Below are 113775 nucleotides of genomic sequence, written 5' to 3'. Positions count from 1 at the left end.
GGCGTGGTACTGGCGGCGCTCGGAGTGGCCGACGGCGACGTAGGTGCACTTCAGCTTGGCCAGCATCGGGCCGGAGATCTCGCCGGTGTAGGCACCGCCGTCGTGGGCCGAGATGTCCTGGGCGCCGTACTTGATCTTCAGCTGGTCGCCGTCGACCAGGGTCTGCACGGACCGCAGGTCGGTGAAGGGCGGCAGGACGGCGACCTCGACGGCCTCGTAGTCCTTGTCGGCCAGGGCGAAGGCCAGCTTCTGGACGTGGGCGATGGCCTCGAGGTGGTTGAGGTTCATCTTCCAGTTGCCCGCCATCAGCGGCGTACGGGTGGTCATTGAGGGTCAGTCCTCCAGTGCGGCGAGGCCGGGGAGCGTCTTGCCCTCGAGGTATTCGAGGGAGGCGCCGCCTCCGGTCGAGATGTGGCCGAATGCCTGCTCGTCGAAGCCCAGGGTACGGACCGCCGCGGCGGAGTCGCCGCCGCCGACCACGGTGAAGCCCGGGGAGTCGATGAGGGCCTGGGCGACCGCGCGGGTGCCCTCGGCGTAGTCGGGGTGCTCGAAGACGCCCATGGGGCCGTTCCAGAAGACGGTGGCGGCGTCGGCCAGCTTCGAGGCGTACAGCTTGCGGGTCTCCGGGCCGATGTCCAGGCCCATCCGGTCGGCCGGGACGGCGTCCGCGGCGACGGTCTCGGGGTGGGTCGGGGCCTTGGCCTTCATGTCCGGGAAGGAGCCGGTGACCAGCGTGTCGACCGGCAGGACCAGCTCGACGCCGGTCTTCTCGGCGCGCTCCAGGTACTCGCGGACGACGGGGATCTGGTCCTCCTGCAGCAGGGAGGCGCCCACCTCGTGGCCCTGGGCCTTGAGGAAGGTGTACGCCATGCCGCCGCCGATGAGGATGCGGTCGGCCTTGCCCAGCAGCTGGTCGATGACGGCGAGCTTGTCGGAGACCTTGGCGCCGCCGAGGGCGACCACGTAGGGCCGCGCGACGTCCTCGGTGAGCTTCTTCAGCACGCCGACCTCGGTGGCGATGAGGTAGCCGGCGGCGTGCGGCAGGCGGGCCGGGAGGTCGTAGACGGAGGCGTGCTTGCGGTGGACGGCGCCGAAGCCGTCGCCGACGTAGAGGTCGGCGAGCGCGGCCAGGCGGTCGGCGAAGGCGCCGCGCTCGGCGTCGTCCTTGCTGGTCTCGCCGGCGTTGAAGCGCAGGTTCTCCAGGACGGCGACCTGTCCGTCGGCCAGCCCGGCGACGGTGGACTCGGCGGACTCGCCGACCGTGTCGGTCGCGAACGCGACGTCGGAGCCGCGCAGTTCACCGAGACGGGCGGCGGCGGGCGCGAGGGAGAAGGCCGGGTCCGGGGCTCCCTTGGGGCGGCCCAGGTGCGAGGCCACGATCACGCGGGCGCCCGCCTCGGCGAGCGCGTCGACGGTGGGCAGCACGGCGCGGATGCGTCCGTCGTCGGTGATGGTCGTGCCGTCCAGCGGCACGTTGAGGTCGGCGCGGACGAAGACCCGCCGGCCCGCGACTCCCTCGGAGAGGAGTTCGTCGATCGTCTTCATGAGGGCTCCCTGTAGAGCTTTGTGTTCGCTCGTGATCGCTCGTGATCGAAAGAGCGCGGCTGCTCCGATACGTGCGTCAGGGCCCGGTCGACGCGTCGGTGCGCCGGCCGAGCCCTGCACTCATATCAGGTCGCCTGCTCCACGCTCAGAGCTGGTTGCCCACGAAGACGGTCAGGTCGACGAGACGGTTGGCGTAGCCCCACTCGTTGTCGTACCAGCCGATGACCTTCACGTTCTTGCCGTCCTGGACCATGGTCAGGGACGAGTCGAAGGTGCAGGAGGCCGGGGAGTTGACGATGTCGGAGGAGACGATCGGGTCCTCCGTGTACTCGAGGAGACCCTTGAGCTCGCCCTCGCCGGCCTTCTGGAAGGCGGCGTTGACCTCTTCCTTGGTGACCTCGCGGCCCAGCTCGACGACCAGGTCGGTGACCGAGCCGGTGGGGACGGGCACGCGCATCGCGATGCCGTCCAGCTTGCCCTTGAGCTGCGGCAGCACCAGCGCGGTGGCCTTCGCGGCACCGGTGGTGGTGGGGATGATGTTCTCGGCGGCGGCACGCGCGCGACGCAGGTCCTTGTGCGGGAAGTCCAGGATCCGCTGGTCGTTGGTGTAGGCGTGCACCGTCGTCATCAGGCCCTTGACGATGCCGAAGTTCTCGTCGAGCACCTTCGCCAGCGGCGCCACGCAGTTGGTGGTGCAGGAGGCGTTGGAGATGACGTGGTGGTTCGCCGGGTCGTACTGGTCCTGGTTGACGCCCATGACGATGGTGACGTCTTCGTTCTTCGCCGGGGCGGAGATGATGACCTTCTTGGCGCCGCCGGTGATGTGCTTCTCGGCGTCTTCCTTCTTGGTGAAGATGCCCGTCGACTCGATGACGACGTCGACGCCCAGCTCGCCCCACGGGATGTCGGCGGGGTTGCGCTCGGAGAGCACCTTGACCGTCTTGTCCCCGACCGTGATGGAGTCCTCGGTGTGGGTGACCTCCTGCTTGATGCGCCCCAGGATGGTGTCGTACTTCAGCAGGTGTGCGGTGGTCGCGGTGTCACCCAGGTCATTGACAGCCACGATCTCGATGTCGGCGCCCTGTTCCAGCAGTGCGCGGAAGTAATTGCGCCCGATGCGGCCAAACCCGTTGATGCCTACGCGGATCGTCACGAACCGATCTCCTCGTTGGTACGCCGGCTGTGATGCCGGCGAGCTGTATTTGGGATGTCCCCGACCACTGTCGACCCTACCTCTCCGGGCCCCCGGCCGTGACATCGAGTCGCCCCATACCCGGCAGTGCGGTCCGTACCCGCCAGTAGGGTACGGACCGCCCGGCCGGGAGGGCTTTTCGCGCCGTTTCGCCGGGTGCGGCGGGGACCTTCCGGGTGCCCGTCAGGCGTCCAGCGCAACCAGCGCCTTCCGCATCAGGGCCGCCCGGTCCGCCGCGGACGCCAGGTGCTCCAGGCCGAAGCCCAGCAGCACGGTGTCCTCGGTGGTCACCGCCGCGTAGGTACGGAACAGCGTTCCGGTACGCGTCCACTCCTTCGGCGCGGCCGGGCTGCCCGCGGGCGGCCCGGAGACCGCCCAGGGGCCCAGGGACGTCTCGAAGCCCTCGGTCCCCGTCGCCGTGCCGCCGACCACCACGGAGGTCTCGTCGGCGAGGACGCCCCGGCCGCCGCTGCCCGGGTCGGTGACGTAGGCGATCGAGACCTCGACCGGCTTCCCGGCATAGGCGGAGAGGTCGAACGCGACCTGCCGCCAGCCGCCCGAGGAGCCGGTCAGGCTGTTCCAGGTGCCGGTGCTGCCGGCCGGGGCGCAGCCGTCGTCGGCGACGGTCAGATAGTGCCTCAGCCAGGGGTGCCCGGCGGCGTAGAACCCGGCCTCGCACTCGGAGGGGACGGCGGTGGAGGTGGCGCCGCCCGCCTCGGGCAGGGTCGTCCAGTCGTCGCCGCCGGCGGTGCGCGCTTCGACGAGGACGTGGTCGTACCCCTTTTCGGTGTCCCACAGCAGCTGCGCCCGCAGGGCGGGCCGCTCGCCCGCGCCGACACCGGTGAGGTCGACCGTCCGGGTGAGGCGCTGGTAGCCGTCGTCGGTGTGCACCGCGGCCGCCATGAAGGAGCCGGCGTACGGCCCGTAGGGGTTCACGGCGCCGGGGAAGGCGCCCGCGCCGGCGCTCGCGAACTGCGGGAACCGCTCCGGCGGCAGTTCGTCGGAGGTGACGGCGAAGGTGCCCGCCTGGTCCAGCGGGTTCCCGGGGGCGTCGCCGAGCGGGCCCGAGAAGCCGCGCAGCGCCCCGCTGCCGGTGAACCCGGCCGCGTCCGGGGTCGACGTACGGGAGTGGGCGCCCAGGTAGTACTGGCTGAAGTCGTCCGACGGCGTCCCGTCGCCGAGGTCGACGCTGCCGCCGGCCCGCTCCCCCGCCTCGATCAGCTTGCCGCCCTCGTTGAGGAAGGCCCGCAGCTGGAGCTGGGTGGCGACGCCGGGGACGTTCGCCCCCGTGGAGTGGACGACGGTGCGGAAGTGGCTCAGCACCCCCAGCGCGTCGGGCGCGCCGCGCTCGGCGACGTCCCAGACGGCCGCCCGGCGCCCGTTCGCCCGCAGCGCGTCGGCGTACGTCCGCGCGTGCACCGCCGCGGTGCCCTCCTCGGCGACCACGAGCACGTCCGCGCGGGGCCGCTCGGCCACGGTGTAGGTGAAGCGCTCGCTGGAGACGTCCCGGCCGCGCCGGTCCTCGCCGGTGAACCACACCTCGACCCGGTCGCCCGGGCGTCCGTGGCGGACCCGGGCGCGGTACTCGTCGAAGTACAGGTCGTCCTCGCCGCCGAACCGCTCACCGCCCTTCCAGGCGCGCAGGCGGGCCTCGTGCGTCCGGCCGCCGTTGACGCGGTACTTCAGCTCCTTGTCGCGCACGGCCCGGCGCACGACCACGGAGACCTCCTGCTCGCCGCCGCGCGCGTAGGAGGTGTCGAAGGCGGCCGGGGTGAAGTCGGCGGCCTCCAGGCCGACCGCGGAGGACGGCCGGTCGGGGTGTGCGGCGCTCTCGGCGACGGACAGGGCGAACGGGACGTTCTTGGCGAACTCCTGCTGGATCAGCTTCTCGTCGTCCGGGAAGGTGAAGATCGATCGGCAGTCACCGGGCTCCCAGGCGTCGTCCGGGTCGGCCTGGGAGGCCGTCTGGCAGGTCGACATCTCCGGGGTGAACATCGCCATGCCGTTGACGTTGGAGGCGTGCCCGTCCGCCTCGCCGTTGGTGGTGTACAGCTCGGAGGAGAGCTGCGGGTGGTAGCCGGGGATCGCCGAGTTGCCGGGCGTGCCGGCCAGGGCCTCGTAGAGGACGTCGTCGGGGGTGGGGGTGGCCACCTGCCAGCCGACGCCGTAGAGCAGGAGTTCGGCGGCGGAGTGGTAGTTGATGCCGTAGGTGAAGCCGATCCGCTTCTGGAGGGCGTCGATGGCCTTCGTCTCCGGCTCGGACCCGGGGGCGGGGCCGCGGTAGGTCTGGCCGGCCGGGTTGGGGGAGGACCCCTCGTCGTCGTAGCCCCACTTGTAGGGGAAGTTCCGGTTCAGGTCGACGCCGTCCCCGGTGCCGATGACCCCGTCGCCGTTGACGTCGCGCAGGTTCTTGCGCCACAGGCGGTTGGCGTCGGAGGTGAAGGTGTGGTCGTAGCCGTCGGGGTTGGCCGACAGGACGAACCACAGTTCGGTGGAGTCGACGATCCGCCGGACGCGCTGGTCGGTGCGGTAGGAGTCGAGGTAGTGGTGCATCAGCCGCCGGGTCATCTCCGGGGTGATCCACTCCCGCGCGTGCTGGTTGGACATGTACAGGACGGCGGGCCGGGAGCCGTCCCGGGTCTTCTTCGCCCGCTTGGTCAGCTTCAGCGCGAGGATGTCCTCGCCCCGGACCGTCCGGCCGATGGAGACGACCTTGGTGAGGTCCGGGTGCTCCCGCGCGGTGCGCAGGACCTCCTCCTTGAGGCCGCCCTTGCCGCCGTACGGGCGGAAGACGCCCTCGGCGGCCTTCTCGACGCGCTTCTCCGCGGTGGTGGACAGGGTGTGCTCGGTGAGGTCGACGCCCTGGCGCTCCAGGGCCTCGGCCTGCGGTTCGGTGAGCTGGACCTCGACGGTGGCGGTGCCCCGGTCGGGGACCTGCTCGCCGAGTTCGTGGCCGTCCTGGCCGGCGGCCAGCAGCAGGGGTACCTGCCGCCCGGTGATCTCGGCGCGGAAGACCTTGACCTCGTCCGCGTCCGGTGTCGCTGTGGTGCCGGGTCGTGCGTGTGCCACGGGCGCGAGGCCCGCTGCGCCGATCAGGAGCGCGGCGACGGCGAGGATCGGTCTCGCTCGGTGTCTCATGAAGCCCCCTAGCGTGTGTCCGCCCCAGCAGCGAACGGATGCCAGGCTCATGACAGTCCATGATCGAGTCAAGGGCGCGAGATCGACACGCGAACGCCGGTGCGGGTCACCCGAGTGGGCGGCGGCACCGGCGTCCTGACGGTGTGTCAGGGGAGGTGGGGGAAGACGGAGGGAGGGCGAGAGGGCGGGCACGGAGGCGGGGCCCCGGCGGCCGGTCCGGCCCGGGCGGACGGCGTGCGGACGGGCCGGACCGCGGCCGGGTCCTGCCGGCCCGCCGCCGGACGGGCGCCCCGCCCGGCGGCCGTGCGGATCAGCCGACGAGGTTGTCGGCCAGCTCCTCGCTGAGGTTGGCCTCGGTGCCCGGGATGCCCAGGTCGGCGGCGCGCTTGTCCGCCATGGCGAGCAGCCGGCGGATGCGGCCGGCGACGGCGTCCTTGGTCAGCGGCGGGTCGGCGAGCGCGCCCAGTTCCTCCAGGGACGCCTGCTTGTGCTCCATCCGCAGCCGGCCGGCCGCGGCGAGGTGTTCGGGCACGTCGTCGGCGAGGATCTCCAGGGCGCGCTGCACCCGGGCACCGGCGGCGACCGCCGCGCGGGCGGAACGGCGCAGGTTGGCGTCGTCGAAGTTGGCCAGCCGGTTCGCCGTGGCCCGCACCTCGCGGCGCATCCGGCGCTCCTCCCAGGCCAGCACCGACTCGTGCGCGCCCAGCCGGGTGAGCAGGGCACCGATGGCGTCCCCGTCACGGACGACGACCCGGTCCACGCCGCGCACCTCGCGCGCCTTGGCGCCGATCGACAGCCGCCGGGCGGCGCCGACCAGGGCCAGGGCGGCCTCGGGTCCGGGGCAGGTCACCTCCAGGGAGGAGGAGCGGCCGGGCTCGGTGAGCGAGCCGTGCGCCAGGAAGGCGCCCCGCCAGGCCGCCTCCGCGTCGCAGGTGGCCCCCGAGACCACCTGCGGGGGCAGGCCGCGGATCGGGCGCCCGCGGCCGTCCACCAGACCCGTCTGGCGGGCCAGCTGGTCACCGCCCGCGACCACCCGGACGACGTAGCGCGAACCCCGGCGCAGTCCGCCGGGGGCCATCACGATCAGTTCCGAACCGTGGCCGAAAATCTCCAGTACGTCCCGCTTGAGGCGGCGGGCCGCCATCGCGGTGTCCAGCTCCGCCTCGATCACGATGCGCCCGCTCACCAGGTGGAGGCCGCCGGCGAACCGCAGCAGGGCGGATACCTCCGCCTTTCTGCAGCAGGTCCGGGTGACGGGAAGCCGGGAGATCTCGTCCTTCACCGCTGCCGTCATCGCCATGGGCCGATCCTTCCATGCATCCGAAAAATACGGTCGTACGCGGCGGCCAGCAGTTCCGGGTCGTGCCGGGGACTGCCGTCGGGGCGGGCCACCGGCGCCAGCTCGACCGCCGCACCGAACCCCTTGGCGGCGTCGGTCAGCGAGTCGCGGTCGGGTACGGCGGCCTCGTCGGCGAGCACCACGTCCAGGGCGAGTTTAGGGGCGTGTCGTCCCAAAACCTCCAAATGACGCTGCGGGGAGAAGCCCTCGGTTTCTCCGGGCTGCGGGGCGAGGTTCAACGACAGCACCCGGCGTGCCTTCGTCCGGACGAGGGCGTCGAGCAGATCCGGCACGAGCAGGTGCGGGATCACCGACGAGAACCACGAGCCGGGGCCGAGCACCACCCAGTCCGCGTCGAGCACCGCCTCGACCGCGTCCGGCACGGCGGGCGGGTCCTTCGGCACCAGGTGCACGGACTGCACCTCGCCGGGGGTGAGCGCCACGGTCGCCTGCCCGCGGACGGTGTCGACGTCGTCCGGCCGCTCGGGGTCGTGGCCCCTGACCAGGGCCTGGAGCTCCAGCGGCACCGCGGACATGGGCAGCACCCGCCCGTGCGCGCCGAGCAGCCGGCCCACCAGGTCCAGGGCCTGCACGTGGTCGCCGAGCTGCTCCCACAGGGCGACGATCAGCAGGTTGCCGACCGCGTGTTCGTGCAGGTCGCCGTGGGACTGGAAGCGGTGCTGGATGACCCGGGCCCAGGTCTGGCCCCAGTCGTCGTCACCGCACAGCGCGGCCAGCGCCTTGCGCAGGTCGCCGGGCGGCAGGACGCCCAGCTCGTCCCGCAGGCGTCCGCTGGAGCCGCCGTCGTCGGCCACCGTGACGACGGCGGTGAGGTCGCCGGTGATCCGGCGCAGTGCGGCGAGCGACGCCGACAGGCCCATGCCGCCGCCGAGGGCCACGACCTTGGGCTGGGTGCCCCGGCGCCGCGGTCTGGCGCCACGGGCGTCGGCCGGCCGTCCGGAGCGGCCCTCGGGCACCGCCCGGCGCAGCCGGCTCAGCCGCGGTGAACGTCCGGTCATTCCCGTCCCATGTCCCGGTGGACGACCACCGTCTCCACGCCCTCGGCGACGAGCCGTGCGGCGAGCTTCTCCGACATGGCGACCGAACGGTGCTTGCCGCCGGTGCAGCCGACGGCGATGGTGACGTAGCGCTTGCCCTCGCGGCGGTAGCCCGCGGCGACGAGGCGCAGCAGCTCGGTGTACCGGTCGAGGAACTCCTTGGCGCCGGGCCGGTCGAAGACGTACGACGCCACCTCCTCGTTGAGGCCGGTGTACGGGCGCAGTTCCGGGACCCAGTGCGGGTTGGGCAGGAAGCGCATGTCGACGACCAGGTCGGCGTCGACGGGCAGGCCGTACTTGAAGCCGAAGGACATCACGGTGGCCCGCAGCTCGGGCTCCTCCTCGCCCGCGAACTGGGCGTCCATCTTGGCGCGCAGTTCGTGCACGTTGAGGCTGGAGGTGTCGATCACCAGATCGGCGTCGCCGCGCAGCTCGCGCAGCAGTTCGCGCTCGGCGGCGATGCCGTCCACGATGCGGCCGTCGCCCTGGAGCGGGTGGGGCCGGCGCACGCCCTCGAAGCGGCGGACCAGGGTGTCGTCGGAGGACTCCAGGAAGACGATCCGCCGGGTGACGCCGCGGGAGTCCAGGTCGGCGAGGGATTCGCGCAGGTTGTCGAAGAAGCGCCGGCCGCGCACGTCGACGACGACCGCGATGCGGGCCACGTTGCCCTGGGAGCGCGCGCCGAGCTCCACCATGGTGGGGATCAGCGCGGGCGGCAGGTTGTCGACGACGAACCAGCCGAGGTCCTCCAGACACTTGGCCGCCGTGGAACGGCCGGCTCCGGACATGCCGGAGATGATCACCAGCTCGGGGATGGCCGCCTCGGGCACCCCGGCCTTTTCCTTGCCCGTACTCACCTGTGCTCCGTTGTCCTGGGCCGTGCCGCTGTCGCCGCCGGTTCCCGTGTCGTCGCCGCTGCCGGCGCCGTTCCGGCCGCTGTCCCGGCCGGTGCCGTCCTTGCCGCTGTCCCGGCCGGTGTCGCCGCCGGCCCGGTCGCCGCCGGCCCGGTTGTCGCCGGCCCGGTTGTCGCCGGTCCCCTGCTCCGCGGGGTCCTGGTGCGGGCGGTCCTGGGGTGCGGCGTCCCGGTGCGCGTGCTCGTGCTCCACGCGGTCCTGCCGCGTGCCGGGCCGTTCCTCGTGCTCCGTCATCTCTCCTGCCCCCGTCGGTCGTCCGGGGCGCCCGCGGACACGGGCTCCCCGGGAGAACCCGTCGCCTGCCCGGGTTCCTCCTCGTCATCCATGATCTCTCCCGTGGCCGTGTTCACGGCCGGGGCCGGGGGTGCCGCCCGGGCGAAGGCCGCGGCGATCACCTCGGCGGTCTTGCGGCCTATGCCCGGAACCTCACAGATCTGTTCGATTGTCGCCGATCGCAGCTTCTTCACCGAACCGAAGTGCTTGATCAGGGCCCGCTTGCGGGCCTCGCCCAGGCCGGGCACCTCGTCCAGCGGGCCGGCCCGGAAGCGTTTGGCCCGCCGGGTCCGCTGGTAGGTGAGGGCGAAGCGGTGCGCCTCGTCGCGGACCCGCTGGAGCAGGTAGAGGCCCTCGCTGGTGCGGGGCATCACCACCGGGTCGTCGTCGCCCGGCAGCCAGACCTCCTCCAGCCGCTTGGCGAGGCCGCACACGGCGATGTCGTCGATGCCGAGCTCGTCCAGCGCCCGCCGGGCCGCCGCGACCTGCGGTGCGCCGCCGTCGACGACGACGAGCTGGGGCGGGTACGCGAAGCGCTTGGGGCGCCCGTCGTCCTCGGTGAGGGTGTTCGCCGGCGGTTCGGTGAGGCCGTCGGGGGCCGCGCCCTCCGTGCCGTCCCCGGGCGTGACGGGTTCTGCCGCGGCGCCGGGGCCGGCGTCGGTCCACTCCCCCGTCCGCTCCTTCTCGGCGAGGTAGCGGCGGAAGCGCCGGGTGATCACCTCGTGCATGGAGCGGACGTCGTCCTGCCCGGCGAAGCTCTTGATCTGGAAGCGGCGGTACTCGCTCTTGCGGGCCAGTCCGTCCTCGAAGACGACCATCGAGGCCACCACGTCGTCGCCCTGCAGGTGGGAGATGTCGTAGCACTCGATCCGCAGGGGTGCGCTGTCCAGCTCCAGGGCGTCGGCGATCTCCTCCAGCGCGCGCGAGCGCGTGGTCAGGTCCGACGCACGCTTGGTCTTGTGCAGCACCAGCGCCTGCTGGGCGTTGCGCTGCACCGTCTCCATCAGCGCCTTCTTGTCGCCGCGCTGCGGGACGCGCAGCGAGACGTTCGCCCCGCGCCGGCCGGTGAGCCACTGCTGGACCGGCTCGACCGGGTCGGGCAGGGCGGGGACCAGGACCTCGCGGGGGACGGCGTCGCCGGTCTCCTCGCCGTAGAGCTGCTGCAGGGCGTGCTCCACCAGGGCGCCGGTGGTGATCTCCTCCACCTTGTCGGTGACCCAGCCGCGCTGGCCGCGCACCCGCCCGCCGCGCACGTGGAAGATCTGGACCGCCGCCTCCAGCTCGTCCTCGGCCACCGCGATCAGGTCGGCGTCGGTCGCGTCGGCGAGCACGACCGCGTTCTTCTCCATGGCCTTCTTCAGCGCGCCGATGTCGTCGCGCAGCCGGGCGGCCCGCTCGTACTCCATGTCCTCGGCCGCCTGCGCCATCCGCTGTTCCAGGCGGCGCAGGTAGGTGCCGGTGCGGCCGGCCATGAAGTCGCAGAACTCCTCGGCCAGTTCGCGGTGGTCTTCGGCGGAGACGCGGTCCACGCAGGGCGCCGAGCACTTGTCGATGTAGCCGAGCAGGCACGGCCGGCCGGTGCGGGCGGCGTTCTTGAAGACCCCGGCCGAGCAGGTCCGCACCGGGAAGACCCGCAGCAGCAGGTCCACGGTGTCGCGGATCGCCCAGGCGTGCGCGTACGGGCCGAAGTAGCGCACGCCCTTCTTCTTGTGCCCGCGCATCACCTGGACGCGGGGGAACTCCTCGTTCATCGTGACCGCGAGGTACGGGTAGCTCTTGTCGTCGCGGTACTTGACGTTGAACCGGGGGTCGTACTCCTTGATCCAGGAGTACTCCAGCTGGAGCGCCTCGACCTCCGTGGACACCACCGTCCACTCCACGGACGCGGCCGTGGTGACCATGGAGCGGGTGCGCGGGTGGAGACCGGCCAGGTCCTGGAAGTAGTTCGCCAGGCGCTGGCGCAGGCTCTTCGCCTTCCCGACGTAGATCACCCGGCGGTGCTCGTCACGGAACCGGTAGACCCCCGGCGAGTCGGGGATCTCGCCCGGTTTGGGGCGGTAGCTGGAGGGGTCGGCCATGCCTCACACCCTACTGGCGGGGACGGACACCCCGGCGGGCCGACGGGGTGACGGGGGGCGGGCGCCGTGGGGCCGCCGGGTCCGCAGGGGTTAGCGGCCGCGGGAGCGGGAAGGTGGGGGGTCCGCGCCTCGGGGCGGAGACGGACGCCCGTGCGCCGGACGGCAGCCGGACGGCCACGAGCCGGACGGCCGCGGAACGGCGGTGGGACGGGCGACCGGGGACACCGCGAGGCGGACGGTCATGAGTCGGAGGGCTGGTCGAATGCGACGGATGCGGATCGAGAAACCACGACGGCCGGCCCGGACCCGCCGGTACGCGGACGAGGCGCCGCCCTTCACCGGCTCCCTCGACCCGCGCGACCCCGACATCGTGCGGGCCAAGCGGCTGGCACGGGAGCCGGACGCCCCCGGCCGGAGCTGAGGAGCGGGGCGGGGGCGGGGGCCGGGGGCGAGGACCGGGGGCGGCGAGGACGGTCGGAGGGCAGGGCGGTGGGCCGGTGGGCCGTGGGGCGCTCCGGGACGGCTGGGCCGTCGGGACCGGTGGGCCGCCGGGCCCGCTGGGCCGCCGGGCGGTCGGGCCGCGTCGGGCCGTCGGGCGGGCGACCGTCGCCGGAGAGGACGGCCCGGAGCGGAACGACACGGAGCGATACGGCCCTCCGGGACGGCCTGTCACCCGTCCGCGACAAAGAGTGCATCACGGGACGGTCCAGAGGCCGCACCGGCCCCGGGGCCGGTGCGGCCCTCTCCCTGTGCGGCAACTGTTGGACGGAGGTGTTGTCGGGACCTGGTCAACACGCTTCAATGCGGGGGAACTCCGGGCTCCGGGCGGCGGCGTACGGGCGTGAGACCCCCGCCGGCGAAGCGGCCCGGACGCGCGCGCGAACGGTCTGACCCGCCGTTGTGGACATTCACAGAAAGGCCCCTGCATGCCGCACGCCACACCGCACGCGGACGTCGCCACCGCGGACCTGGACGCGGCGCTGCGCGGCGGCCCCTTCCACGTCGCCCTGCGGGCCGCGATAGCCGCCCGCGGCCTCCCCCTGCAACGCGTGCAGCACCACCTGTCGCGCCACGGCGTGAAGGTCGGTGTCACCAGCCTGAGTTACTGGCAGCAGGGCGCCCGACGCCCGCAGCGCCCGGAGTCACTGCGGGCCGTCCGGGCCCTGGAGGAGATCCTGCAGCTGCCCGAGGAGTCACTCATCCGGCTGCTCGCCGATCCGGCGGAGTCCGGGGAGCGCCCGGGGGACCAGCGGGGCGGCGGGCGGACCTACCGCTCGCTGGTGGAGGCGTCGGGGGTCGTGGAACGGCTGCTCGCCGACTTCGGCGTCCCCCGGGACAGCGGACTGCACACCCTCGGCGAGCACGAGCGGGTCCGCATCGGCGCACGCCGTGAACTGGCCGCACGCGAGTCGCACCACATCGTGCGCGCCCACCTGGACGGCGTCGACCGTTTCGTGGCCGTCCACCACGGTGATCCGGGGGCGGCGCCCGCGCGGATGACCGTGCACGCCCTGGAGAACTGCCGCGCGGGGCGCGTCCGCCGGCACCACGACTCGGGCGTACTCGCCGTCGAGCTGCTCTTCGACACCCGGCTGCGGGCCGGGGACACCTATCTCTTCCGCTACGCCGTGGAGGACGGCACGGCGGGCATCTCCCGCGAGTACGTGCACCGGACCGACACGCCGGGGGGCCAGTACGCCCTCCAGGTCAGCTTCGACGCCGGGGCGATGCCCGTGCGCTGCCACCGCTTCACCCAGCACACCGCGGCGGCCGCGCGCGGCGGACGCCAGTCCCTGCCGCTCAGCGGACGACACCGCTCGGTGCACCTGGTCGAACCGCGCGCCCGGTCGGGCTACGTGGGGATCGCCTGGGACTGGGCCTGACGGCCGCCCCGGGCGCGAGGCCCGGCCCCGACGGGCGGCGGCAGGCGCAGGCGGCAAGCGGCAAGCGGCAAGCGGCAAGCGGCAAAGCGGCAAGCGGCAAAGCGGCAAAGCGGCAGGCAACGCACCGTGAACGCACCGTGGTGGTGACGGGCCGACGCGCCGCGGCGGGGCGGTTCCGCCGGTGACCGACGGCGGCCGGGGTCAGGCTTCCGGGGCGGCGACGATGGTGCCGTTCCTCACCTCGACCGACAGGCGGTCCAGGGGCGCGACCGCCGGTTCGCGGGTCGCCCGGCCCGTGGTCACGTCGAACTCGCTGCCGTGGCAGGGACAGATCAGCCTGGTCTCCTCCAGCTTGTCGGCGGGGCACCGCGCGTGGGTGCAGATGGTGCTGTACGCCGCGAGCGTGCCGTCCTCGGCCCGGCTGACGACGACATGGTGGTCCGGGTAGAGCCGGGCGCTGCCCGCGGCCACCTCCGTCTCGGCGCCGAGTTCGACCGGCTCCGTCAGCCCGGCCGGCTTGTCCTCGACACGGCCGCAGGCGGTGAGCCCCAGCCCTGCGACCGACGTGAGGGCCACACCCCTCAGGACGGTACGGCGACTCGCGGCGGTACGGGCGGACATCACGGGCTCCTGCTGGTCGGACGGCAACGGCATGGCGGCATGGCGGCACGGCGGCACGACAGCACTGCTGCGACGCGGTACTGCTGCGACGCGGCGACGGCGCCGTGCGGGGGTCGACAGGGACGATACCGGGGGCGCGGATTCCGCCGGGCGGGTGGGGGCGGGTGGCCGGGGCGCCGGGTGGCCGGGCGGCCCGGGGACATCCGGCGCCCCGGCGCAGGGCCGGGCCGACGGCTCAGGGCACCGCCTTCCCGGTCCGCGCGTAGCCCGTCCGGGCGGGGGCGTAGGCGTAAGCGTTTGCGCAATCGTTCGCGCAAGCGTTTACGCCCCCGACCGGATGGGCTACCGTCCTGCGCGAGGACGGGACGCGCGCCCGCTGCCCGGGAGCACGGGGCCCAAGGCCCGGGACCCGGGAGCCCGTGGCCTTGCGGCCCTTCGGCTTCAGGCCTTCGGCCTACGGCCTACGGACCAGTGGGCCCGGGAGGCCGGCCGGTCACCGTCCGTCCCGGACACGGAGCAGTTCCGTCCCGGGATGCGGAGCATGCGTCCCGGACGGCGGAGGGTCCGTCCCCGGACACGGAGAAGGAGGACCGCGATGGCGACCATGGCAGACGTGGCACGGCGGGCCGGTGTCTCCGTCGCGACCGTCTCCCACGTCCTGAACGGCACCCGCCCGGTCCTCCCCCACACCCGTCAGGCGGTCCAGGACGCCGTCGAGGAACTCGGCTACACCCGGAACACGCTGGCCCGCTCCCTGGTGACGTCCCGGACCCGTTCGATCGGGCTGGCGGTCTCGGCGATCAGCAACCCGTACTTCACCGAGATCCTGCAGGGCGTCGAGGCCGCCGCCCTGGAGCACGGCTACAGCCTGCTCATCGCCGACCCGCACGACGACCCGGAGCACGAGCTCCGGGCGGCCCGGCTGCTGCACGAGCGCCGGGTGGACGGTGTGATCGTCGCCCCGTCGCCCCGCCCGCACGGGCTGGTCGACCACCTCACGCGCCACCGCGTTCCGGCGGTGTTCCTGGACCGGCTGGTCGCCCCGCCCGCAGGGCAGGCACCCGACGACGGACCACGCGGCGACGGGGCGCCCCGGGGAGGCCGGAGCGTCATCGGCGACGGGGCGCCCCCGGGAGGCCGGAGCGTCGTCGGCGACGGGCCGGTCCTCCCCCGCGAAGGACCGGGCTCCGCCCAGGACGGGCCGCGCTTCGACCAGGTGTGCGCCGAGAACACGGAGCCCACCGCCCGCCTGGTCACCCACCTGGCCGGCCTCGGCCACCGCCGCATCGGGATGGTGGCGGGGCTGCCGGGGCTCAGCACCACCGACGAGCGGATCACCGGTTACCGCGACGGACTCACGGCGGCCGGACTTCCGTTCGACGAACGGCTGCTGGTGCACGGCGACTCCGAGTCGGCGGGCGGTGAGCGTGCCACCGGGCGGCTGCTGGCGTCGGGCTCCTCCCCCACCGCGCTGGTCACCGCCAACAACGCCATGACCATCGGGGCCCTGCGCGCCCTGCGCACCCACGGCCTGGCCGTGCCCGACGACCTCGCACTGTGCTGCTTCGACGACTTCGCCTGGGCGGATCTGTTCTCCCCCCGGCTCACCGCGATCGCGCAGCCCAGCAGGGAGATGGGCATCCGCGCGGTCGAGGTGCTCCTGGACCGCCTCGCCGCACCGGACGCCCCCGCACGGACCGTGCGGCTGCCGTGCACCTTCGTGCACCGCACCTCGTGCGGCTGCCCGGACGGACCGGAGGAGCGGACCCCCGTCGACCGGCCCCGCTCCTGCCGTGCACCCGGCGGTCGCGAGGCCGGTGCGTCCCGCGCTCCCCGCGGCCCCCGCACGTCCCGTGACACAGCCCCCGCTTCCCGGAAAGGAAACCCCTCGTGATCGTCGTAGCCGGTGAGGCACTGATCGACCTGGTACCGGGAGGAACGGGCGCCCTCGCGCCGTTGACCCCCGCGCTGGGCGGCGGACCGTACAACACGGCGGTGGCGCTGGGGCGGCTCGGATCCCCCACCGCCTTCTGCTCGCGCGTCTCCCGTGACGCCTTCGGGGAAGCGCTGCTCGGCCGGCTGCGGGAGACGGGTGTCGACGTGTCCGCGGTGCAGCGCGGCGACGAGCCGACGACGCTCGCCGTCGCCACCGTCGGCGCGGACGGCTCGGCGGCGTACTCGTTCTACGTGGAGGGGACCGCCGACCGGCTGTTCACGGCGCCCGAGGCCCTGCCGGCCGGCACGCGGGCGGTGTCGTTCGGCACCTGCTCCCTGGTGCTGGAGCCGGGCGCCGGGGCCTACGAGGAGCTGATGCGCGCGGCGTCGGCCCGGGGCGTGTTCACCGCCCTCGACCCCAACATCCGGCCGGGGCTGATTCCGGACGCCGACGCCTACCGGGCCCGGTTCCGCGGCTGGCTGCCGTCGGTGTCGCTGCTGAAGCTGTCCGAGGAGGACGCCACGTGGCTGGGAGGGAACCCGCGGGAGTGGCTGGCGGCCGGGCCGGCCGCGGTCGTGGTCACCCGGGGCGGTGACGGACTGGTCGCCTTCACCCGGGACGGCGGCGAGTACGCCGTGCCGGGCGAGCGGGTGCCGGTGGTGGACACCATCGGTGCGGGCGACACGGTGAACGCCGCCCTGCTGCACGGCCTCGCGGCCCGGGGAGCACTGAGCGACACGGGAGTGGCCGGGCTGGGTGCCGAGGGCTGGACGGGACTGCTGGGCTTCGCCGCCCGCGCGGCGGCGGTCACCTGCTCCCGGGCGGGTGCGGAACCGCCGTACGCCCACGAACTGGGCGGCTGAACCGAAGGGCCCGGCCCCGCACGCATGCGCGCCCCGTCCCGGAAAGCTCGGGACGGGGCGCGCATGCGTGCGGTGCCGGCGGGCGGTGGTCCGCCGGTCAGGCCTTGGCGGCCCGCGTCGTCCGCTTCGCCGCGGTCTTCTTCACCGGCTTCGCGGGCTCGGCCTGCGCCGCCGCCTCCGCGGTTGCCCTGGCCGGCTTGGTCGCCCTGACGGTGGCCGTCCGGCCGCTCGCGGACGCGGCGGCCGTCTTCCTCGCCGCCGCCTTGCGCCGGGCCGGGGCGGGAGTCGCGTCGCTGACCAGGTCCGCGCCGAGGACCTCCCGCAGGAACTTGCCGGTGTGGCTGGTCGGTACGGCGGCGACCTCCTCGGGCGTGCCCTCCGCGACGACCAGACCGCCGCCGGAGCCGCCCTCGGGGCCCATGTCGACGATCCAGTCGGCGGTCTTGATCACGTCGAGGTTGTGCTCGATGACGATGACCGTGTTGCCCTTGTCGACCAGTCCGGACAGCACCTTCAGGAGCTTGTTGATGTCCTCGAAGTGCAGGCCGGTGGTCGGCTCGTCCAGCACGTAGACGGTGCGGCCGGTGGAGCGCTTCTGCAGCTCGCTGGCCAGCTTCACGCGCTGGGCCTCGCCGCCGGACAGGGTCGTCGCGGCCTGGCCGAGCCGGACGTAGCCGAGACCCACGTCGTTGAGCGTCTTCAGGTGGCGGGAGATCGCCGGGACGGCCTCGAAGAAGTGCATGGCTTCCTCGATCGGCATGTTCAGCACGTCGGCGATGGACTTGCCCTTGTAGTGGACCTCCAGGGTCTCCCGGTTGTAGCGGGCGCCGTGGCAGACCTCGCACGGGACGTACACGTCCGGGAGGAAGTTCATCTCGATCTTGATGGTGCCGTCGCCCGCGCAGTTCTCGCAGCGGCCGCCCTTGACGTTGAAGGAGAAGCGGCCGGGCATGTAGCCGCGGACCTTCGCCTCGGTGGTCTCGGCGAACAGCTTGCGGACGTGGTCGAACACGCCGGTGTACGTCGCCGGGTTGGAGCGGGGCGTGCGGCCGATGGGCGACTGGTCGACGTGCACCACCTTGTCGACGAGGTCGTCGCCGTCCACGCGGGTGTGCCGTCCGGGCACGCTGCGGGCGCCGTTCAGCTCACGGGCCAGGTGGGTGTAGAGGATGTCGTTGACCAGCGTCGACTTGCCCGAGCCGGAGACGCCGGTGACCGCGGTGAACACACCCAGCGGGAAGGACACGTCGATGTCCTGGAGGTTGTTCTCGCGGGCCCCGTGCACGGTGAGCATGCGGGACGGGTCCAGCGGCCGCCGGACGTCGGGCAGCGGGATGGCCTTGCGGCCCGACAGGTACTGGCCGGTCTGCGACTCCTCGGTGGCCAGGAGTTCCTTGAGGGAGCCGCTGTGCACGACCCGGCCGCCGTGCTCACCGGCGCCGGGGCCGATGTCGACGATCCAGTCGGCCATCTTGATGGTGTCCTCGTCGTGCTCGACGACGATGAGCGTGTTGCCCATGTCCCGCAGCCGGACCAGGGTCTCGATCAGCCGGTGGTTGTCGCGCTGGTGGAGTCCGATGGAGGGCTCGTCCAGGACGTAGAGCACGCCGACGAGACCGGAGCCGATCTGGGTGGCCAGGCGGATGCGCTGGGCCTCGCCGCCGGACAGGGTGCCCGCGGCCCGGTTGAGGGAGAGGTAGTCCAGGCCGACGTCGACCAGGAAGCGCAGTCGCTCGTTGACCTCCTTCAGCACGCGCTCGGCGATCTTCTTGTCACGGGCGGTGAGCTTCAGCTCGCCCAGGAAGTCCGCGCAGTCGCTGATGGACATCGCGGAGACCTCGGCGATGGACTTGCCCATGACCGTGACCGCGAGGACGACCGGCTTGAGGCGGGTGCCCTCGCAGGAGGGGCACGGCACCTCGCGCATGTAGCCCTCGAAGCGCTCGCGGCTGGAGTCGCTCTCGGCCTCGCTGTGCCGGCGCTTGACGAAGGGGATGGCGCCCTCGAACGCCGTGGTGTAGCGGCGCTCCCTGCCGTACCGATTGCGGTAGCGGACCTCGACCTGCGTCTTGTGACCGTGCAGCAGGGCCTTCTTCGCGCGCTGCGGGAGGCCCGCGAAGGGGATGTCGGTGCGGAAGCCGAGCGCGTCGGCCAGGGCTCCGACCAGGCGGTCGAAGTAGTCCTTGGTGTGGCCGTGCGACCAGGGGTGGATGGCGCCCTCGTCGAGACTCTTGTCCCCGTCGGGCACGATCAGCTCCGGGTCGACCTCCATGCGGGTGCCGATGCCGGTGCACTCCGGGCAGGCGCCGAAGGGCGAGTTGAAGGAGAAGGAGCGGGGCTCCAGCTCCTCGAAGGACAGGTCGTCGTACGGGCAGTACAGGTGCTCGGAGAACATCCGCTCGCGCTCGGGGTCGTCCTCGGGGAGGTCGACGAAGTCGAGCACGACCATGCCGCCGGACAGCCCGAGGGCGGTCTCGACGGAGTCGGTGAGGCGGCGCTTGGCGCTGTCCTTCACGGTGAGGCGGTCGACGACCACCTCGATGGTGTGCTTCTCCTGCTTCTTCAGGGTGGGCGGGTCGGACAGCTGGACGGTCGCGCCGTCCACCCGGGCGCGGGAGTAGCCCTTGGTCTGGAGGTCGGAGAAGAGGTCGACGAACTCGCCCTTGCGCTCGCGCACCAGCGGCGACAGCACCTGGAAGCGGCTCCCCTCCGGCAGCTCCAGGACCCGGTCGACGATGGCCTGCGGCGACTGGCGGGAGATGGGGCGGCCGCACTCGGGGCAGTGCGGCTTGCCGATGCGCGCGAAGAGCAGGCGGAGGTAGTCGTAGACCTCGGTGATGGTGCCGACGGTCGAGCGGGGGTTGCGCGAGGTCGACTTCTGGTCGATGGAGACCGCCGGGGAGAGACCCTCGATGAAGTCGACATCGGGCTTGTCCATCTGGCCGAGGAACTGCCGGGCGTACGAGGAGAGCGACTCGACGTAGCGACGCTGCCCCTCGGCGAAGATGGTGTCGAAGGCCAGCGAGGACTTGCCCGACCCCGACAGGCCCGTGAAGACGATGAGCGAGTCGCGCGGGAGGTCGAGCGAGACGTTCTTGAGGTTGTGCTCGCGCGCTCCACGGACGATGAGACGGTCGGCCACGCCGGTCCGCACCTTTCTTGAGAGAAGTGACAGGGGCGGGGCCCCCGTCTTTCTCAGACTAGGGGGAGCCACTGACAACGCCGGTCGGATTCACGGGTTGACAACAATCCCCGACTCTCCAGCATGCCCGACGCCACCGACGACCTTATAGCACGTGCATTCGAATAACGGCGGCTTCCTGTCATCTTCACCCGAAGGTGTGGCCCGACTAGTGTCAGCTCCATGAATGATCACGCTCATGACCTGGCGTCCCTACAAGCCGCTACCGAACGGCTGCTGAGCGACGTCGCCGCACTGGACGACGCCGCTGTGACCCAGTCGTCACGTCTGCCGGGCTGGACCCGCGGCCACGTGCTGGCCCATCTCGCGCGCAACGCGGACGCCCTGGTGAACGTTCTCCAGGGGCGCCCCATGTACGCCTCCGCCGAGACACGCGAGGCCGACATCGAGCGGGACGCCCCGCGTCCGCTCGCCGACCAGCTCGCCGACGTGCGGGAGAGCGCGGCCCGCTTCCAGGAACTGTGCGCGGCCGAGTCCGACTGGGAGCGCACGGTCGAACTGCGCAACGGCGTCACGGACCGGGCGGCCCGCCTGCCCTTCCGGCGCTGGGTCGAGGTCGCCCTGCACCACGTGGACCTCGGCATCGGCCATGAACTGGAGGATCTCCCCGCGGACTTCACCGAGCGGGAGATCGACTTCCTGACCGAGCGGTTCCGCGGGCACCCGGACGTGCCCGCCACCCGGCTGCGGACCGCCGACGGCCGCTCCTGGACGACCGGCGGCACGGGGGACGTGCCGGTCACCGTCGAGGGGGCCCCGGCCGACCTGATGGGCTGGCTCGCGGGTCGGCGCGACGGGTCGGGGCTGACGGTCAAGGACGGCGCGCTCCCGGTGCTGCCCCCGTTGTAACCCGCCGTGCCCGCGTGCGGCCCGCGCGGTGCGCTCCCCGACGATGTGCGGGGGCGACCGCGCGGGCCGTGCGCTATAGGCTGACGGCCATGACGTACAGCGGTCGGGTGACGGTCGGCGGTCCGGCCGACGTGCACGAACTCAAGGACCTGATGATCACCAAGGTCGCGGTCGGCCCCATGGACAACAACGCCTATCTGCTGCGGTGCCGGGCCACCGACGAGCAGTTGCTGATCGACGCGGCCAACGACGCGCAGACGCTGCTCGGCACGATCGGCGACGACGGCATCGCCGCGGTCGTCACCACCCACCGGCACGGGGACCACTGGCAGGCGCTCGCCGAGGTGGTGGCCGCCACCGGCGCCCGCACCCACGCCGGCCGGTACGACGCCGAGGGCATCCCGGTGCCGACCGACGTGCTGCTCGACGACGGCGACACGGTCCGGGTCGGGCAGGTCGAACTCACCGCCCGGCACCTGGTCGGACACACGCCGGGCTCCATCGCCCTCGTCTACGACGACCCGCACGGGCACCCGCACGTGTTCACCGGGGACTGCCTGTTCCCCGGCGGGGTCGGCAACACCCGCCAGGACCCGGAGGCGTTCGCCTCCCTGATCCACGACGTCGAGACCAAGATCTTCGACGTGCTCCCGGACGAGACCTGGGTCTATCCCGGCCACGGGAACGACACCACCCTGGGCGCCGAGCGCCCGCACCTGCCGGAGTGGCGCGCACGGGGCTGGTGACGCACGGGGCTGGTGAGACGCGCACACCGCCGGGGCACACCCGGCCACCGGTGTCCGAGCGCCACGACCGAACGCCCCGGGCCGGCGCACACCCCGTGTGAACGGTTCGCACGCTTTCTCGCCCCGCACGCGCTCCCGGTGTGTGGCCCAGCGGAGTCAACTGGTGACGTTCCGCTCGGGAGGCCGGCTTCCCGGCGGTCGGGCCGCCGGTCCTCGTCCCCGCCCTCGGCCGGCGGCTCCGGGCGGGGTCACCGGACGGCTCACCGCCGGGAAGCATGCCGCGCGGACCGGGTCGCAGGTCGGGGGGGCGTGGTGTCAGGGGTGCGTGCCCGGAGGCCGGGCCCTTCCTCCCCCTCGGCTCCCCTCCCCCGGACCGGTCACGCCTCGGCCAGCGCGGGACCGGCGAGGGCGGCGATCCGCTCGACGGCGAACACGTACCCCTGCACACCGCATCCCGCGATGACCCCGTCGGCCCGCAGCGAGACGTAGGAGTGGTGCCGGAACGACTCGCGCCGGTGGATGTTGGAGATGTGGACCTCCACCACCGGCAGTCCGTCACAGGCGTTGAGGGCGTCCAGGATCGCGACGGAGGTGTGCGAGTAGGCGCCGGGGTTGATCACGATCCCGCAGTGGCCGAGCCGCGCCTCCTGGATCCAGTCCACCAGCACGCCCTCGTGGTTGGACTGGCGCAGGTCCACCGTGCCACCGTGCGCGGCCGCCGCCGCCGCGCACCGGGCCTCGACGTCGGCGAGCGTGTCGGACCCGTAGATCTCCGGCTGGCGCTGTCCGAGCAGGTTCAGGTTGGGGCCGTTGAGAATCATGATCGGGGCGTTGGCCAGGGTGCGGGGCACGGTTCGGTTCCTCCGGTCCGTTCGGCATGAGGCGGGCGGTCCGGCCGGGCCCGCCGGTGGACCCGGTCTATCACGGTGCGCGGGGGCTCCGTCGCGGTCTACCCTCGGCCCATGATCGACCCCGTGTACCCGCCGAAGCCCGTACCGGGGGACCGGGTGGCCGTGGTGTCGCCCTCCTCCGGCCTCCCGGGTCTTCCCGCTCCCGTTCGAGCTGGGTCTGCGGCGGGACGTACGCGCCCGACACGGTGGTGGCCTTCGACGTCGACCTCGGGCACACGGATCCGCAGCTGGTGATCCCCTACGGGGGGCACGGCGCGCGTCGACGGGCCCGCCCGGCGCATCACGGTCACCTACTGAGGGCCGGGCGTTCTCCCGTGGCTCCCGGAGGTCCACCGGGAGCCACGGGGGCTACGGGTTGAGCGCCAGTTCCAGGTAGGCGGCGAACAGCACCAGGTGCACCCCGCCCTGCAGGGGCGTGGCCCGGCCCGGCACGACGGTCAGGGCGCTCACCACGACGGTCAGCGCGAGCAGCACCATGTGGGTGCTGCCGAGGCCGAGGACCAGCGGGCCGGAGAGCCACAGCGAGGCGAGGGCCACCGCCGGGATGGTCAGGCCGATGCTGGCCATCGCCGAGCCGAGCGCCAGGTTCATGCTGGTCTGCACGCGGTCACGGCGTGCGGCGCGGACCGCGGCGATGGTCTCGGGCAGGAGCACCAGCAGGGCGATGATCACACCGACGACGGCGTGATGGAGCCCGGCCGCGTCCACCCCGGACTCGATGGTCGGGGAGACCCCTTTGGCGAGGCCGACCACTCCGACCAGGGCGAGTGCCAGCATGCCGAGGCTGATCAGGGCCGTGCGGTTCGACGGGGCCTCGGCGTGCTCCTCGCCCGAGATGACCTCGCCCTGCCGGGTGAGGGGCAGGAAGTAGTCCCGGTGTCTGACGGTCTGGGTGGCCACGAACAGGCCGTAGAGGACCAGTGAGGAGATCGCGGCGAAGGTCAGCTGGACGGTGGAGAACTCGGGTCCGGGCTGGCTGGTGGTGAAGGTCGGCAGCACCAGGCTGAGGGTCGCCAGGGTGGCGACCGTGGCGAGGGCGGCTCCGGTGCCCTCCGAGTTGAACACCGCCGTGCCGTGGCGCAGCGACCCCACCAGGAGACTGAGCCCCATGATGCCGTTGCAGGTGATCATCACCGCGGCGAAGACGGTGTCCCGGGCGAGGGTGGCGCTCTTGTCGCCGCCGTCGAGCATCAGGGTGACGATCAGCGCCACCTCGATGACGGTGACGGCGACGGCCAGGACCAGGGAGCCGAACGGTTCTCCGACCCGGTGGGCGACGACCTCCGCGTGGTGCACCGCCGCCAGGACGGAGCCCGCGAGAACGGCGGTGGCCACGCCCACGACGAAGCCGGGCAGGTCGCGTCCCCAGGTGAGGACGAGCAGGACGGCCGCCAGCACCGGGACCAGGATCGTCCACCGCGTCGCGAGCGACCTGATCCGAGCGCTCATGCCGCGATCGTCGCAGACCTCCGGACCCGTCGCACTCCGGTCACCGGCGCCCGGAGCACCCGTCCGTTCCGCCGTCCTGGTCGCCTCGGGGTCCGTCATGAGGGCGCATGGCCTCCTGTACGTGTCGGGGGTGGTGGTTCGCAGGGCGCCGCCCGCGGGGGCGCCGGGTGATGCGGTGGGGCGTGCTCGGTGAGGGCCGGGCCCGGTGGACGGCCCGGTGGACGGCCCGGTGCCGGGAGCGGCGGGCCGCGTCGCGGCCGCCGCTCCCGGCGTGGTCCCGTGCGGTCAGGCGCCGACGCTGTCCTTGTCGCCGCTGTCCTGGTCGCCGCTGCCGTCCTTCGCGGCGCCGGCTTCCGCCAGCTTGCGGGAGGCCCGGAGGCTGGTGATCGTCGTGATCACCAGGACGGAGCAGATGACGCCCAGGGAGACCGGGATGCTGATCTCCGGTACGTGGACGCCGGACTCGTGCAGCGCGTGCAGCACCAGCTTCACACCGATGAAGCCGAGGATGACGGACAGGCCGTACGAGAGGTGGACCAGCTTCTTCAGCAGCCCGCCGATCAGGAAGTAGAGCTGCCGCAGTCCCATGAGGGCGAACGCGTTCGCCGTGAACACGATGTACGGGTCCTGGGTCAGGCCGAAGATCGCGGGGATGGAGTCGAGCGCGAACAGCACGTCCGTGGTGCCGATGGCGAGCATGACGACGAGCATCGGCGTCATGACCCGCTTGCCGTTCTGCTCGATCCACAGCTTGGTGCCGTGGTAGCGGTCGGCGACTCCGAAGCGCCGCTCGGCCGCCTTGAGCAGCTTGTTCTCCTCGAACTCCTCGTCCTCCTCGTCGGCGCGGGCCTCCTGGATGAGCTTCCAGGCGGTCCAGATGAGGAAGGCACCGAAGATGTAGAAGACCCAGGAGAAGCTGGCGAGGATCGCCGCGCCGGCGGCGATGAAGATGGCCCGCAGGACCAGGGCGATCAGGACGCCGACGAGGAGCACCCGCTGCTGGTACTGCGAGGGCACCGCGAACTTCGCCATGATCAGGACGAAGACGAAGAGGTTGTCGACGCTCAGCGACTTCTCGGTGATGAAGCCGGCGAAGAACTCGCCGGCGGGCTGTCCGCCGCCGAAGACCAGCAGGCCGACACCGAAGAGCACGGCCAGGACGATCCAGACGACCGTCCAGATCCCGGCTTCCTTGATGGACACGTCGTGCGGTTTGCGGCCGATGAAGAAGTCGACCGAGATCAGGGCCGCCAGGCCCACGATCGTCAGGACCCACAGGGTCACGGAAACATCCACTGCGCCTCCGGCAGATACGTTCACGGCAAGAGTCAGCGTCGTCGCTGCCGGAGGTCTCTTCCACCCGGAACTCCGGCGCTTTCCACAGCGCTCGACGAGGTCCGGGCCGACGCCCCGGGATCTGGCCTGATCCGTACTGACGGGGTCACCGCACAGATGGGGAGTACTCCCCTCCGTGCGTTGAACAGTACCGGCATCACCAAGGATTGGTAAAGAGCAGAGTAAAAGAAAATCCAAAGGCCCAGGTCAGCCGCTGTGTGACGGTCGTCCCACGGGCCTTCGCCGGCTCACCGGTTCCAGGAGCGCCGGGCCTGCGTCACCCGGCCGAGCACCTGATCGAGCACCGCGCTGCCGGGCGGCACCACCGGCGGCTCGTAGGTCCAGGCGTGCCCGACCCACGGGTCGGCGAGGTGGTCGTCGGCCACCGGCGTCAGCCGCAGCAGTCCCCGCCACAGCGGATCGAGCAGCGGCCCGTACCCCGCGGCGTCCTCGCGGTCGGCCACCATCATCAGGTGCACTCCCACGGCGGGGCCCTCGTCGGCGAGGTACCGCAGCTGGTTGACGGCCCGGTCGTCGAAGCCGTGCGGGAAGTCGTTGACGATCAGCAGGTGCTGGGAGGTGTCGAAGCCGGGCGGCAGCGAGTCGGGGGCTCCTGCCCGCAGCGCCATCTGCACCAGGTCGACCCGCTGGGTGAGCCGCCCCAGGACGTCCGTCACCCCGGTGGCACCCTGCGCCGGCGGAGCGGCGAGCGCCCCGGACCGGGTGAGCGGGGCGAGGGCCGGCGCCCCGGAACCGGCCGGGTCGACGACGTGCACCGTGAACTCGCCCGCCGGGTAGACGGCGAGCAGCCGGGCCGCGTGCGCCACGGCCGTCTCCACGGCCAGGCGCCGCAGGTCGTGCGCGTCGGCGAAGGACTCGTCCAGCCCTCCGGTGCGTCCGCTGTCGATCCACAGGCCGCGCTCCAGGGGCAGCCGGAGCAGCATCGGGATGCGCACCCCGTCGGCCTCCGGGAGGTGGAGGTCGCCCAGGCGCAGGGCCATGGGGATCTCCATCGGCACCCGGTAGGCCTGCCACACGGGGCTGTCCCAGCGCGCGAAGGCCGGGGGCAGCGCCGGTTCGACGACCTCGGCCTCGGCGATCAGCTGGGCGAGGTCCCGGTCGAGGACCTCACGGGCCTGGCCGACGAGGTCGTCCCGGCGGGCCTGGGCCGCCTCGCGCGCGGCGTCGGCCTGGCCGCCGATGCGGCTGCGCGGGTCGGACAGGACCTGCTCCAGCTCCTTGTCCCTGCGCGACTCGGCGAAGTCGACCGCGCTGCGGTAGGCGGCCGTGGTGCGCGCCAGGTCCTCGAACATGCCCCAGACCTGGTTGTACAGCCGTTCGTCCAGGGACCAGCCGGTCGCGTCGCCGGCCACGGGACGCGCCGGCTCCCCAGGCCGGGACGGCGGGACGGCGGGGGGCGGCGGGGGCGGGGCGGCGTGCTGCCGCCGCGGATGGCGGTAGTCGACGGGTCCGCCCGCCGGGGCCGGGTCGGCCGGGTCGGCGGGGCTCCCGTAGGCGGGCTGCGGCTCCCCCGGCTGCGGCCGGTCGCCGTAGGACGGCGTGGCCGGGCCGGAGGCGCCCGGGGAGGCCGTGCCGCTCTGGTCGGCACCGAGCGCGGGGGCGGCGGCCTGCCGGGACCGGCCGCCCTCCGCAGAGCGGGGCGGCGGGGCCTGCACGGAGCGGGCGAGCCCCTGGGCGATGGCCCGGTGCACGTCGGCCGCCAGGTCCCGCGCCTCGGGCAGGTCCTGGTCGGCGAGGAGTTCGGCGAGTCCGCCGGCGTATCCCTGGCCGATGGCGCGGACCTTCCAGGCGCCCTGCCGCCGGTAGAGCTCCAGGGCGACGACCGCGGACTCGCTGTCCAGACCGGTGATGGTGTAGCTGGCGACCTCGGCGCCGTCCAGCCCGGTGACGGCGACGAAGGGCGCCGCCACGGCGCCGAACCGGGCCGGTCCCGGGCCGCCGCCCGCGGCCGGCAGGGAGAGCAGCACACTGACGCGGTGCACCGCGTCCGGCAGGGCGTCCAGGTCGACCGCGAGACGGTGGTCGGCGGCGGCCTGCCGGGACACTTCGAGACCGGGCCGGGTGGGTGCGCCCGGGTGGGCGACCCAGTCCGCGCCGTGGATGCGTCCGTCGTCGTCGCCCAGTGCGGCCGCGGCCACGACCGGTGTGCCGGCCGAGATCCGGACCTCCAGACGGGACCGGGACAGCGGATGGTTCTGTCCCCGCACCAGCTCGGCCGTCATCGCCCTCGTCCCCCTGTGTCGCGTGTGTGGTGTGGTCCGCCGGGGCCCGCCGCCCCGGCACCGGAACCTAGAGGACCGGCAGGATCGCCGGCATCAGGTCCTGGAAGGTGCGGCCGTTGGCCGGGTTGCCGAGGGCCGTCATCGTCCAGCCGGTGCCCGAGCGGTGCACCTTGGCCATGATCTGGGCGGTGTAGGCGCCACCGCCGGCGAGCGTGTAGCGGGCCAGCTCCTGGCCGTTGGTCTCGTCGACCAGACGGCAGAAGGCGTTCTGCACCTCCTGGAAGGTCTGGCCGGTGAAGGAGTTCACCGTGAAGACGATCTGGTCGATGTGGACCGGGACGCGGGACAGGTCGACCAGGATGGCCTCGTCGTCGCCGCCCTGGCCGACGCCGCCGACGAGGTTGTCGCCGGTGTGGCGGACCGAGCCGTCGTCGCTCACGAGGTGGCGGAAGAAGACGACGTCGACGGGCTGCTTGTCCGCGAACAGGACGGCGGAGGCGTCCAGGTCGATCTCGCGGGTGCGCGAGCCGAAGAGGCCGCGACGGGGGGCCGCCTGCCACCCGAGACCCATGCGCACCGCGCTCAGGCTGCCACCGTCGTTCTTCTGCAGACTGATGGCCTGACCCTTGGTCATGTTGACGGTCACGCGCTGATTCCCCTCTCGGACGTCCCCTGTTGCCGCGAATGCCGCGGTTGCCGAGAACCCTACGCAGGGACACTGACAGCGACGTACCCTGGCCCGGACTTTGTGTCGGTCTTGCAACACAGCCCGTGCCCGCCCCCGGACGGGCGGGTGGGCGAGGTGCGCCGGCCGCGCGCGGTGGCGGGCCGGCGCCGTCACGGGGCCGTCAGGACAGGCCCGCCTCGCGCATCTGGCGCAGTTCCTTCTTCATCTCGGAGACCTCGTCGCGCAGCCGGGCCGCGATCTCGAACTGCAGGTCCGCGGCGGCGGCGCGCATCCGCGTGGTGAGCTCCTCGATCTGCTCGGCGAGCTCGGCGGCGGGACGGTCCGTCGGCACGCTCGCCCCGGCCCTGCCCCTGGCCGCCTTCGCGCCGTTGGCCGCCGCGCTACCGAGGGCGGGCACGGGGGCCTTGGTGCCGCCGCCGTCCTTGCGCTGCTTGCGGTACCCGGTGCCGAGCAGCTGCTCGGTGTCGACGTCCTCGCGGGCGATCTGGGCGACGATGTCGTTGATCTTCTTGCGGAGCGGCTGGGGGTCGATGCCGTTCTCCAGGTTGTACGCGATCTGCTTCTCCCGGCGGCGGTTGGTCTCGTCGATGGCCTTCTCCATCGCCGGGGTGATCTTGTCGGCGTACATGTGGACCTGCCCGGAGACGTTGCGCGCAGCCCGGCCGATGGTCTGGATCAGGGACGTGCCGGAGCGCAGGAAGCCCTCCTTGTCGGCGTCCAGGATCGCGACCAGGGACACCTCGGGCAGGTCGAGGCCCTCACGGAGCAGGTTGATGCCGACGAGGACGTCGTACTCACCGCTGCGCAGTTCCCGCAGCAGTTCGACGCGGCGCAGGGTGTCGACGTCGCTGTGCAGGTAGCGGACCTGGATGCCGAGCTCCAGGAAGTAGTCGGTGAGGTCCTCGGCCATCTTCTTGGTGAGGGTGGTGACCAGGACGCGTTCGTCCTTCTCGACGCGGGTGCGGATCTCGTGCACCAGGTCGTCGATCTGGCCCTCGGTGGACTTGACGACGACTTCCGGGTCGACGAGGCCGGTGGGGCGGATGATCTGTTCGACGACGCCGTCCGAGCGGGAGAGCTCGTACTGCCCGGGGGTGGCCGACAGGTAGACGGTCTGGCCGATGCGCTCCTGGAACTCCTCCCACTTCAGGGGCCGGTTGTCCAGGGCGGACGGCAGCCGGAAGCCGTGGTCGACGAGGGTCCGCTTGCGGGAGGCGTCGCCCTCGTACATGGCGCCGATCTGCGGGACGGTGACGTGCGACTCGTCGATGACGAGCAGGAAGTCGTCCGGGAAGTAGTCCAGCAGGGTGTTGGGCGGTGAGCCGGGCAGGCGGCCGTCGAAGTGCATCGAGTAGTTCTCGACGCCGGAGCAGGTGCCGATCTGGCGGAGCATCTCCAGGTCGTAGGTGGTGCGCATGCGCAGCCGCTGCGCCTCCAGCAGCTTGCCCTGGCGCTCCAGCTCGGTGAGGCGCTCGGCCAGCTCCTTCTCGATGTCGTTGACCGCGCGCTCCATGCGCTCGGGGCCCGCGACGTAGTGGGAGGCCGGGAAGACGTACAGCTGCTGGTCGTCGCTGACGATCTCGCCGGTGACGGGGTGCAGGGTGGACAGCGCCTCGATCTCGTCGCCGAACATCTCGATGCGGACGGCGAGCTCCTCGTACACCGGGAAGATCTCGATGGTGTCGCCCCGGACGCGGAAGGTGCCGCGGCTGAAGGCCATGTCGTTGCGCGTGTACTGGATGTCGACGAAGCGGCGCAGCAGCTGGTCCCGGTCGATCTCCTCGCCGACCCGGAGCGGGACCATGCGGTCCACGTACTCCTGGGGCGTGCCCAGGCCGTAGATGCAGGACACCGAGGCGACCACGACGACGTCGCGGCGGGTGAGCAGCGAGTTGGTCGCGGAGTGCCGCAGCCGCTCCACCTCCTCGTTGATCGAGGAGTCCTTCTCGATGTAGGTGTCCGACTGCGGGACGTACGCCTCGGGCTGGTAGTAGTCGTAGTACGAGACGAAGTACTCGACCGCGTTGTTCGGCAGGAGTTCGCGGAACTCGTTGGCCAGCTGGGCGGCCAGCGTCTTGTTCGGCGCCATCACCAGGGTGGGGCGCTGGAGCTTTTCGATCATCCACGCGGTGGTGGCGGACTTGCCGGTGCCGGTCGCACCCAGCAGCACGACGTCCTTCTCGCCGCCTTCGATGCGCCGGGCGAGGTCGGCGATCGCCGCCGGCTGGTCGCCGTTCGGCTGGTAGGGGCTGACGACCTCGAAGGGCGCCACCGTGCGTTCGATGTGGGAAACGGGCCGCATGCCATCAACGGTACGACCCGCCACTGACAACGGGTCCCGGCCGGCGCTCGCGCGCGGCCTTCCCGCCGCCGGTCAGCGCTTCTGCGGGGTGCGGGACCGGTGCTCGACGGGCCCGCGGGCGCGCGGCCGGTGGCGCGCCGGGGAGTGGTGCAGGTCCGGGTGGGCGGGGATGCCGGGCCGGCGCTCGCGCACCGGGGCGGGGCCGCCGGTGATCACCAGCGGATCGAGGACCACCAGCAGGCCGAGGAGGACCAGGAAGGCCAGCGGCCCGATCAGCATCGGGCCGAGCAGGGTGGCCGCGGACTCGCCCGTGGCGGGAGCGGTGCTGCCGTGGACGTGGACCTCCAGGGCGGCCATGCCGGTGTAGTGCATCCCGGTGACGGCGAGGCCCATCACGAGGGCGGCGCCGACGCTCCACCGGAAGCCTTTGACCTGTCCGGCCGCCCAGAGGGCGGCAGTGGCGGCGGCCATGGCGATGAGCACGGAGGCCGCGACGAGGAGGGTGTTGTACTCCAGCGTCCCGTCGAGGTGCATGCTCGCCATGCCCAGGTAGTGCATGGAGGCGATGCCCAGCCCGGTGATGGTGCCGCCGGTGAACAGGGCGGTGCCGGCCGCTCCCCGGTAACCGACGATGAACGTGCCGATGCCGACCATGACGACGGCGACGGCGAGGCTCGCGAAGGTCGTCGGGACGTCGTAGCGGATCGGGGTGCCCTCGATGGTGAACCCCATCATGGCGATGAAGTGCATGGTCCAGATGCCCGAGCCGATGGCGGCCGAGCCCAGCGCCAGCCAGGCCGCCCGCCGGTGCCGGGAGGCGGTCAGGGACCGGGTCGTGCAGCGCAGCCCCAGGGCGCCGCCGAGGCAGGCCATGAGGTAGGCCACGAGCGGCGTGACCAGGCCGTAGTTGAAGCCGTCGACGGTGCCTTGCATGCGCGGTGCCCTTCCCGCCTCTGTTTCACCCTGGAACTCCTGATACGACCCCCCTCCCAGGACCGCACCGGCGGCCAGGGTAGACGCAGAGAGTATGACCCCCACCGGAATGGTCGAACGACTTTCCGGCAAAGAAACACGCCCTCGCCCCAGTTGTGGGCCGGTGGTGTGCGGAGTTGGGGAAGTCGCGTTCATCGTGTGGCCATCCTGTGCCCCTTTCGCGTTGGCCCTCCGGTGTCACAGTGGAACCGTCCGTGACGTTCCGATTGCTGGACGTGAGGAGTACGTATGCACGCGCGCCCCTTCGCCGCCTCGATCACCGCACTCCTGGGAGCCGCCGCCCTCCTGTTCCCCATGTCACCGGCCGGCGCCGCCGACGGCGGCACACCGGTGGTCGTCGCCCACCGGGGGGCCTCCGGTTACGCGCCGGAGAACACGCTGGCAGCCGTCGACCGGGCGGCGGCGCTGGGCATCGAGTGGGTGGAGAACGACGTACAGCGCACCAAGGACGGCACGCTCGTGGTCGTCCACGACGACAACCTGCGGCGCACCACCGACGCCGAGGAGGTCTTCCCGGGCCGGTCGCCGTGGAAGGTGAAGGACTTCACCGCAGCGGAGATCGCCCGTCTCGACGCGGGCAGCTGGTTCTCGCCGTCGTACCGGGGCACGCGCGTGCCGACGCTGGAGCAGTTCGTGCGGCGGGTGGAGCGGAACGGCCAGAACCTGCTGCTGGAGATCAAGAACCCGGAGCTGTACCCCGGCATCGAGCAGGACACCCTGAAGGTCCTCGCCAACGAGGGCTGGCTGGACCGGCAGCACGTGACGGACCGGCTGATCGTGCAGAGCTTCAGCGCGGCCAGTGTGCGCACCGTCCACGAGCTGCGGCCCGCGGTGCGGACGGGGCTGCTCGGCACGCCCCCGGTGGGCGACCTGCCCGGGTACGCGGCCTTCGCCGACCAGATCAACCCCTCGCACGCGTCCCTGACCAGCGGCTACGTCTCCGCCGTGCAGTCCTTCCGGGGCCCGCACGGCTCGCCGCTCGAGGTGCTCACCTGGACCGTGAACGACGCGGCCGCCGCCCGGCGGGTCGCCGGCTACGGCGTCGACGGCATCATCAGCAACCACCCGGACGTGGTGCGGGACGCGGTGGGCTGACGCCGCGGCGGACGCCGCCCCGGCACCCCCCGCCGCGCGTGGCGCCGGCCCCGGGACACCGGGGTGCCGGTGGCGGGGCCACCGTCGCGACCGGGTTGTCGGTGGGGGGCCGTACCGTGGGCGCATGAGCAGTGACGGACTGGACGGGCAGCACGGGCAGCACGGCCGGGCCCCGGTGTGGGCCGTGGTGGAGACGGACATCGGCCCGCTGATGCTGGCCGCCACCGGAGCGGGCCTGGTCAACGTCGTGTTCCACGCCACCGACGCGGTGCGCGACCGCGCGCTGGAGCGGCTGGCCGCGCGGCTGGGCACCGCACCGGTCGAGGACCCCGCCGCGCCCCTGCTGGCCGAGGCGATACGCCAGGTCGAGGCGTATCTGGCGGGTGAGCGGCACACCTTCGACGTGCCGCTCGACTGGTCGCTGATCTCGGGCTTCAACCGGGCGGTCCTGCGCGAGCTCGCCACCGGCGTGCCCTTCGGCGAGGTGGTCGGCTACGGGGACCTGGCCCGGCGGGTGGGCCGCCCCGGTGGCGCCCAGGCCGTGGGCATGGCGATGGGGGCCAATCCGCTGCCGGTGGTGGTGCCCTGTCACCGCGTCGTGGAGAGCGACGGCGGGATCGGCGGCTTCGGCGGCGGGCTGGAGACCAAGCGGCGCCTGCTCGCCCTGGAGGGCGTCCTGCCCGAACCGCTGTTCTGACCCGGGCGGCGCCCACCGGCTCCGGGCGCGGCCCACACACGCCTTGCCCTGTTCGTCCCCGCGGGCACGACGGCCGCGGGGACCGGACGCGGTGGAGACGGCCGGACCGGTGGGACGCGGTGGACCCGGTGGACGCAGCCGGTCGGAATCGGGCGGGGCCGGGCAGGGGCCGGCGGGGCCGGTCGCGGATCCGTCGCAGGTCGGTAGCGGGTCAGTCGTAGTGGCGCGCTTCGAACACGTTGCCGTCCGGGTCCTGGAAGTAGAAGCTGCGCCTGGCCGGGCCGCGCGCGCCGAAGGAGTCGTGGGAGAAGTCCGTCAGGGGCACGGAGCGCTCCTCCAGCCGTCCCCGGAGCGCGTCGAAGTCCGCGGCGGGCAGGGACAGGCACACGTGGTTGACGGGGTGCCCCGAGCTGTCGGCGGCGCCGGGCAGCATGGTCATGCGCCGGGCCGTCTCCGCCGGCATCAGGTCGATGATCGTCTCGTCGTTGACGCGGACCGACGGGAAGGGGGCCCCTCCCGCGGAGAACTCGGCCAGGCGCACCGGTTCGAGCCCCACCGCCTCGGCGTAGAACCGCGCGGCGGCGACGGGGTCGCGCACCCAGAGGACGACGTGGTCGAGGCGTGCCGTGTGCTCCGTCATGCGTCCCAGGCTGCGGGACCCCCGTGCCGACGTGCAAGGGGTTTGCCCGGCCGCGCGGGTCGCCAGAGATGAGGAAGGAGCGGCTGACGGGAGGCGGACACGTGGTGCTGAGGGTGTCGGAAGAGGTGCGGGAGGCGCTCGTCGCGGACCGGCCCGTGGTGGCGCTGGAGTCCACGATCATCGCGCACGGGCTGCCGCGGCCCCGGAACCTCCAGGTGGCCGTGGAGCTGGAAGCGGTCGTGCGGGAGCAGGACGCGGTGCCCGCGACGGTCGCGGTGCTGGACGGCGTGCCCCGGGTCGGCCTGGACAAGGAGCAGCTGGAGCGGGTCGCCAACGAGGACGGGATCCGCAAGCTGGGCCACCGCGACCTCCCGCTCGCGGTCGCGTCGGGGGCCAGCGGTGCCACCACCGTCTCGGCCACCGCCCTGCTGGCGGAGCGGGCGGGCGTACGGGTGTTCGCGACGGGTGGTCTGGGCGGGGTGCACCGGGAGTGGACGGTGACCCAGGACGAGTCGGCCGACCTGGGGCTGCTGGCGCGGACGCGGATCACGGTGGTCTGCGCGGGCGTGAAGTCGATCCTCGACGTGCCGGCGACGTTGCAGCGCCTGGAGACCCTGGGGGTGGCGGTGGCCGGGTACGGCACGGACCGGTTCCCCGGCTTCTACCTGTCCGACTCGGGCCACCCCGTGGACTGGCGGCTGGACTCCCCCGCTCAGGTGGCCGAGGTCATGCGGGCCCAGGACGCGCTGGGCGGGCCCCCGTCGGCGCTGATCGTGGCCAACCCCGTCCCCGAGGACGAGCAGCTGGACCCCGCGGTGCACGCACGGGTGCTCGACGAGGCGCTGCGCGCCTGCGCGCAGGCGGGTGTCACCGGCCAGGGGGTCACGCCGTTCCTGCTGGACCACCTCGTCCGGCACACCGACGGCGCCTCCCTGGCCGCCAACCTGGCGGCGGTGCGGGGCAACGTGCGGCTGGCGGCCCGCATCGCCGCGGCGCGGGCCGGCACGTGAGCGGGTCCCCGGGGCGCCCGGCGGTGCCCGCGGGTGGCGGTGCGCTGCTGGTCGTCGGTGACGTCGTCACGGACGTGGTCGCCCGGCACCGTGGACCGCTCGCGCCGGGGACGGACACGGTGGCGGCGATCCGCCGGGTGCCCGGGGGCGCCGGGGCCAACGTGGCGTGCTGGGCCGCCCGGGCGGGCGGCACGGAGGTGCGGCTGTTCGGCCGGGTGGGCGCCGACTCGGCGGACTGGCACGAACGGGAACTGGCCGTGCACGGGGTGCGCCCGCTGCTGGTCGTCGACGACATGGCCCCCACCGGGACGGTGATCTGCCTCGTCGACGGGGAGGCCGGAGGCGAGCGGACCTTCCTGACGGACAGCGGGGCGTCCCTGCGGCTGGGCCCCGGTGACTGGTCCGGGGCGTTGCTGGACGGCGTGGCCCGGCTGCACCTGTCGGGTTACCTGCTGTTCTCCGGCTCGGGCCGGGCCCTCGTCGCGGCGGCTCTCGCGGCGGCCCGGGCGCGCGGTGTGCCGGTGAGCCTGGACCCGGCGTCGGCGGGCTTCCTCGCCGGCCTGGGCGCGGAACGGTTCCTGTCCCTCGTCGGCGGGGTGGACGTCCTGCTGCCCAGCCGGGACGAGGCGTGTCTGCTCACCGGTCTGCCGGACCCGGCCGACGCGGCGGCGGCGCTGAGCCGGGACATCCCGGTGGTCGTGGTCACACTGGGCGCGCGAGGGGCGCTGCTGGCGCGTTCCGGCGAGGTGTGCGCCCGGGTCCCCGCCGTCGCGGCCACCGCACGGGACACCACGGGCGCGGGTGACGCCTTCACCGGTGCCTTCCTCGCGGCGCTGCTCGCGGGGGCCGACGCCCCGGAGGCGGTCCGGCAGGGGTGCCGTGCGGGGGCGCGCGCGGTGGAGGTCGTCGGCGGCCGCCCGCCCCGGCCCACGGAGGGCGGGCAGCCGGCGGCCTCCTGTGCGTCCGCCTCGGGGTGAGGGAGGGCGTCCGGGCGGTTCGCGGGGCGGACCCGGGTGGCCGGCGGGGGGTGGCGGGTGACCCGCGTCGGAGGCCGGTGGTTCGTCGGAGGGCGGCCGGCCCCGGGCTCCGTCAGCCCTTGCGGCCCCAGGCCGTGATCAGCGGGGCGGTGGACAGGTCCAGGCTGCCCGCGGCGACGTTCGCGAGGTGGCGGTCGATGTCCTGGCCGGTGGCGATGCCGGCTCCGACGAGACCGTCGCGCGCCAGTCGCATGGTGGCCGACTCCAGCGCCGCACAGGCCGGTTCGGCGAGCGGGAAGTACGCGTCGGCCCGCACTCCGCCCAGGCCCGCCTCCCGCAGCAGCCGCGGGAGCCTGCGGCCGTGGGCGAGGTCCGCCCCCCGGTCGGCCAGGAGGCGGCGCAGCCCTTGGCGCAACCGGTTGGCGAGTTGCTGCTCGGGGCCGTGCTCGTCGGGGCACAGCAGGGGCTGCAGTGCGGGGTCGGTGTCCTCGACGAGCAGACGTCCGCCGGGCCGCAGCACGCGGACCATGAGACGCAGGACCCGTTCGGGGTCCGCCGCGCCGATGAACGGGAGCCGGGCGTGCACGAGGTCGAAGCCGCCCTCCACCGGGGGTTCCTCGGTGCCGATGTCGTGTGCCCGCACCTCCACCGGCGGCCGTGCGGTGGAGGCCAGGCGGGCCGGTTCGGTGGTCGTCACGAGCACCCGGCCGGTCGGCCCCACCCGCCTGGCCAGCCATGACGCCACCGACCCGCCGGAGGCTCCGACCGCCCAGCAGCGCCAGCCGGGGCCGACGCCGACCGCCTCGAAGTGGCGGAAGGTGGTGGGGTCGAAGAGTGCGGCGAAGGCGTCGAGATGTTGCGCCGCCTCGTCCGGCCGGTGGTCGAGCAGGTTCCCGTCGGATCGCATCATGCCCGGATCATCCCATTTGCACGGGTCGTCTCCGGCGGAGGACGCGACGGACGGCAGGCGGACATCCGGACGGACACCTGGGCGGACACCTGACGGACACGGGGCCGCGCCGGGGGCGGAACGGCGTGGCCACGGGCGGACGGATCCGTGCCCGCGGGTGCACCGGAGGGCCGGGCGGACGGGCCCCCGTAGCGGGGAACGAACGGCACGGGCCGGCGGCCGGACGGACGGAGGGCCGGGCGGACGGGCCCCCGTAGCGGGGAACGAACGGCACGGGCCGGCGGCCGGGCGGACGGATGGCCGGGCGAACGGGAGGCCGGGAGCCGGGGTTCCGGCGTTGCTCGGCCGATGCCCCGACGCGCCGTCGGTCGCGGACCGGTCCTCGGCGGGGGCTTCGTCTAGCGACGGGCGTAGACCTGCTCGGCCCAGGTGGCGATCTGGTCGTCGGTCAGGTGCTGGGCGAGGTCGGCCTCGCTGATCATGCCGACCAGGCGCTTGTCCCGGATGACGGGCAGCCGGCGGATCCGGTGCTCCTGCATCTCCCGGAGGACCTCGCCGACATCGGCGTCCGCGTCGATCCAGCGGGGGGTGCCCTGGGCCATCTCCCCCGCGGTGACCCGGGCGGGGTCACGGCCCATGGCGACACAGCCGACGACGATGTCGCGGTCGGTGAGGATGCCGCACAGCCGTTCGTTCTCGTCGCTGATCGGCAGGGCCCCGACGTTCAGTTCGCGCATCAACTGGGCCGCGCGGTCGAGGGTTTCGTGGGCGGGGATCCACTGGGCGCCGCGGTGCATGATGTCTCCGGCGGTGGTCATGGAGTACCTCCCGGTGCCGGACGGCCGGCGCGGCGCGGGGGCGCGCCGCGAGTCCCGACGCCCTCATTCTGGTCTCGCGCTCCCCGGCCCGCACGCGGAGGCACCGGTTCCCAGGGCGCCGCGGAGCCGCGCCCCACCGCGTCGTGCCGGGTGCCGTGCGCACGTCCCGGCTCGGCGCTCCGCCCCGGCTGCCGTGCGCGGGACGCCTTGTTCAGCCGCGCCATGCCGGGCGGCGCGGGTCGTCGGCCCGGACCAGCACGTCGGCGATGCCGGCGGGGTCGGTCTCCTGGGCGTAGCGCTCGAAGGCGGGGAGGGTCCAGTGCTCGGCCTCGGGGGTGCGGCGGCGCAGGGCACCCGGGGACAGCTGGAGGTGGACGCTGAGGTCGAACGGGAACCAGTGGCGCAGCAGGAAGGGGCCGTGCAACAGCAGGACGCCGCCGGGCGGGAGGGGCACGGCCCGGCTGCGGGTGGCCCGGTCGGTGGCCGGGTCCCGCAGGTCGGGGAGGACCCGCCCGCTGCCGTCCGGCTCGAGCGGGCCGAAGACCTCGCGCCACAGGGCCCCGGTGTCGTACCAGCCGTCGTAGTAGGAGTCGACGTCCCGGCGGCCGTGCTCCAGCCGGAGCGAGGCGGGACGCAGGAAGCCCTCGGTCGCCACGGCGAGTGAGGGACGCCCCCGCACCCGCAGGGCCTCGGCCAGATCGTCGGCGAGATCACCGGGACGGGCGGCCGGGGCACCGTCCAGGGCCACGCGCGGCCAAGGGCTCGCATCGGCCGTCCGCAGGTCCAGCAGACGGTCGGCGAGGTGGTCGCGGAGCCGGTCCCAGGTGATCGCTTCCAGTCGCACACGGCCATGATGCGTCAGGCTCCGGGAGGGGAACGAATCCCGCATGGCCTCGTCGCGCGCATCGCCCCTCCTCCCCGCCGGCCTGGTCGTCCATCAGCCCGCCGGGCGACGTCACTGTGCCGCCTGCCGGCGTGGCCCTCTGCCGCTGGTCGTCCTGGAGAGCGGTACGCCCCGCTGTGTCGACTGCGCCGACCTGGGACACCTCGTCTTCCTGCCGCGCGGCGACACCGCGCTCACCCGCAGGTCGCGGGAGGAGAGCACCCTCTCGGCGGTGGTCGTACGGTTCAACCGGCGCAAGGGCCGGTACGAGCGTCAGGGGGTGCTGGTCGAGGAGGAGGCGCTGGCCCGGGCCGAACGCCGGTGCCTGGCGGACGCCGAGGCGCGCCGACGCCGCCGGATGCGGGACGCCCGGCGCCGGGCGGTCGAGGACGCGCGGTTCACGGAGGCGTTCGCGGAGGAGATACGGCGCCTGTTCCCCGGGTGCCCGCCGGAGCGGGCGCGGGCCGTGGCCGCACACGCCTCGGTGCGCGGCAGCGGGCGGGTGGGCCGCAGCGCGGCGGGGCGGGCCCTGTCGGAGCGGGCGGTGATCTCGGCGGTGGTGGCGTCCGTGCGGCACCTGGAGACGCCGTACGACCGGCTGTTGATGAGCGGTGTGCCACGGCACGAGGCGCGGCGGCGGATCGCCGCCGACGTGGAGACGGTGCTGCGCGGCTGGGCGGGGGCCGCGCCGGACGTCCCCGGGTGAGAGCGGGAGGGCCCGCGCCATGGCGACCTCGCGTGAACGGCCGCGCGTGAACGTTGCGCGTGGACGCTCGCGCATGCCCGTGCGTCGTCCGGCCATGGGCGGTGGCTCGGCGGGCGGCTTCACTGGGGAGTGACGGCAGGCCGGGAGGTGAAGGTGCCCCCGAGCCGACGAGCGGGAGGCGACGACGTGATCGAGGGACCGTACTTCGTGCTGACGGTGTCGGCCGTGCTGGGCACCGGGCTGGTGGCCGGCGTCTTCTTCGCCTTCTCGGCCTTCGTGATGAAGGGGCTGGCGGCGCTGCCGGCGGCGCAGGGGGTGGCCGCGATGCGGGCGCTCAACGTGACCGCGGTGACGAAGGCGTTCATGCTGCTGTTCCTCGGCTCGGCGGTGCTGAGCGCGGTGATCGCCGTGGTGACGGCGGTGGTGTGGCCGCGGGACGGCGCCGTGGCACTGCTGGCGGGCAGCGTGCTGTACCTCGGTGGCTCGTTCGGGGTGACGGCGGCGGCGAACGTGCCGCGCAACGAGGCGCTGGCCCGGCTCGGTCCGGGGAGCGCGGAGGCGGCCGCGTACTGGCCCGGCTACGTGCGGGAGTGGACCCGGTGGAACCACGTCCGCACGGCCGCCTCCGCCGGGGCCGCCCTGGCGTACGTCCTGGCCCTGACCTGAGGCGCCCGGCCGGAAGGAAGCGTCGCCGGGGCCGTGGGGAGCACAGGGCCGGCCGCGCGGTACGGGGCCCGGGGAGCCGTCCGGAGGCGTCCGGTGGTGTCCGGCGTCGTCCGCGGCCTCCGGACGAGGGTCCGGCGGGGCCGGCGGGGTCGGCGGCGCCCTGCGGTGGGGCGGACCGGGACGTATCGTGGCCGGAAGAGTGCCGCCCGACGCCGTACGGCCTGCCCCGCCCACGCAAGGAACACGGCCATGGCCGATCCCAAGGGTTTCCTCACCACTCCCCGCCGGGAATGGCCGCGCAGGCCCGTCGGGGAACGGGTCCGCGACTGGGACGAGGTCTGCGTCCCGGGCGCGCTGCTGCCGCTGATCGCCCCGCAGGCCGGCCGCTGCATGGACTGCGGCGTTCCGTTCTGCCACGAGGCCTGCCCGCTGGGCAACCTGATCCCCGAGTGGAACGACCTGGTCTCCCGGGAGGACTGGCGGGCGGCGGCGGACCGGCTGCACGCGACCAACAACTTCCCCGAGTTCACCGGCCGGTTGTGTCCGGCGCCCTGCGAGGCGGGATGCGTGCTCGCCATCAACCAGCCGGCGGTCACGATCAAGAACGTCGAGTGCGCCGTCGCCGACCGGGCCTTCGAGGAGGGGTTCGCCCCGCCCGCCCCGCCGGACCGTCTGTCGGGACGGACGGTGGCGGTGATCGGCTCGGGCCCCGCCGGACTCGCGGCCGCCCAGCAGCTGACCCGGGCCGGGCACACGGTCGCCGTGTACGAGCGGGACGACCGGATCGGGGGGCTCATGCGCTACGGCATCCCCGCGTTCAAGATGGAGAAGCGGCACCTGGAACGGCGCATCGCGCAGCTGCGCGCCGAGGGCACGAAGTTCCGCACGGGCACGGCGGTCGGCCGCGACCTGGACGCCGCCGCGCTGCGGGCCCGCCACGACGCCGTGGTGATCGCCACCGGGGCGACGGCCTGGCGCGAACTCCCGGTTCCCGGCCGCGAGCTGACGGGGGTCCACCAGGCGATGGAGTACCTGCCGTTGGCCAACCGGGTGGGCGAGGGCGACCTGGAGGTGTCGCCGCTGTCGGCGGCCGGACGGCACGTCGTCATCGTCGGCGGCGGGGACACCGGCGCCGACTGCCTGGGCACCGCGTTGCGGGAGGGAGCGGCGTCGGTGACCCAGCTGGACATCTACGGCCGGCCCGGTGACGAGCGGGACGAGGACACCGAGCCCTGGCCCACCTACCCGAAGGTCCACCGGATGTCCGCGGCGCACGAGGAGGCCCGCGACCTGCGGAGCGCACCGGTGGCGGATGCCGACGCGCGGCTGTTCGCGGCGTCCACCGTGCGCTTCTCCGGTGACGCGGACGGGCGGGTGCGGTGGGCGCACCTGGTCGAGGTGGACGCGGGGCGCAGACCGGTGGCCGGTACCGAGCGGGCCCTCCCCGCCGATCTGGTCCTGCTCGCCCTGGGGTTCTCCGGGCCGGACCGGGGTGACGGTCTGCTCGACGGGCTGGGCGTGGACGTGTCGCCCCGGGGCACGATCGCCCGGGACGCCGGCTTCGCGACCAACGTGCCCGGGGTGTTCGCGGCCGGGGACGCCGCGCGCGGGCAGTCGCTGATCGTGTGGGCGATCGCGGAGGGCCGGGCCGTCGCGGCGGCCGTCGACCGCCACCTCACCGGCGGCACCTCCCGCCTCCCGGCACCGATCGGACCGTACGACCGCCCGATGACGGCGTGAGGCCCCGAGACCCGAGGCCGCGGAGCCCCAGCAGCGCGAGGCCGCGAGGACGCGAGGCCCCGAGGACCACGGCGCCGGGACGCCGGGGCCCCGACGGCAGCCGGCCCCGTGGCCCGCGCGGGCACACTGGCCCGCGCGGGGTCTCAGGTGCACGCGCGGATCACGTGCACCCTCGGATCACGTGCACGCTCGGATCAGGTGCGCCCGAACCGCGTCCGCGCGGTCCCCGTGTGCCCGGGTGGGGTCAGGGCTTGCGCCCCACGGCCCCGTAGCCGGGGATCACACCGTCGTCCTGGCCGGCCACCGGCTCCCCCAGCTCGGGGTGCCACTCGTGGGGCACCCGGACGCCGGGCTCCACCAGTTCGAGACCGTCGAAGAAGCGGGTGAACTCCTCGCGGGAGCGCAGGGCCAGGGTGACGCCCGCGGCCTTGAGCTTGTCGGTGGCGGCCTTCGACTCCTCGGGGGTGAAGTCCGCCGTCGCGTGGGAGACGACCAGGTGGCTGCCGGAGGGCAGTTCGGCCATCAGCCGGGCGACCAGGTCGTGCGCGCCGTCCTCGTCGGGGACGAAGTGCAGCAGCGCGATCAGCGAGAGGGCGACGGGTTGCGTGAAGTCGAGGACCTTCCGGGCGGCCTCCACGATCGTGTCGGGTTCCCGCACGTCCGCCTGGAGGTACTCCGTGACGCCCTCGTCCGTTCCCCTGAGCAGGGCCTCGGCATGTGCCAGCACGATGGGGTCGTTGTCGCAGTACACGACCCGTGCGTCGGGCGCGGCCCGCTGGGCGATCTGGTGGAGGTTCGGCTCGGTGGGGATCCCGGTGCCGACGTCGAGGAACTGGCGTATGCCGCGGTCGGCCAGCCACCGGGTGGCGCGGTGCATGAAGGCGCGGTTGACCCGCGCCATCACGGGCACCCTCGGGTCCAGGGCGAGCATCTGCCGGCCCATGGCCTCGTCGACGGGGTAGTTGTCCTTCCCGCCCAGGTACCAGTCGTACATGCGGGCCGGGTGCGGCTTGCTGGTGTCGATGCCGACAGGGGGTCGTTCGCTCATGAGGCACTCCGTAACGGGCTGTGGGGGTCGGTGATCGATTCAGTCGGCTCAGTCAACTCGGTCACCTCCGGTACCGGCAGGGAGCCGGTCGTGGGGGACGGGGACGGCCCACCGGGGCGCATCGGTGTCCGGTGGAGCGTGGTGGGTCGGTTCGGGCGGATCAGTGGGACCGTGGTGCGTGACGGACCGTTCGGACGGACCGGAACGGGCGACGGACGGGTCGGAACGGGCGACGGACGGACCGGAACGGGCGACGGACGGGTCGGAACGGACAACGGACGAGGTCGGGGACGGGCCGGGTGCGGGCCGGGGGGCCGGTGCGGAACCGACGGGGCCGGGACGACGTGACGCATACGACGAATACAAGGCGAGGACGCGCGCAGGAACGATGCGGCGGGCTGGACCCAAGTCGGTCTCAGGCCACCAGGAAGTCCGCCTCTCCCGCCTTGGCGCCCTCGATGAACGCCGTCATCTCGGCGGTGGTGTAGATGAGGGCGGGCCCGTCCGGGTCGGTGGACTGCCGGACGGCGATCCGGCCGTCGTCGAGCTTCATGGCCTCCAGGCAGTTGCCCCCGTTGCCGCCGCTCCACGGCTTGTGCCAGCCCTCGCTGCCGAGTTCCCGCGCGGGCATGCCGTTGTAGATGCGCCGGCCGGGAACGCGCGGCTGGGGCAGGGATGTGACGTTCATTCAGAGCTCCTTGCGGAGATCCCGGAGGATCTCCTTCGTGCGATGTGCGCCGGCGGCCTGTGCCGCCATGCGGTCCATGACCTCGAGGTGGGTGGCCACCTCGCTGCGCGCGTCCAGGTAGACGGCGCCGGTCAGGTACTCGCTGTAGACCATGTCCGGAAGTTCGGGCATGGCGAACCGGAAGATCACGAAGGGCCCGTACGTGCCCGGGTGCGGGCCGCCCGCGAACGGGGCGACCTGCAGGGTCACGTGGGGCAGGTGGGCGACGTCCAGGAGCCGGTCGATCTGGGCCCGCATCACCTCGGACCCGCCGACCGGGCGGAGGAGGGCGGTCTCGTCCATGACGAACCACAGCCGGGGGGCGTCCTCACGGGTGAGCAGGTCCTGCCGCTGCATGCGCAGGTCGACGTGGCGTTCGATGTCCTCGGGCCGGGTCTGGCCGATGGCACCCGAGCGCAGGACGCCCCGGGCGTAGTCCTCCGTCTGCAGCAGCCCGGGGACGAAGTGGGGTTCGTAGCCACGGATGAGGGAGGCGGCTCCCTCCAGGCTGACGTACATCGAGAACCAGCCGGGCAGGATGTCGTGGAAGCGCTGCCACCAGCCGGGGCGGTTGGCGTCCTCGGCGAGGCGCACGAAGGCGTCGGCCTCCTCGTCGGCGACCCCGTACGCCTTGAGCAGGAGCTGGAGGTAGGGGATCTTGAGGGCGACCTCGGCCGTCTCCATGCGGCGGACGGTGGCCGGGGCGACGCGGAGGATGCGGGCCGCCTCCTCGCGCTTGAGCCCCGCGCGCTCCCGCAGGTCCAGCAGGCGCCTGCCGAGAACGACCTGCCCGACCGTCGGCGCGGACCGCGGTTCGCTCACGCTCCACCTCCACGACAAAGGATTCCTGACAGCCCGGCGGCGCCATTCGAAGACACGTTCGAACGACATTTTCATTCGAATCCCCATTCGAATGAATCGAGCCGTCGACGGTCCCAACTGGCGCCGCGCGAGGTGCTGTTGCGAGCAGTGTGCCACGCCCGTCCAGACCGTCACACAGCACTCTGCAATTTTCAGAGTGACACTTGCCAAGTGTTCCCGGCGGGGCGATAGTGGCAAGCGTGATTCCGTCCGTGCCCTTAGGAGCAGACGCCGCCGCGGGCCCCGTCGCTCTCGGTGCCGCGCCGGAAGCCACCCCTGCGGGGGTCGCTGCCGAGCGCCGGTTCCGCTTCGAACTGGCCGCCCACCCGGGTTCCCCCGCACAGGCCAGACGCCTGACGAGGGCCCGGCTGGACGGCTGGTCGGTGTGCGAGGACACCTGCGACACCGCGGCCCTGGTCGTCTCCGAACTGGTCACCAATGCCATCGTGCACACCGCGAGCAGCCGTGTGGTCTGCGAGCTGCACGACGGTGACGACCTGCTGCGCATCGCCGTGCAGGACGAGGGCTGCGCTCCGGGCAAACCCCGGGCCAACACCCGGCAGGGGACGGACGAGGAACACGGGCGCGGCCTGCTTCTCGTCGAGGCCCTCTGCCAGTCCTGGGGCGCTCACGAGCAGGGACTCGGGCTGCTCGTCTGGGCCGATCTGCCCCGCGGGCCCCGCGCGCCGCGCGACTCCGGCGAACCCCGCGACGACCTCGGCTGGGGCGCGCGCCCCAAGCCCGGGCCGGCCGAGGGGCCGGACGACGCCGAACCCGAGGGCGAGGGCGACGGCGCCCGTACGGCGAGCCGCACCCACCCCGGGCCCCGGGCCCGCCACGGCGTGCCGCACAGCCGGCACCGGGGAGGCGAGCGGGCGTGACGGGTGCACCGGTCCTGACCCTGGACTCGCTGGTCCGCCTGCGGCGCGCCCTGCCGACGGCCCCGGGGACCCCCCGGCGGCTGCCCGTGCCGGACGGGATGACGGCTCCGATGGGCTGCGACGCGGTGGCGGTGCCCGCCCGTTTCGGCCCGATGGTGATGCCCCGGCTGCCCCGGGTGGGGTGCGTCTACGCCGATGAGACGCACTGGTGGTGGCTGGTCCCGTCCGACTCGGACTACGCGCTGGAGTGGCCGGCCCCCGCCCGCTACGCCACCGGCGCGCTCCTCCCCGGCGCCCCGGACCTGCCCGGGCTGATCCACCGCCCCGACGGCACCCTCCCCTACACCCCGCCCATACCTCTCTATCTGGCCGTGTGCCGTCTGACCGGGACGACGCCCACCTGGTCCCGCCCGATCAGCGCCTGAGGCCCCGCTCCCGCCGAACCACCGCCACAGCCACCGGCCACAGCCACCGAACACCGCCCACCGGTCCGGGCCGGCGCCCATCGTCGTCCTGCTCCCGGCCGCCCCCGGTGTGCGACCACGGCCCCCGCAGCGTCCGTGACACCCGTCCGCCCCCGTGACACCCGGCCGTGCGCCCCTGCCTCCGGCACGGCGTGCGGGCCGGTCCCGCGCTCCCGGCCCGCCTCGGACCGCCTCCGCCGCCCCGTCCCGTGAGGTCGTGCGCCCGCGCGCATCGTCCGCCCTGGTCCACGCCCTGCCCCTGCGGTTCCCGCGCCGGAAGAGTGACCGTTCGTCCGGAAGGGGCGTCCGGAAGGGGGGGGAGGTCGTCGGTGGGAACCACACGGGAACCGGGCGCGGAAGGGCCCCGGCGACAGGACCGGCGGAGGCCGGTCACGGGAGAGCCGGGACCCGGACGGACGGGCCCGGCGGGGCCGGACCGGGAACCGGACCCCGGGGTGCAGGCTTCGTAGGACCTGCGGGCCTCGCAGGACTCGTAGGACGTGCGGGCCTCACGGGGCTCGACGGCTGTGGGAGCCCCGCCCGGCTCGAAGGGCGTGCGTGCGGGCTTCGCCGGGCTGGTGATCAGGTACTCGGGGTGATCCGGGTGCCCGGTCCGGTCGCGCCACCCGGAGGGCGTGGCCCCGGGGCCGACCGGGGTGGGCGGAGCGGGCTCACGCCGCGGCATCACCGCTGCCGTCGCCGCTCCGTACGATCACCAGGAACATGTCGGTAGCGAGGTCCATGACAACTTCGGCGGGCAGTCCCTCGAGGCGTCGCGCCTGCGCGAACTCCTCCGCGGGCCATGACCCCCGCGGCCCACCTGCGGGAAAGCGTTCGAGCACTGTTCGCCCGTTCACCCTGCCACCTCCATGTAGCGCTGTACTCGTAGAGTTAAACGCCAACCATGGGGCGGATGCCTCGTTCAGTGACGGTACTGAGACGTAGTTGACACTCGTTCACCGCCACGTGTGAGCCCGGTCTCAGCTTTTCGGAGTATCCGGTCACCTTTCGTATCAGTCGTCGTACTCGTCGTGATAACGGATCGCCTCCCCGCGGGCGCCCCGTAGGACGACGCACGCCCCTTCGGCTCCTCCCACGGCTCCTGACGTCCGAGCGCGGTGAGGTCGAGCAGGCTGGTGGTCGACCCGAGCCCGTCGAGGCCGCGCTCGTAGGTCGAGTAGGTGTGGAAGATCCGGTCGCCGTCCCGCAGGAAACAGCTCAGGCCCGGCCGGTCGACGCGGTGGCCGTGGTGCTCGCGGGTCGCCTCGAAGTCCTCGTTGAAGTCCCGGCCGTCCGGGTCGGGGAGGGCCGAGTACCAGGGCACCGTCCGCCTCCCCCGGTCCCGCACGGTCGAGCCCCCGTTTCTCGCCGGTCACGTTTCTCGCCGGTCACCCGCTCCCCGCGCTCAGCGAGCACCGCGTGCCCGTGGTGCAGGGCGGCGGTCGCGACGGCCCCGGCGGCCTCGGTCAGCCGGCCTGGGGCGCGGTGTCCGTGGGGCCGGGGCTCCGTCGGGCGCGTGCGGCGGTCAGCGGTAGGTGCCGGCGTAGGCGTCCGTCGCGGCGACCAGGGCCTCGTCCCCGGCCGGTCCGGCGTCGTGCCCGGCCTCGTCCACGACCACCAGCTCGCTGTCGGGCCAGGCATGGTGCAACCGCCACACGATGCCGAGCAGGTTGCCGAAGTCGAGGCTGCCCTGGACCAGGGTGCCGGGGATGCCCTTCAGCAGGTGCGCGTCCCGCAGGACCACGCCCTCGTCGCAGTCCTCGTCGCCGAGAAAGTGGTCGTTGGCCCAGTAGTGGGTGACGGTGCGGGCGAAACCCTGGCGGAAGTCCGGGTCCTCGAACCGCTCGACCGAGCGTGGCGGCGCGGGGATCGTGGCCGTCTCCCAGTCGGTCCAGGCCCGCGCCGCCCGGTGCCGCACCCGCGGATCCGGTGACTCCAGCAGCCTGTTGTACGCGGCGGCCGGATTGCCGTCCCGCTCGTCGGCGGGCAGTGCGGCGAGGAACCGTTCGTAGGCCTCCGGGAAGAACCTGCCCAGCCCCCTGGTCAGCAGGTCGACTTCGGCCCGGGACCCCGTCGCGACCGCCGTCAGCACCAGTTCGGACACGACACCCGGGTGCGTCTGGGCGTAGCGCAGACCGAGCACCGACCCCCAGGAGGCGCCCCACACCAGCCACCGTTCGATGCCCAGGTGCGTACGCAGGCGCTCCAGGTCGGCCATCAGGTGGGCGGTCGTGTTCACGCTCATGTCGGTGGCGGGATCACTCGCCGGGGGCGTGGACCGTCCGGCGCCGCGCTGGTCCAGCAGCACGATGCGATACCGCGCGGGATCGAAGTAGCGCCGTGCCCGTGGACCGGTGCCGCTGCCCGGGCCGCCGTGCAGGACCACCGCGGGCTTGCCCCGGGGATTGCCGCAGGTTGCCCAGTGGACGCGGTTGCCGTCGCCGACGTCGAGCATGCCGTGGTCGTGGGGTTCGATCTCCGGGTAGAGGCTCATCGCCGCACCGTAGCGCGTGGCACCGGGCGGGTTCAGCTCATTTCCCGGCGGGCAGCCCGGCCGTCGACGCCGCCCTGAGCAGGACCTCGCGGAGCATGGCGGGGGTGAGCCGGCCGGTGAAGGTGTTGCGCTGGCTGACGTGGAAGCAGCCGAAGACGTCCAAGCCGTCGCCGTCCGGGGCGGGCAGCGTGACACGGGTGCCGTGAGCGAAGGCCGGCCGGGGGCGGGGAACGGTCCAGCCCGCCTCGGCGAACGCGGGCAGCGCGGCCTGCCAGCCGAAGGCGCCGAGGACGACCGCGGCCCGGACGGTCGGCCGCAGCAGCCGCAGTTCGCGGACCAGCCACGGGCGGCAGGTGTCCCGCTCCTCGGGGGTGGGCTTGTTGGCGGGCGGCGCGCAGTGCACCGGTGAGGTGACCCGCACGCCGTGCAGGGCGAGGCCGTCGTCCGCGTGCACGGCGGTCGGCTGCGAGGCGAGGCCCACGTCGTACAGCGCGCGGTACAGCACGTCCCCGGAACGGTCCCCGGTGAACATCCGGCCCGTGCGGTTTCCGCCGTGTGCGGCGGGGGCGAGGCCGACGATCAGCAGCCGGGCGTCCGGGGGCCCGAAGCCGGGCACCGGCCTGCCCCAGTACGTCTGGTCGGCGAAGGCGGCACGCTTGGTGCGGGCCACCTCCTCCCGCCAGTCGACCAGCCGCGGGCAGGCACGGCAGCCGGCGATGCGCCGGTCGAGACGGGCGAGGCCGGAGGCGTCCGGGGAGCCGGACCGACTCGGGACGCCGGGCCGCTCCGGGGACCCGGGCGGGCCCGGGGACCCGGACTGACCGGAGGACCCGGACTGACCGGAGGACCCGGACTGACCGGACGGGGGTCGTCCGGCGTGGCCGGACGGTCCGGAAGAGGAACCGGACGGACCAGGCGAGGGGCCGGATGGTCCGGCCGGTCCGGAAGGGCCGTTGGGGGTCATGTCTCCACGGTAGGGGCCGTGGAGACCGCGGGCGCCGGCGCGGGCATCGGTCGTTCCCCGGCCTCGGCGGGACCGGTGGACCCGCCGGATGTGCCGGATGCGCCCGGTACACCGCACGTACCGGATGTGTTCGGTGCACCGGGTGTGCCGGAAGCCGGCGGTCCGTCACCACGGCGAATCCACAGCAGGGTCCCGGCGAGCAGGACACACGCGGTCAGCAGCCAGGGCAGGGGGCCGGGGGCGAGAGCGCCGACCACCACGCCGGTGACGGCCCCGACCGACTGCTGGGCGAGCGACTGCACCGACAGGGCGGTGGCCCGGGCGTCTCCGGGTGTCCGCCGGTGCAGCAGTTCGTTCTCGTTCGGGCCCGCCATGCCGAGCCCGAGGTAGACCAGACCGAATGCGGCGACGACGAGTCCGGTGGAAACCGGGTGCGACCAGGCCGCCGTCGCACCGAGCAGCAGCAGACCGACCGTGGCGGTGCCCAGCCCGGCCAGCACCGCGCGCTCGCCGCTGCCGGTCAGCCGGGCCGCCGGCGGAGCCAGGTGGCTGCCGAGGCCGGCACAGACGAAGCCTCCGCAGGCCAGCGCGGCGAAGAGCAGGGCACCCGACTCGGGCGCCCCGGTGAGCGACACGGCGCGGCCCGGCATGAGCAGTTCGATGGCGGCCACGGCGCTGCCGGCGGCGGCCGCGCTGAGCAGGACCCTGCGCACCATCGCGTCCCGCCCGCCCAGCCTCACACCGCTCAGCACAACTCCCGGGATGCCGCGCAGCACCGAGCGGGCGGTGACCGGCGGCCGTGGCAGCTCGCGCAGGGCGGCCAGTACATAACAGAGGAAGAGGACCTCGACGGCGGCGCCCAGCAGCACCGGGACGGACAGCGGCAGCACCAGGCCGGAGGTCGCCTGCGTCAGCCGGGGGCCGAGATCCGCGGTCCGGCCGAGCAGCCAGGGCACGGAACCGCCGAGCACGAGCCCGAGCGCGAGGGCGGCCGAGGTGGCGGAACTGCCGCGGGCCAGGCCGGTGCGCAGATCGGCGTCGGGTCCGGCGGCCGACTGGACGGTGTCCACGTACCACGCCTCCGCCGGGCCGCTGGCGAGGGCCCGTGCGGTCCCCATCAGCACCATGCCGAGGACGAGCACCCACGCGGTCCCGGCAAGGCCCACGATGAGCAGGGCGATGGCGTTGAGGGCGCCCGCCGCGGCGAGCACCGGCCGGCGTCCGAGCGCGTCGGACAGTCCACCGGTGGGCAACTCCACCGCCGCGACGGTGAGGGAGTGGGCGGCGAAGAACCCCGCGATGGCCGCGAGCGCCATGCCGCGCTCGGTGAACAACAGCACCAACGGCGCCATGGCCAGTCCCGGGGGCAGCCAGAAGAGCGCGCAGACGATGACGTACCGGCGGCGGGCGGTCTTCAGCGCCGCCCCGGGTCCGTGCCCGGCCGCCCCGTGGAGCACGCCGCCCGAGCCCTGCCGCGGAGTACCGGTCACACTGCACCCCCGGTCCCGGAGTCCCGGGTGCCGCCGGGAGCACTCCCGTCACCGGCGGCCCGGTCGGTGCCGCCGTCGCCGTCCCGGACGTCACTGCCGTCACTGCCTGCGCCGCCGTCCCCGCCCTTGCCGCCGTGGTGGTCGTGGCGGTGGGGGATGTCGTCGGTTCCCTCTGCGGGTGGTGCGGCCAGGGGCAGTCCCGCGGCGACGAACGCCACCCGGCGGGCGCGTGGGTCGTGCTCATCGCGTGCGGTCAGTTCGTCCAGCGTGCGAGCCAGCACCTCCCACAGTTCGGTGAGCGATTCGGGGGTCAGCAGGGGCATGTAGTCGTTGATCCCGGAGGGCTCGACCCACTCCCGGCCCAGCCGCCCCGCGGCCAGGTCCTCCTCGTGCCGGGTGAGCGACGCGTCCAGGTGGGCGACCTGGCGCCGCCGGGCCAATCCGACGTAGGCGCGGCCGACCGTGGAGGACTCCATCGCCTCGTTGCTCCAGGACGTCACGGTGTGCACCGCCTTCCAGCGCCGCTCCCGCCCGTCACGGTGCTCCGCCTCGGCGATGAAGGCGTGCTTCGCCAGCACCCGCAGGTGGTAGCTGGTCGACGCCGACGACTCCCCCGTCCGGTCGGCCAGCTCACTGGCGGTGGCCGGCCCGTCCTGACGCAACAGCCCCAGCAGCCGGATGCGCAGGGGGTGCGTGAGCGCCTTCAACGCGGCGGTGTCGCGCTCGGGATCGAGGACACGCCTGTGCTCGTCACTGACCATGCGGTGAGCGTAGAGGAGCGGAACCGGTCTGCAAAAGAGATTTTGCAAAATTATTTTGGGGAATGCGGGCTCTCGGCCCCCGGTGGAGACGGACAGCGGCCCGGGGAGCGGTAGGGCGAGAACGGAGAGGGGGAGAGCAGGGAGAGAGGGGAGCAGGAAGAACGGGGGGAACGCGGGGAACGCGGGCAACGGGGAGCGATAGGGTCGGAAGCATGGCTTCTGAGGGTGCGGAGGACGACCGGACGCGGGGGACGGACGGAGCCGGTGACGCGTCGGCGACCCAGGACGCGCCGACCGGTCCGGAGCCGACTGCGGCCCCCGATCCCAAGGTCGCCGCCGCCGTGGCAGCCGCCGAGGCGGCCGGGCCGCCGGCGGGCGGCAGCGTCCGGATCGACAGCTGGATCTGGTCCGTGCGCCTGGTCAAGACGCGTTCCCTCGGCGCCTCGGCCTGCCGCGGGGGACATGTACGCGTGAACGGCGAGCGGGTGAAGCCCGCCCACGCGGTACGCGTCGGTGACGAGGTACGGCTGCGGCACGAGGGCCGTGAGCGGGTCGTCGTCGTGAAACGGCTGATCCGCAAGCGGGTCGGTGCCCCCGTGGCCGTTCAGTGCTACATCGACAACTCGCCGCCGCCCCCGCCCCGTGAGGCCTTCGCTCCGGCCGGTGTCCGCGACCGTGGCGCGGGCCGTCCGACGAAGCGTGACCGGCGTGAGCTGGAGCGGCTGCGCGGACTCGGAGCAGCCGGCGGACTGGGCGGTCTGCCGCCCGGCCCCGGTGCCTTCGGCGACGCCGACGCAGCGGACCCGGCCTCCCCGTTCACTGCCCCCCGGGACCACGACGGTCCGGGGGTCGCTGCCGGTCGCCCCCGTGAGCGAGGCGGCAGGCGCAAAGGCACCGACCGCCGCACCCGCGGCAAGCGGTAAGCGGTAAGCGGTAAGCGGTAAGCGGTAAGCGGTAAGCGATGGGACCCCGCGCATCCCGGCACCCTCCGCATGGTGAGCGGACGCCTCACAAGCCGTTCTAGTGCCGTAGCAGGCAACGTTTGCCCTGTTGCGATGTGACGCGCCGTCCCGGCGCTGGGCCGGGCGGCGCGTGTGGCTCAACCGCATAGCAGCCCAGTTCACCGCCCTGCGCTACTTCACCCTCGACGGCACCGACCACGCCGACCACAAGGAGCAGGGCAGCATGATCCGCCGCTACATCATCTGGCGAGACCGCCACGCCGACGACCCAGCGCCTGCGCGCCGTTGTCAACAGGGCCAGCGTCGCCTGAAACCGCATGAAGGCAGAGAAGATGACCACAGAGACCGACCGTGTCGACCACGAGCTGATCCGGGCGGCGGCGCACGTCGCGGCCACACGCTGCCGGGGCGACAACCACACCATGGCGGCTGCGGCCCGCGCCGGGGACGGCCGGATCGTCACCGCGGTGAACGCCTATCACTTCACCGGAGGCCCCTGCGCGGAGCTGGTCCTCATCGGCGCCGCTGCCGCCCAGGGCGCCTATGACCTGGACACCATCGTCGCCGTGGGCGACCGCTACCGAGGCGTCGTGCCCCCATGCGGCCGCTGCCGCCAGGTCCTTCGTGACTACTTCCCAGCCTTGATGGTCATCGTCGGGAGAAACGACAGCCTCCGGATGGTGCCCGTCACCGACCTGCTTCCCGAAAGTTACATCTGGGCGGACCACCAGCTCGACGCCGAGGAAAGCGCACCACTCAGCACGAGCTGACGCCCCAGGCGGTTACAGGGCAAACGTTGCCTGCTACGGCACTAGGAGTTGTCGTCAAATGTCACGCCCACATCAGCAGCGATGCGCGGGTGACGGCTGCTTGGTAGGACTCGGCGGTCTTGTCGTAGCGGGTGGCGATGCCACGCCATTGCTTGAGGCGGTTGAAGCACCGTTCGACGACGTTGCGCCGCTTGTAGACCTGCTTGTCGAAGGCCGGCGGACGTCCGCCCTGGCTGCCGCGCCGGATCCGGTTGCGAACCTGGTCGGACCGTTCCGGAATGGTGTGCCGGATGTTCCGTCGCCGCAGCCAGGTGCGTATGGCCTTGGAGCTGTAGCCCTTGTCGCCGATGACGTGGTCGGGTCGGACCCGGGGCCGTCCCGGACCCGGCCGGGGCACCCGAATCGCCTCCATCACGGCGGTGAACTGCGTGCAGTCGTTGGTGTTCCCGCCGGTGACGGTAAAGGCGAGCGGGCGGCCGACGCCATCGCAGGCCAGGTGGATCTTGCTGGTCAGACCGCCTCTGGACCGGCCGAGTCCCGGGGAGTGGAGCCCCCTTTTCGCGCTCCGGCCGCGTGCTGGTGGGCTCGGACGATCGTGGAGTCGACCGACACCAGCCACTCGATGTCCCCGGCCGCGTCAGCCCTGGCCTGGGCGGCCCGGAGCATCCGCTCGAAGGTGCCGTCCTTGGCCCACCGGCGGAAGCGGGTGTGCAGCGTCGCCCAGGAGCCATACCGCTCGGGCACGTCCCGCCAGGCCGTTCCGGTCCGGAACTTCCACACGATCCCGTTGAGGACCGTCCGGTCGTCCAGCCGTCTGCGGCCCCGCTCGGACCGGGGCAGCAGCGGCTGCACGAAGGCCCACTCGGCATCGGACAGTTCATGGCGACGTATCACCCGACCATGATCCCCGATCGAAGATCATTTGACGACAGACCCTAGGCCCGGCGGGATCGGTCCCATGCCGCACCCCGCTCGGGCCCGACCGGCCCCGCCTCTCCTCCTCGCCCCACGCCCGGTGCTACGCCTGCGCCGACGCGCTCCTCTTCCCCCGCAGCAGGCTCAGCAGGTCGGCATTGTGGCCGCGTCGCGACCAGGCGATCAGGACGAGCGGCACCATCAGGATGAGCGGCGTCGCCGCGAACTCGCCGTCGAAGACGGCGACCTGCACCACGAAGGCGCCCACCATCAGCGCGCTCAGTCCGGTCGCCGCCGCCGACTGCAGCACCGGGACCAACAGGCCGACCGCCCCGGCGAGTTCCAGCGCCCCGATGGCGTACATCCCCGCGCTCCCCCAGCCCATCGTCTCGAAGGACTCGGCGGCCGAGGAATGGGCGATCAGCTTGGGCAGTGCGCTGGCGAACGCGAAGAACAGGGCGAGCAGGACCTGGACGACACGGAGCGCGACGCGACCCCGCCGTACCCGCTGGGGCACCGAGGGACTCGGGACGGGCCCCTGCCCGACGATGGAGGCCGAGGCGGTGGTGGCCGAGGTGGAAGCAGCGGAAGCGGTGGTGGCGGAGGCGGAGGCGGTGGTCTCGGACATCGGGGTCTCCTGTGGTGAACGCGTTCGGTGGTCGTGTCGCTGTCACAGGTAGGACCCGTGCGTGCCTCGGAACTCATCGGTCGGCGCGCACCGTTGTTCCCGCGGTGTGTCCCTCAGCCCTTCGTGTTCCCGTGCTGTGTCTCTGAGCCCTCCGGGTTCCCGTGCAGTGTTCCTCGGCCCTCCTCACCCCCTCCGCCGCCCGATCCTCCCGCTCCGCCGGCCGGAACCGCCCGCACCCACGTCCGGTCCTCCGTCAGATACCGGTCCACTCTCAGTCCCTCCTCCTCCAGTGCCTGCTCGAACTCCTCCCGCGTCATCGGGCGGGACCGGAACGTCTGGGTCCAGGTGGCGTCGGGGAACTCGTACTCCGCGTGGACGGAGACGACACCGTCGCCGACCGGTGTGGCCGAGCGGATGCGCACGGTGAATCCGGCCGGGTCCACGCGCTCGCGCGGCACATCGGCGTGGTAGTCCTTGCCCTCGCGCTGGATGAGGACGCAGCCCCCGTCCGCCACGTGCCGCACGCAGGTCCGCAGCAGACCCCGCCGCACGGCACGGTCGCCCGCGTGCACCAGGAAGGAGCCCAGCAGCACCACGTCGAACCGCTCGCCCAGGGCGAGCCGCTCTATCGGGCCGCACACCGTGCGGGCGCCGCGCACCCGCTTCAGCATCTCGGCGGACTCGTCCACCGCCGTGACCGGGAATCCGCGCTCGACCAGCGCATGCGTGACACGGCCGGCGCCGCTCCCCAGTTCCAGCAGCCGCGCCCCGGGCGGCACCGCGGCAGCGATGACGTCCGGCTCGTCCCCCACGGGGAGCCGGGCGTAGAGCTCCACCGCACAGCCGTCGGGTGTGATCGCCCCCGGCCCCGTCCCCGCGTATCCCTCGCGCACGCTCGTCTCCATGTCCGTTCCAACGGGCAGAATCCGCACGTGCGTTCCGCAGCCCGAACGGATTCACTCGACCGAGTGAGACAGTGAAGGGAACGGGCTCCCGGTCCGGGAACCCGCACATCTCGGGGTCACGGACGGGACGGTGATCGTGATGCGTACCGGCAGTGAACCGGTGACCGCGCGCAGTGCTCTGCGGCTGCGGTTCTGGCTGAGTGTGTGGGGCGTGGCCTGGACGGTGTTCGGCACCGCCGCCTTCGCGCTCACGGACCGTCCGGGCTGGGCCCTGGCCTGCGGTCTGCTGTGGCTCGTCATGACGGTCGACCTGATCATCGTGATCCGGCACATCCGCCGGGGCCCGCACTACCAGCCGGGCCGCGACGTGCCCCCGTACCTGCCGCCCAGGGACCCGCCGTGACACCGGCCGGACGGGCCGCGGCGTCCCGGCCGGGCGGCGGCCCGCCCGCTACGCGTCGAAGCGGGCGGCCTGGAGGTACTCCGGGTTGGGGTCCAGGGCAGCCGCCAGGCGGAAGTGGCGCTTGGCCGGGTGGGCGCGGCCCTGCCGCTCGTAGGTGCGGGCCAGGGCGAAGTGGGCGAAGGCGTTGTCCGGCTCCCGCTCCAGGACGAGCGAGAACTCCAGCTCGGCGGCGCGCAGCTGGGCCGCCGCGAAGAAGGCCCGGGCACGCAGCAGGCGGGCCGCGGTGTTCTCCGGATGCATGTCGATGACGCCGTCGAGCAGTTTCACCGCACCCCGCGGGTCCCGGGCGGCGAGCAACTGCTCGGCGGCACGGAAGTCGATGACGTGCGTCTCCGGCGTACGTCCGGTCGAACCGCTGGTCTCGGGCACTGCGGCGTCCTTCCCCTGGTCGAACGTCTTTCAACGCCTCCGGACCGGCCCGCTATTCCCGCCCGCCTCCCGGGCACGCCTCTCGCACCGCGCGTCTCGCACCGCGGGTCTCACACCACGCATCCGGCACCACGCGCCTCGCACCGCGCATCCCGCACCGCGCGTCCCGTCCCGGCGTCGGCCGGGCCGACGCCGTCCGCCCGTCCCTACCCGGCCCCCGGCCGCGGGGACCGGTCCTTCGACTCCTTCGCCCGGCGGACGAGGTCGGTCCAGACGGCGTCGACCCGCCGCTCCAGCTCGTCGAGCGGCACGTCGTTGTCGATGACGACGTCCGCGACGTCCCGGCGCTGCTCGCGCGTGGCCTGGGCGGCCATCCGCGCGCGGGCGTCCTCCTCGGTCATGCCGCGCAGCCGGACGAGCCGGTCGAGCTGGGTGTCCGGGCTCGCCTCCACGACGATCACGAGGTCGTAGAGGGGGGCGAGGCCGTTCTCCGTGAGCAGCGGCACGTCGTGCACGACCACCGCGTCGTCGGGGGCGGCCTCGGACAGTTCCGCGGAGCGGGCGCCCACCAGGGGGTGGACGATGGAGTTCAGCGTCGCGAGCTTCTCCGGGTCGGCGAAGACGATCGATCCCAGCCGGGGCCGGTCCAGGCTGCCGTCCCCGGCGAGCACGTCCTCGCCGAACGCCTCCACGACCGCCGCGAGCCCGGGGGTTCCGGGTTCGACGACCTCCCGTGCGATGCGGTCCGCGTCGATCACCACGGCGCCGCGCTCGGCGAGCAGCCGCGACACCTCACTCTTGCCGGCGCCGATGCCGCCGGTCAGGCCCACGGACAGCACGACCGCGCCTCCCCCTCTGTCGGTCCCGCCGGGGCGGGGACGGTGTGACCCGGTGAGCAGCCGACCGGGCGAGGGGCAGCGTATCCGATCAGCCGTCGCCCTCCCGCTCGGCCAGGAAGCGTTCGAACTCCCGGCCGATCTCGTCCGCCGACGGGATGTCGACCGGCTCGGCGAGCATGTTGCCCCGGGTCTCGGCGCCGGCGGCGGCGTCGTACTGGTGCTCCAGGCCCTGGATGAGAGCGGTGAGCTCGTCGTCGCCCTCCTGGACCTGCCGGTCGATCTCGGTCTGGGTGCGCTGGGCGGCGGTGCGCAGCGTGTGGGCGATGCCGGGCAGGACCAGACCGGTGGCGGCGGTGACGGCCTCCAGGACGGTGAGCGCCGCGTCCGGGTACGGGGAACGGGCGATGTAGTGGGGGACGTGGGCGGCGACACCCAGGACGTCGTGGCCGGCCTGCATCAGCCGGTACTCCACGAGCGCCTCGGCGCTGCCGGGCACCTGGGCCTCGTCGAAGGGGCTGCTGTGGCCCGGGACGAGGTCGGTGCGGTTGCCGTGCGGCGTGAGCCCGACCGGGCGGGTGTGCGGGACGCCCATCGGGATGCCGTGGAAGTTCACGGCCAGGCGGACGCCGAGCCGCTCGACGATCTGGCGGACGGCCGCGGCGAACCTCTCCCACTCCACGTCCGGCTCGGGCCCGGACAGCAGCAGGAAGGGCGCTCCGGTCGCGTCCTGGACGAGGCGGACCTCCAGGGCGGGGTCGTCGTACTCCGTCCAGCGGTCGCGGGTGAAGGTCAGCAGCGGGCGGCGGGCGCGGTAGTCGATCAGCCGGTCGTGGTCGAAGCGCGCGACGACCTGGTGGGGCAGCGAGCCGAGCACCCGGTCGACGATCTGGTCGCCGGTCTCCCCCGCATCGATGTAGCCGTCGAAGTGGTAGAGCATGACCAGGCCGGCCGACTCCTGGGCGAGCGCCATGTCGACGACGGCCAGCCCCTTCGGCTCCCATGCGTACAAACCCTGCGGATCAAGCACAGTGACCGCTCCTCCTCGTGTCCGTACAGGACAACGTGCCATGCGGCACCGACATTCCCAGGTGGGGGGACTTCCGTGGTGCTGCCGAGAGCCGGGGAGCCGGGGCGTGGTGGAGGCCGACGGTGTGAGGGCGCCGGTGTGAGGGCGCCGGTGTGAGGGCGCCGGGTGGGGGGCGGCCGACGGGGACGGCGGCGCCGAGTCCGCCGCGCGGTCGGGCCGGGGGGTGCGTCCGGGCAGCACCGAGGGCCCGCACCCCGGAAGGTGCGGGCCCTCGGTCAGAGATCGGTCGGACCTCTGCGGCTTGCCTCAGCGGCCGCGATCAGCTCTGGCCGCCGGCCAGCTTCTCGCGCAGGGCGGCCAGCGCCTCGTCCGAGGCCAGCGCGCCGGAGTTGTCCGGGCCCTCGGAGGAGTACGAACCGCCACCGGACGCGACCGGAGCAGCGGCGTCGCCGCCACCCTCGGCAGCGGCCTTCTCGTCCGCCTCGCGGGACTTGATGACCTGCGCCTGGTGCTGCTCGAAGCGGCTCTGCGCCTCGGCGTACTGGCGCTCCCACTCCTCGCGCTGCTTCTCGTAGCCCTCGAGCCAGTCGTTGGTCTCGGGGTCGAAGCCCTCGGGGTAGATGTAGTTGCCCTGGTCGTCGTAGGACGCGGCCATGCCGTACAGGGTCGGGTCGAACTCGACCGCCGACGGGTCGGCACCGAAGGACTCGTTGGCCTGCTTCAGCGAGAGGCTGATGCGACGACGCTCGAGGTCGATGTCGATGACCTTGACGAAGATCTCGTCGTTGACCTGGACGACCTGCTCCGGGATCTCCACGTGGCGCTCGGCCAGCTCGGAGATGTGGACCAGACCCTCGATGCCCTCGTCCACGCGGACGAACGCACCGAACGGAACCAGCTTCGTGACCTTGCCGGGCACGACCTGGCCGATCTGGTGGGTCCGGGCGAACTGCTGCCACGGGTCTTCCTGCGTCGCCTTCAGCGACAGGGAGACGCGCTCGCGGTCCATGTCGACGTCGAGGACCTCGACCGTGACCTCCTGGCCGACCTCGACGACCTCGGAGGGGTGGTCGATGTGCTTCCAGGACAGCTCGGAGACGTGGACCAGACCGTCGACGCCACCCAGGTCCACGAAGGCACCGAAGTTGACGATCGAGGAGACGACGCCGGAACGCACCTGGCCCTTCTGGAGGGTGGTGAGGAACGTCTGGCGGACCTCGGACTGGGTCTGCTCCAGCCAGGCACGGCGGGACAGGACCACGTTGTTGCGGTTCTTGTCCAGCTCGATGATCTTCGCCTCGAGCTCCTTGCCCACGTAGGGCTGGAGGTCGCGGACGCGGCGCATCTCGACCAGGGAGGCCGGGAGGAAGCCGCGGAGGCCGATGTCGAGGATGAGACCACCCTTGACGACCTCGATGACGGTACCGGTGACGATGCCGTCCTCTTCCTTGATCTTCTCGATGGTGCCCCAGGCACGCTCGTACTGCGCGCGCTTCTTCGAGAGGATCAGGCGGCCTTCCTTGTCCTCCTTCTGGAGGACAAGGGCCTCGATCTCGTCGCCGACGGCGACGACCTCGTTCGGGTCGACGTCGTGCTTGATCGAGAGCTCGCGGCTCGGGATGACACCTTCGGTCTTGTAACCGATGTCGAGCAGGACCTCGTCCCGGTCGACCTTCACGATGACGCCGTCGACGATGTCGCCGTCGTTGAAGTACTTGATCGTCTCGTCGATCGCTGCGAGGAATGCTTCCTCGTTACCGATGTCGTTGACCGCTACCTGCGGGGTGGTGGCGGTGGTCTCGGTGCTGCTCGTCATGTGGGAAAGGGCTCCGGTACGGACATTGAAGTCGTAGGTACTGCTACGCCGGAGCCCGTTTCGCTCTGTAGAAGCCGGACAGCCAAGGAAGCGCCCCACCAGGAACTGGTGGTGACGCCTCGAGAACCGAGGGGACATACAACAGACGCGAGCGCAGCCTGCTACGTCTGAGGCACGCAGGCTCGCAGCGCAACTTGTAGCATACGGGGGCAGCCGGGCAGGGTCAATGCACGAAGCCCCCCACCCGGGGCGGATCGCCGCATAACCGGCACAATTCGCCCGCACGGCGGAAGGCGCACGTCAGACACCGCACCGGACCGCACGGGATCCGGTGGTGCCGTCCGGCGGCCGGCCGGGGTCCGGCTGGACGGAAGAGTACGACGAGGGAGCCGATCATCCAAGAGCCCGAAGCGCCCGAACCGGAGGCGACCCGGCGGGAGGCCGGCGTCACCGAGAGCGCCCGAGCCAATCGGGGCTGGTGGGACCGCAACGCCGACGAGTACCAGGTGGAACACGGCACGTTCCTCGGCGACGACCGCTTCGTGTGGGGTCCCGAGGGGCTGGACGAGGTGGAGGCCGAGCTGCTCGGTCCTTCCGAGGAGCTCAAGGGCCGCGACGTGCTGGAGCTGGGGGCGGGAGCGGCCCAGTGCTCGCGCTGGCTGGCCGCGCAGGGGGCCCGTCCGGTGGCCCTGGACATCTCGCACCGGCAGCTGCAGCACGCGCTGCGCATCGGCGGGGCGTTCCCGCTGGTGTGCGCGGACGCGTCCGCGCTGCCGTTCCCGGACGCCTCCTTCGACCTGGCCTGCTCGGCGTACGGGGCGCTGCCCTTCGTCGCCGACCCGCGGCTGGTGCTGCGCGAGGTGCACCGGGTGCTGCGTCCCGGCGGACGGCTGGTCTTCTCGGTCACGCACCCGATCCGCTGGGCCTTCCCGGACGAGCCCGGCCCGGAGGGCCTGAGCGTGTCCGGGTCCTACTTCGACCGCACGCCCTACGTGGAGCAGGACGAGCGCGGTCACGCCGTCTACGTGGAGCACCACCGCACGCTCGGCGACCGGGTGCGGGACGTCGTCGGCTCCGGTTTCCGGCTGGTGGACCTGGTGGAGCCGGAGTGGCCGGCCTGGAACACCTCCGAGTGGGGCGGCTGGTCGCCGCTGCGCGGGAACCTGATCCCCGGCACGGCGATCTTCGTGTGCGCACGGGACTGAGCGGCAGCCGGGACCGGGCACGGGACGGGGCCGGGCGGGGACGGGGCTCGGAGGCGGATCAGTGGTGGCGGAGGAGACGGAGCGGATGACGACCGGGACCGGGCGGGTGATCCGTCACGACGCCCTGGCCGCCCTCCCGGTCCGGGCCGCGCTGCCCGCGCTGCGGGAGGCGCTGGACGACCGGGGCACCGCGGTGCTGGTGGCGCCGCCCGGCACCGGCAAGACGACGCTGGTGCCGCTGGAACTGGCCGGGCTGGTGGGTGACGGTCCCGCACGGCGGGTGGTGGTGGCCGAGCCACGCCGGATCGCCGCACGGGCGGCGGCCCGCCGCATGGCATGGCTGCTGGGCGAGCAGGTGGGCGGGGCCGTCGGCTACACGGTCCGCGGCGCACGGGCCGTCGGGCGGGACACGCGCGTGGAGGTGGTCACCACCGGGGTGCTCCTGCAGCGGCTGCAGCGCGACCAGGAGCTGCCCGGGGTGGACGCGGTGGTGCTCGACGAGTGCCACGAGCGGCACCTGGACGCGGACACGGCCGCCGCGTTCCTGTGGGACGTGCGCGAGACCCTGCGGCCGGAGCTGCGGCTGGTGGCCGCGTCGGCGACGACCGACGCGCAGGGCTGGGCCCGGCTGCTGGGCGACGCGCCGGTGGTCGAGGCGAGCGGCACGGCGTTCGGGGTGGAGGTGGTGTGGGCGCCCCCCGCGCGGCCGGTGCGGCCGCCGCACGGCATGCGGGTGGACCCGGCGTTCCTCGCCCATGTGGCGTCGGTGGTGCGGCGGGCGCTGGCCGAGCGGGACGGGGACGTGCTGGTGTTCCTGCCCGGGGTGGGTGAGATCGCCCGCGTGGCGGGGCTGCTGGGGGACGCCGGGGGCGCGGAGGTGCTCCAGGTGCACGGGAGGGCGCCGGCGGCCGTGCAGGACGCGGTGCTCACCCCCGGGCAGCGGCGCCGGGTGGTGCTGGCGACCTCGGTGGCGGAGTCGTCGCTGACGGTCCCGGGGGTGCGGGTCGTGGTGGACTCCGGTCTCGCGCGGGAGCCGCGGGTGGACCACGCGCGCGGGCTGAGCGCGCTGACCACCGTGCGGGCCTCCCGGGCGGCGGGCCGCCAGCGGGCGGGGCGGGCCGGCCGGGAGGCGCCGGGCGCGGTCTACCGCTGCTGGGCACAGGCGGAGGACGCGCGGCTGCCCCGGTTCCCCTCCCCCGAGATCGCGGTGGCCGACCTGACGGCGTTCGCCCTGCAGGCGGCCTGCTGGGGCGATCCGGACGCCGCCGGGCTGGCGCTGCTCGACCCGCCGCCGGCCGGGGCCATGGCGGCCGCCCGGACCGTCCTGACGGCGATCGGTGCCGTGGGCCCCGACGGGCGCGCCACCCGGCGCGGTGCGCGGCTGTCCCGGCTGGGGCTGCACCCGCGTCTGGGCCGGGCGCTGCTGGACGCCGCGCCCGTGATGGGCGCGGAGGCCGCCGCCGAGGTGGTGGCGCTGCTGAGCGAGGAGGCGCCGCGCGAGTACGGCGACGACCTGGCCGCCGCCCTGCGGGCGGCCCGGCGCGGCGGCGACGGCTACGCGGCGCGCTGGCGGGCGGAGGTGCGGCGGCTGCGGTCGTCCGCCGGGGAGCAGGCCGGGGAACAGGCCGAGGAGCCCGGCCGGGAAGCGCGGGAGGGCCTGGACGACGGACGGGGCCCCGGTGGCGGACTGGTGACGGGGCCGGACGCCCGCGCGGGGCTGGTGGCCGCGCTGGCCTTCCCGGAACGGGTCGCCCGGGCGGACGGCGGGTCGTATCTGATGGTGTCCGGGACCCGTGCCGAGGCGGGCGAGGGCAGCGCGCTGCGCGACGCCCCCTGGATCTCGGTCGCGGTGGCCGACCGGCCGGCGGGCCGCGGGCACGCGCGCGTGCGGCTGGGCACGGCCGTCGACGAGGCCGTCGCCCGGTACGCGGCGGGCGCGTTCGCGGAGTCGGCGGAGGAGGTCCGCTGGGCCGACGGGGACGTCGTCGCCCGGCGGGTCGAGCGGCTGGGGGCGGTCGAGCTGTCGGTGCGCGCGCTGCGGGACGCGGACCCCGTGCTCGTCCGGGCCGCGCTGCTGGACGGCCTGCGGCGGGAGGGCACGGGGCTGCTGCGGTGGCCGCCGGGAGCGGTGACGCTGCGGCAGCGGCTGGCCTTCCTGCACCGGCGGTGCGGCGCACCCTGGCCCGACGTGTCCGAGGAGGCACTGCTCGCGCGGGTGGACGAGTGGCTGGAGCCGGAGCTGGGGCGGGCCCGGCGGCGGGCCGACCTGGCGCGGATCGACGCGGGACAGGCCCTCGCCCGGCTGCTGCCGTGGGCGTCCGGTCAGGCGGCGCGGCTGGACGAGCTGGCTCCCGAACGGATCACCGTGCCGAGCGGTTCCGCGATCCGGGTCGACTACGCCGATCCCGAACGTCCGGTGCTGGCGGTGAAGCTGCAGGAGATGTTCGGGCTGCGGGAGACGCCCCGGGTGGCCGGGGTCCCCCTGCTGGTGCACCTGCTGTCCCCGGCCGGGCGGCCGGCCGCGGTCACCGCCGATCTGGCCTCCTTCTGGCGGGACGGCTACCGGGGCGTGCGGGCGGAACTGCGGGGCCGGTACCCGAAGCACCCGTGGCCGGAGGACCCCGCCACGGCGGAGCCGACCCGGCACACCAACGCCCGGCTCGGGCGGTGACCGACGGCCCGGACGGTGACCGACGGCCCGGGCGGTAGCCGACGGCTCAGCCGTGACCGGCGGCCCGGGCCGTGCCCGGGAGTGGACGCCGCCGGGGGCGGAGCCGGGGACGCCGGGAGGTGACCGCGGGCGGCGGAACGGCGTCCGAGCGGACGCCCCCGGCCGGGCGGCCGTTGACGGGCCGGCGGCTCGCGTGCCTCCCCCTCCTCGACGGCCGTGCCGGACCGAGGAGTTCGCGCGCACGGATCAGGGCGCCCCCGGACGGCTCCGGGGGCGCCCTGCTTCCGTTCGCGCCGGGTGCGGAGCCGGGCTCAGTCGCCGGTGGACTCGGACGGGGCCGGTGACGCCTCCGTCTCCTCCTCGTCGTCCTCGTCCGGGGCCACGGTCAGCTCGACGGTGAGGGTGGCGCCGCCCGCGGTGGTGATGCGGAGCAGGAAGGTGCCGGTGGTGTCGTCCGCGAACAGGGGCGGCAGCTTCAGCAGGCCGTCGGGGCCCGTCTCCAGGCCGGTGAGGGTGCGCACCGGCTGGTCGTCGGCGTCCTTGAAGTACGGCCCCCGGTCGTTCTCGGCGGGCTCGGCAGAGTCGTCGGACGCGTCGGCCGGCGTGACGAGTGTGGCGGTGGCGGCGACCCGGTCGGCGGCGGCGCCGTCGTGGGTGGCCTTCACCGTGACCCGGTGCTCGAACGCGCCGCCCGGCGTGCAGGTCAGCGGCTCGTCCCCGACCCGGACGAGCCGGTCGGCGGTGCGTTCGGTGACGGTGGCCCGGTACTCGAGGGCCGGGACCGAACGGCCGGCGACCGTGGCGCGGACCGTGAACGTTCCCGCCTTCTCGCCGGCCTTCAGCGCGGGTGCCTCGGCGACGCCGGATCCGTCGGTGACGACGGTGGCGACCTTCTCCCCGCCGCTGAAGACGGCGCCGGTGTCACCGGTGACGGTGAACCTGATCCGCACCTTGGCCACGGACGTGCCGGTCTTCGTCTCCGCGCGGGCGCTGACCCGGTGGGCGAACGTGTCGCCCGCCCGGGCGGTGAGGTCGGCGGTGCCGGCGTCCTTCAGGCGGTGCACCGTGTCGGTGGGCGTCTGCGGGGTGCCGGGCGGGGTGGTCGGCGGCGGGGACGGCTGGGCGGGCGGCTTGGAGGAGCCCGGGCCCGGCTTGGCCGGACCGGGGCTCGGCCGGCCGTCGGAGGGCCGTTCGGTCCGGGGCGGCTTCGGGGAGGTGGTGCCGGGTGCGGTGCCGGGCGTGCGGGAGCCGGGGCGGGGTGTGCGGTCGTCGCTGCGGCCCTCGGGCAGGGTTCCGGTGCCGTCCGGGATCTCGTGGGTGCCCTTGCGGTAGAACTCCAGCCACGACAGGACCGTGTTCAGGTAGTCCGTCGACTGGTTGTAGCTGAGGATCGCCCGGTTGAGGTCCTTGCTGTCGGACAGGTCCCAGCCGAAGCGGCACAGGTAGTGGCCGGCCGCCAGGGCGGCGTCGTAGACGTTGTTGGGGTCCTCGACCCCGTCGCCGTTGCCGTCCCGGCCCGCCCATGCCCAGGTGGAAGGGATGAACTGCATGGGGCCGACGGCCTGGTCGTAGGCGCTGTTGCCGTCGTAGGCGCCGTTGTCGGTGTCCCTGATGAGGGCGAAGCCGTTGCCGTCGAGCTGGGGGCCGAGGATCGGGGAGAGCGTGGTGCCGTCGGCGGTGACCTTGCCGCCGCGGGCCTGTCCGGACTCCACCTTGCCGATGGCGGCGAGGAGTTGCCAGGGCAGGTTGCAGCCGGGCTTCTTCTCGCGCAGCGCCGCCTCGGCCTTCTTGTAGGCGTCGAGGACGGTCGCCGGGATCCCGGCCTCACTGCCGCCCGCGGCCGGGCCGTCGCCCGCGGAGGGGGACGGGTTCGGGCTGTTGAGCGGCGGCAGGTCCGTGTAGTACGGCGAGTTGCCGGTCGCGCTGTCGGCGCCGTCGGCCGCGTCGGGGGTGGGCGCGGCGTCCGAGGTGGTCTGCCGGCCGTGCTGGTCGACCGTCACCCCCGGTGCCTGGGAGGCGGACAGGGCCGCCACCGCGGCCGCGGCCACGGCGGTGGTGGTCGCTCCCTTGCGCAGCCTCCTGCCGAAATGCGCCGCCATACAGTGAACCCCTCCCCTGGACGCGCGGGGCGTCCGTCGACCCGTGTGTCGTGCCCGCCCCGTGGGACGGCCGGCCCGCCCCACCGGTTCCCCGGCCGGCAGGGAAGGTGCCCCGGTCGTTCCCCGTCCGCACCCGTCCGGCCCGCTCCGGCACGGCGACGTTCGCGACCCTACGGCAACTTCCCTGGACCGGACACCCGTTCCCGACCGACATTCACCGCTTCACCATGTTCACCGGCCCCGGACCGGCGTCCGGGCCGTACCGCATACTGGGCTCCGCCGGCGCGGAAGATCACCGGCCCGGCTCCCGGCCGGTCAAGGTCCCACCCGAGGAGCCGAGTTGCCGTTCACGCTGAGTCACGCGGCCGCGGTCCTGCCCGCCCTCCGCGCCGACGGACGGGCACGCGGCCCCCTCGTGCCGTCGGTGCTCGTCGCGGGCACCTTCGCTCCCGACCTCACCTACTACGCGGCGAGCGCGGTGCCCGCGGCGATGGAGTTCGGGGACGTGACGCACGCGTTCGCGGGCGTGTTCACCGTGGACGTGCTGCTCGCCTGGGCCCTGGTGGGGTTGTGGCTGCTCGTCCGCGAACCGCTGGTGGGCCTGCTCCCGCGGTCCCGGCAGGGCCGCCCGGCGGCGCTGCTGCGGTGCGGGGAGCCGCGCGCGGCGGTGCGGCCGGCGCTGGTGGCGCGCTGGTACCTGTCGGCCGTGCTGGGTGCGCTGACGCACGTGGTCTGGGACGCGTTCACCCATCTCGACCGGTGGGGGATGCGGGTGTTCCCGGTGCTCGGCGAGGAGATCGCGGGGTCGCCGTTGTACTGGTACCTGCAGTACGGGGGTTCGGCGGTGGCCGCCGTGGTGATCGTCTGGTTCGTGATGCGGGCCCTGCGCCGGATGCCGCGTGGAGACGGGGCGGCCGGAGTGCCCCTGCTGTCCGCCCCCGACCGGTGGGCCGCCCTCGGTCTGCTCGGCGGCTGCGTGCTGGTGGGGGCGGTGCAGCGGGCCGCGCGGTGGTGGGCCTACTGGGGGCCGTCCGCGAAGCCCTGGGAGATCATCCCGACGGTGTGCTTCGGGGCGGGCGCGGGGCTGGCCGTCGCCCTGCCGCTGTTCGCCGTGGCGGTCAGGGTGTGGCGCCGCCCGGCTCCGGCCGGCCGGGTCCCTGGAACCCTCGGTACGGAGCCCCCGAGCCGTACGGCCGCACGCTGACGGGGTCGCCCGCGGCGACGAACACGGTGATGGTGCGGACGGGGCGGGGCCGTGGCAGCAGGGTCAGGACGAGGGTGAGGTAGCCGCGGGCCACCTCGGCCCACAGCCGCCACGGGATCGGTCCCTCGGGCAGGACGGCGGTGACCGGCCCGGCCGCTCCGGAGATGCGCCGGCCGAGGCCGGTGGAGGCGCGCCGCAGCGCGGTGGCGAGGGTGACGGGGATGCGTGCGGTACTCGCGGAGGCCGCGAACACGGGAACCGCCGGTTGCGCCTCGGGTCCGGGGCTGTCGGCGCCGGCCCGGGGCGGGGGTCCCGCTGTGCGGTGAAGCATGCGTATACCCATGCCCCGCATCCTGGCCGCAGCGTCCGCCCCCGGCCGTTCCGCGAGGGCCACGCGAGTGACGCACCGGGCGGGCCCGTGCGGGGACGGGACGGCGCGACCGGCGGGGGCGGAAGACGCGGCCCGCGGGGGCGCGCCGGGCGGGCCGACGGGGCGGGCGCGGGCGCCCCGGCAGGCGCTGTGCGGCGCCATGGGCGGCGGCGAGCCCGGCGGGAGGCGAGCCCGGCGGGAGGCGGGCCCGGCGGGCGGCGGGCCCGGCGGGCGCGACCGGGGCGGCCGTCCGGCGCGTGCCGGAGGTCCCGTCCGGCTGGGCCGGCGGCGTCGCACGGCGTCGTCCTCGCCCGCCGACGCACGGCGCACCGGGGCGCGGCCCGGCTCGTCCGGGACCGCAACCGCGACCGGCCCGCAGTCCCGACCGGCCCGCAGCCGCCCGAGCGCAGCCTCGCCCGAGCCGGCGCCCCCAGGACTGCAGCGGGGCCGCGTCCCCGCTGCGGCGCCGGCCGGCGGCGTCCGGTCTCGTACGCCGCCGGTCAGTGGGCGGCCGACTCCCAGTCCGGGCCCGCGCCGACGGAGACGCCGAGAGGCACCCGGAGCTGGACCGCGGCGCCCATTTCGCGGCGGACCAGTTCCTCCACCCGGGCCCGCTCCCCCGGGGCGATCTCCAGGACGATCTCGTCGTGGACCTGGAGGAGCATGCGGGACGTCAGGCCGGCCTCGCGCAGGGCGCGGTCCAGGTTCAGCATGGCGATCTTGACGATGTCCGCGGCCGTCCCCTGGATGGGGGCGTTGAGCGCCATGCGTTCGGCGGCCTCCCGCCGCTGGCGGTTGTCGCTGTTGAGGTCGGGCAGGTAGCGGCGGCGGCCGAAGAGGGTGGCCGTGTAGCCGGTGGCCCGGGCTTCGTCCACGACCCGGCGCAGGTAGTCGCGGACCCCGCCGAAGCGCTCGAAGTAGGCGTCCATCAGGGCGCGGGCCTCGGCCGCCTCGATGTTCAGCTGCTGGGAGAGGCCGAACGCCGACAGGCCGTACGCGAGGCCGTAGGACATGGCCTTGATCTTGCGGCGCATCTCCGCGTCGACCGCGGTGGGGTCGACGGAGAAGACCTGCGCGGCGGCCGTGGTGTGCAGGTCCTCGCCGGAGGTGAACGCCTCGATGAGCCCCGCGTCCTCGGAGAGATGGGCCATCACGCGCAGCTCGATCTGGCTGTAGTCGGCCGTCATCAGCGACTCGTACCCCTCGCCGACGACGAAGCCGCGGCGGATGGCGCGGCCCTCGTCGGTGCGGACGGGGATGTTCTGCAGGTTGGGGTCGGTGGAGGACAGCCGGCCGGTCGCGGCGACGGTCTGGTTGAAGGTGGTGTGGATGCGGCCGTCGGCGGCGATCGTCTTGATCAGCCCCTCGACCGTCACGCGCAGCTTGGCCTGCTCCCGGTGGCGGAGCATGATCACCGGCAGCTCGTTGTCGGTCTGGCCGGCGAGCCAGGCGAGGGCGTCGGCGTCGGTGGTGTAGCCGGTCTTGGTCCGCTTGGTCTTGGGCAGAGCCAGTTCACCGAAGAGGACTTCCTGGAGCTGCTTGGGCGAGCCCAGGTTGAACTCGTGCCCGGCCGCCGCGTGCGCCTCCTTCACCGCCTGCTGGACGGCGCCCGCGAACATCTGCTCCATGGCTTCCAGGTGGGCGCGGTCGGCGGCGATGCCATGCCGCTCCATGCGGGCGAGCAGGGCCGACGTGGGCAGTTCCATGTCCCGGAGCAGGTCGGACGCGCCCACCTCGTCGAGACGGGTGCGGAACGCCTCGCCGAGGTCCACGACCGCGCGGGCCTGCACCATGAGCGCCTCGGCCTCGGCGGCGTCGTCCGCCCCGAAGGCCAGCTGGCCGTCGGCCGCCGCGGCGGGGGCCAGCTCGCGGTGCAGGTACTCCAGGGACAGCGCGTCCAGGTCGAAGGAGCGGCGGCCGGGCTTGACGAGGTAGGCGGCCAGCGCGGTGTCCATGGTGACGCCCTCGATGGTCCAGCCGTGCTCGGCGAAGACCCGCATCGCGCCCTTGGCATTGTGGAACACCTTGGGCCGGTCCGCGTCGGCGAGCCAGGCGGCGAAGGCGCGCTCGTCGCCCTCGTCCAGCTCGGCCGGGTCGAACCAGGCGGCCGGTCCGTCGGCCGAGGCCAGGGCGACCTCGGCGACCGAGCCGGTGCCGAGCGCCCAGGTGTCGACGGTGGCGACGCCGAGCGGTGCGGTGCCGTGCTCGGTGAGCCAGCCGGCCAGCTCGCCGGCGCCCAGCACGCTTCCGTCCAGCTCCACGCCCTCCGCGACCACCGGGGTGGCCTCGGCCTCCTCGGCGCCCGGGTCGACGGCGAACAGGCGCTCGCGCAGCGACGGGTTGCGGATCTCCAGGGTGTCCAGGAGCATCGCGACGGCCTTGCGGTCGTACGGGATCCGCGCCAGGTCGGCGACGCCCTTGGGCAGCTCGACCTGCCGCTCCAGCTCGGTCAGGCGGCGGTTGAGCTTGACCGCCTCCAGGTGGTCGCGCAGATTCTGCCCGGCCTTGCCCTTGACCTCGTCGACCCGCTCCACGAGCTGCGCGAAGGAACCGAACTGGTTGATCCACTTCGCGGCCGTCTTCTCGCCGACGCCGGGGATGCCGGGCAGGTTGTCGGAGGGGTCGCCGCGCAGCGCGGCGAAGTCCGGGTACTGGGCGGGCGTCAGCCCGTACTTCTCGACGACCTTCTCCGGGGTGAACCGGGTCAGCTCGGAGACGCCCTTGGTGGGGTACAGCACCGTGGTGTGCTCGGAGACCAGCTGGAAGGAGTCCCGGTCGCCGGTGACGATCAGGACCTCGAAGCCCTCGGCCTCGGCCTGGGTGGCGAGCGTGGCGATGACGTCGTCGGCCTCGAAGCCGTCGACGGCGAAGCGCTGGGCGTGCATCGCGTCGAGCAGTTCGCCGATCAGCTCGACCTGGCCCCGGAACTCGTCGGGGGTCTTGGAGCGGTTCGCCTTGTACTCGGTGAACTCCTCGGAGCGCCAGGTCTTGCGGGAGACGTCGAAGGCCACCGCGAAGTGCGTGGGCGCCTCGTCACGCAGGGTGTTGGCCAGCATCGAGGCGAAGCCGTAGATCGCGTTGGTCGGCTGGCCGGTCGCGGTGGTGAAGTTCTCCGCGGGCAGCGCGAAGAACGCGCGGTAGGCCAGCGAATGCCCGTCCATGAGCATCAGCCGGGGACGGTCGGCGCCGGAGGTCTGGTCGGTCTTCTTCGATGCTGTCTCTGCCACGCCCCCGATCCTGCCACGCCCCACCGACACCCGGCCCCGCCGCGCCCCCGACGACCCCGGCACCCCGCTCCCCTCGCTCCCGTCCGGCGGTCCGCGTACGCCGCCCCCGCTGCTCCCACCCGCGACGTGCGAGGATCGACAGTGGTACGTCACACGGGTACGCGAAGGGGAGTGCGCGATGGCCACGAAACCGCCCAAGGGCGATCCGGTTCAGGACGCGCCGCAGGTCGGGGAGCCGAAGCGGGCGGCGGCCGGGCTCCCCGCGATCGGGCACACCCTGCGCATGGCGCACCAGCAGATGGGCGTGCGGCGCACCGCGCTGACGCTGCTCAACGTCAACCAGAAGGACGGCTTCGACTGCCCGGGCTGCGCCTGGCCCGAGCCGGAGCACCCGCACCGGGCGGAGTTCTGCGAGAACGGCGCGAAGGCGGTGGCCGAGGAGGCCACGCTGCGCCGGGTCACGCCGGAGTTCTTCGCCCGGCACCCGGTGTCCGACCTGGCCGGCCGCAGCGGCTACTGGCTGGGGCAGCAGGGGCGGCTGACGCACCCGGTGTACCTGCCCGAGGGCGGGGACCGCTACGAGCCGGTCACCTGGGAGCGCGCCTTCGACATCGTCGCCGAGGAGATCGGCGCCCTGTCCTCCCCGGACGAGGCCGTCTTCTACACCTCCGGCCGCACCAGCAACGAGGCGGCCTTCCTCTACCAGCTCTTCGCGCGGGAGCTGGGCACGAACAACCTGCCGGACTGTTCCAACCTGTGCCACGAGTCGTCCGGCTCGGCCCTGTCCGAGACGATCGGGGTCGGCAAGGGCAGCGTCCTGCTGGAGGACCTGTACCAGGCCGATCTGATCATCGTGGCGGGACAGAACCCGGGGACCAACCACCCGCGCATGCTGTCCGCCCTGGAGAAGGCGAAGGCGAACGGCGCGCGGATCATCAGCGTCAACCCGCTGCCCGAGGCCGGGCTGGAGCGGTTCAAGAACCCGCAGACCGCCAAGGGCCTGACCGCCGGCACCGCCCTGAACGACCTGTTCCTGCAGATCCGCCTGGGCGGCGACCAGGCCCTCTTCCGGGTCCTGAACAAGCTGATCCTGCAGACGCCGGGTGCGGTGGACGAGGACTTCGTGCGGGAGCACACGCACGGGTTCGAGGAGTTCGCCGAGACCGCGCGCGCCGCCGACTGGGACGAGGCGCTGACGGCGACCGGTCTGACGCGCGAGGACATCGAGCGGTGTCTGCGGATGGTCCTGGAGTCGGAGCGGATCATCGTGTGCTGGGCGATGGGCCTGACCCAGCACAAGCACTCGGTGCCGATGATCCGGGAGATCGTCAACTTCCTGCTGCTGCGCGGCAACATCGGCCGCCCGGGCGCGGGCGTGTGCCCGGTGCGCGGCCACTCCAACGTGCAGGGCGACCGCACCATGGGCATCTTCGAGCGGCCCGCGCCGGCCTTCCTGGACGCCCTGGAGAAGGAGTTCGGCTTCGCGCCGCCCCGCGAGCACGGCTACGACGTCGTCCGGGCCATCCGCGCCCTGCGCGACGGACGGGCCAAGGTGTTCTTCGCCATGGGCGGCAACTTCGTCTCCGCCAGCCCCGACACGGAGGTCACCGAGGCGGCGATGCGCCGGGCCCGGCTGACCGTGCACGTGTCGACGAAGCTGAACCGCTCGCACACGGTGACCGGGGCGCGGGCACTGATCCTGCCGACCCTCGGCCGCACGGAGCGTGACGTCCAGGACGGCGGCGAGCAGTTCGTCACCGTCGAGGACTCGATGGGCATGGTGCACGCCTCGCGCGGGCGGCTGGAACCGGCCGGCCCGCGGCTGCTGTCGGAGCCGTCCATCGTGTGCCGGCTGGCCCGCCGGGTGCTCGGCGCGGACAGCGTGGTGCCGTGGGAGGAGTTCGAGAAGGACTACGCGACGATCCGGGACCGCATCGCCCGCGTGGTCCCCGGCTTCGAGGACTTCAACGCGCGCGTCGCCCGCCCGGGCGGCTTCGCCCTGCCGCACGCCCCGCGCGACGAGCGCCGCTTCCCGACGGCCACCGGCCGGGCCAACTTCACGGCCGCGCCGGTGGAGTACCCGAAGGTGCCCGAGGGGCGGCTGCTGCTGCAGACGCTGCGCTCGCACGACCAGTACAACACCACCATCTACGGCCTGGACGACCGCTACCGGGGCATCCGCAACGGCCGCCGGGTGGTGCTGGTGAACCCGGAGGACGCGCGGGCGCTGGGGCACGCGGACGGCTCGTACGTCGACCTGGTGGGCGAGTGGAGCGACGGGGTGGAACGCCGGGCGCCCGGCTTCCGTGTCGTGCACTACCCGACGGCCCGGGGCTGCGCCGCCGCGTACTACCCGGAGACCAATGTGCTGGTGCCGCTGGACGCCACCGCGGACACCAGCAACACCCCGGCCAGCAAGTCCGTGGTGGTCCGTCTGGAACAATCGGCGACCGACTGAGCGTTTGCTCAGCGACCGCGCGGTGCGATGGGCCGGACCGGCGCCCGGCCTGCCGCGCGGTGGCCGCAGTTGACGACGACGAACGGAGCACGGCCCATGGGCGAGCAGCAGAGCGTGAAGTTCCCGAGCGAGGTCATCGACGAGTACGCCGCCCTGGGCGTGGACCTGCAGGCGCTCTTCTCCGCGGGCCACCTGGGCAACCGGATGGGCGTGCGGATCGTCGAGGCGTCGGCCGAGCGGGTCGTGGGGACGATGCCGGTGGAGGGCAACACCCAGCCGTACGGGCTGCTGCACGGCGGGGCCTCGGCCGTCCTGGCCGAGACGCTGGGGTCGGTGGGCTCGATGCTGCACGGCGGGGTCTCCAGGATCGCCGTGGGCGTGGACCTCAACTGCACGCACCACCGCGGGGTGCGGTCGGGTCTGGTGACCGGTGTGGCCACTCCCGTGCACCGCGGCCGGACCACGGCGACGTACGAGATCGTGATCACCGACGAGGCGGACAAGCGGGTGTGCACGGCACGCCTGACCTGCCTGCTGCGGGACGTGGACCACGGCGGCCCCGACGGCAAGGAGCCGGCCGGCACGACGGGCTGATCCCGCGGCGGCACGCCCGCGACGCGGACACCGCACACCCAGGGGGTGCGGGGCACGGCGCCCCGCACCCCCTCGTCGTCCCGGGCACCCCGTCAGGCGGGCGCCACGCGGCGCCCCTCACCCCGCACCTCCTGCCCCGTGCACCCGTGTTGCCGCCGCGCGGCAGGCGCTCTAGCGTCTTCGGGCATGGAGCGGGGAAGCCGCGCGCGGCCCGGCACGGGGGCAGGAGCCGCCGTGCTCATGGCGGTGCTCCTGGCGGGCGCCCCGGCGGCCGGCTGCGGTGCGCCGGGCCCGGAGCGCGCCGGGGCTCCGCGGGCGTCCGCACCCGCCGCCCCGCCACCGCCCTCCCGGTCGCCGTCACCCTCGCCGTCGGCGACGTCCGCCGAGGACGTGTGCGTGCGGCTCGTGACCCACTGGGCCCGGGAGGTGCTGGACGGCACCGCGTACGGCGACTACCAGTCCATGGGCCTGTCCAACGGCCAGTACGGGATCCTGCGCGCGGCCGTGGCCGCCGCCCGCCCTGTGAGGGACCGTCACGGGAGGGCTGCGGCGCACCGGGTGATCGGCCGTCAGGTGGGCGAGGCGTGCGCGGACCGCCATCGGGGCGGCGGGCCCGCCGAAGGCCCCTGGCGATGAGCGGCGTCGGCCCCGTCGAGCCCGGCGAGGGCACCCGGGTCCGGGACGCCGCGTCCGCCTCCCGGCGCCTTCGGCCCGCCCCGGCCGTACGGCTGTCGGTGCGTCAGCGCCGCGCCCTGGCCGGCGCGTGCGCCGTCTCGGCCGTCCTGGCGGGCGGCGGCTACCTGTATGCGACGCGCCCCGTTCCGGTGCCGCCTACGGCGCCGCCGTACCCCGCGCAGGTGACCACCCTGTCCTACCGGGAACCACGGCCGGTGGGCCCTCCGGGCACGGAGGCGGGAGGGGAGGCGGAATCAGACATTCGGATCTTCGTTTTCCAGGTGGAGATCGAAGTGGATTCCGGGCCTCCGGTCACGGTCACGCGCATTTCCCAGCCCTACGCGGGGGTTTCGGTGATCTCCGCCCCACGCACGCCTTTCCGGACAAAAGCGGGCTCCCCGCGCAAGATCATGATCACTCTCCGCGTGAACGATTGCGGAAATGTCCCACGGAACGCCGGACTCCCTTTCCTGGACGTAACTCTGCGTAATACGCGCGCAATGCAGGACCACAGCTTCATCCTCGGCACACGCTACGCACGGGACCTCTCCCAGGCCCTGCAGGTCGCCTGCGGCAACGAATTCAGGTAATCACCAAAACCCCCGAGACGCCTGAACGGACCCGCTCCAGTCCTGCGGTTTCTCATGATGCGGACAGGGCAAAACGGCGGGAATTCCGCCGTTCCCCCCACTCAGTACCGCTCTGCAATACGTCGTGTCATAACAAGAGAGTCACAGCCTTGGCCAGACCCTCCTCCACGTTCCCCACACCCGCTTAGAGTCACGGCCAGTCACCGCGCCGCCCGATTGTCACCTTGTCACTTCGGCCCAGCGCTCGACTCGGCCGTTTCCACCGGGAAGCGGTTGTCAGGGGAAAGGACTGGATCGTGCGTCAACGTTCGCTCATCGCCATCACCGCCGCGCTGGCAGCGGGAGCACTCACCCTCACCGCCTGCGGCTCGCGCGACGACAACGGCGGCGGCTCGGACTCCGGGAACGGTGGCACCACCGTCGTCATCGGCGTCGACGCGCCGCTGACCGGCGACCTGTCGGCACTGGGTCTGGGCATCAAGAACTCCGTCGACCTCGCCGCCAAGACCGCCAACAAGGAGAAGGTCGTCGAGGGCGTCACCTTCAAGATCGAGGCGCTGGACGACCAGGCGCAGCCCTCCTCGGGCCAGCAGAACGCCACCAAGCTGGTCGCCAACGACGACGTCCTCGGCGTCGTCGGCCCGCTGAACTCCTCCGTCGGCGAGTCCATGCAGAAGGTCTTCGACGACGCCAAGCTGGTCCAGGTCTCGCCGGCCAACACCAACCCGTCCCTCTCCCAGGGCCAGGACTGGCAGACGAACAAGGTCCGTCCGTACAAGTCGTACTTCCGTACGTCGACGACGGACGCCATCCAGGGCCCGTTCGCCGCGCAGTACCTGTACAACGACTCCAAGAAGCGCAAGGTCTTCGTCATCGACGACAAGAAGACCTACGGCGCCGGTCTGGCCGCCACCTTCACCGAGGAGTTCAAGAAGCTCGGCGGGAAGGTCGTCGGCACCGAGCACATCAACCCCGAGACCAAGGACTTCTCCGCGGTCGCCACCAAGGTCAAGAACTCCGGCGCCGACGTGGTCTACTACGGCGGCGAGTACCCGCAGGCCGGCCCGCTCAGCAAGCAGATCAAGGCCGCCGGAGCCAAGATCCCGCTGGTCGGCGGCGACGGCATCTACAGCGCCGACTTCATCAAGCTGGCCGGCGCCAGCGGCACCGGTGACCTCGCCACCTCGGTCGGCGCGCCGGTCGAGGAACTGCCCTCCGCCAAGGAGTTCGTGGCCAACTACAAGGCCGAGGGCTACAAGGACGCCTACGAGGCCTACGGCGGCTACTCCTACGACTCGGCCTGGGCGATCATCGAGGCCGTCAAGAAGGTCGTCGAGGACAACGACGGCAAGCTGCCCGACGACGCCCGCGAGAAGGTCACCGCGGCCATGCAGGACGTCTCCTTCGACGGAGTCACCGGCAAGGTCTCCTTCGACGAGTTCGGCGACGCGACCAACAAGCAGCTGACCGTCTACGCCGTCGAGAACGGCGACTGGAAGGACGTCAAGTCCGGCACCTTCACCGGCTGACCCAGCCCAGCACCAACGAGCCGCGCGGGGCGCCGCACCACTGGCGCCCCGCGCGGACTCGCATCCGGCCCCATCCGTCGAACTTTCCGAACGTCTCGGAGGACATGCGGTGAACGAACTGCCGCAGCAGCTGGTCAACGGCCTGCTACTGGGATCCATGTACGGGCTGGTCGCCCTCGGCTACACAATGGTCTACGGCATTGTCCAGCTCATCAACTTCGCCCACGGCGAGATCTTCATGACCGGCGCCTTCGGCGCGCTCACGGTCTACGTCTACCTCCTGCCCGACGGCACCTCCATGCTGATCGCTCTGCCCCTCATGCTCATCGGAGCCATGATCGTGGCCACCACCGTGGCCGTCGGGGCGGAACGGTTCGCCTACCGTCCCCTGCGGGGCGCGCCCCGCCTGGCACCGCTCATCACGGCCATCGGCCTGTCGCTGGCCCTCCAGCAGGCCGTCTGGGCCTGGTACCCCGAGGCGAAGTCCGCCCGGACCTTCCCCAGCATCCCCGGCGGCCCCTTCGAGTTCGGCTCCGTCACCATCCAGACCGGTGACATCTTCCTGTTCTGCGCCGCCCCGCTGAGCATGGCCATCCTCGGCTACTTCGTCATGCGCACCCGGACCGGGCGCGGCATGCAGGCCACGGCCCAGGACCCGGACACCGCCAAGCTGATGGGCGTCAACACCGACCGCATCATCGTCATCGCGTTCGCCCTCGGCGCCGTCTTCGCCGCCGTGGGAGGAGTCGCCTACGGCCTGAAGTACGGCCAGATCGACTTCCGCATGGGCTTCATCCTCGGCCTGAAGGCCTTCACCGCGGCCGTCCTCGGGGGCATCGGCAACATCTACGGAGCCATGCTCGGCGGTCTGGTCCTCGGCGTCGCCGAGGCGCTGTCCACCGCCTACATCTCCGACATCCCCGGCATGCAGCAGTTCGGCAGCCAGTCCTGGGCCGACGTCTGGGCCTTCGTACTCCTCATCCTCGTGCTCCTGTTCAGGCCGCAGGGTCTGCTCGGCGAGCGCGTCGCGGACAGGGCGTGACACCGATGACGACACAGACCACCACAGCGAAGACCCCCGGCTCCCCCGCCGTCGAGCCCCCCCGGGGCCTCATCGGCCTCCCGGAGCACATCGGCCGCGCCCTCGCCACCGGCGGTGGCATCCTCACCGTCCTGTCGACCTTCCTCGCCTGGACGTGGACCTCTCAGTTCCCCGGTGACCTCACGGTCTACGGCTACCCCGGCGGCCTGCAGGTCCTGGTCCTCATCGGCGGCGCGCTGACCGCGCTGTTCGGCCTCGCCTCCTACGGCGTCAAGGGCCTGCAGTGGCTGACGCCCGCCGGCGCGGACAGCGCCATCAAGCTGTCCTCGCTCGCCGCCCTCGTCACGACCTGGTACACGGTCCTCGCCATCAGCGCGACCCTCGGCGGACTGGTCCACCTCGAACCGGGCGCCTGGGTCGCCGCGGTCGCCAGCCTGCTCGCCGTCCTCGGCGCGCTGTCCCTGCCGTTCGAGCGGCCCGAGCCCGACCCGCACGACCCGGACGACACCGGCTGGGAGAAGTTCCGCCACGACGCCCGTGCCGGCTTCGCCGTCGTGCGCGCCTCCATCGCCACCGGCCGGACCCGCGCCCCGCGCCCCCTGCCCTCCTACGCCGAGATCCTCATCATCGTCGCCACCCTCGCCATGGGCCTGCTGGTCTTCACCTACGGCATCGCGACCGAGTACGACGAGCTGTTCATCGGCTTCCTGATCACGGCCGGGTTCGGCTTCGCGGCCCTCCTCAAGGCGGGCCTGATCAACCGGGTCTCCGCGATCACCGCCAAGCACCGCAACGTCACCATGATCGGCGCGTTCGTCGCGGCGGCGGCCTTCCCCTTCACCCAGTCCGACGACCAGTACGCCACCATCGGCGTCTACATCCTGATCTTCGCCACCGTCGCCCTGGGCCTCAACATCGTCGTCGGCCTGGCCGGCCTCCTCGACCTCGGATACGTCGCCTTCCTCGGCGTCGGCGCCTACACGGCCGCCATGGTCTCCGGAAGTCCGTCCAGCCCGTTCGACATCCACCTGCCCTTCTGGGCCAGCGCCCTCCTGGGCGCCTTCGTCGCCATGATCTTCGGTGTCCTGATCGGCGCCCCGACGCTCCGGCTGCGCGGCGACTACCTCGCCATCGTCACCCTGGGCTTCGGTGAGATCTTCCGCATCGCGGTCCTCAACACCGACGGCACCTCCGGACCCGACGTCACCAACGGCTCCAACGGCATCTCCTCGATCCCGAACCTCAACATCCTGGGCTTCGACTTCGGCCAGGAGCACACCATCTTCGGGTTCACCATCGCCCGGTTCGCCAACTACTTCCTGCTGATGCTGCTCATCACGCTGGTCGTCGTGGTGGTCTTCCGGCGCAGCAGCGACTCCCGGATCGGCCGGGCCTGGGTCGCCATCCGCGAGGACGAGACCGCCGCCCGCGCCATGGGCATCAACGGCTTCCGCGTGAAGCTGATCGCCTTCGCCCTCGGCGCCACCCTCGCCGGTCTGGCCGGCACGGTGCAGGCGCACGTCACCTACACCGTGACGCCCGAGCAGTACATGTTCGCCCACGTGGTCCCGCCCAACAGCGCCTTCCTGCTGGCGGCCGTCGTCCTGGGCGGCATGGGCACCATCAGCGGTCCGCTGGTCGGCGCCGCGCTGCTCTACCTGATCCCCGCCAAGCTCCAGTTCCTCGGCGACTTCCAGCTCCTCGCCTTCGGCCTCGCGCTCGTCCTGCTCATGCGCTTCCGGCCCGAGGGCCTCATCCCCAACCGGCGGCGGCAGCTCGAGTTCCACGAGGATGCCGAAGCGCCGACAGTCCTCAGCAAGGCAGGGGCCTGACCACCATGACGACCGACACCACCACCCAGAGCGCGTCCGCCGGCGCCGCCAAGGGCGAGACGATCCTCGACGCCCGCGGCGTGACCATGCGCTTCGGCGGCCTCACCGCCGTCCGCGAGGTCGACCTCACCGTCCACAGCGGTGAGATCGTCGGACTCATCGGGCCCAACGGCGCGGGGAAGACCACCTTCTTCAACTGCCTGACCGGCCTGTACATCCCCACCGAGGGCGAAGTCCGCTACAAGGGCAGGGTTTTGCCGCCCAAGTCCTTCAAGGTGACCGCCGCCGGCATCGCCCGGACGTTCCAGAACATCCGCCTGTTCGGCAACATGACGGTGCTGGAGAACGTCCTGGTCGGCCGGCACACCCGCACCAAGGAAGGGCTCTGGTCCGCCCTCCTGCGCGGTCCGGGCTTCCACCGCGCCGAGGCCGCCTCCCGCGCACGGGCCATGGAGCTGCTGGAGTTCGTCGGCCTCGCCGACAAGGCCGACCACCTCGCGCGCAACCTGCCCTACGGTGAGCAGCGGCGGCTGGAGATCTCTCGCGCCCTCGCCAGCGAGCCGGGGCTGCTCCTGCTGGACGAGCCCACCGCGGGCATGAACCCGCAGGAGACCCGCGAGACGGAAGAGCTCGTGTTCGCCATCCGGGACATGGGCATCGCCGTCCTCGTGATCGAGCACGACATGCGGTTCATCTTCAACCTCTGCGACCGTGTGGCCGTCCTGGTCCAGGGTCAGAAGCTGGTGGAGGGCGACCCCGCCACCGTCCAGGGCGACGAACGCGTCATCGCCGCCTACATCGGAGAGCCCATCGCGGACGACCCCGGCGCCGAGGAGGCGGCCGAGGTCGAAGCGGCGGAAGCAGCCGCCGAGGCCACCACCGACGCAGCGCCCGGCAAGGAGACCGACCGATGACCGCACTCCTCGAAGTCGAAGACCTCAAGGTCGCCTACGGCAAGATCCAGGCCGTCAAGGGCATCTCCTTCAAGGTCGAGGCGGGCGAAGTGGTCACTCTCATCGGCACCAACGGTGCCGGGAAGACCACCACCCTGCGGACCCTGTCCGGCCTGCTGAAGCCGGTCGGCGGTCAGATCAGGTTCAACGGCAGGTCGCTGAAGAAGCTGCCGGCCCACGACATCGTGTCGCACGGGCTCGCCCACTCCCCCGAGGGGCGGCACATCTTCCCGCGCATGACCATCGAGGACAACCTCCGCCTCGGTGCCTTCCTGCGCAGCGACAAGGCGGGCATCGAGAAGGACATCAAGCGCGCCTACGACCTGTTCCCCATCCTCGGGGAGCGCCGCAAGCAGGCCGCCGGAACCCTCTCCGGCGGTGAGCAGCAGATGCTCGCCATGGGCAGGGCCCTCATGTCCCAGCCCAAGCTGCTGATGCTCGACGAGCCCTCCATGGGTCTCTCGCCGATCATGATGCAGAAGATCATGGCGACCATCGCGGAGCTGAAGGCGCAGGGCACCACCATCCTGCTGGTCGAGCAGAACGCCCAGGCGGCGCTGTCCCTGGCCGACCAGGGTCATGTGATGGAGACCGGCAACATCGTCCTGTCCGGCACCGGGCGCGACCTGCTGCACGACGAGTCCGTGCGCAAGGCGTACCTCGGCGAGGACTGACACACCGGCACCGGACCACGCGAGGCCCGCGTCCCCGAGGGGGGCGCGGGCCTCGTGCCGTGGTGCCGGGCCTGCGGTGCCTCAGCCCTTGGCCGCCTTCTTCTCCTCGGCGTCGTCGATGACCGCCTGCGCGACCTGCTGCATGGACATCCGCCGGTCCATCGAGGTCTTCTGGATCCACCGGAACGCCGCGGGCTCGGTCAGCCCGTACTCGGTCTGCAGGATCGACTTGGCGCGCTCGACCAGCTTGCGCGTCTCCAGCCGCTGGCTCAGGTCGGCGACCTCGCGCTCCAGCTCCTTCAGCTCGGTGAACCGCGACACCGCCATCTCGATGGCCGGCACCACGTCGCTCTTGGAGAACGGCTTCACCAGGTACGCCATCGCTCCGGCGTCCCGGGCGCGCTCCACCAGCTCGCGCTGGGAGAAGGCGGTCAGCATCAGCACCGGCGCGATGCGCTCCTCGGCGATCTTCTCGGCCGCCGAGATGCCGTCCAGTTTCGGCATCTTGACGTCGAGGATCACCAGGTCGGGGTGGTGCTCCCGGGCCAGTTCGACGGCCCGCTCGCCGTCCCCGGCCTCGCCGACGACCGTGTAGCCCTCCTCCTCGAGCATCTCTTTGAGGTCGAGCCGGATCAGCGCCTCGTCCTCGGCGATGACGACGCGGGTCGTCATCGGGGGCACGTGCGACTGGTCGTCTTCGGGCACGTCGACGGGCTGGGGCGACTCGGGGGCGCTCACGTGGGCTCCTTGGTGCGGGGCAGGCCGGTACTGCTGACAAGAGCGTACCGAGCTGCGGTAAGGTGGGTGGACGGCGGGTGACCGCCGACCTTCGTTTCGAAGGGCGCCCCGGTAGCCCAGCGGTAGAGGCAATGGTCTCAAACACCATCCAGCGTCGGTTCGAATCCGACCCGGGGTACTTTTCCTCCGAATGCAAGGTCTCTTCCCGGGAGTGGGCGGACCAGCCCTCGTGACCGGACCTCCCGGCGCTTTCTCCGGAACCCCCCACAGCAGCGCCGCGGCACCCCTCGTGGTCCCCCGCGGGCGCCCCGGGACCGCGGCCGGCCCGGGGCCCGGACGCCTCACTTCGGGCTGTCGTCCTCGCCGACGTGGTGGACGCGGACCAGGTTGGTGGAGCCGGAGACTCCCGGCGGGGAGCCCGCGGTGATGACGACGGTCTCCCCCTTCTCGCACCGGGCGTGCTTCAGCAGCAGCTCGTCCACCTGGTCGACCATGGCGTCGGTGGACTCCACGTGCGGCCCCAGGAAGGTCTCCACCCCCCAGGACAGGCTGAGTTGGGACCGGGTGGCCGGGTCCGGGGTGAAGGCGAGCAGCGGGATCGGCGAGCGGTAGCGGGACAGTCGGCGGGCGGTGTCGCCGGACTGGGTGAAGGCGACGAGGAAGCGGGCGCCCAGGAAGTCGCCGATCTCGGCCGCCGCGCGCGCCACCGCCCCGCCCTGGGTGCGGGGCTTGTTGCGGTCGGTCAGCGGCGGCAGCCCCTTGGCGAGGACGTCCTCCTCGACGGCCTCGATGATGCGGGCCATGGTGCGGACGGTCCCGGTGGCGTGCTTGCCGACACTGGTCTCGCCGGAGAGCATCACGGCGTCCGTGCCGTCGATGACCGCGTTCGCCACGTCCGACGCCTCGGCCCGGGTGGGCCGGACGTGGTCGATCATCGAGTCGAGCATCTGGGTGGCGACGATGACCGGTTTGGCATTGCGTGTGGCCAGCTTGATGGCGCGCTTCTGCACGATGGGAACGAGTTCGAGGGGCATTTCGACGCCGAGGTCGCCGCGCGCCACCATGATGGCGTCGAAGGCGGCCACGATGTCCTCGATGTTCTCGACCGCCTGGGGCTTCTCGATCTTCGCGACGACCGGAAGACGGCGGCCCTCCTCGTCCATGATCCGGTGGACCTCCTTGATGTCCCGGCCGCTGCGGACGAAGGAGAGCGCGATGATGTCGAATCCGGTCCGCAGGGCCCAGCGGAGGTCGTCCTCGTCCTTCTTGGACAGGGCCGGCACGGACACGGCGACGCCGGGCAGGTTGAGTCCCTTGTGGTCGGAGACGACCCCGCCCTCCACGACGGCCGTGCGGACCTCCGGCCCCTCCACGGCCGTGACCTCCAGGGTGACCCTGCCGTCGTCGACGAGGATGCGCTCGCCCGGGGTGACGTCGTCGGCGAGACCCGCGTAGGTGGTGCCGCACCGGTGCCGGTCGCCCTCGGTGCCCTCCTCCACGGTGATGGTGAAGGTGTCACCGCGTTCGAGGAGTACCGGTCCCTCGGCGAACTCGCCGAGCCGGATCTTCGGGCCTTGCAGATCGGCCAGGAGCCCCACGCTGCGCCCGGTCTCGTCGGCGGCCTTGCGCACCCGTCGGTAGCGCTCCTCGTGCTCGGCGTGTCCGCCGTGGCTGAGGTTGAAACGGGCCACGTCCATCCCCGCGTCGACCAGGTCTTTGATCCGGTCGTACGTATCGGTGGCAGGGCCCAGGGTGCAGACGATTTTCGCTCGGCGCATGGTACGAGCCTATGGCTTACCGTCGAGTAGGCACGTGGCGTCCGGTGACGGTTCGAAAGCGCCCCGGTGAAGCATGGCCGACACCTTCTGAACGCGCGCGGGACTGCTCCGATGAGCACGTTTCTGCCTCCGGACGGACGGCGCAGGGGCCTGCCCCGCCGCGCCGGAAGGCTAGAGCTCCGGCGGCACCAGGGTGAAGCGGGCGGTGACCTCCGCCTGGACCCGCCGGCGCTGCGGCTCCAGGTCCAGGGGCGGCGGCTCCTCGTCGGCGGCGGAACGGGCGAAGCCGCGCGGCGCCGTCCCGGCGAAGGTCTCCGGGGGCAGGTCCGGGACGCCGGTGTCGGTCAGCTCCACGAGGGCGTCGAGAGCGGTGCCCAGGGCCTCGGCGTACTCGCGGGCCCGGCGGACGGCGTCGTGGACCGCCTCCTGCCGGGCCCGGCGGTGGGCGGGCGAGTCGGGCCGCAGGGACCACCGCAGGCCGTCGACCCGGGTGAGGTCCAGGTCGGCGAGGCGGGCGGCGAGGTCGCCCAGCACGGCGAAGTCGCTCAGCTCGGCGGCGAGCCGGACGGTGCCGTGGTAGCCGCGGACCCGCTCGCCCCGGCCCCGGGAGCCCAGCTCCGGCGTCACGGTGAGACTGCCGGTCTCCAGGCGCTCGACACCGTCGCCGCAGGACCTGACGAGGTCGAGGGCGGCGGCGTTGCGGCGGGTCAGGGCGTCGAGGGTGGCGCGCCGGTCGCGGTCCCGGGCGCCGACGGTGATGTCGAGGCGGGCGAGCTCGGGGGCGACGTCGAAACGGGCCTCCCCGCGCACGGTGAGGTGGGGGGCCGCCGGGGTGCCGGGCGCACCGGACCGCGCTGCCGGACGTGCGTCGTGAGGGATGGCCATGTGTCCCACTGTGTCAGCTCGTTGCCGTTTCCACAGCGGGCCGGTCACCGGATCGCCACCGCGAGGGGGCTGTTGCTCCTGGACGTGTTCAGGTCAGAATCGACGCCTGAAATCTACGCGCGTTGTGCGCTGTCGGGACGAGGAGATCCGCTATGCCGTTCGACCGCCGGACGTTCCTGGAGAGATCGGCCGCGACCGGAGCGGGGGTGGCGCTGGCGGGTGCGGCGGTGCCCGCCGCCGCGGCCGCGGAGCCGGCCGGGCACCGGGGCAGGAAGCCGGTGAAGCGCTACGCGCTGACCGTGATGGGCACGACCGACCTGCACGGGCACGTCTTCAACTGGGACTACTTCAAGGACGCGGAGTACACCGACCCGGCGGGCAACGCGCAGGGCCTGGCGCGGGTGTCCGCGCTCGTGAACCAGGTCCGCGCGGAGAAGGGCCGGCACAACACCCTGCTGATCGACGCGGGCGACACCATCCAGGGGACGCCGCTGACGTACTACTACGCCAAGGTGGACCCCATCACCGCCAAGGGCGGCCCGGTCCACCCCATGGCGCAGGCGATGAACGCCATCGGGTACGACGCGGTGGCCCTCGGCAACCACGAGTTCAACTACGGCATCGACACGCTGCGGGCGTTCGAGCGGCAGTGCCGGTTCCCGCTGCTCGGCGCGAACGCGGTCGACGCCAGGACGCTGAAGCCCGCCTTCCCGCCGTACTTCATGAAGACGTTCCGGGTGAAGGGCGCACCCCCGGTGAAGGTGGCGGTGCTGGGCCTGACGAACCCGGGGATCGCGATCTGGGACAAGGCCTACGTGCAGGGCCGGCTGGCCTTCCCGGGCCTGGAGGAGCAGGCGGCGACGTGGGTGCCGAAGCTGCGGTCGATGGGCGCGGACGTGGTCGTGGTGTCGGCGCACTCGGGCACCTCGGGGACGTCGTCGTACGGGGACCAGCTGCCGTACGTGGAGAACGCGGCGGCGAACGTGGCCCGCCAGGTGCCCGGGATCGACGCGATCCTGGTGGGGCACGCGCACACGGAGATCGCGGAGTTGCGGGTCACCAACGAGGAGACCGGCCGGGAGGTCGTGCTGTCGGAGCCGCTGTGCTACGCGGAGCGGCTGACCCTGTTCGACATCGAGCTGGCCTTCGGACGCGGCCGGTGGCGGGTGGAGTCGGTGTCCGCGTCGCTGCGGGACTCGGCGACGGTCGAGGACGACCCGCGCATCACGCGGCTGCTGACGGACGAGCACCAGAAGGTGGTGGCGTACGTCAACCAGGTGGTGGGCCGCGCCACCGACACGCTGACCACGGTGGAGGCCCGCTACAAGGACGCCCCGGTCATCGATCTGATCAGCCGGGTGCAGGAGGACGTGGTGCGCCAGGCGCTGGCGGGCACGGAGTACGCCGGTCTGCCGGTGCTGTCGCAGGCGTCGCCGTTCTCGCGGACCTCCGAGATCCCGGCGGGCGACGTGACCGTCCGGGACCTGTCGAGCCTGTACGTGTACGACAACACGCTGGTGGCGAAGCTGATGACGGGGGCGCAGGTCCGGGCGTACCTGGAGTACTCGGCGGAGTACTTCGTGCAGACGGCGGCCGGCGCGCCGGTGGACGTGGACCGGCTGACGAACGCGGGCGGCCGGCCGGACTACAACTACGACTACGTCTCCGGGCTCCGGTACGACATCGACATCGCCCGGCCGCCGGGGTCGCGGATCCGCGACCTGCTCTTCGAGGGGGCGCCCCTGGACGACGCCGCGCGGTTCGTGTTCGCGGTGAACAACTACCGGGCGAACGGCGGCGGCGCGTTCCCCCACGTGGCGTCGGCGCCGGAGCTGTGGGCGGAGTCCACGGAGATCCGGACCCGGATCGCGGAGTGGGTCACCGCCAAGGGGGTGCTGGACCCGCGGGACTTCGCGTCGGTGGACTGGCGGCTCACCCGGGACGGCACGCCGGTGTTCTGACCGTGCCGCCCGGCCGCGGACGGCCCTTGGGGTGCGTCCGCGGCCGGGCGCCGGTTCACGCCTGCTGGACGCGCAGGGCGCGGGCGAGGTCGTCGAGCTGGTCGGTGAGCTTGCGGCGCAGGGCGGGCACCGGGTCGCCCTCGCGCAGGCACCGCTCGCCCAGGCTCAGGTGCTCGGCGTCGACGGCGTGGGCCGGGAACGCCCAGTACCCGGCGGCCTCCGCGATGGCGGGACCGCGGCGGGCGGCGAGCGGCACCACGTCCTCGTAGTAACGGGCCACGTACGGGCGGACCAGCTCGGCCTGTTCGGGCTGCCAGAAGCCCCGGGCGGTGGCGGTGAACAGGTAGTTGGACAGGTCGTCGGACGCGAACATGGCCTGCCAGGCGCGGGCCTTGGCGTCCTCGTCGGGCAGGGCGGCGCGGCAGCGGGCGGCGCCCTCGTGCCCGGTGGCGCTCGGGTCCTGTTCCAGTTCGGCGGCGATGGCGGCCTCGTCGGTGGCGCCGAGGACGGCGAGGCGGGCGAGGACCCGCCAGCGCAGTTCCGGGTCGAGTTCGGGGCCGCCGGGGACGGTGCCGTCGTCGAGCCAGGTGGTGATGGCCTCGGGGTGGGCGGCGGCGGCGATGAAGTGCCGCACGGCGGTCAGCCGCAGGCCGGGGTGGTCGCCGTCCTCGGTGCGGCGCAGCAGGTCGCGGCACAGGCCGGTGAGGGCGCCGAGCGCGGCGGGCCGCTGGCCGGGGGTGAGGTAGCGGTCGGTGAGGTGGGTGGCGGCGAACGCCAGGACGCCCTGCACCAGCGCGAGGTCGGTCTCCTCGGGGAGGTGGGCGCAGGCGGTGGCGAGGTAGTCGCCGGGGGCGAGTTCGCCGTCGCGGACCATGTCGCGCAGGGCGTTCCAGACGACGGCCCGGGTGAGGGCGTCGGGGATGCCGGACAGGCCGCGCAGCACCGTCTCCAGGGAGGTGTCGTCGAGGCGGATCTTGGCGTAGGTGAGGTCGAGGTCGTTGGGCACGACCAGGGCGGGGTGGGTGCCGGGGCGGGCCGCGGGGGCGGCGTCGCCCGGGACGTCGGTCTCGAAGCGTTCCCGCAGGACCAGGGCGCGGTTGTCGCCGAGGTCGCGGTCGTAGACGCCGACGGTGACGCGGTGCGGCCGGTGGCCGTCCCGGTCGAGGGCGAGGGTCCACTGGCCGGGGCGGGAGCCGACGGCGGCGGTGAGCCGGTCGACGCCGCTGGTGCGCAGCCAGGCGTCGGCCCAGGCGTGGACGTCGCGGTCGGTGGCGGCGGCGAGGGAGTCGATGAAGTCGGCGAGGGTGGCGTTGGCGAACCGGTGCCGGGCGAAGTGGATGTTGATGCCGGCCAGGAAGTCCTTCTCACCGAGCCAGGCGACGAGCTGGCGCAGGGCCGAGGCGCCCTTGGCGTAGGAGATGCCGTCGAAGTTGAGCAGCGCGGAGGCGGTGTCCTCGACGTGTTCGGGGGCGACGGGGTGGGTGGAGGGGCGCTGGTCGGCGTCGTAGCCCCAGGTCTTGCGGGCGACGCCGAAGTCGGTCCAGGTGTCGGTGAAGCGGGTCGCCTCGGCGGTGACCTGGTAGCCCATGTACTCGGCGAAGGACTCGTTGAGCCAGATGTCGTCCCACCAGCTGAGGGTGACGAGGTCGCCGAACCACATGTGGGCCATCTCGTGGGCGATGACCATGGCGCGGGTCTGGCGCTCGGTGTCGGTGACGGCGGAGCGGTAGACGAACTCGTCGCGGAAGGTGACCAGGCCTGGGTTCTCCATGGCCCCGGCGTTGAACTCGGGGACGAACGCCTGGTCGTAGGAGTCGAAGGGGTAGGGCTCCTCGAACTTCTCGTGGTAGCGGTCGAAGCAGGCGCGGGTGATGTCGAGGAGTTCGTCGGCGTCGGCGTCGAGGTGGGGGGCCAGCGAGCGGCGGCAGTGCAGGCCGAAGGGCAGGCCGCGGTGCTCGGTGCGGACGCTGTGCCAGGGGCCGGCGGCGACGGCGACGAGGTAGGTCGGGATGAGCGGGGTGGGCGCGGCCCGCCAGCGGCCGTCGCCGAGGTGTTCGGTGACGCCGTTGGCGAGGACCGTCCAGGCCGGCGGGGCGGTGACGCTCAGCTCGAAGACGGCCTTGAGGTCGGGCTGGTCGAACGCGGCGAACACGCGCTGGACGTCGTCCAGGAAGAGCTGGGTGTAGACGTAGGTCTCGCCGTCGGTGGGGTCGGTGAAGCGGTGCATGCCCTCGCCGGTGCGGGAGTAGCGCATGCGCGCGTCGACGCGGAGTTCGTGCCCGCCGGGGGTGAGGCCCTTCAGCGGCAGGCGGTTGCCGTCCAGGATCCCGGGGTCCAGGGGCTGTCCGTCGAGGGTGACGGAGCGCAGCTCGGCGGGCTTGACCTCGACGAAGGTGTCCGTGGCGTCCCGGTCCGCGAGGACGGTGAAGGAGATCGCGGTGCGGGAGTCGAAGGTCTCCTCCCCGGCGGTCAGGTCGAGTTCGACCGTGTAGCGGTGGACGTCGAGGAGCTGTGCTCGGTTCTGCGCTTCGTCGCGCGTCAGTACGGACATGCAGGCCATGCTGCCCGATGGCGTCGGCACGGCACAGGGGCGGTTCGGTACGCGGCTTATGTCCGCTCCGGAGTGAGCTCCCCGTGCGCCCCCGCGGGGTGCCCCGGGGACGGGTGGGGGTGGGGGTGCGGGTGCGGGTGTGGGTGCGGCAGAGCGGGGCGGGCCGCGGCCGGGGCGGGGGCCGGGGTGAGGCGGGCGCGCAGGTCGCGGAGTTCGCCTTCCAGGGCGAGGCGGCGCTGGTGCGCCTCGTACAGATGGCGGACCTTGATCCGCAGGGTCCAGGGATCGACGGGCTTGGCGACCACGTCGGCGACGCCGAGGGCGTAGGCGGCGGCGCCGAACTCGCGGTCGCGGCCGTGCGCGGTGAGCAGGACGACCGGGATGTGCTGGGTCTGTTCCAGCCGCCGCATGTAGCCGACCACGTCCAGGCCGCCGGTGCCGGGGGCGCGCAGGTTGAGCAGGACCAGGCCGACGTTCCCGCGCAGCAGCTGCTTGAGGGCCGCCTCGCTGGTGGTGGCCCGGCCCAGCGGGCGACCCAGCGGGGCGAGGGCGCTCTCCAGCGCGTACAGGGTGTCGTCGTGACCGTCGACGATGAGGATCCTGGCATCCCGGGGCATGGCGGACGTCCCTCCTCGTAAGGGGACCGGAGTCTCGGCCGGGCGCTGACGGAAGGTGTCCGCCGGCTGACAAGGAGTGCCCATAGGATGCCCCGCGCACGCGCTCCTGTCACTCCCCGGGGGGAGGGTGCGGCTCGGTCAGTCCTTCGGACGGCCGGCGCCGCCCGCGGCGTCCTCGGCGATGCGTTCGTGGTGGCGGATCACCTCGGCGACGATGAAGTTCAGGAACTTCTCTGCGAAGGCCGGGTCGAGCCGGGCGTCCTCGGCGAGATCGCGCAGCCGGGCGATCTGGCGGGCCTCCCGGGCCGGGTCGGCGGGCGGCAGCCGGTGCTCGGCCTTGAGCCGGCCGACCTGCTGGGTGCACTTGAAGCGCTCGGCGAGCATGTGGACGACGGCGGCGTCGATGTTGTCGATGCTGTCGCGCAGCCGGGTGAGTTCCTCGCGCACGGCGGGGTCGATGTCCGAGGGGCCGGTGGGGCTGGTGGTCATGGGGCGTCAGCCTACGGGCCGGGCGCTCCCGGGGCGGGAACGGTCCGCTTGCTGGTCACCGCTCGCGGGTGCCGCGCCGCCGGCGGGGTGCCGGGGCGGTCCGGACCGTACAGTGGTACCCGGTGGGGACGTCCGCGGGGGTGAGACGTGGCGAACGGCGGTCCGGTCGAGCACGGCTACCCGCACCTGGAGACGGTGCGGGAGTCCATCACGGCGCTGTACCGCAGGCTCACCCTCGACACCGTCCGGACCTTCTCGACCAGTGTCGCGCCCGCCGACGTGGCGTTCTGCGACACCGACGACCTGCACCTGGGCGCGCAGCGGGTGGCCCGGGAACTGGTGCGGCACTACCGGCTGCCCGACGCGCGGCTGATCGTCGGATTCCGCTCGATGACGCACGCGGCGAACGTCGAACTGACGGCGGGGCCGGAGTACTTCGTGGAGCTGAACGACCGGTTCCGCACGCATCGGCGGGACATCGGGGCGGCCCTGGCGCACGAGGTGATGCACGTGTACCTGCACCGCCTGGGGCTGTCCTTCCCCACGACACGGGAGAACGAGATCCTCACCGACACGGCGGCGACCTACCTGGGCGCGGGGTGGCTGCTGCTGGACGCGTTCCGCGAGGACGGGGCGTCCTCGCAGAAGCTGGGGTACCTCACGCCGGAGGAGTTCGGGTACGTGCTGGCGAAGCGGTCGCTGTTCTTCGGCGAGGACCCCTCGGTGTGGTTCACCAGCGCCCAGGCGTACACGGCGTACGGCAGGGGCCTGGCGCTGGCCCGGCAGGACGAGCAGCAGCCGCCGCTGACGGCGGCCGGCTGGGCGGGCCGCCGCCGGTACGCCCGCGACCGGCGTCAGGCGCAGGAGCGGCACGCCGGCGGGCCCGCCCGGCCCGGCGTCCCGTACCGGTTCGCGCCGGACGGCCACGGTCCCCTGAAGGTGTCCTTCCCCTGCCCGACGTGCCGGCAGCGCATCCGGGTGCCGGTACGGGGGCGGGTGCGGGCCCGGTGCGGCCTGTGCCGGACGGTGCTGGAGTGCGACACCTGACGGTGCCCGGGTGGGGCCCCGGCGCCCCGGCCTGCGCGCCGGGACGCTCACACCGTCCGGACAGCGCGCTTCCGTAGGCTGGGCACATGAAACGTGCCCTGCTCACGGCCCTGTGCGTGGTCGTCGTCGCGGTGTCGGGATGCTCGTCGGCCGGAAGCGGCGCCGCCGGGCGGGAGGCGGACGGGGCGAGCCTGTCGAGCCCGGCGAAGAAGGAACTGGCGCAGCAGATCGTGGCGAGCGCGGAGAACGGGACGCTGGACTGGCGCAGCGCCTACGGCTACGTCGAGGACATAGGCGACGGCCAGGGTTACACGGCGGGCATCATCGGTTTCTGCACCGGCACCCACGACCTGCTGACCCTGGTCGAGAAGTACACGGCCGACCACCCGGGCAACGGCCTCGCCCGCTATCTGCCCGCCCTGCGCGCGGTCGACGGCACCGACTCGCACGAGGGACTGGACCCGGGCTTCCCGGCGGCGTGGAAGGCGGAGGCGGAGCGCCCGGCGTTCCGCGCCGCGCAGGACGCCGAGCGGGACGCCGTGTACTTCGGCCCGGCGGTGCGCCGCGCCGAGCGGGACGGGCTGTCCGCGCTGGGCCAGTTCGTCTACTACGACGCGATGGTCTACCACGGTCCCGGGGACGGCCCCACCAGCTTCGGCGGCATCCGCGCGGCGGCGCTGCGCGCGGCGGAGCCCCCGGCCGGCGGCGGCGACGAGGCGGCGTACCTCTCCGTGTTCCTGGACGTCCGCCGCGCGGCCATGAACCGGCTGCACCCCGCGCACGACACCAGCAGGGTCACCGCCCAGCGCCGCTTCCTGGACGAGGGGAACCTGGACCTCGACACCCCGCTGGAGTGGGAGATGTACGGCACGTCCTACGAGGTGACCTGAGCCGGTCCGGCCCCCGGGGACGTGTTACGGCGCCCGCCCCGGTGTCCGGTCGGGGACGGGGGCGGGCGCCGTCTGTGTCCGTACGCCTTTGTACGTCACGTGTGTGAGGGACCGTCAGGTCCCGGTGCGGGCCGTCAGACCGCCAGCGCGCGGTCGGTCGGACGGATCGGGGCCGGCAGGTCGCTCGCCCCCGTGAGGAAGCGGTCGCAGCCCCGCGCGGCCGAGCGGCCCTCGGCGATCGCCCACACGATGAGCGACTGTCCGCGTCCGGCGTCACCGGCCACGAACACGCCGGGCACGTTCGTCTGGAAGTCGGCGTCCCGGGCGATGTTACCCCGCTCGTCGAGTTCCAGGCCGAACTGTTCCACCAGCCCGTTGTCCCGGTCGGTTCCGGTGAAGCCCATGGCGAGGGTGACCAGCTGGGCGGGGATCTTCCGCTCGGTGCCCGGCTTCGGGACCGGCCTGCCGTCGGTGAACTCGACCTCGGTCAGGTGCAGCCACTGGACGTTGCCGTCCTCGTCGCCCTCGAAGTGGGTGGTGGAGACGGAGTAGACCCGCTCGCCGCCCTCCTCGTGGGCGGACGTCACCTTGTAGAGCATCGGGAAGGTCGGCCAGGGCTGGCTCACCGGGTTCCGCTCCTCGCCGGGGCGGGGCATGATCTCCAGCTGGGTGACGGACGCGGCGCCCTGGCGGTGGGCGGTGCCCACGCAGTCGGCGCCGGTGTCACCGCCGCCGATCACGACGACGTGCTTGCCCTCGGCGGTGATCGGCGGAGCGACGTAGTCGCCCTCCTGCACCTTGTTGGCCAGCGGCAGGTACTCCATGGCCTGGTGGATGCCCTTGAGGTCGCGGCCGGGCACCGGCAGGTCGCGCGCGGTCGTCGCACCGACGGCCAGGACGACCGCGTCGTAGCGCTTGCGCAGCGCGGTGGCCGGCATGTCCCGGCCGATCTCGATGCCGGTGCGGAACTTGGTGCCCTCCGCGCGCATCTGCTCGATCCGGCGGTTGATGTGCCGCTTCTCCATCTTGAACTCGGGGATCCCGTACCGCAGCAGGCCGCCGATGCGGTCGGCCCGCTCGTAGACGGCGACGGTGTGGCCCGCCCGGGTCAGCTGCTGGGCGGCGGCCAGGCCGGCCGGGCCGGAGCCGACGACGGCGACGGTCTTGCCGGAGAGCCGTTCGGGGACCTGCGGGGCGACGTCACCGGCCGCCCACGCCTTGTCGATGATGGAGACCTCGACGTTCTTGATGGTCACCGGCGGCTGGTTGATGCCGAGCACGCACGCCGACTCGCACGGGGCCGGGCAGAGACGGCCGGTGAACTCGGGGAAGTTGTTCGTCGCGTGCAGGCGTTCGCTCGCCGCCGCCCAGTCCTCGCGGTAGGCGTAGTCGTTCCACTCGGGGATGAGGTTGCCCAGCGGGCAGCCGTTGTGGCAGAACGGGATGCCGCAGTCCATGCACCGGCTGGCCTGCTTGCTGATGATGGGGAGCAGCGAGCCGGGGACGTAGACCTCGTTCCAGTCCTTGACGCGCTCCGGGACCGGGCGGGTCGGGGCGAGTTCGCGGCCGTGGTTCAGAAAGCCCTTCGGGTCAGCCATTGATCGCCGCCTCCATCATCTTCTCGTGGGTCTCGGACTCGGAGAGCCCGGCTCGCTCGGCGGCGTCCTTGGCGGCGAGCACTGCCTGGTACGTGCTGGGGATGATCTTGCTGAAGCGCTCCACGGCGGTGTCCCACTCCGCGAGCAGCTTCCCGGCGACGGTGGAGCCGGTCTCCTCCTGGTGGCGGCGCACCACGTCGTGCAGCCAGGTCCGGTCGGCGTCGTCGAGCGGCCGGACGGCGTCGAGGTTGCCGGCGTTGACGTGGTCGCGGTCCAGGTCGATGACGTAGGCGACACCGCCGGACATGCCGGCCGCGAAGTTCCGGCCGGTCTCGCCGAGGACGACCGCGTGACCGCCGGTCATGTACTCGCAGCCGTGGTCGCCCACGCCCTCGGAGACCACCAGGGCCCCGGAGTTGCGGACGCAGAACCGCTCGCCGACCCGGCCGCGCAGGAACATCTCGCCGCCGGTGGCGCCGTAGGCGAGGGTGTTGCCGGCGATGACGCTGTACTCGGCGAGGTGGTCGGCGCCGCGGTCCGGGCGGACCACGATCCGGCCGCCGGACAGGCCCTTGCCGACGTAGTCGTTGGCGTCGCCCTCCAGACGGAGGGTGACACCGCGCGGGACGAAGGCGCCGAAGGACTGGCCCGCGGAACCGGTGAAGGTGATGTCGATGGTGTCGTCGGGCAGGCCCGCGCCGCCGAACTTCCGGGTCACCTCGTGGCCGAGCATGGTGCCGACGGTGCGGTTGATGTTGCGGATGGCGACCTGGGCGCGCACCGGGTGGGCGCCGGTGGCGTCGGACGCGGCCAGGGCGTCGGCGGCGAGCCTGATCAGCTCGTTGTCCAGGGCCTTCTCCAGACCGTGGTCCTGCTCGGCCCGCTGGTGGCGGACGGCGTCCGCGGGCAGCTCCGGCACGTGGAACAGCGGCGCGAGGTCCAGGCCCTGGGCCTTCCAGTGGTCCACCGCGCGGGTCACGTCGAGCACCTCGGCGTGGCCGACGGCCTCCTCGACGGAGCGGAAGCCCAGCTCGGCCAGCAGTTCGCGGACCTCCTCGGCGATGAACTCGAAGAAGTTCACCACGTACTCCGCCTTGCCGGCGTAGCGGTCGCGGAGCACCGGGTTCTGGGTGGCGATGCCGACCGGGCAGGTGTCGAGGTGGCAGACGCGCATCATGACGCAGCCGGAGACCACCAGCGGGGCGGTCGCGAAGCCGAACTCCTCGGCGCCGAGCAGGGCGGCGATGACGACGTCGCGGCCGGTCTTGAGCTGGCCGTCGGTCTGCACGACGATCCGGTCCCGCAGGCCGTTGAGCAGCAGGGTCTGCTGGGTCTCGGCGAGCCCCAGCTCCCAGGGGCCGCCCGCGTGCTTCAGCGAGGTCAGCGGGGAGGCGCCGGTGCCGCCGTCGTGCCCGGAGATCAGCACCACGTCGGCGTGGGCCTTGGAGACGCCCGCGGCGACGGTGCCGACGCCGACCTCGGAGACCAGCTTGACGTGGATGCGCGCCCGGGGGTTGGCGTTCTTCAGGTCGTGGATGAGCTGGGCGAGGTCCTCGATGGAGTAGATGTCGTGGTGCGGCGGCGGGGAGATGAGGCCCACGCCCGGCGTGGAGTGCCGGGTCTTCGCGACCCACGGGTAGACCTTGTGGCCGGGCAGCTGGCCGCCCTCGCCGGGCTTGGCACCCTGGGCCATCTTGATCTGGATGTCGTCGGCGTTGACCAGGTACTCGGAGGTCACACCGAAGCGCCCGGAGGCGACCTGCTTGATCGCGGAGCGCCGGGCCGGATCGTACAGGCGCTCGGGGTCCTCGCCGCCCTCGCCGGTGTTGGACTTGCCGCCGAGGCGGTTCATGGCGACGGCGAGGGTCTCGTGCGCCTCCTGGGAGATGGAGCCGTAGGACATGGCGCCGGTGGAGAACCGCTTGACGATCTCGGAGGCCGGTTCGACCTCGTCGATCGGGATCGGCGCCCGGTCGGACGTGAAGCCGAAGAGGCCGCGCAGCGTCATCAGCCGCTCGGACTGCTCGTTGACGCGCTCGGTGTACTGCTTGAAGACGTCGTAGCGGCCGGAGCGGGTGGAGTGCTGGAGGCGGAAGACCGTCTCGGGGTCGAACAGGTGCGGCTCGCCCTCGCGGCGCCACTGGTACTCGCCGCCGATGTCCAGCGCGCGGTGCGCCGGGGCGATGCCGGAGACGGGGTACGCCTTGGCGTGGCGGGCGGCGACCTCCCGGGCGACGACGTCGATGCCGACGCCGCCGATCTTGCTGGCGGTGCCGTGGAAGTACTGGTCCACGAAGCCCTGGTCCAGGCCGACGGCCTCGAAGACCTGGGCGCCCCGGTAGGAGGCGACCGTGGAGATGCCCATCTTGGACATCACCTTCAGCACGCCCTTGCCGAGGGCGCGGATCAGGTTGCGGATGGCCGTCTCGGGCTCCATGCCGGGCAGGAAGGTACCGGCGCGCACCAGGTCCTCGACGGACTCCATCGCCAGGTAGGGGTTGACCGCCGCGGCGCCGTAGCCGATGAGCAGGGCCACGTGGTGGACCTCGCGGACGTCGCCGGCCTCGACCAGCAGGCCCACCTGGGTGCGCTGCTTGGTGCGGATGAGGTGGTGGTGCACCGCGGAGGTGAGCAGCAGCGACGGGATCGGCGCGTGCTCGGCGTCGGAGTGCCGGTCGGACAGCACGATCAGGCGGGCGCCGTTGCCGATGGCCGCGTCGGCCTCGGCGCAGATCGCCTCGATGCGCGCGGCGAGCGCCTCGCCGCCGCCGGAGACCCGGTACAGGCCGGACAGGGTCGCGGCCTTGAAGCCGGGCATGTCGCCGTCGGCGTTGATGTGGATCAGCTTGGCGAGTTCGTCGTTGTCGATGACCGGGAAGGGCAGGACGACGCTGCGGCAGGAGGCCGCGGTCGGCTCCAGCAGGTTGCCCTGCGGGCCGAGGGAGGAGCGCAGGGAGGTGACGAGCTCCTCCCGGATGGCGTCCAGCGGCGGGTTGGTGACCTGCGCGAACAGCTGGGTGAAGTAGTCGAACAGCAGCCGCGGCCGGTCGCTGAGGGCGGCGATCGGCGAGTCGGTGCCCATCGAACCGATCGGCTCGGCACCGGCCTTGGCCATCGGCGCGAGGATGACGCGCAGCTCCTCCTCGGTGTAGCCGAAGGTCTGCTGGCGGCGGGTGACCGAGGCGTGGGTGTGCACGATGTGCTCGCGCTCGGGCAGGTCGGACAGCTCGATCTCGCCGGCCTCCAGCCACTCCGCGTAGGGGTGCTCGGCGGCGAGGGCGGCCTTGATCTCGTCGTCCTCGATGATGCGGTGCTCGGCGGTGTCGACGAGGAACATGCGGCCGGGCTGGAGGCGGCCCTTGCGGACGACCTTGGCGGGGTCGATGTCGAGGACGCCGACCTCGGAGCCGAGGACGACCAGGCCGTCGTCGGTGACCCAGTAGCGGCCGGGGCGCAGCCCGTTGCGGTCGAGGACGGCGCCGACCTGGGTGCCGTCGGTGAAGGTGACGCAGGCGGGGCCGTCCCAGGGCTCCATCATCGTGGAGTGGTACTGGTAGAAGGCGCGTCGCGCGGGGTCCATGGAGGGGTGGTTCTCCCACGCCTCCGGGATCATCATCAGCACCGAGTGCGGCAGCGACCGGCCGCCCAGGTGCAGCAGTTCCAGGACCTCGTCGAAGGAGGCGGAGTCGGAGGCGTCGGGGGTGCAGACCGGGAAGACGCGCTCCAGCTCCTTGCCGGTGCCGAACAGGTCGGACATCAGCTGCGACTCGCGGGCGCGCATCCAGTTGCGGTTGCCCTTGACGGTGTTGATCTCACCGTTGTGCGCGACGAACCGGTAGGGGTGGGCGAGCGGCCACGAGGGGAAGGTGTTCGTGGAGAACCGGGAGTGCACGAGCGCGATCGCGGAGCCGAAGCGGCGGTCGGACAGGTCCGGGAAGAAGGGCTCCAGCTGGCCGGTGGTCAGCATGCCCTTGTAGACGATGGTCCGCGCGGACAGCGACGGGAAGTAGACGCCGGCCTCGCGCTCGGCGCGCTTGCGCAGCGCGAAGGCCCTGCGGTCCAGGGCGATGCCCGTGGACGCGCCGTCGGTGACGAAGATCTGGCGGAAGACCGGCATGGTGGACCGGGCGGTGGCGCCGAGCAGTTGGGGCGCGACCGGCACCTCGCGCCAGCCGAGGACGGTCAGGCCCTCGTCGGCGGCGATCCGCTCGATGCGGCCGACGGCGTCCTCGGTGCCGTCGGCCGGCAGGAAGGCGATGCCGACGGCGTAGCCCCCGGCCTCGGGCAGCTCGAACCCGGCGACCTCGCGGAAGAAGGCGTCGGGGACCTGGGAGAGGATGCCGGCGCCGTCGCCCGAGTCGGGCTCGGAGCCGGTGGCACCCCGGTGTTCGAGGTTGCGCAGGACGGTCAGGGCCTGCTCGACCAGGGTGTGGGACGCCTCGCCGGTGAGGGTGGCGACGAAGCCCACGCCGCAGGCGTCGTGCTCGTCGCGGGGGTCGTACATGCCCTGCGGGGCAGGGCGAGCATCCATGAAGGACCAGCTGGACCGGTCGTTCGCGGAATGCTGGGACGGCTGGCGCGGCGTACGCATCGGCTCTCCCGTCGTCGTCTGTTGGCATGTGTCAGGTGCCGAGGGACGACGTTGGCCCTCTGCGTGAGGTGGGAAATGTCAGGCAGATTACATGATGACGCGATTCTCGCCTACCGGGATATCCGGTTCCAGCATGCGGACACGACGTGGTCCCGAGGGGTCGCGCGATCGACGGCGGGGTCCCCGCGACCGGCGGTGAGGCTGTGGGAAGGGGCGGGCCGGACGGAACAGATCCATGTCCGCGTCGACCCGGGAGGGGGCGGGCGTCTTCACCCGCCCCGCTGAGACGCCGCGGGCCTCGTTGCCCACAACGCTTACGGCTCATGCCCAGCGGTCACATCGCCGAAACCAGCGAGTAACGACAGATGCGGCTCGCGCATAATACGACTTCTGCCGCCACAATCAACCTCAGGTGTGCGGAAGACCGCACACCTGAGAGCCGGATCATCCTAGGGCCGTACCGATCAGCGCGCCCAGGGCGTACGTCACACCGGCCGCCGCGCCGCCCAGTGCGAGCTGGCGCAGACCGCTGTACCACCAGCTGCGCGCCGTCACCCTGGCCACCACCGCGCCGCACAGGAACAGGCCCAGCAGGGCGACCACGACGGCAGGCCAGAGGCTGCTCGCGCCCAGCAGGTAGGGCAGCACCGGGAGCAGGGCACCCAGCGCGAAGGAACCGAAACTGGAGACCGCCGCGACGGTCGGCGAGGGCAGGTCGCCCGGGTCGATGCCCAGCTCCTCGCGGGCGTGGATCTCCAGGGCCTGCTCGGGGTCCTTCGACAGCTGCCGGGCCACCTCCCGGGCCAGCCCGACCTCCACGCCGCGGGCCTCGTAGAGGGCGGCCAGTTCGGCCTCCTCGTCCTGGGGGTGCTTGCGCAGTTCGCGCCGCTCGACGTCCAGTTCGGCCTCGACCAGCTCACGCTGGGAGGCCACGGAGGTGTACTCGCCGGCCGCCATGGAGAAGGCGCCGGCGGCGAGCCCGGCGAGGCCGCTGAGCACGATCGTCTGCTGCCCGGCCGCACCGCCCGCGACACCGGTCATCAGCGCCAGGTTGGAGACGAGACCGTCCATCGCCCCGAACACGGCGGGCCGCAGCCAGCCGCCGTTCACGTCCCGGTGCGTGTGGTTGTCACGGTGCGCCTCGTGCAGCGCCGCCTCGGTCTCGATGATCGCCATGCCGTCCCCCAGGGAGTTAACTCAGGCTTACCTTAGACAGGTTCCAGTCTTCGACATGACCCAATGTACGCCGGTCGCCGCTCCGCTGCCAGCAAGGAAAGGCTGGGCTAACCTGCGGTTTTGCCGAATCCCGGGCTCCTCCCAGGCACCTCCCGGAACACCCCTGGACCACTCCTGGACCGCTCCCAGACCCCCCTCCCAAGCCCCTCCCGGACAACTCCCGACCGCTCCCGGACCGCCCCCGGACCGCCCCCGGAAGCATCCCCCCGCACACACGCCGAGGGCGCCCGGATCACTCCGGGCGCCCTCGGTCTCGTACGGCGGGCGGTCAGCTCTTCTTCGCCGAACCCGCCCCGTCCTTGGCACCGCCGTCTGCCTGGTCCGCCGAGGCGGCGCGCTCGCCGGAGCCGTCCTCGGCGTCCGGCCCGGTCCCGCCCGCGCCGTCCGGGGACGGCTTCTCCGCGTCCTCGGCGGCCTTCTCGCTCCCGGCGCCCGAGGCGTCCTCGTCGCCGGTGTCCTCGCCGGTGGCCTCGCCCGTCCCGGCGCCCTCCGCGCCCGGCTCGACCACGGGCTCGCGGCCCGGCCGCTTGCGCGCCGACAGGACGATGTAGAGCACCGCCAGCAGGAACACCAGGACCGAGGTCCAGTTGTTCAGCCGCAGGCCCAGGATCTCGTGGGCCTCGTCGACGCGCATGTACTCGATCCAGAACCGGCCCACGCAGTACGCGGCGACGTACAGGGCGAACGCCCTGCCGTGGCCGAGGCGGAAGCGGCGGTCGGCCCAGATGACCAGCAGCGCCACCCCGATGCACCACAGGGACTCGTACAGGAACGTCGGGTGGTAGGTGCCCGGGACCCGCCCGTCCGCCGCGGAGGTGATCTCCACCGCCCACGGCAGGTCCGTCGGCCGCCCGTACAGCTCCTGGTTGAACCAGTTGCCCCAGCGGCCGATGGCCTGGGCGAAGGCGATGCCCGGGGCGACGGCGTCGGCGTAGGCCGGCAGCGGGATGCCCCGGCGCCGGCAGCCGATCCACGCGCCGAGCGCGCCGAACGCGATCGCGCCCCAGATCCCGAGGCCGCCCTCCCAGATCTTGAAGGCGTCCACCCAGTCACGGCCCTCGCTGAAGTACAGCTGGTAGTCCGTGATCACGTGGTAGAGCCTGCCGCCCACGAGGCCGAACGGGACGGCCCAGACAGCGATGTCGGCCACCGTCCCGGGCCGCCCGCCCCGGGCGATCCAGCGCTTGTTGCCGAGCCAGACGGCAACGAAGACACCGATGATGATGCAGAACGCGTAGCCGCGCAGCGGGACGGGGCCGAGGTACAGCACCCCGCTCGACGGGCTGGGAATGTAGGCAAGTTCCATGGCAGGGTCGACGCTACCCTGCCCGACCGGCCGCGCGCCGGGTGGCCCGGCTACGTCTCCATAACAGGGACCGCGCCCCGAGGGCGCCGTCGGCCGGGCCGCGCGCCGCCGTCACCCCTTGTTGGCCTCCTGCACCAGCTGCTTGAGCTTCGCCGGCGTCATCGACTGGTCCTGGTAGATGTTCTTCCCGTCCAGCAGGACGGTCGGCGTGCCCGAGAAGTCGCCCTTCTGAAACGCCTCGTTGGACTTCACGACCCAGCTGTTGTGCGTTCCGTCCTCCACGCAGCTGCGGAACGCGGGCGTGTCCAGACCGTCGACCTGGCCGGCCAGCTCGATCAGCCTGGACTCGTCGGCGAAGGCGTCGTCGGGCTCCGGCGGCTGGTTGGCGAACAGCACGTCGTGGTACGGGGCGAATTTGCCCGCGTCCTGGGCGCAGGCCGCGGCGTTGGCGGACGTGCGGGAGCCGCTGCCGCCCATGTTGCCGTCGATGAGGGTGACCAGGTGGTACTCCGCCCTCAGCTGACCGGCGTCGGTCAGCTCCCGGATGGTGGGGCCGTAGGCCGTCTCGAAGGACTTGCAGGCCGGGCAGCGGAAGTCCTCCCACACCGTGAGCGTGGACTTGGCGCCCTCCTCCCCGACCGGGATGGCGAGGCCGTCCTTGCCCAGGGCACCGGACGGGGCGACCACCGGGCCCCCCGCCTCGCTGCCGTCGTCCTTGCCGGCGTTGGCGGCGACCACGCCGATCACCGCCGCCAGCGCCAGGACACAGACCACGCTCGCACCGACGATCAGGGTGCGGCGCCGCTTCTCGGCGGCCTTCTGCTTCTCGCGCTCGGCCGCCAGCCGTTCCCGGGCGGTGCGCTTCCTCGCGTCACGGTTCTTCTCGCTCACACCCCGCAGAACGAACCGGGGAGGCGCACCGCGCCTCCCCGGCCCCAGGTCCACCCGTACGAGGGATCCGTATGACCGGCGGGCCCGCCGGTCGTACGGCCGATGCCGTCCGGCCGGTCAGACCTGTCCGCGCACGCCCCGGGCCAGCTCGCCGGCGAGACCGCGGACGGCCTCCACGCCGGCGGCGGCGTCGGGGGCGTCCAGCATCCGCTTGACGAAGGCCGAGCCCACGATCACGCCGTCGGCGAAGGAGGCCACCTCGGCGGCCTGGGCCGCGTCCGAGACGCCGAGCCCGACGCACACCGGGAGGTCCGTGGTGGCACGGGTGCGGCGCACCAGGTCCTCGGCCTGCTCCCCCACCGACTCCCGGGTGCCGGTGACACCCATCAGCGAGGCGGCGTAGACGAAGCCGCTGCCGGCCGCGGTGATCTCGGCCAGGCGGGCGTCCCGGCTGCTGGGCGCGACGACGAACACGGTGGCCAGGCCGTGCTTGTCGGCGTGCTCCCGCCACAGCGCCGACTCCTGCACGGGCAGGTCGGGCAGGATGCACCCGGCGCCGCCCGCCTCGGCGAGCTCGGCGGTGAATCGCTCGACGCCGTAGCGGTCGACGGGGTTCCAGTACGTCATGACGAGGATCGGCTTGCCGGTGGCGGCGTGCGCCTCGCGGACGGTGCGCATCACGTCGGCGATCCGCACGCCGCCGCGCAGGGCGATGTCGTCGGCGGTCTGGATGACCGGGCCGTCGAGCACCGGGTCGCTGTGCGGCAGGCCCACCTCCACCACGTCGGCGCCGCCGTCGAGGGCGGCCCGGACCGCGTCGATGCCGCCGTCGACGGTCGGGAAGCCGGCCGGGAGGTAGGCGATCAGGGCGGCGCGCCCCTCGGCCTTCGCCGCGGCCAGGGTGTCGTTCAGCACCTGCACGTTCCCGCTCACTTGACGTCCCCCTCGATCTCGGCGGTGCCGCCGGCCTCGTCGGCGGCGACCTCGGCGTCGGTGTCGTACAGGCCGAAGTAGCGGGCGGCGGTGTCCATGTCCTTGTCGCCGCGGCCGGACAGGTTCACCACGATCAGCCCGTCCGGGCCCAGCTCCCGTCCGACCTCCAGGGCCCCGGCGAGGGCGTGGGCGCTCTCGATGGCCGGGATGATGCCCTCGGTGCGGGACAGCTGCCTCAGCGCCTGCATGGCGGCGTCGTCGGTGACCGCCCGGTACTCGCCGCGCCCGGAGTCCTTGAGGTAGGCGTGTTCGGGGCCGATGCCCGGGTAGTCCAGCCCGGCCGAGATGGAGTACGGCTCGGTGATCTGGCCCTCGTCGTCCTGGAGGACGTAGGAGCGGGAGCCGTGCAGGATGCCGGGTTCGCCGGCGGTGAGGGTCGCCGCGTGCTCGCCGGTGTCGACGCCGTGGCCCGCGGGCTCGCAGCCGATGAGCCGCACGCCCTCGTCGGGGAGGAAGGCGTGGAACAGGCCGATGGCGTTGGAACCGCCGCCCACACAGGCGACGGCCGCGTCGGGCAGCCGCCCGGTCCGCTCCAGGAGCTGGCGGCGGGCCTCGACACCGATGACCCGGTGGAAGTCGCGCACCATGGCCGGGAAGGGGTGCGGGCCGGCGACGGTGCCGAACAGGTAGTGGGTGCTGTCGACGTTGGCGACCCAGTCGCGGAACGCCTCGTTGATGGCGTCCTTCAGGGTGCGGCTGCCGGACTTCACGGCGATGACCTCGGCGCCGAGCATGCGCATGCGGGCCACGTTGAGGGCCTGGCGCTGCGTGTCGATCTCGCCCATGTAGATCGTGCAGTCGAGGCCGAACAGGGCGCAGGCGGTGGCGGTGGCCACGCCGTGCTGTCCGGCGCCGGTCTCGGCGATGACGCGGGTCTTGCCCATGCGCCTGGTCAGCAGGGCCTGGCCCAGCACGTTGTTGATCTTGTGCGAGCCGGTGTGGTTCAGGTCCTCGCGCTTGAGGAAGACCCGGGCGCCGCCCGCCTCCGCGGCGAACCGGGGAACCTCGGTCAGGGCACTGGGGCGGCCGGTGTAGTGGACCAGGAGGTCGTCGAGCTCCCGGGCGAACTCCGGGTCGGACTTGGCCTTGTCGTACTCGACGGCGACCTCGTCGACCGCCGCCACGAGGGCCTCGGGGATGAACTTGCCGCCGAAGGCGCCGAAGTAGCCCTCGGCGGTGGGGACCCGGCCCTCCGGGTCGGGGATGAAGAAACTGCTGGGCATGCCAAAACCTCACGGTGGGTGTGTCTGACGGGCACGTTTCGCCGTGGGGACGGGGGCCGACGGCCGGATGTCCGGCCGGGCGGCCGCCGGTCGCGCTCGCGCGACGCGGCCGCTAGGTTCTGTCGTCACATTCCCGTCGTCCGCCCGCAGGGCAGACGGGAGTGTGACGACAGGGCCTGGTGCGGTACGGCCCCGCGTCCCCGGGGAGCGCACCGCTGCCATCGCATGCCGTTGACCTGCCCCGGTTCGTCCCCGATGACGTAGCGGACCCGGCGGCCGTGCACCCGGCGGGCGGGCGCCCGGCAGCCCCGGGGCCGGCAGCCGCGCGCGAGGCGGGCGTACGGGTCCCGGGCGGGGATCGGAGCGAGGGTCATCGGGGGCCGCCTGTCGGAGGGTCAGCCCCGCCCGTGGCGCAGCGCGGGGTGCTCCCCCGCGGCCACCAGGTCGGAGACGGCCGTCTTCGGGTCCTTGCCCGTGACCAGCGATTCGCCGACCAGGACGGCGTCGGCACCGGCGTTGGCGTAGGCGATGAGGTCGTGCGGGCCGCGCACACCGGACTCGGCGACCTTGACCAGGTGGGCCGGGATCTCGGGGGCGACCCGCTCGAAGGTGCCGCGGTCGACCTCCAGGGTCTTGAGGTTGCGGGCGTTGACGCCGATGACCTTGGCGCCGGCGTCGACCGCGCGCTCGACCTCGTCCTCGTCGTGCACCTCGACGAGCGGGGTGAGACCGATGGACTCGGCGCGCTCGATGAGGGACTCCAGGGCCGCCTGGTCGAGGGCGGCGACGATCAGCAGCGCGAGGTCGGCGCCGTGCGCGCGGGCCTCCCAGAGCTGGTACGAGGTGACGATGAAGTCCTTGCGCAGGACCGGGACGTCCACCCGGGCGCGGACCGCCTCCAGGTCGGCCAGCGAGCCGCCGAAGCGGCGCTCCTCGGTGAGCACGGAGATCACGGACGCGCCGCCCGCCTCGTAGTCGGCGGCGAGGCCGGCCGGGTCGGCGATCGCGGCGAGCGCGCCCTTGGACGGGCTGGAGCGCTTGACCTCGCAGATCACCTTGACGCCGTCACCGCGCAGGGCGGCGGCGCCGTCCTTGGCGGCGGGGGCCTTCGCGGCGCGCTCCTTGAGCTCGTCGAGGCTGACGCGCGCCTGCCGCTCCGCGAGGTCGGCCCGCACTCCGTCGATGATCTCGTCGAGCACACTCACGCGAGCGGCCCCCTTCCTGACGGGTGGTCTTCGGTGCGTTCGTTGCCGTCACGTGGTGCCCGCCTCACAGGGTCGGGCCGCCGGACGGAACCGGTGGTCACTGCGATGGTATCCGCAGCCGGGCGTATGCCCCGCATCCGGTTGACGCCGGTCCCACTAGCTGGACATCCCCCGGTCGATCAAGGGTGCAGCCAGCCACCGAACGGCAGGTTCCGGACAACCGTGAAGACCAGCAGCAACGCTCCGAGCGACCACAGGAGCACCGGCCCGGGGTCGATCCGCAGCCGCTTCCCGCGGGCGGCGTGGACCACCCAGACGGTCCACAGCACGGCGAAGGCGGCGTAGCCGAGGACGGCGGGCGCGTTGGCCTGCAGGGCCGCCGGCAGGTCGCCGTGCACCACGGCGTGCGCGCTGCGCAGGCCGCCGCAGCCGGGGCAGTACAGGCCCGTGAGGCGCAGCAGCGGGCAGGCGGGGTAGTGGCCGGGTTCGTTGGGGTCCACGGCGCCGACGTAGGCGAAGGCCGCCACGACGGCGGCCAGCACTCCGCCGGGGACGGCCAGGCGGGCGGCGGTGCCGCGGGGCACGGGCGGGCTGTGGACGCCTTCATCGTTCATCCCGTGCATTGTGCCCCGCACGCGCGCGAAGGGCGGGTCGGCACGCGTGTGCCCACCCGCCCCGGGGCGGTGCCGCCCCTGGCCGTGCCTCGGCGTGTCAGCTCTCGGCGCGGGCCGGCGTGCCCTCGCCGGTGACCTGGTGCACGGGGTGGACGTGCTTCGGCTGGCCCATGCCCATCATGCTCATGATCCCGCCGACCAGGGCGCCGAGGAACACGATGCCCATACCGGCCCAGAAGCCCGCCGGCTGGCTCATCACCATGAACGTTCCCGCGACGCAGAAACCGATGAAGGCGATGATGACACCGGTCCAGGCGGCCGGGGTGTGTCCGTGGCTGCTGCCCGCCATTGCTTGCTCCTCGTTGCTGTGTACGTGTCTGAGCAGGACGCTCGCCGACATTGTCCCGCACGCGCGCGTCCGGCGTCAGCGGGGGTGTTCCCCGCGCGCCGCGCACCCGCCGGGGCCCCCCGTCCGTCCGTGCGGCGGGCGGTCAGGTGCCGGTGGGGTCCTCGCCCCGGTCGAGGGCCTTCCACAGGTCCTCGGGCCGGTCGGGATCGACGGCGGCGGGCCGACGGCGCGGGCGCGGCGTGCCGTCGCGCTCGTACCGGCCGGACATCGCGGGCCACAGCCTGCCGTAGCGCAGGGCCAGCACGCCGGCCAGCAGGAGCAGCAGGCCGCCCGCCGCGGCGACGTAGGGCCAGGCCGTGTGGCTGAGGGCCGCCACGGTGGCGGAGGTGTCGCCGGAGGCCTCGGCGGCCTTGGCCTCCAGCGCGGCCCGGTCGGAGGCGCCGAGCAGGGCGGCCGCGACGGTGCCCGCGCCGGACAGGGCGAGCAGCGCGGCCACCGCGAGGCGGCCGGCGCGGCGGACCGCGAAGACGGCGACCAGGGCGGCCAGGCCGACCACGGCGAGGGCGGCGGGGACGCCGGTGACGTCGCTGCCCCGGGCGGTCAGGGGAAAGGCGCCGCCGGCCACCGTCGCGGTGCCCTGCGACCACTGCTGCCGGGTGGCGAGCAGGGCCACGGCCGCGCCCGCGGCGCCGCTCAGCAGGGCGAGGGCGAGGCTGCGGCGGCCGGCCCGGGCGGGGCCGGCGGCTTCGGAACGGGGGTGAGGTACAGCAGTCACGCCCTCCACTATCGCGCGAACCCCGGGCGATGTGTCACCCGGGGTTCGGCTCAGGGCATGCCCAGCCGGTTCGCGGTGTGCACGGCACGCAGCACCGCCGCCGCCTTGTTGCGGCACTCGGTGTCCTCGGCGACCGGGTCGGAGTCGGCGACGATCCCGGCGCCCGCCTGCACGTAGGCGGTGCCGTCGCGGAGCAGGGCGGTGCGGATGGCGATGGCCGTGTCGGAGTCGCCGGCGAAGTCGAGGTAGCCGACGGCGCCGCCGTACAGGCCGCGCCGGGACGGCTCCAGTTCGTCGATGATCTGCAGCGCCCGGGGCTTGGGCGCGCCCGACAGGGTGCCCGCGGGGAAGCAGGCGGTCAGCACGTCGAAGGCGGTGCGGCCGGACGCGACCTGCCCGGTCACCGTCGAGACGATGTGCATGACGTGCGAGTACCGCTCGACCGACATGAAGTCGACCACCTCGACCGAACCGGGCTCGCAGACCCGTCCGAGGTCGTTGCGGCCCAGGTCGACCAGCATCAGGTGCTCGGCCCGCTCCTTGGGGTCGGCGAGCAGCTCGTCGGCGAGGGCCTGGTCCTCCTGCGGGGTCGCCCCCCGCCAGCGGGTGCCGGCGATGGGGTGCACCAGGGCGCGGCCGTCCTCGACCTTGACCAGCGCCTCGGGGGAGGAACCGACCACGTCGAAGCCGTCGAAGCGGAACAGGTACATGTACGGCGAGGGGTTGGTGGCCCGCAGGACCCGGTAGACGTCCAGGGCGGTCGCCGTGCACGGGGTCTCGAAGCGCTGCGAGGGGACCACCTGGAAGGCCTCGCCGGCCCGGATGCGCTCCTTGATGTCCTCGACGGCCGCCCGGAACGCCTCACCGCCCCAGCGGGCGGTGTGCTCGGGCAGTTCGGAGGGCGGCAGGACCGCCGGGGGCTGGGCGACGGCCCGGGTGAGGTCGGCCTGCATGGCGTCCAGGCGGGTTACCGCGTCGGCGTACGCCTCGTCGACGCCGGTCTCCAGGTCGTTGTGGTTGATCGCGTTGGCGATCAGCCAGACGGCGCCCTCCCAGTGGTCCATGACGGCGAGGTCGCTGGTGAGGAGCATGGTCAGCTCGGGCACGCTGGTCGGGTCGGTGCCGTCGCGCTCGCCGGCGCCGACCTTCTCCAGGCGGCGCACGACGTCGTAGCCGAGGTAGCCGACCATGCCGCCGGTGAAGGGCGGCAGGCCCAGGTCGTGGGCGAGGTCGCGCGGGGTGTGCAGGGCTTCGAGGGTGGCGCGCAGGGCGGCCAGCGGGTCCCCTTCGACGGGGACGCCGACCGGTGGGGTGCCCTCCCAGTGGGCGTGGCCGTCCCGCTCGGTGAGGGTGGCGGCGCTGCGGACGCCGACGAAGGAGTAGCGGGACCAGGAGCGCCCGTTCTCCGCGGACTCCAGCAGGAAGGTGCCCGGCCGCTCGGCGGCCAGCTTGCGGTAGAGGGCGACCGGCGTGTCGCCGTCGGCGAGCAGCTTGCGGGTGACCGGGATGACGCGGCGGTCGCCGGCCAGCTTGCGGAAGGTCTCGAGGTCCATGGCGGCCGACCCTACTGACCCGGGCCCGACACGCCGGAACCGGCGCCGTCGGCGGGTGCGTCCGGGGAGCCGCCGGCCGAGCCGTCCGCGAGGAGCACGTCGGCGTCGAAGCAGGTCCGGGCCCCGGTGTGGCAGGCGGCGCCGACCTGGTCGACCGTGACCAGCACGGTGTCCGCGTCGCAGTCCAGGGCGACGGACTTCACCCACTGGACGTGGCCGGAGGTGTCGCCCTTGACCCAGTACTCCCCGCGGCTGCGGGACCAGTAGGTGCAGCGGCCGGTGGTGAGGGTGCGGTGCAGGGCCTCGTCGTCCATCCAGCCCAGCATCAGCACCTCACCGGTGTCGTACTGCTGGGCGATGGCGGGCAGGAGGCCGTCGGGGGTCCGCTTGAGGCGCGCGGCGATCTCGGGGGCGAGCGGGCTGGGCCGGGACGTGCTGGTCATACGGGCCATTGTGCCGCGCCCGGCGGGCCGGCCCGGCCGCCGTCCGACTGGTGGGCGGCTCCCCCTGCGGACGTCGCCGGGGTCCCCTGCGGAGGGCGACCGGTGGGCGCGGCGCCCGGGCGGCCGTAGGCTGGCCGGCATGTCGACCCATGCCAAGCGTGAACGACTTCTCCTGGCCGATCTGCTGGAGACCGCGGGGCCGGACGCGCCCAGCCTGTGCGAGGGCTGGCGGACCCGGGACCTGGCCGCCCATGTGGTGGTGCGCGAGCGCCGCCCCGACGCCGCGGGCGGGATGCTGGTCAAACAGCTCGCGCCCCGCCTGGAGCGGGTGATGGCGGAGTTCACCGCCAAGCCGTACGAGGAGCTGATCCAGCTCATCCGCACCGGCCCGCCCCGCTTCTCGCCCTTCAACCTCAAGCAGGTCGACGAGCTGTCGAACACCGTCGAGTTCTACGTGCACACCGAGGACGTCCGGCGGGCCCAGCCGGACTGGACGCCGCGGGAGCTCGACCCGGTGTTCCAGAACGCCCTGTGGTCCCGGCTGGAGCGCACCGCCCGGCTGATGGGCCGCTCGGTCCCGACGGGCCTGGTGCTGCGCCGGCCGGACGGCCAGACGGTGGTCGCGCACCGGGGCACGCCGGTGGTCACGGTGACCGGGGAGCCGTCGGAGCTGGTGCTGTTCGCCTACGGCCGGCAGAGCGCCGCCCGGGTGGATCTGGCCGGTGACGAGGAGGCCATCACCAAGGTGCGGGAGAGCAAGCAGCTCGGCATCTGAGCCGCCGGGCCGGGACGGACCCGCCGGGTCTCGTTCCGGCCGTGCCGGGCCGCGACCCGGCCGCCCGCGGACCTCCGGCCGCCGGGGGGCTCCCGGTGGGGCCCCCGGGCGGGCCGGTGGCGTGGTCTCAGCGGACCGGGTGGCCCGCCTCGCGCAGGCTGTCCTTGACCTGGCCGATGCGCAGGTCGCCGAAGTGGAAGACGGAAGCCGCCAGGACCGCGTCCGCCCCGGCGTCGACGGCGGGGGCGAAGTCGGCGAGCCGGCCCGCGCCGCCGGAGGCGATCACCGGGACCGTCACGTGCCCCCGGACCGCGGCGATCATCTCCAGGTCGTAGCCGTCCTTGGTGCCGTCGGCGTCCATGGAGTTGAGCAGGATCTCGCCGGCGCCCAGGTCGGCCGCCCGGTGGGCCCACTCGACGGCGTCGATGCCGGTGCCGCGACGGCCGCCGTGCGTGGTCACCTCGTAGGCGGGCCCGTCCGTGCCCTCGGGGGTGCGCCGGGCGTCCACGGACAGCACCAGGACCTGGCGGCCGAAGCGCTCGGCGATCTCCCGGATGAGGTCCGGGCGGGCGATCGCCGCCGTGTTGACGCCGACCTTGTCGGCGCCCGCCCGCAGCAGCCGGTCCACGTCGTCGGCGGTGCGGACGCCGCCGCCCACGGTGAGCGGGATGAACACCTGCTCGGCGGTGCGGCGGACCACGTCGTAGGTGGTCTCGCGGTTGCCCGACGAGGCGGTGATGTCCAGGAAGGTCAGCTCGTCGGCGCCCTCGGCGTCGTACACCTTGGCCATCTCGACGGGGTCGCCCGCGTCACGCAGGTTCTGGAAGTTCACGCCCTTGACGACCCGGCCGTTGTCCACGTCCAGGCAGGGGATGACTCGGACCGCCAGGGTCATGAATCCACGGCTCCTCTGAATGCTTCGATCTCCACCGACACCAGGACGCGCGGGTCCACGAAGCCCTCCACCACGAGGAAGGTCGTGACCGGGCGCACCGGGTCGAACAGCTCCTTGTGGGCCCGGCCCACGGCGTCGATGTCCCGGGAGTGTGCGAGGTGCACACGGGTGCGGATCACCGACTCGCGGCCGAGCCCGAACTCACCGATCGCCTCCAGGGCGCCGGTGAAGGCCGCCACGGCCTGGGCGTAGGGGTCGCCCTCGCCGTGCAGCACGTCGCCCCGGAAGGCCGTGGTGCCCGCGACAAGGACGCGGTCGCCCGCCGCGACGGCGCGTGCGAAGCCGAAGGACTCCTCCCAGGGACTCCCGCTCTGCACGCGCCGCACGGCATCCGACGTCATCGGGACACGGCCTCCAGGGCCTCCTCCAGGGTGAACGCCTTGGCGTACAGCGCCTTGCCGACGATGGCGCCCTCGACGCCCAGCGGGACGAGGCCGGCGATGGCCCGCAGGTCGTCCAGGGAGGAGACGCCGCCGGAGGCGACGACCGGGCGGTCGGTGGCGGCGCACACGTTCTTCAGCAGCTCCAGGTTGGGGCCCTGGAGGGTGCCGTCCTTGGCGATGTCGGTGACGACGTAGCGGGCGCAGCCCTCCTTGTCGAGGCGCTCCAGCGTCTCGTACAGGTCGCCTCCGTCGCGGGTCCAGCCGCGGCCGCGCAGGGTGGTGCCGCGCACGTCCAGGCCGACGGCGATCCGGTCGCCGTGCTCGGCGATGACCCCGGCGACCCACTCGGGGGTCTCCAGGGCGGCGGTGCCGAGGTTGACGCGGGTGCAGCCGGTGGCGAGGGCGGCGGCGAGGGTGGCGTCGTCGCGGATGCCGCCGGACAGCTCCACCTTGATGTCCATGGCGCCGGTGACCTCGGCGATCAGCTCCCGGTTGTCCCCGGTCCCGAACGCGGCGTCCAGGTCGACCAGGTGCAGCCACTCGGCGCCGGCCCGCTGCCAGGCGAGGGCGGCGTCGAGCGGGGAGCCGTAGGAGGTCTCGGTGCCGGACTCGCCGTGCACGAGACGGACGGCCTGGCCGTCGCGGACGTCGACGGCGGGGAGGAGTTCGAGCTTGGCCATGTCGCTACAGGGTTCCGATCCAGTTGGTGAGGAGCTGGGCACCGGCGTCGCCGGACTTCTCGGGGTGGAACTGGGTGGCCCACAGGGCGCCGTTCTCCACCGCCGCCACGAAGGGCTTGCCGTGGGTGGCCCAGGTGACCGAGGGCGGGCGCATCGCGGGGTTCTGCGCCTCGAAGGACCAGTCGTGCACGGCGTAGGAGTGCACGAAGTAGAACCGGGCGTCCGCGTCGAGGCCGGCGAACAGCTGCGAGTCCTCGGGCGCCCGGACGGTGTTCCAGCCCATGTGGGGCACGACCTCGGCCTGCAGCGGCTCGACCGAGCCGGGCCACTCGTCGAGGCCGTCGGTCTCCACGCCGTGCTCGATGCCGCGCGCGAAGAGGATCTGCATGCCGACGCAGATGCCCATCACGGGGCGCCCGCCGGCCAGGCGGCGGTCGACGATCCAGTCGCCGCGGGCCTCCTTCAGGCCCGTCATGCAGGCGGCGAAGGCGCCGACGCCGGGGACCAGCAGGCCGTCGGCGTTCATCGCGCGGTCGTAGTCGCGGGTGATCTCGACCTCGGCCCCGGCGCGGGCCAGGGCCCGCTCGGCGGAGCGCACGTTGCCGAAGCCGTAGTCGAAGACCACCACCTTCTTGGTGGTGCTCACGTCACACCTCCAGCCGCAGGACGCCCGCGAGCAGACACAGTCCGGCCCCGAAGCCGAGCACCGCGACCAGGCCCTTGGGCATCCCCTGCTTGACGAAGGAGATGATGCCGCCGACGAAGAACAGGCCGACGACGATCAGCAGGGTGGACAGGCCGTTCACAGGGCGCCCTTCGTGGAGGGCACGATGCCCGCGGAGCGCGGGTCCCGCTCGCTGGCGTAGCGCAGGGCGCGGGCCAGGGCCTTGAACTGGCATTCCACGATGTGGTGCGCGTTGCGCCCGTAGGGCACGTGGACGTGCAGCGCGACCTGGGCCTGGGCCACGAAGGACTCCAGGATGTGGCGGGTCATCGTGGTGTCGTACTCGCCGATCATCGGCGCCATCTTCTCGGGCTCGGTGTGCACGAGGTAGGGGCGGCCGGAGAGGTCGACGGTGACCTGGGCGAGGGACTCGTCGAGGGGCACCGTGCAGTTGCCGAAGCGGTAGATGCCCTTCTTGTCGCCGAGGGCCTGCTTGAAGGCGGCACCGAGGGCGAGGGCGGTGTCCTCGATGGTGTGGTGCGAGTCGATGTGCAGGTCGCCCTCGGTCTTCACGGTCAGGTCGAACAGACCGTGCCGGCCGATCTGGTCGAGCATGTGGTCGTAGAAGCCGACACCGGTGGAGATCTCGGTCTTCCCGGTGCCGTCGAGGTCGATCTCGACGAGGACGGACGTTTCCTTGGTGGTGCGTTCCACGCGTCCTACGCGGGTCATGCGCTCTGCTCCTTCGGGGAGGACGTGGGGGTGTCCCCCGTCAACAACTGCTTGTCACGGACCGCGTCGAGGAACGCGTCGTTCTCCGCCGGGGTGCCCGCGGTGACCCGCAGCCAGCCCGGTACTCCGTTGTCCCGGACCAGGACGCCCCGGTCGAGGATCCGCTGCCAGGCGGTGTGCGCGTCGGGGAACCTGCCGAACTGGACGAAGTTCGCGTCCGACGCGGTCACCTCGTAGCCGAGGGTACGCAGCTCGGCGACCAGCCGGTCCCGCTCCGCCTTCAGCTGCTCCACGTACTTCAGCAGCAGGTCGGTGTGGTCCAGGGCGGCCAGCGCGGTCGCCTGGGTGACGGCCGACAGGTGGTAGGGCAGCCGGACGAGCTGGACGGCGTCCACGACCGCGGGGTGCGCGGCGAGGTAGCCGAGGCGCAGTCCGGCCGCGCCGAACGCCTTGGACATGGTGCGGGAGACCACGAGGTGCGGCCGGCCGTCGAGCAGCGGCAGCAGCGAGTCGCCGTGGCTGAACTCGACGTACGCCTCGTCGACGATCACCATCGACGGCTTGGCGGCCTGCGCGGCGTCGTACAGGGCGCGGACCGTGTCGGCGGGGACGGCGTTGCCGGTGGGGTTGTTGGGGGTGGTGACGA

General features: G+C 73.1%; 99 protein-coding genes, 1 tRNA gene and 4 pseudogenes (2 of these 104 only partly in view). 37 read left to right on the top strand and 67 right to left on the bottom strand.

Annotated elements, in window-relative coordinates; all coding sequences use genetic code 11:
* From tpiA to uvrC, 8 genes are all read right to left on the bottom strand, one after another.
* Window positions 1–327: the 5' portion of a triose-phosphate isomerase gene (tpiA, locus tag ACSU53_RS24015; RefSeq protein WP_437030876.1), read on the bottom strand. The gene continues 450 nt to the left of window position 1, outside the view; the window shows 327 of its 777 coding nt (coding positions 1–327); its start codon is at window positions 325–327; its stop codon lies beyond the left edge, outside the window.
* Between the two features lie 6 nt (window positions 328–333).
* Entirely contained in the window at window positions 334–1545 is a 1212-nt protein-coding gene (locus ACSU53_RS24010; protein WP_437030874.1) for a phosphoglycerate kinase, read from the bottom strand.
* Between the two features lie 145 nt (window positions 1546–1690).
* A complete protein-coding gene (gene gap / locus ACSU53_RS24005; RefSeq protein WP_362088925.1) occupies window positions 1691–2698 on the bottom strand; it encodes a type I glyceraldehyde-3-phosphate dehydrogenase in 1008 nt (335 codons plus the stop codon).
* A gap of 222 nt (window positions 2699–2920) precedes the next feature.
* A complete protein-coding gene (locus tag ACSU53_RS24000) occupies window positions 2921–5875 on the bottom strand; it encodes a M14 family zinc carboxypeptidase (RefSeq protein ID WP_437030871.1) in 2955 nt (984 codons plus the stop codon).
* Between the two features lie 310 nt (window positions 5876–6185).
* Entirely contained in the window at window positions 6186–7175 is a 990-nt protein-coding gene (gene whiA, locus ACSU53_RS23995; protein WP_432053979.1) for a DNA-binding protein WhiA, read from the bottom strand.
* Window positions 7166–8233 carry a gluconeogenesis factor YvcK family protein gene (locus ACSU53_RS23990; protein ID WP_437030869.1) on the bottom strand — a complete coding sequence of 356 codons (1068 nt, stop codon included), beginning with the start codon at window positions 8231–8233 and terminating at the stop codon, window positions 7166–7168. The genes whiA and ACSU53_RS23990 overlap by 10 nt, the downstream gene beginning before the upstream one ends.
* Entirely contained in the window at window positions 8230–9420 is a 1191-nt protein-coding gene (rapZ, locus tag ACSU53_RS23985; protein ID WP_437030867.1) for an RNase adapter RapZ, read from the bottom strand. The genes ACSU53_RS23990 and rapZ overlap by 4 nt, the downstream gene beginning before the upstream one ends.
* Window positions 9417–11537, bottom strand: coding sequence for an excinuclease ABC subunit UvrC (uvrC, locus tag ACSU53_RS23980; protein ID WP_437030865.1), 2121 nt, complete (start codon window positions 11535–11537; stop codon window positions 9417–9419). Before uvrC ends, rapZ begins: the two co-directional genes overlap by 4 nt.
* A 271-nt stretch (window positions 11538–11808) precedes the next feature.
* Between uvrC and ACSU53_RS23975 the strand changes: the two genes are divergently transcribed.
* Window positions 11809–11958 (top strand): hypothetical protein, encoded by a 150-nt coding sequence (locus ACSU53_RS23975; RefSeq protein WP_437030863.1) that lies wholly within the window; start codon window positions 11809–11811, stop codon window positions 11956–11958.
* A gap of 505 nt (window positions 11959–12463) precedes the next feature.
* Window positions 12464–13420, top strand: coding sequence for a hypothetical protein (locus ACSU53_RS23970; protein ID WP_437030861.1), 957 nt, complete (start codon window positions 12464–12466; stop codon window positions 13418–13420).
* 201 nt (window positions 13421–13621) lie between these two features.
* Here the strand turns inward: ACSU53_RS23970 and ACSU53_RS23965 are convergent, their stop codons facing one another.
* Window positions 13622–14041: a Rieske (2Fe-2S) protein gene (locus tag ACSU53_RS23965; RefSeq protein ID WP_437030859.1), complete on the bottom strand. Its 420-nt coding sequence runs from the start codon at window positions 14039–14041 to the stop codon at window positions 13622–13624.
* A gap of 595 nt (window positions 14042–14636) precedes the next feature.
* On the opposite strand from ACSU53_RS23965, the gene ACSU53_RS23960 reads away from it, so the two are divergent.
* A complete protein-coding gene (locus ACSU53_RS23960) occupies window positions 14637–15935 on the top strand; it encodes a LacI family DNA-binding transcriptional regulator (protein ID WP_437030858.1) in 1299 nt (432 codons plus the stop codon).
* Window positions 15932–16840: a carbohydrate kinase family protein gene (locus ACSU53_RS23955; protein WP_437030856.1), complete on the top strand. Its 909-nt coding sequence runs from the start codon at window positions 15932–15934 to the stop codon at window positions 16838–16840. Before ACSU53_RS23960 ends, ACSU53_RS23955 begins: the two co-directional genes overlap by 4 nt.
* A gap of 97 nt (window positions 16841–16937) precedes the next feature.
* Here the strand turns inward: ACSU53_RS23955 and uvrA are convergent, their stop codons facing one another.
* The gene (gene uvrA / locus ACSU53_RS23950) at window positions 16938–19982 is read right to left on the bottom strand and encodes an excinuclease ABC subunit UvrA (RefSeq protein WP_437030854.1); all 3045 of its coding nucleotides are present in this window, start codon (window positions 19980–19982) and stop codon (window positions 16938–16940) included.
* A 222-nt stretch (window positions 19983–20204) separates the two neighbouring features.
* Here uvrA and ACSU53_RS23945 point away from each other — a divergent pair, with 222 nt between their 5' ends.
* The gene (locus ACSU53_RS23945) at window positions 20205–20891 is read left to right on the top strand and encodes a maleylpyruvate isomerase family mycothiol-dependent enzyme (protein WP_437030852.1); all 687 of its coding nucleotides are present in this window, start codon (window positions 20205–20207) and stop codon (window positions 20889–20891) included.
* An 89-nt stretch (window positions 20892–20980) separates the two neighbouring features.
* Window positions 20981–21637, top strand: a complete 657-nt coding sequence (locus tag ACSU53_RS23940) for an MBL fold metallo-hydrolase (protein WP_437030850.1) — start codon at window positions 20981–20983, stop codon at window positions 21635–21637.
* A gap of 377 nt (window positions 21638–22014) precedes the next feature.
* On the opposite strand, the gene aroQ is transcribed toward ACSU53_RS23940, so the two are convergent.
* Window positions 22015–22488, bottom strand: a complete 474-nt coding sequence (aroQ, locus tag ACSU53_RS23935) for a type II 3-dehydroquinate dehydratase (RefSeq protein WP_437030848.1) — start codon at window positions 22486–22488, stop codon at window positions 22015–22017.
* A gap of 230 nt (window positions 22489–22718) precedes the next feature.
* Here aroQ and ACSU53_RS23930 point away from each other — a divergent pair.
* Window positions 22719–22845: pseudogene (locus ACSU53_RS23930) on the top strand (LD-carboxypeptidase); the annotation flags it as partial.
* A gap of 51 nt (window positions 22846–22896) precedes the next feature.
* On the opposite strand, the gene ACSU53_RS23925 reads toward ACSU53_RS23930, so the two are convergent.
* The 6 genes from ACSU53_RS23925 to ACSU53_RS23900 form a co-directional block, all read right to left on the bottom strand.
* On the bottom strand, window positions 22897–23997 hold the full coding sequence (locus tag ACSU53_RS23925; RefSeq protein ID WP_437030846.1) for a calcium:proton antiporter: 1101 nt from the start codon (window positions 23995–23997) through the stop codon (window positions 22897–22899).
* Between the two features lie 285 nt (window positions 23998–24282).
* Window positions 24283–25293: a TerC/Alx family metal homeostasis membrane protein gene (locus ACSU53_RS23920; protein ID WP_437030844.1), complete on the bottom strand. Its 1011-nt coding sequence runs from the start codon at window positions 25291–25293 to the stop codon at window positions 24283–24285.
* 287 nt (window positions 25294–25580) lie between these two features.
* Window positions 25581–27575, bottom strand: coding sequence for a TerD family protein (locus tag ACSU53_RS23915; RefSeq protein WP_437030842.1), 1995 nt, complete (start codon window positions 27573–27575; stop codon window positions 25581–25583).
* A gap of 67 nt (window positions 27576–27642) precedes the next feature.
* Window positions 27643–28221 (bottom strand): TerD family protein, encoded by a 579-nt coding sequence (locus ACSU53_RS23910; RefSeq protein WP_437030840.1) that lies wholly within the window; start codon window positions 28219–28221, stop codon window positions 27643–27645.
* A gap of 202 nt (window positions 28222–28423) precedes the next feature.
* Window positions 28424–30565 carry an excinuclease ABC subunit UvrB gene (gene uvrB / locus ACSU53_RS23905; protein ID WP_437030839.1) on the bottom strand — a complete coding sequence of 714 codons (2142 nt, stop codon included), beginning with the start codon at window positions 30563–30565 and terminating at the stop codon, window positions 28424–28426.
* Between the two features lie 72 nt (window positions 30566–30637).
* A complete protein-coding gene (locus ACSU53_RS23900; RefSeq protein ID WP_437030837.1) occupies window positions 30638–31498 on the bottom strand; it encodes an MHYT domain-containing protein in 861 nt (286 codons plus the stop codon).
* 288 nt (window positions 31499–31786) lie between these two features.
* On the opposite strand from ACSU53_RS23900, the gene ACSU53_RS23895 reads away from it, so the two are divergent.
* Window positions 31787–32653, top strand: coding sequence for a glycerophosphodiester phosphodiesterase (locus ACSU53_RS23895; protein WP_437030835.1), 867 nt, complete (start codon window positions 31787–31789; stop codon window positions 32651–32653).
* A 124-nt stretch (window positions 32654–32777) separates the two neighbouring features.
* Window positions 32778–33350: a methylated-DNA--[protein]-cysteine S-methyltransferase gene (locus ACSU53_RS23890; RefSeq protein WP_437030833.1), complete on the top strand. Its 573-nt coding sequence runs from the start codon at window positions 32778–32780 to the stop codon at window positions 33348–33350.
* 211 nt (window positions 33351–33561) lie between these two features.
* Here ACSU53_RS23890 and ACSU53_RS23885 read toward each other — a convergent pair whose 3' ends face one another.
* A complete protein-coding gene (locus tag ACSU53_RS23885) occupies window positions 33562–33990 on the bottom strand; it encodes a VOC family protein (protein ID WP_437030831.1) in 429 nt (142 codons plus the stop codon).
* Window positions 33991–34091: 101 nt separating this feature from the next.
* Here ACSU53_RS23885 and ACSU53_RS23880 point away from each other — a divergent pair, with 101 nt between their 5' ends.
* Together ACSU53_RS23880 and ACSU53_RS23875 are read left to right on the top strand one after the other, a co-directional pair.
* Window positions 34092–35000, top strand: coding sequence for a pseudouridine-5'-phosphate glycosidase (locus ACSU53_RS23880; RefSeq protein WP_437030829.1), 909 nt, complete (start codon window positions 34092–34094; stop codon window positions 34998–35000).
* Complete coding sequence (locus tag ACSU53_RS23875; protein ID WP_437030827.1) at window positions 34997–35977, top strand: carbohydrate kinase family protein; 981 nt, start codon at window positions 34997–34999, stop codon at window positions 35975–35977. The genes ACSU53_RS23880 and ACSU53_RS23875 overlap by 4 nt, the downstream gene beginning before the upstream one ends.
* Window positions 35978–36089: 112 nt before the next feature.
* Here ACSU53_RS23875 and ACSU53_RS23870 read toward each other — a convergent pair whose 3' ends face one another.
* The 3 genes from ACSU53_RS23870 to ACSU53_RS23860 form a co-directional block, all read right to left on the bottom strand.
* Complete coding sequence (locus tag ACSU53_RS23870) at window positions 36090–36887, bottom strand: methyltransferase domain-containing protein (protein WP_437030825.1); 798 nt, start codon at window positions 36885–36887, stop codon at window positions 36090–36092.
* Between the two features lie 398 nt (window positions 36888–37285).
* Entirely contained in the window at window positions 37286–37705 is a 420-nt protein-coding gene (locus tag ACSU53_RS23865) for a CBS domain-containing protein (RefSeq protein ID WP_437030824.1), read from the bottom strand.
* Window positions 37706–37916: 211 nt separating this feature from the next.
* Window positions 37917–38549, bottom strand: a complete 633-nt coding sequence (locus ACSU53_RS23860; RefSeq protein ID WP_437030822.1) for a uridine kinase — start codon at window positions 38547–38549, stop codon at window positions 37917–37919.
* 43 nt (window positions 38550–38592) lie between these two features.
* Between ACSU53_RS23860 and ACSU53_RS23855 the strand changes: the two genes are divergently transcribed.
* From ACSU53_RS23855 to ACSU53_RS23845, 3 genes are all read left to right on the top strand, one after another.
* A complete protein-coding gene (locus ACSU53_RS23855) occupies window positions 38593–39294 on the top strand; it encodes a DUF2293 domain-containing protein (protein ID WP_437030821.1) in 702 nt (233 codons plus the stop codon).
* A 186-nt stretch (window positions 39295–39480) separates the two neighbouring features.
* Window positions 39481–39960 carry a DUF1772 domain-containing protein gene (locus tag ACSU53_RS23850; protein ID WP_437030819.1) on the top strand — a complete coding sequence of 160 codons (480 nt, stop codon included), beginning with the start codon at window positions 39481–39483 and terminating at the stop codon, window positions 39958–39960.
* 249 nt (window positions 39961–40209) lie between these two features.
* Window positions 40210–41700, top strand: a complete 1491-nt coding sequence (locus ACSU53_RS23845; protein ID WP_437030817.1) for a glutamate synthase subunit beta — start codon at window positions 40210–40212, stop codon at window positions 41698–41700.
* 244 nt (window positions 41701–41944) lie between these two features.
* Here ACSU53_RS23845 and ACSU53_RS23840 read toward each other — a convergent pair whose 3' ends face one another.
* The 3 genes from ACSU53_RS23840 to ACSU53_RS23830 all read right to left on the bottom strand — a co-directional run bounded on the left by ACSU53_RS23840 (window position 41945) and on the right by ACSU53_RS23830 (window position 44297).
* Complete coding sequence (locus tag ACSU53_RS23840) at window positions 41945–42748, bottom strand: SAM-dependent methyltransferase (protein ID WP_437030815.1); 804 nt, start codon at window positions 42746–42748, stop codon at window positions 41945–41947.
* A gap of 415 nt (window positions 42749–43163) precedes the next feature.
* The gene (locus tag ACSU53_RS23835; RefSeq protein ID WP_437030813.1) at window positions 43164–43436 is read right to left on the bottom strand and encodes a DUF397 domain-containing protein; all 273 of its coding nucleotides are present in this window, start codon (window positions 43434–43436) and stop codon (window positions 43164–43166) included.
* Complete coding sequence (locus ACSU53_RS23830; protein ID WP_437030811.1) at window positions 43437–44297, bottom strand: helix-turn-helix domain-containing protein; 861 nt, start codon at window positions 44295–44297, stop codon at window positions 43437–43439.
* Between the two features lie 203 nt (window positions 44298–44500).
* On the opposite strand from ACSU53_RS23830, the gene ACSU53_RS23825 reads away from it, so the two are divergent.
* Window positions 44501–45217 carry an ATP-binding protein gene (locus ACSU53_RS23825; protein ID WP_437030809.1) on the top strand — a complete coding sequence of 239 codons (717 nt, stop codon included), beginning with the start codon at window positions 44501–44503 and terminating at the stop codon, window positions 45215–45217.
* Window positions 45214–45642 carry a hypothetical protein gene (locus ACSU53_RS23820; protein ID WP_437030807.1) on the top strand — a complete coding sequence of 143 codons (429 nt, stop codon included), beginning with the start codon at window positions 45214–45216 and terminating at the stop codon, window positions 45640–45642. Before ACSU53_RS23825 ends, ACSU53_RS23820 begins: the two co-directional genes overlap by 4 nt.
* A 710-nt stretch (window positions 45643–46352) precedes the next feature.
* On the opposite strand, the gene ACSU53_RS23815 is transcribed toward ACSU53_RS23820, so the two are convergent.
* The 6 genes and pseudogenes from ACSU53_RS23815 to ACSU53_RS23790 all read right to left on the bottom strand — a co-directional run bounded on the left by ACSU53_RS23815 (window position 46353) and on the right by ACSU53_RS23790 (window position 51390).
* The gene (locus tag ACSU53_RS23815; protein ID WP_260829667.1) at window positions 46353–46538 is read right to left on the bottom strand and encodes a hypothetical protein; all 186 of its coding nucleotides are present in this window, start codon (window positions 46536–46538) and stop codon (window positions 46353–46355) included.
* Between the two features lie 156 nt (window positions 46539–46694).
* A pseudogene (locus ACSU53_RS23810) lies at window positions 46695–47008 on the bottom strand (DUF899 family protein); the annotation flags it as partial.
* A 198-nt stretch (window positions 47009–47206) separates the two neighbouring features.
* Complete coding sequence (gene pip / locus ACSU53_RS23805; RefSeq protein ID WP_437030805.1) at window positions 47207–48175, bottom strand: prolyl aminopeptidase; 969 nt, start codon at window positions 48173–48175, stop codon at window positions 47207–47209.
* A 37-nt stretch (window positions 48176–48212) separates the two neighbouring features.
* Window positions 48213–48893, bottom strand: coding sequence for a uracil-DNA glycosylase (locus ACSU53_RS23800; protein WP_437033375.1), 681 nt, complete (start codon window positions 48891–48893; stop codon window positions 48213–48215).
* A gap of 242 nt (window positions 48894–49135) precedes the next feature.
* Window positions 49136–50596, bottom strand: a complete 1461-nt coding sequence (locus ACSU53_RS23795) for an MFS transporter (RefSeq protein ID WP_437033373.1) — start codon at window positions 50594–50596, stop codon at window positions 49136–49138.
* 29 nt (window positions 50597–50625) lie between these two features.
* On the bottom strand, window positions 50626–51390 hold the full coding sequence (locus ACSU53_RS23790) for a helix-turn-helix domain-containing protein (protein WP_437030803.1): 765 nt from the start codon (window positions 51388–51390) through the stop codon (window positions 50626–50628).
* A gap of 212 nt (window positions 51391–51602) precedes the next feature.
* On the opposite strand from ACSU53_RS23790, the gene ACSU53_RS23785 reads away from it, so the two are divergent.
* From ACSU53_RS23785 to ACSU53_RS23775, 3 genes and pseudogenes are all read left to right on the top strand, one after another.
* Window positions 51603–52313 (top strand): RNA-binding S4 domain-containing protein, encoded by a 711-nt coding sequence (locus ACSU53_RS23785; protein ID WP_437030801.1) that lies wholly within the window; start codon window positions 51603–51605, stop codon window positions 52311–52313.
* Window positions 52314–52485: 172 nt separating this feature from the next.
* Window positions 52486–52663, top strand: a pseudogene (locus tag ACSU53_RS23780) (IS630 family transposase); the annotation flags it as partial.
* Between the two features lie 21 nt (window positions 52664–52684).
* On the top strand, window positions 52685–53122 hold the full coding sequence (locus tag ACSU53_RS23775) for a cytidine deaminase (protein ID WP_437033372.1): 438 nt from the start codon (window positions 52685–52687) through the stop codon (window positions 53120–53122).
* A 61-nt stretch (window positions 53123–53183) separates the two neighbouring features.
* Here ACSU53_RS23775 and ACSU53_RS23770 read toward each other — a convergent pair.
* The 3 genes and pseudogenes from ACSU53_RS23770 to ACSU53_RS23760 all read right to left on the bottom strand — a co-directional run bounded on the left by ACSU53_RS23770 (window position 53184) and on the right by ACSU53_RS23760 (window position 55570).
* Window positions 53184–53974, bottom strand: a pseudogene (locus tag ACSU53_RS23770) (IS5 family transposase).
* A 166-nt stretch (window positions 53975–54140) separates the two neighbouring features.
* The gene (locus tag ACSU53_RS23765) at window positions 54141–54665 is read right to left on the bottom strand and encodes a DoxX family protein (RefSeq protein WP_437030799.1); all 525 of its coding nucleotides are present in this window, start codon (window positions 54663–54665) and stop codon (window positions 54141–54143) included.
* A gap of 113 nt (window positions 54666–54778) precedes the next feature.
* Window positions 54779–55570, bottom strand: a complete 792-nt coding sequence (locus ACSU53_RS23760; RefSeq protein ID WP_437030798.1) for a class I SAM-dependent methyltransferase — start codon at window positions 55568–55570, stop codon at window positions 54779–54781.
* A 139-nt stretch (window positions 55571–55709) separates the two neighbouring features.
* On the opposite strand from ACSU53_RS23760, the gene ACSU53_RS23755 reads away from it, so the two are divergent.
* A complete protein-coding gene (locus ACSU53_RS23755; RefSeq protein WP_437030796.1) occupies window positions 55710–55973 on the top strand; it encodes a DUF6343 family protein in 264 nt (87 codons plus the stop codon).
* A gap of 48 nt (window positions 55974–56021) precedes the next feature.
* Here the strand turns inward: ACSU53_RS23755 and ACSU53_RS23750 are convergent, their stop codons facing one another.
* The 4 genes from ACSU53_RS23750 to rpsA all read right to left on the bottom strand — a co-directional run bounded on the left by ACSU53_RS23750 (window position 56022) and on the right by rpsA (window position 60084).
* Window positions 56022–56402, bottom strand: coding sequence for a tetratricopeptide repeat protein (locus tag ACSU53_RS23750; protein ID WP_362088967.1), 381 nt, complete (start codon window positions 56400–56402; stop codon window positions 56022–56024).
* A 206-nt stretch (window positions 56403–56608) separates the two neighbouring features.
* Window positions 56609–57241, bottom strand: coding sequence for a dephospho-CoA kinase (coaE, locus tag ACSU53_RS23745; protein ID WP_437030794.1), 633 nt, complete (start codon window positions 57239–57241; stop codon window positions 56609–56611).
* Between the two features lie 88 nt (window positions 57242–57329).
* A complete protein-coding gene (locus ACSU53_RS23740; protein ID WP_437030792.1) occupies window positions 57330–58268 on the bottom strand; it encodes a PAC2 family protein in 939 nt (312 codons plus the stop codon).
* Window positions 58269–58587: 319 nt separating this feature from the next.
* Window positions 58588–60084 (bottom strand): 30S ribosomal protein S1, encoded by a 1497-nt coding sequence (rpsA, locus tag ACSU53_RS23735; RefSeq protein ID WP_437030790.1) that lies wholly within the window; start codon window positions 60082–60084, stop codon window positions 58588–58590.
* 326 nt (window positions 60085–60410) lie between these two features.
* On the opposite strand from rpsA, the gene ACSU53_RS23730 reads away from it, so the two are divergent.
* Together ACSU53_RS23730 and hrpB are read left to right on the top strand one after the other, a co-directional pair.
* The gene (locus ACSU53_RS23730; RefSeq protein ID WP_437033370.1) at window positions 60411–61289 is read left to right on the top strand and encodes a class I SAM-dependent methyltransferase; all 879 of its coding nucleotides are present in this window, start codon (window positions 60411–60413) and stop codon (window positions 61287–61289) included.
* Window positions 61290–61395: 106 nt separating this feature from the next.
* A complete protein-coding gene (hrpB, locus tag ACSU53_RS23725; protein WP_437033368.1) occupies window positions 61396–63960 on the top strand; it encodes an ATP-dependent helicase HrpB in 2565 nt (854 codons plus the stop codon).
* Between the two features lie 311 nt (window positions 63961–64271).
* Here the strand turns inward: hrpB and ACSU53_RS23720 are convergent, their stop codons facing one another.
* Complete coding sequence (locus tag ACSU53_RS23720) at window positions 64272–66059, bottom strand: lytic murein transglycosylase (protein WP_437030788.1); 1788 nt, start codon at window positions 66057–66059, stop codon at window positions 64272–64274.
* Between the two features lie 340 nt (window positions 66060–66399).
* Between ACSU53_RS23720 and ACSU53_RS23715 the strand changes: the two genes are divergently transcribed.
* A complete protein-coding gene (locus tag ACSU53_RS23715) occupies window positions 66400–67263 on the top strand; it encodes a DUF4184 family protein (RefSeq protein ID WP_437030787.1) in 864 nt (287 codons plus the stop codon).
* On the opposite strand, the gene ACSU53_RS23710 is transcribed toward ACSU53_RS23715, so the two are convergent.
* Together ACSU53_RS23710 and polA are read right to left on the bottom strand one after the other, a co-directional pair.
* Window positions 67178–67606, bottom strand: coding sequence for a hypothetical protein (locus ACSU53_RS23710; RefSeq protein WP_437030785.1), 429 nt, complete (start codon window positions 67604–67606; stop codon window positions 67178–67180). The two genes, ACSU53_RS23715 and ACSU53_RS23710, sit on opposite strands and share 86 nt — an antisense overlap.
* A gap of 527 nt (window positions 67607–68133) precedes the next feature.
* Window positions 68134–70860 (bottom strand): DNA polymerase I, encoded by a 2727-nt coding sequence (gene polA / locus ACSU53_RS23705; protein WP_437030783.1) that lies wholly within the window; start codon window positions 70858–70860, stop codon window positions 68134–68136.
* A 178-nt stretch (window positions 70861–71038) separates the two neighbouring features.
* Between polA and ACSU53_RS23700 the strand changes: the two genes are divergently transcribed.
* The 9 genes from ACSU53_RS23700 (at window position 71039) to ACSU53_RS23660 (ending at window position 81207) form a co-directional block, all read left to right on the top strand.
* The gene (locus ACSU53_RS23700) at window positions 71039–73318 is read left to right on the top strand and encodes an FdhF/YdeP family oxidoreductase (protein ID WP_437030781.1); all 2280 of its coding nucleotides are present in this window, start codon (window positions 71039–71041) and stop codon (window positions 73316–73318) included.
* A 96-nt stretch (window positions 73319–73414) separates the two neighbouring features.
* Window positions 73415–73912: a PaaI family thioesterase gene (locus ACSU53_RS23695; protein ID WP_437030779.1), complete on the top strand. Its 498-nt coding sequence runs from the start codon at window positions 73415–73417 to the stop codon at window positions 73910–73912.
* Window positions 73913–74308: 396 nt separating this feature from the next.
* A complete protein-coding gene (locus tag ACSU53_RS23690) occupies window positions 74309–74548 on the top strand; it encodes a hypothetical protein (RefSeq protein WP_437030778.1) in 240 nt (79 codons plus the stop codon).
* Window positions 74545–75177, top strand: a complete 633-nt coding sequence (locus ACSU53_RS23685) for a Tat pathway signal sequence domain protein (RefSeq protein ID WP_437030776.1) — start codon at window positions 74545–74547, stop codon at window positions 75175–75177. Before ACSU53_RS23690 ends, ACSU53_RS23685 begins: the two co-directional genes overlap by 4 nt.
* Window positions 75178–75473: 296 nt before the next feature.
* Window positions 75474–76706, top strand: coding sequence for a branched-chain amino acid ABC transporter substrate-binding protein (locus ACSU53_RS23680; RefSeq protein WP_437030775.1), 1233 nt, complete (start codon window positions 75474–75476; stop codon window positions 76704–76706).
* Between the two features lie 109 nt (window positions 76707–76815).
* The gene (locus tag ACSU53_RS23675; protein WP_437030773.1) at window positions 76816–77748 is read left to right on the top strand and encodes a branched-chain amino acid ABC transporter permease; all 933 of its coding nucleotides are present in this window, start codon (window positions 76816–76818) and stop codon (window positions 77746–77748) included.
* Between the two features lie 5 nt (window positions 77749–77753).
* Entirely contained in the window at window positions 77754–79580 is a 1827-nt protein-coding gene (locus ACSU53_RS23670) for a branched-chain amino acid ABC transporter permease (protein ID WP_437030771.1), read from the top strand.
* Window positions 79581–79585: 5 nt separating this feature from the next.
* The gene (locus tag ACSU53_RS23665) at window positions 79586–80494 is read left to right on the top strand and encodes an ABC transporter ATP-binding protein (protein ID WP_437030769.1); all 909 of its coding nucleotides are present in this window, start codon (window positions 79586–79588) and stop codon (window positions 80492–80494) included.
* Complete coding sequence (locus ACSU53_RS23660; protein ID WP_437030767.1) at window positions 80491–81207, top strand: ABC transporter ATP-binding protein; 717 nt, start codon at window positions 80491–80493, stop codon at window positions 81205–81207. Before ACSU53_RS23665 ends, ACSU53_RS23660 begins: the two co-directional genes overlap by 4 nt.
* 81 nt (window positions 81208–81288) lie before the next feature.
* On the opposite strand, the gene ACSU53_RS23655 is transcribed toward ACSU53_RS23660, so the two are convergent.
* Entirely contained in the window at window positions 81289–81945 is a 657-nt protein-coding gene (locus ACSU53_RS23655) for an ANTAR domain-containing response regulator (protein ID WP_437030765.1), read from the bottom strand.
* 105 nt (window positions 81946–82050) lie between these two features.
* On the opposite strand from ACSU53_RS23655, the gene ACSU53_RS23650 reads away from it, so the two are divergent.
* A tRNA-Leu gene (locus ACSU53_RS23650) sits at window positions 82051–82123 on the top strand.
* A 163-nt stretch (window positions 82124–82286) separates the two neighbouring features.
* Here ACSU53_RS23650 and pyk read toward each other — a convergent pair.
* Both pyk and ACSU53_RS23640 read right to left on the bottom strand, forming a co-directional pair.
* Window positions 82287–83723 (bottom strand): pyruvate kinase, encoded by a 1437-nt coding sequence (gene pyk / locus ACSU53_RS23645; protein WP_437030763.1) that lies wholly within the window; start codon window positions 83721–83723, stop codon window positions 82287–82289.
* Between the two features lie 171 nt (window positions 83724–83894).
* Entirely contained in the window at window positions 83895–84608 is a 714-nt protein-coding gene (locus tag ACSU53_RS23640) for an SIMPL domain-containing protein (RefSeq protein ID WP_437030761.1), read from the bottom strand.
* 152 nt (window positions 84609–84760) lie between these two features.
* On the opposite strand from ACSU53_RS23640, the gene ACSU53_RS23635 reads away from it, so the two are divergent.
* Window positions 84761–86569 carry a bifunctional metallophosphatase/5'-nucleotidase gene (locus tag ACSU53_RS23635; RefSeq protein ID WP_437030759.1) on the top strand — a complete coding sequence of 603 codons (1809 nt, stop codon included), beginning with the start codon at window positions 84761–84763 and terminating at the stop codon, window positions 86567–86569.
* Between the two features lie 55 nt (window positions 86570–86624).
* Here the strand turns inward: ACSU53_RS23635 and pepN are convergent, their stop codons facing one another.
* The 3 genes from pepN to ACSU53_RS23620 form a co-directional block, all read right to left on the bottom strand.
* Window positions 86625–89129 carry an aminopeptidase N gene (pepN, locus tag ACSU53_RS23630; protein WP_437030757.1) on the bottom strand — a complete coding sequence of 835 codons (2505 nt, stop codon included), beginning with the start codon at window positions 89127–89129 and terminating at the stop codon, window positions 86625–86627.
* 47 nt (window positions 89130–89176) lie between these two features.
* Entirely contained in the window at window positions 89177–89737 is a 561-nt protein-coding gene (locus tag ACSU53_RS23625; protein WP_437030755.1) for a response regulator, read from the bottom strand.
* A gap of 138 nt (window positions 89738–89875) precedes the next feature.
* The gene (locus ACSU53_RS23620; RefSeq protein WP_437030753.1) at window positions 89876–90226 is read right to left on the bottom strand and encodes a chorismate mutase; all 351 of its coding nucleotides are present in this window, start codon (window positions 90224–90226) and stop codon (window positions 89876–89878) included.
* Between the two features lie 147 nt (window positions 90227–90373).
* On the opposite strand from ACSU53_RS23620, the gene ACSU53_RS23615 reads away from it, so the two are divergent.
* Entirely contained in the window at window positions 90374–91273 is a 900-nt protein-coding gene (locus tag ACSU53_RS23615; protein WP_437030751.1) for a hypothetical protein, read from the top strand.
* Between the two features lie 86 nt (window positions 91274–91359).
* On the top strand, window positions 91360–92163 hold the full coding sequence (locus tag ACSU53_RS23610) for a chitosanase (protein WP_437030749.1): 804 nt from the start codon (window positions 91360–91362) through the stop codon (window positions 92161–92163).
* A gap of 134 nt (window positions 92164–92297) precedes the next feature.
* Here ACSU53_RS23610 and ACSU53_RS23605 read toward each other — a convergent pair whose 3' ends face one another.
* The 14 genes from ACSU53_RS23605 to hisI form a co-directional block, all read right to left on the bottom strand.
* Window positions 92298–93761 carry a glutamate synthase subunit beta gene (locus ACSU53_RS23605; RefSeq protein ID WP_437030747.1) on the bottom strand — a complete coding sequence of 488 codons (1464 nt, stop codon included), beginning with the start codon at window positions 93759–93761 and terminating at the stop codon, window positions 92298–92300.
* The gene (gltB, locus tag ACSU53_RS23600) at window positions 93754–98352 is read right to left on the bottom strand and encodes a glutamate synthase large subunit (RefSeq protein WP_437030745.1); all 4599 of its coding nucleotides are present in this window, start codon (window positions 98350–98352) and stop codon (window positions 93754–93756) included. Before gltB ends, ACSU53_RS23605 begins: the two co-directional genes overlap by 8 nt.
* A 444-nt stretch (window positions 98353–98796) precedes the next feature.
* Window positions 98797–99528 carry a VIT1/CCC1 transporter family protein gene (locus ACSU53_RS23595; RefSeq protein ID WP_437030743.1) on the bottom strand — a complete coding sequence of 244 codons (732 nt, stop codon included), beginning with the start codon at window positions 99526–99528 and terminating at the stop codon, window positions 98797–98799.
* A 328-nt stretch (window positions 99529–99856) separates the two neighbouring features.
* Window positions 99857–100894 (bottom strand): prolipoprotein diacylglyceryl transferase, encoded by a 1038-nt coding sequence (gene lgt / locus ACSU53_RS23590; RefSeq protein ID WP_437030741.1) that lies wholly within the window; start codon window positions 100892–100894, stop codon window positions 99857–99859.
* A 111-nt stretch (window positions 100895–101005) separates the two neighbouring features.
* The gene (locus ACSU53_RS23585) at window positions 101006–101785 is read right to left on the bottom strand and encodes a DsbA family protein (RefSeq protein WP_437030739.1); all 780 of its coding nucleotides are present in this window, start codon (window positions 101783–101785) and stop codon (window positions 101006–101008) included.
* 117 nt (window positions 101786–101902) lie between these two features.
* The gene (gene trpA, locus ACSU53_RS23580) at window positions 101903–102718 is read right to left on the bottom strand and encodes a tryptophan synthase subunit alpha (RefSeq protein WP_437030737.1); all 816 of its coding nucleotides are present in this window, start codon (window positions 102716–102718) and stop codon (window positions 101903–101905) included.
* Window positions 102715–104001 carry a tryptophan synthase subunit beta gene (gene trpB, locus ACSU53_RS23575; RefSeq protein ID WP_437030735.1) on the bottom strand — a complete coding sequence of 429 codons (1287 nt, stop codon included), beginning with the start codon at window positions 103999–104001 and terminating at the stop codon, window positions 102715–102717. Before trpB ends, trpA begins: the two co-directional genes overlap by 4 nt.
* Window positions 104002–104126: 125 nt before the next feature.
* Window positions 104127–104375 carry a tryptophan biosynthesis modulator TrpM gene (gene trpM / locus ACSU53_RS23570; RefSeq protein WP_437030733.1) on the bottom strand — a complete coding sequence of 83 codons (249 nt, stop codon included), beginning with the start codon at window positions 104373–104375 and terminating at the stop codon, window positions 104127–104129.
* Window positions 104376–104396: 21 nt separating this feature from the next.
* On the bottom strand, window positions 104397–105206 hold the full coding sequence (trpC, locus tag ACSU53_RS23565; protein WP_437030731.1) for an indole-3-glycerol phosphate synthase TrpC: 810 nt from the start codon (window positions 105204–105206) through the stop codon (window positions 104397–104399).
* A gap of 179 nt (window positions 105207–105385) precedes the next feature.
* Window positions 105386–105820 carry a DUF2752 domain-containing protein gene (locus ACSU53_RS23560; protein ID WP_437030730.1) on the bottom strand — a complete coding sequence of 145 codons (435 nt, stop codon included), beginning with the start codon at window positions 105818–105820 and terminating at the stop codon, window positions 105386–105388.
* Between the two features lie 97 nt (window positions 105821–105917).
* Complete coding sequence (locus ACSU53_RS23555; RefSeq protein WP_437030728.1) at window positions 105918–106169, bottom strand: HGxxPAAW family protein; 252 nt, start codon at window positions 106167–106169, stop codon at window positions 105918–105920.
* A 142-nt stretch (window positions 106170–106311) separates the two neighbouring features.
* The gene (locus ACSU53_RS23550; RefSeq protein ID WP_437030726.1) at window positions 106312–106953 is read right to left on the bottom strand and encodes a TIGR02234 family membrane protein; all 642 of its coding nucleotides are present in this window, start codon (window positions 106951–106953) and stop codon (window positions 106312–106314) included.
* Window positions 106954–106994: 41 nt separating this feature from the next.
* Entirely contained in the window at window positions 106995–108497 is a 1503-nt protein-coding gene (locus tag ACSU53_RS23545) for an anthranilate synthase component I (RefSeq protein ID WP_437030724.1), read from the bottom strand.
* Window positions 108498–108508: 11 nt separating this feature from the next.
* On the bottom strand, window positions 108509–108940 hold the full coding sequence (hisI, locus tag ACSU53_RS23540; protein WP_437030722.1) for a phosphoribosyl-AMP cyclohydrolase: 432 nt from the start codon (window positions 108938–108940) through the stop codon (window positions 108509–108511).
* Window positions 108941–109079: 139 nt separating this feature from the next.
* Between hisI and ACSU53_RS23535 the strand changes: the two genes are divergently transcribed.
* Window positions 109080–109715 (top strand): TIGR03085 family metal-binding protein, encoded by a 636-nt coding sequence (locus tag ACSU53_RS23535; RefSeq protein ID WP_437030720.1) that lies wholly within the window; start codon window positions 109080–109082, stop codon window positions 109713–109715.
* 127 nt (window positions 109716–109842) lie between these two features.
* On the opposite strand, the gene hisF is transcribed toward ACSU53_RS23535, so the two are convergent.
* The 7 genes in view from hisF to ACSU53_RS23500 are tightly spaced (at most 4 nt apart) and all read right to left on the bottom strand, a layout consistent with a single transcriptional unit that may run on beyond the window.
* The gene (gene hisF / locus ACSU53_RS23530; RefSeq protein WP_437030718.1) at window positions 109843–110610 is read right to left on the bottom strand and encodes an imidazole glycerol phosphate synthase subunit HisF; all 768 of its coding nucleotides are present in this window, start codon (window positions 110608–110610) and stop codon (window positions 109843–109845) included.
* Complete coding sequence (locus ACSU53_RS23525; protein WP_437030716.1) at window positions 110607–111011, bottom strand: Rid family hydrolase; 405 nt, start codon at window positions 111009–111011, stop codon at window positions 110607–110609. Before ACSU53_RS23525 ends, hisF begins: the two co-directional genes overlap by 4 nt.
* Window positions 111008–111733 carry a bifunctional 1-(5-phosphoribosyl)-5-((5-phosphoribosylamino)methylideneamino)imidazole-4-carboxamide isomerase/phosphoribosylanthranilate isomerase PriA gene (gene priA / locus ACSU53_RS23520; RefSeq protein ID WP_437030714.1) on the bottom strand — a complete coding sequence of 242 codons (726 nt, stop codon included), beginning with the start codon at window positions 111731–111733 and terminating at the stop codon, window positions 111008–111010. The genes ACSU53_RS23525 and priA overlap by 4 nt, the downstream gene beginning before the upstream one ends.
* 4 nt (window positions 111734–111737) lie before the next feature.
* A complete protein-coding gene (gene hisH, locus ACSU53_RS23515) occupies window positions 111738–112379 on the bottom strand; it encodes an imidazole glycerol phosphate synthase subunit HisH (RefSeq protein WP_437030712.1) in 642 nt (213 codons plus the stop codon).
* A gap of 1 nt (window position 112380) precedes the next feature.
* Complete coding sequence (locus ACSU53_RS23510) at window positions 112381–112539, bottom strand: hypothetical protein (protein ID WP_362089010.1); 159 nt, start codon at window positions 112537–112539, stop codon at window positions 112381–112383.
* Window positions 112536–113129 (bottom strand): imidazoleglycerol-phosphate dehydratase HisB, encoded by a 594-nt coding sequence (gene hisB / locus ACSU53_RS23505; protein ID WP_362089011.1) that lies wholly within the window; start codon window positions 113127–113129, stop codon window positions 112536–112538. The genes ACSU53_RS23510 and hisB overlap by 4 nt, the downstream gene beginning before the upstream one ends.
* A protein-coding gene (locus ACSU53_RS23500) for a histidinol-phosphate transaminase (protein WP_437030710.1) crosses the window boundary here: on the bottom strand, window positions 113126–113775 show its 3' portion. It continues 493 nt past the right edge of the window; only the last 650 of its 1143 coding nucleotides appear in the window; the start codon falls outside the window, past its right edge; it ends in the stop codon at window positions 113126–113128. The genes hisB and ACSU53_RS23500 overlap by 4 nt, the downstream gene beginning before the upstream one ends.

The organism is Streptomyces sp. enrichment culture (assembly GCF_964273255.1).
Classification (GTDB): Bacteria; Actinomycetota; Actinomycetes; order Streptomycetales; family Streptomycetaceae; genus Streptomyces.
The sequence above is the reverse complement of the archived record's forward strand: the minus strand, read 5'-3'. Positions and strand labels throughout refer to the sequence as shown.

Bases quoted from the DNA above. Each gene is read 5' to 3' on its own strand.
- hisB (WP_362089011.1), bottom strand. From the start codon at position 113,129: ATGACCCGCGTAGGACGCGTGGAACGCACCACCAAGGAAACGTCCGTC.
- ACSU53_RS23620 (WP_437030753.1), bottom strand. From the start codon at position 90,226: ATGACCACCAGCCCCACCGGCCCCTCGGACATCGACCCCGCCGTGCGC.
- ACSU53_RS23545 (WP_437030724.1), bottom strand. From the start codon at position 108,497: ATGGACCTCGAGACCTTCCGCAAGCTGGCCGGCGACCGCCGCGTCATC.
- ACSU53_RS23925 (WP_437030846.1), bottom strand. From the start codon at position 23,997: ATGAGCGCTCGGATCAGGTCGCTCGCGACGCGGTGGACGATCCTGGTC.
- ACSU53_RS23845 (WP_437030817.1), top strand. From the start codon at position 40,210: ATGGCCGATCCCAAGGGTTTCCTCACCACTCCCCGCCGGGAATGGCCG.
- ACSU53_RS23940 (WP_437030850.1), top strand. From the start codon at position 20,981: ATGACGTACAGCGGTCGGGTGACGGTCGGCGGTCCGGCCGACGTGCAC.
- ACSU53_RS24010 (WP_437030874.1), bottom strand. From the start codon at position 1,545: ATGAAGACGATCGACGAACTCCTCTCCGAGGGAGTCGCGGGCCGGCGG.
- ACSU53_RS23865 (WP_437030824.1), bottom strand. From the start codon at position 37,705: ATGACCACCGCCGGAGACATCATGCACCGCGGCGCCCAGTGGATCCCC.
- ACSU53_RS23605 (WP_437030747.1), bottom strand. From the start codon at position 93,761: ATGGCTGACCCGAAGGGCTTTCTGAACCACGGCCGCGAACTCGCCCCG.
- hisI (WP_437030722.1), bottom strand. From the start codon at position 108,940: ATGACCAGCACGTCCCGGCCCAGCCCGCTCGCCCCCGAGATCGCCGCG.
- ACSU53_RS23960 (WP_437030858.1), top strand. From the start codon at position 14,637: ATGGCGACCATGGCAGACGTGGCACGGCGGGCCGGTGTCTCCGTCGCG.
- uvrB (WP_437030839.1), bottom strand. From the start codon at position 30,565: ATGCGGCCCGTTTCCCACATCGAACGCACGGTGGCGCCCTTCGAGGTC.
- whiA (WP_432053979.1), bottom strand. From the start codon at position 7,175: ATGGCGATGACGGCAGCGGTGAAGGACGAGATCTCCCGGCTTCCCGTC.
- ACSU53_RS23900 (WP_437030837.1), bottom strand. From the start codon at position 31,498: ATGCAAGGCACCGTCGACGGCTTCAACTACGGCCTGGTCACGCCGCTC.
- uvrC (WP_437030865.1), bottom strand. From the start codon at position 11,537: ATGGCCGACCCCTCCAGCTACCGCCCCAAACCGGGCGAGATCCCCGAC.
- trpB (WP_437030735.1), bottom strand. From the start codon at position 104,001: ATGCCCAGCAGTTTCTTCATCCCCGACCCGGAGGGCCGGGTCCCCACC.
- ACSU53_RS23525 (WP_437030716.1), bottom strand. From the start codon at position 111,011: ATGACGTCGGATGCCGTGCGGCGCGTGCAGAGCGGGAGTCCCTGGGAG.
- lgt (WP_437030741.1), bottom strand. From the start codon at position 100,894: ATGGAACTTGCCTACATTCCCAGCCCGTCGAGCGGGGTGCTGTACCTC.
- ACSU53_RS23965 (WP_437030859.1), bottom strand. From the start codon at position 14,041: ATGTCCGCCCGTACCGCCGCGAGTCGCCGTACCGTCCTGAGGGGTGTG.
- hisF (WP_437030718.1), bottom strand. From the start codon at position 110,610: ATGACCCTGGCGGTCCGAGTCATCCCCTGCCTGGACGTGGACAACGGC.
- ACSU53_RS23670 (WP_437030771.1), top strand. From the start codon at position 77,754: ATGACGACACAGACCACCACAGCGAAGACCCCCGGCTCCCCCGCCGTC.
- trpM (WP_437030733.1), bottom strand. From the start codon at position 104,375: ATGACCCTCGCTCCGATCCCCGCCCGGGACCCGTACGCCCGCCTCGCG.
- ACSU53_RS23755 (WP_437030796.1), top strand. From the start codon at position 55,710: ATGCGTACCGGCAGTGAACCGGTGACCGCGCGCAGTGCTCTGCGGCTG.
- rpsA (WP_437030790.1), bottom strand. From the start codon at position 60,084: ATGACGAGCAGCACCGAGACCACCGCCACCACCCCGCAGGTAGCGGTC.
- pepN (WP_437030757.1), bottom strand. From the start codon at position 89,129: ATGGCCTGCATGTCCGTACTGACGCGCGACGAAGCGCAGAACCGAGCA.
- ACSU53_RS23870 (WP_437030825.1), bottom strand. From the start codon at position 36,887: ATGATGCGATCCGACGGGAACCTGCTCGACCACCGGCCGGACGAGGCG.
- ACSU53_RS23975 (WP_437030863.1), top strand. From the start codon at position 11,809: ATGCGGATCGAGAAACCACGACGGCCGGCCCGGACCCGCCGGTACGCG.
- ACSU53_RS23915 (WP_437030842.1), bottom strand. From the start codon at position 27,575: ATGACGGCCGAGCTGGTGCGGGGACAGAACCATCCGCTGTCCCGGTCC.
- ACSU53_RS23855 (WP_437030821.1), top strand. From the start codon at position 38,593: ATGGCCTCGTCGCGCGCATCGCCCCTCCTCCCCGCCGGCCTGGTCGTC.
- ACSU53_RS23790 (WP_437030803.1), bottom strand. From the start codon at position 51,390: ATGGTCAGTGACGAGCACAGGCGTGTCCTCGATCCCGAGCGCGACACC.
- ACSU53_RS23640 (WP_437030761.1), bottom strand. From the start codon at position 84,608: ATGGCCATCCCTCACGACGCACGTCCGGCAGCGCGGTCCGGTGCGCCC.
- ACSU53_RS23700 (WP_437030781.1), top strand. From the start codon at position 71,039: ATGGCCACGAAACCGCCCAAGGGCGATCCGGTTCAGGACGCGCCGCAG.
- ACSU53_RS23785 (WP_437030801.1), top strand. From the start codon at position 51,603: ATGGCTTCTGAGGGTGCGGAGGACGACCGGACGCGGGGGACGGACGGA.
- pyk (WP_437030763.1), bottom strand. From the start codon at position 83,723: ATGCGCCGAGCGAAAATCGTCTGCACCCTGGGCCCTGCCACCGATACG.
- ACSU53_RS23635 (WP_437030759.1), top strand. From the start codon at position 84,761: ATGCCGTTCGACCGCCGGACGTTCCTGGAGAGATCGGCCGCGACCGGA.
- ACSU53_RS23660 (WP_437030767.1), top strand. From the start codon at position 80,491: ATGACCGCACTCCTCGAAGTCGAAGACCTCAAGGTCGCCTACGGCAAG.
- ACSU53_RS23945 (WP_437030852.1), top strand. From the start codon at position 20,205: ATGAATGATCACGCTCATGACCTGGCGTCCCTACAAGCCGCTACCGAA.
- ACSU53_RS23560 (WP_437030730.1), bottom strand. From the start codon at position 105,820: ATGAACGATGAAGGCGTCCACAGCCCGCCCGTGCCCCGCGGCACCGCC.
- ACSU53_RS23695 (WP_437030779.1), top strand. From the start codon at position 73,415: ATGGGCGAGCAGCAGAGCGTGAAGTTCCCGAGCGAGGTCATCGACGAG.
- ACSU53_RS23760 (WP_437030798.1), bottom strand. From the start codon at position 55,570: ATGGAGACGAGCGTGCGCGAGGGATACGCGGGGACGGGGCCGGGGGCG.
- ACSU53_RS23765 (WP_437030799.1), bottom strand. From the start codon at position 54,665: ATGTCCGAGACCACCGCCTCCGCCTCCGCCACCACCGCTTCCGCTGCT.
- ACSU53_RS23625 (WP_437030755.1), bottom strand. From the start codon at position 89,737: ATGCCCCGGGATGCCAGGATCCTCATCGTCGACGGTCACGACGACACC.
- ACSU53_RS23840 (WP_437030815.1), bottom strand. From the start codon at position 42,748: ATGAGCGAACGACCCCCTGTCGGCATCGACACCAGCAAGCCGCACCCG.
- ACSU53_RS23555 (WP_437030728.1), bottom strand. From the start codon at position 106,169: ATGGCGGGCAGCAGCCACGGACACACCCCGGCCGCCTGGACCGGTGTC.
- ACSU53_RS23595 (WP_437030743.1), bottom strand. From the start codon at position 99,528: ATGGCGATCATCGAGACCGAGGCGGCGCTGCACGAGGCGCACCGTGAC.
- ACSU53_RS23990 (WP_437030869.1), bottom strand. From the start codon at position 8,233: ATGACCGGACGTTCACCGCGGCTGAGCCGGCTGCGCCGGGCGGTGCCC.
- ACSU53_RS24000 (WP_437030871.1), bottom strand. From the start codon at position 5,875: ATGAGACACCGAGCGAGACCGATCCTCGCCGTCGCCGCGCTCCTGATC.
- ACSU53_RS23885 (WP_437030831.1), bottom strand. From the start codon at position 33,990: ATGACGGAGCACACGGCACGCCTCGACCACGTCGTCCTCTGGGTGCGC.
- pip (WP_437030805.1), bottom strand. From the start codon at position 48,175: ATGAGCCTCTACCCGGAGATCGAACCCCACGACCACGGCATGCTCGAC.
- ACSU53_RS23685 (WP_437030776.1), top strand. From the start codon at position 74,545: ATGAGCGGCGTCGGCCCCGTCGAGCCCGGCGAGGGCACCCGGGTCCGG.
- ACSU53_RS23970 (WP_437030861.1), top strand. From the start codon at position 12,464: ATGCCGCACGCCACACCGCACGCGGACGTCGCCACCGCGGACCTGGAC.
- ACSU53_RS23535 (WP_437030720.1), top strand. From the start codon at position 109,080: ATGTCGACCCATGCCAAGCGTGAACGACTTCTCCTGGCCGATCTGCTG.
- ACSU53_RS23665 (WP_437030769.1), top strand. From the start codon at position 79,586: ATGACGACCGACACCACCACCCAGAGCGCGTCCGCCGGCGCCGCCAAG.
- ACSU53_RS23835 (WP_437030813.1), bottom strand. From the start codon at position 43,436: ATGAACGTCACATCCCTGCCCCAGCCGCGCGTTCCCGGCCGGCGCATC.
- ACSU53_RS23710 (WP_437030785.1), bottom strand. From the start codon at position 67,606: ATGGGTATACGCATGCTTCACCGCACAGCGGGACCCCCGCCCCGGGCC.
- priA (WP_437030714.1), bottom strand. From the start codon at position 111,733: ATGGCCAAGCTCGAACTCCTCCCCGCCGTCGACGTCCGCGACGGCCAG.
- ACSU53_RS23610 (WP_437030749.1), top strand. From the start codon at position 91,360: ATGAAACGTGCCCTGCTCACGGCCCTGTGCGTGGTCGTCGTCGCGGTG.
- gltB (WP_437030745.1), bottom strand. From the start codon at position 98,352: ATGCGTACGCCGCGCCAGCCGTCCCAGCATTCCGCGAACGACCGGTCC.
- ACSU53_RS23720 (WP_437030788.1), bottom strand. From the start codon at position 66,059: ATGGCGGCGCATTTCGGCAGGAGGCTGCGCAAGGGAGCGACCACCACC.
- ACSU53_RS23890 (WP_437030833.1), top strand. From the start codon at position 32,778: ATGAGCAGTGACGGACTGGACGGGCAGCACGGGCAGCACGGCCGGGCC.
- ACSU53_RS23895 (WP_437030835.1), top strand. From the start codon at position 31,787: ATGCACGCGCGCCCCTTCGCCGCCTCGATCACCGCACTCCTGGGAGCC.
- ACSU53_RS23775 (WP_437033372.1), top strand. From the start codon at position 52,685: ATGACCACAGAGACCGACCGTGTCGACCACGAGCTGATCCGGGCGGCG.
- rapZ (WP_437030867.1), bottom strand. From the start codon at position 9,420: ATGACGGAGCACGAGGAACGGCCCGGCACGCGGCAGGACCGCGTGGAG.